Annotated in this window: 91 protein-coding genes and 5 pseudogenes (1 of these 96 cut by a window edge); 42 read left to right on the top strand and 54 right to left on the bottom strand. The window is 44.0% G+C overall.

The genetic code is table 11. The features are described 5' to 3' along the window. The 4 genes from OJ16_RS19465 to OJ16_RS19450 form a co-directional block, all read left to right on the top strand. On the top strand, nt 1-534 hold a 534-nt coding region (locus OJ16_RS19465; protein ID WP_040993156.1), incomplete at its 5' end, for a phage/plasmid replication domain-containing protein. 25 nt (nt 535-559) lie between these two features. After that, complete coding sequence (locus tag OJ16_RS19460) at nt 560-844, top strand: single-stranded DNA-binding protein (RefSeq protein ID WP_005592749.1); 285 nt, start codon at nt 560-562, stop codon at nt 842-844. Between the two features lie 26 nt (nt 845-870). Continuing rightward, nucleotides 871-1,551, top strand: coding sequence for a hypothetical protein (locus OJ16_RS19455; RefSeq protein ID WP_040988760.1), 681 nt, complete (start codon nt 871-873; stop codon nt 1,549-1,551). An 85-nt stretch (nt 1,552-1,636) separates the two neighbouring features. Then, entirely contained in the window at nt 1,637-1,834 is a 198-nt protein-coding gene (locus OJ16_RS19450) for a hypothetical protein (protein WP_005592752.1), read from the top strand. 271 nt (nt 1,835-2,105) lie between these two features. On the opposite strand, the gene yciH is transcribed toward OJ16_RS19450, so the two are convergent. After that, nucleotides 2,106-2,417 (bottom strand): stress response translation initiation inhibitor YciH, encoded by a 312-nt coding sequence (gene yciH, locus OJ16_RS19445; protein ID WP_040993154.1) that lies wholly within the window; start codon nt 2,415-2,417, stop codon nt 2,106-2,108. 2 nt (nt 2,418-2,419) lie between these two features. Next, nucleotides 2,420-2,794: a DUF3319 domain-containing protein gene (locus OJ16_RS19440; protein WP_040993152.1), complete on the bottom strand. Its 375-nt coding sequence runs from the start codon at nt 2,792-2,794 to the stop codon at nt 2,420-2,422. A 100-nt stretch (nt 2,795-2,894) separates the two neighbouring features. On the opposite strand from OJ16_RS19440, the gene OJ16_RS19435 reads away from it, so the two are divergent. Continuing rightward, entirely contained in the window at nt 2,895-3,851 is a 957-nt protein-coding gene (locus OJ16_RS19435; RefSeq protein WP_040993206.1) for a tyrosine-type recombinase/integrase, read from the top strand. 8 nt (nt 3,852-3,859) lie between these two features. On the opposite strand, the gene OJ16_RS19430 is transcribed toward OJ16_RS19435, so the two are convergent. Then, nucleotides 3,860-4,852 (bottom strand): D-alanine--D-alanine ligase, encoded by a 993-nt coding sequence (locus OJ16_RS19430; protein ID WP_040993150.1) that lies wholly within the window; start codon nt 4,850-4,852, stop codon nt 3,860-3,862. 152 nt (nt 4,853-5,004) lie between these two features. Continuing rightward, entirely contained in the window at nt 5,005-5,532 is a 528-nt protein-coding gene (locus OJ16_RS19425) for an SPOR domain-containing protein (protein ID WP_040993148.1), read from the bottom strand. 215 nt (nt 5,533-5,747) lie between these two features. On the opposite strand from OJ16_RS19425, the gene OJ16_RS19420 reads away from it, so the two are divergent. Continuing rightward, a complete protein-coding gene (locus tag OJ16_RS19420) occupies nt 5,748-8,435 on the top strand; it encodes a bifunctional acetate--CoA ligase family protein/GNAT family N-acetyltransferase (RefSeq protein ID WP_040993145.1) in 2,688 nt (895 codons plus the stop codon). A 143-nt stretch (nt 8,436-8,578) separates the two neighbouring features. Here OJ16_RS19420 and OJ16_RS19415 read toward each other — a convergent pair whose 3' ends face one another. The 5 genes from OJ16_RS19415 to OJ16_RS19395 form a co-directional block, all read right to left on the bottom strand. Next, a complete protein-coding gene (locus OJ16_RS19415; RefSeq protein ID WP_040993143.1) occupies nt 8,579-9,466 on the bottom strand; it encodes a LysR family transcriptional regulator in 888 nt (295 codons plus the stop codon). Between the two features lie 525 nt (nt 9,467-9,991). After that, the gene (locus OJ16_RS19410) at nt 9,992-10,243 is read right to left on the bottom strand and encodes a hypothetical protein (protein ID WP_040993140.1); all 252 of its coding nucleotides are present in this window, start codon (nt 10,241-10,243) and stop codon (nt 9,992-9,994) included. Between the two features lies 1 nt (nt 10,244). Continuing rightward, a complete protein-coding gene (locus tag OJ16_RS19405; protein WP_040993138.1) occupies nt 10,245-11,951 on the bottom strand; it encodes an SgrR family transcriptional regulator in 1,707 nt (568 codons plus the stop codon). Between the two features lie 67 nt (nt 11,952-12,018). After that, complete coding sequence (locus tag OJ16_RS19400) at nt 12,019-12,252, bottom strand: DUF3389 family protein (protein ID WP_040993136.1); 234 nt, start codon at nt 12,250-12,252, stop codon at nt 12,019-12,021. Next, nucleotides 12,249-12,695, bottom strand: coding sequence for a hotdog fold thioesterase (locus OJ16_RS19395; protein WP_040993134.1), 447 nt, complete (start codon nt 12,693-12,695; stop codon nt 12,249-12,251). The genes OJ16_RS19400 and OJ16_RS19395 overlap by 4 nt, the downstream gene beginning before the upstream one ends. 83 nt (nt 12,696-12,778) lie before the next feature. Here OJ16_RS19395 and OJ16_RS19390 point away from each other — a divergent pair, with 83 nt between their 5' ends. Further along, entirely contained in the window at nt 12,779-13,564 is a 786-nt protein-coding gene (locus OJ16_RS19390; RefSeq protein WP_040993132.1) for a M48 family metallopeptidase, read from the top strand. 181 nt (nt 13,565-13,745) lie between these two features. Here the strand turns inward: OJ16_RS19390 and OJ16_RS19385 are convergent, their stop codons facing one another. Continuing rightward, a complete protein-coding gene (locus OJ16_RS19385; protein WP_040993130.1) occupies nt 13,746-14,828 on the bottom strand; it encodes a metalloprotease in 1,083 nt (360 codons plus the stop codon). A 264-nt stretch (nt 14,829-15,092) separates the two neighbouring features. On the opposite strand from OJ16_RS19385, the gene OJ16_RS19380 reads away from it, so the two are divergent. After that, a complete protein-coding gene (locus tag OJ16_RS19380; protein WP_040993128.1) occupies nt 15,093-15,650 on the top strand; it encodes a PhnA domain-containing protein in 558 nt (185 codons plus the stop codon). Between the two features lie 160 nt (nt 15,651-15,810). On the opposite strand, the gene OJ16_RS19375 is transcribed toward OJ16_RS19380, so the two are convergent. The 3 genes from OJ16_RS19375 to OJ16_RS19365 all read right to left on the bottom strand — a co-directional run bounded on the left by OJ16_RS19375 (nt 15,811) and on the right by OJ16_RS19365 (nt 19,437). Beyond that, nucleotides 15,811-16,005, bottom strand: coding sequence for a hypothetical protein (locus OJ16_RS19375; protein ID WP_040993126.1), 195 nt, complete (start codon nt 16,003-16,005; stop codon nt 15,811-15,813). Between the two features lie 301 nt (nt 16,006-16,306). Beyond that, on the bottom strand, nt 16,307-17,251 hold the full coding sequence (locus OJ16_RS19370) for a TerC/Alx family metal homeostasis membrane protein (protein ID WP_040993125.1): 945 nt from the start codon (nt 17,249-17,251) through the stop codon (nt 16,307-16,309). Between the two features lie 452 nt (nt 17,252-17,703). Next, a complete protein-coding gene (locus tag OJ16_RS19365; RefSeq protein WP_040993123.1) occupies nt 17,704-19,437 on the bottom strand; it encodes a bifunctional metallophosphatase/5'-nucleotidase in 1,734 nt (577 codons plus the stop codon). Between the two features lie 158 nt (nt 19,438-19,595). Here OJ16_RS19365 and OJ16_RS19360 point away from each other — a divergent pair, with 158 nt between their 5' ends. Next, nucleotides 19,596-21,227 (top strand): ATP-dependent endonuclease, encoded by a 1,632-nt coding sequence (locus tag OJ16_RS19360; protein ID WP_040993121.1) that lies wholly within the window; start codon nt 19,596-19,598, stop codon nt 21,225-21,227. A gap of 235 nt (nt 21,228-21,462) precedes the next feature. Here the strand turns inward: OJ16_RS19360 and OJ16_RS19355 are convergent, their stop codons facing one another. Together OJ16_RS19355 and OJ16_RS19350 are read right to left on the bottom strand one after the other, a co-directional pair. Beyond that, complete coding sequence (locus OJ16_RS19355) at nt 21,463-21,987, bottom strand: DUF1097 domain-containing protein (protein ID WP_040993205.1); 525 nt, start codon at nt 21,985-21,987, stop codon at nt 21,463-21,465. A gap of 251 nt (nt 21,988-22,238) precedes the next feature. Beyond that, nucleotides 22,239-23,144 carry a LysR substrate-binding domain-containing protein gene (locus OJ16_RS19350; RefSeq protein ID WP_040993119.1) on the bottom strand — a complete coding sequence of 302 codons (906 nt, stop codon included), beginning with the start codon at nt 23,142-23,144 and terminating at the stop codon, nt 22,239-22,241. Between the two features lie 254 nt (nt 23,145-23,398). Between OJ16_RS19350 and focA the strand changes: the two genes are divergently transcribed. Next, nucleotides 23,399-24,844 carry a formate transporter FocA gene (gene focA / locus OJ16_RS19345; RefSeq protein WP_040993117.1) on the top strand — a complete coding sequence of 482 codons (1,446 nt, stop codon included), beginning with the start codon at nt 23,399-23,401 and terminating at the stop codon, nt 24,842-24,844. A 163-nt stretch (nt 24,845-25,007) separates the two neighbouring features. On the opposite strand, the gene OJ16_RS19340 is transcribed toward focA, so the two are convergent. The 3 genes from OJ16_RS19340 to OJ16_RS19330 all read right to left on the bottom strand — a co-directional run bounded on the left by OJ16_RS19340 (nt 25,008) and on the right by OJ16_RS19330 (nt 26,577). After that, nucleotides 25,008-25,577 (bottom strand): YceI family protein, encoded by a 570-nt coding sequence (locus OJ16_RS19340; RefSeq protein WP_040993115.1) that lies wholly within the window; start codon nt 25,575-25,577, stop codon nt 25,008-25,010. Next, complete coding sequence (locus OJ16_RS19335; protein WP_040993114.1) at nt 25,574-26,128, bottom strand: cytochrome b; 555 nt, start codon at nt 26,126-26,128, stop codon at nt 25,574-25,576. The genes OJ16_RS19340 and OJ16_RS19335 overlap by 4 nt, the downstream gene beginning before the upstream one ends. Nucleotides 26,129-26,325: 197 nt before the next feature. Then, a complete protein-coding gene (locus tag OJ16_RS19330) occupies nt 26,326-26,577 on the bottom strand; it encodes a DUF2164 domain-containing protein (protein ID WP_040993112.1) in 252 nt (83 codons plus the stop codon). 105 nt (nt 26,578-26,682) lie between these two features. Between OJ16_RS19330 and OJ16_RS19325 the strand changes: the two genes are divergently transcribed. From OJ16_RS19325 to dcuC, 4 genes are all read left to right on the top strand, one after another. After that, nucleotides 26,683-27,318, top strand: a complete 636-nt coding sequence (locus tag OJ16_RS19325) for a hypothetical protein (protein ID WP_040993110.1) — start codon at nt 26,683-26,685, stop codon at nt 27,316-27,318. 92 nt (nt 27,319-27,410) lie between these two features. Further along, complete coding sequence (locus tag OJ16_RS19320; protein WP_040993108.1) at nt 27,411-28,199, top strand: lipase family protein; 789 nt, start codon at nt 27,411-27,413, stop codon at nt 28,197-28,199. A 289-nt stretch (nt 28,200-28,488) separates the two neighbouring features. Continuing rightward, complete coding sequence (locus OJ16_RS19315; protein WP_040993106.1) at nt 28,489-29,280, top strand: EAL domain-containing protein; 792 nt, start codon at nt 28,489-28,491, stop codon at nt 29,278-29,280. A gap of 256 nt (nt 29,281-29,536) precedes the next feature. Continuing rightward, a complete protein-coding gene (dcuC, locus tag OJ16_RS19310) occupies nt 29,537-30,904 on the top strand; it encodes an anaerobic C4-dicarboxylate transporter DcuC (RefSeq protein WP_040993104.1) in 1,368 nt (455 codons plus the stop codon). Nucleotides 30,905-31,094: 190 nt separating this feature from the next. On the opposite strand, the gene OJ16_RS19305 is transcribed toward dcuC, so the two are convergent. Together OJ16_RS19305 and narQ are read right to left on the bottom strand one after the other, a co-directional pair. After that, nucleotides 31,095-31,727: a response regulator gene (locus tag OJ16_RS19305; protein WP_173425016.1), complete on the bottom strand. Its 633-nt coding sequence runs from the start codon at nt 31,725-31,727 to the stop codon at nt 31,095-31,097. After that, nucleotides 31,714-33,438 carry a nitrate/nitrite two-component system sensor histidine kinase NarQ gene (gene narQ / locus OJ16_RS19300; RefSeq protein WP_040993100.1) on the bottom strand — a complete coding sequence of 575 codons (1,725 nt, stop codon included), beginning with the start codon at nt 33,436-33,438 and terminating at the stop codon, nt 31,714-31,716. Before narQ ends, OJ16_RS19305 begins: the two co-directional genes overlap by 14 nt. A 237-nt stretch (nt 33,439-33,675) precedes the next feature. Here narQ and napF point away from each other — a divergent pair, with 237 nt between their 5' ends. The 6 genes from napF (at nt 33,676) to OJ16_RS19890 (ending at nt 38,254) form a co-directional block, all read left to right on the top strand. Further along, the gene (gene napF, locus OJ16_RS19295; protein ID WP_040993098.1) at nt 33,676-34,161 is read left to right on the top strand and encodes a ferredoxin-type protein NapF; all 486 of its coding nucleotides are present in this window, start codon (nt 33,676-33,678) and stop codon (nt 34,159-34,161) included. A gap of 26 nt (nt 34,162-34,187) precedes the next feature. After that, complete coding sequence (locus tag OJ16_RS19290) at nt 34,188-34,493, top strand: chaperone NapD (protein ID WP_040993096.1); 306 nt, start codon at nt 34,188-34,190, stop codon at nt 34,491-34,493. Beyond that, on the top strand, nt 34,490-36,979 hold the full coding sequence (gene napA / locus OJ16_RS19285; RefSeq protein ID WP_040993094.1) for a periplasmic nitrate reductase subunit alpha: 2,490 nt from the start codon (nt 34,490-34,492) through the stop codon (nt 36,977-36,979). Before OJ16_RS19290 ends, napA begins: the two co-directional genes overlap by 4 nt. A gap of 63 nt (nt 36,980-37,042) precedes the next feature. After that, nucleotides 37,043-37,498, top strand: a complete 456-nt coding sequence (locus OJ16_RS19280) for a nitrate reductase cytochrome c-type subunit (RefSeq protein WP_040993092.1) — start codon at nt 37,043-37,045, stop codon at nt 37,496-37,498. A gap of 30 nt (nt 37,499-37,528) precedes the next feature. Then, nucleotides 37,529-38,107: a NapC/NirT family cytochrome c gene (locus OJ16_RS19275; protein ID WP_040993090.1), complete on the top strand. Its 579-nt coding sequence runs from the start codon at nt 37,529-37,531 to the stop codon at nt 38,105-38,107. Nucleotides 38,108-38,116: 9 nt separating this feature from the next. Next, entirely contained in the window at nt 38,117-38,254 is a 138-nt protein-coding gene (locus OJ16_RS19890; RefSeq protein WP_082030296.1) for a TIGR02808 family protein, read from the top strand. Nucleotides 38,255-38,405: 151 nt separating this feature from the next. On the opposite strand, the gene OJ16_RS19270 is transcribed toward OJ16_RS19890, so the two are convergent. Then, a complete protein-coding gene (locus OJ16_RS19270; RefSeq protein WP_408063512.1) occupies nt 38,406-38,750 on the bottom strand; it encodes a YdcH family protein in 345 nt (114 codons plus the stop codon). Nucleotides 38,751-39,118: 368 nt separating this feature from the next. Between OJ16_RS19270 and OJ16_RS19265 the strand changes: the two genes are divergently transcribed. Genes OJ16_RS19265 through OJ16_RS19255 form a run of 3 tightly spaced genes read left to right on the top strand, consistent with a single transcriptional unit; the run spans nt 39,119 to nt 43,911 of the window. After that, entirely contained in the window at nt 39,119-42,337 is a 3,219-nt protein-coding gene (locus OJ16_RS19265; protein ID WP_040993088.1) for a response regulator, read from the top strand. Nucleotides 42,338-42,379: 42 nt separating this feature from the next. Further along, nucleotides 42,380-42,838, top strand: a complete 459-nt coding sequence (locus OJ16_RS19260; protein WP_236688442.1) for a hypothetical protein — start codon at nt 42,380-42,382, stop codon at nt 42,836-42,838. Next, entirely contained in the window at nt 42,838-43,911 is a 1,074-nt protein-coding gene (locus tag OJ16_RS19255; RefSeq protein ID WP_040993084.1) for a hypothetical protein, read from the top strand. The genes OJ16_RS19260 and OJ16_RS19255 overlap by 1 nt, the downstream gene beginning before the upstream one ends. Nucleotides 43,912-44,009: 98 nt before the next feature. Here OJ16_RS19255 and OJ16_RS19250 read toward each other — a convergent pair whose 3' ends face one another. From OJ16_RS19250 to yfcC, 5 genes are all read right to left on the bottom strand, one after another. Further along, nucleotides 44,010-45,545, bottom strand: coding sequence for a sulfatase-like hydrolase/transferase (locus OJ16_RS19250; RefSeq protein WP_152613884.1), 1,536 nt, complete (start codon nt 45,543-45,545; stop codon nt 44,010-44,012). A gap of 97 nt (nt 45,546-45,642) precedes the next feature. Further along, on the bottom strand, nt 45,643-46,557 hold the full coding sequence (locus OJ16_RS19245) for a LysR family transcriptional regulator (protein WP_040993080.1): 915 nt from the start codon (nt 46,555-46,557) through the stop codon (nt 45,643-45,645). 111 nt (nt 46,558-46,668) lie between these two features. Further along, complete coding sequence (locus OJ16_RS19240) at nt 46,669-47,850, bottom strand: anaerobic sulfatase maturase (protein ID WP_040993077.1); 1,182 nt, start codon at nt 47,848-47,850, stop codon at nt 46,669-46,671. A 445-nt stretch (nt 47,851-48,295) separates the two neighbouring features. After that, a complete protein-coding gene (locus OJ16_RS19230) occupies nt 48,296-49,291 on the bottom strand; it encodes a succinylglutamate desuccinylase/aspartoacylase family protein (protein ID WP_040993073.1) in 996 nt (331 codons plus the stop codon). Between the two features lie 183 nt (nt 49,292-49,474). Further along, nucleotides 49,475-51,007 carry a putative basic amino acid antiporter YfcC gene (yfcC, locus tag OJ16_RS19225; RefSeq protein WP_082030295.1) on the bottom strand — a complete coding sequence of 511 codons (1,533 nt, stop codon included), beginning with the start codon at nt 51,005-51,007 and terminating at the stop codon, nt 49,475-49,477. A 410-nt stretch (nt 51,008-51,417) separates the two neighbouring features. On the opposite strand from yfcC, the gene OJ16_RS19220 reads away from it, so the two are divergent. Further along, a complete protein-coding gene (locus OJ16_RS19220; protein ID WP_040993071.1) occupies nt 51,418-52,644 on the top strand; it encodes a DEAD/DEAH box helicase in 1,227 nt (408 codons plus the stop codon). Between the two features lie 76 nt (nt 52,645-52,720). Here the strand turns inward: OJ16_RS19220 and OJ16_RS19215 are convergent, their stop codons facing one another. Then, nucleotides 52,721-53,998 carry a hypothetical protein gene (locus tag OJ16_RS19215; protein WP_040993069.1) on the bottom strand — a complete coding sequence of 426 codons (1,278 nt, stop codon included), beginning with the start codon at nt 53,996-53,998 and terminating at the stop codon, nt 52,721-52,723. Between the two features lie 146 nt (nt 53,999-54,144). Here OJ16_RS19215 and OJ16_RS19210 point away from each other — a divergent pair, with 146 nt between their 5' ends. Continuing rightward, nucleotides 54,145-55,689, top strand: a complete 1,545-nt coding sequence (locus tag OJ16_RS19210; RefSeq protein WP_040993067.1) for a bifunctional metallophosphatase/5'-nucleotidase — start codon at nt 54,145-54,147, stop codon at nt 55,687-55,689. A 154-nt stretch (nt 55,690-55,843) separates the two neighbouring features. Here OJ16_RS19210 and OJ16_RS19205 read toward each other — a convergent pair whose 3' ends face one another. Genes OJ16_RS19205 through OJ16_RS19200 form a run of 3 tightly spaced genes read right to left on the bottom strand, consistent with a single transcriptional unit; the run spans nt 55,844 to nt 60,005 of the window. Continuing rightward, nucleotides 55,844-57,295 (bottom strand): toxin-antitoxin system YwqK family antitoxin, encoded by a 1,452-nt coding sequence (locus OJ16_RS19205; RefSeq protein ID WP_236688439.1) that lies wholly within the window; start codon nt 57,293-57,295, stop codon nt 55,844-55,846. Between the two features lie 30 nt (nt 57,296-57,325). Continuing rightward, nucleotides 57,326-57,727, bottom strand: a complete 402-nt coding sequence (locus OJ16_RS20230; protein WP_236688438.1) for a toxin-antitoxin system YwqK family antitoxin — start codon at nt 57,725-57,727, stop codon at nt 57,326-57,328. A gap of 4 nt (nt 57,728-57,731) precedes the next feature. Then, nucleotides 57,732-60,005, bottom strand: coding sequence for a hypothetical protein (locus OJ16_RS19200; RefSeq protein ID WP_040993065.1), 2,274 nt, complete (start codon nt 60,003-60,005; stop codon nt 57,732-57,734). A 368-nt stretch (nt 60,006-60,373) separates the two neighbouring features. Here OJ16_RS19200 and OJ16_RS19195 point away from each other — a divergent pair, with 368 nt between their 5' ends. Next, a complete protein-coding gene (locus tag OJ16_RS19195) occupies nt 60,374-62,371 on the top strand; it encodes a peptidase U32 family protein (RefSeq protein WP_040993063.1) in 1,998 nt (665 codons plus the stop codon). 306 nt (nt 62,372-62,677) lie between these two features. Then, a complete protein-coding gene (locus tag OJ16_RS19190; protein WP_040993061.1) occupies nt 62,678-64,885 on the top strand; it encodes a hypothetical protein in 2,208 nt (735 codons plus the stop codon). Nucleotides 64,886-65,049: 164 nt separating this feature from the next. On the opposite strand, the gene katG is transcribed toward OJ16_RS19190, so the two are convergent. Continuing rightward, nucleotides 65,050-67,230, bottom strand: a complete 2,181-nt coding sequence (gene katG, locus OJ16_RS19185; protein WP_040993059.1) for a catalase/peroxidase HPI — start codon at nt 67,228-67,230, stop codon at nt 65,050-65,052. 567 nt (nt 67,231-67,797) lie between these two features. On the opposite strand from katG, the gene hipB reads away from it, so the two are divergent. The 4 genes and pseudogenes from hipB to OJ16_RS19885 all read left to right on the top strand — a co-directional run. Continuing rightward, nucleotides 67,798-68,043 (top strand): type II toxin-antitoxin system antitoxin HipB, encoded by a 246-nt coding sequence (hipB, locus tag OJ16_RS19180; protein WP_040993057.1) that lies wholly within the window; start codon nt 67,798-67,800, stop codon nt 68,041-68,043. Continuing rightward, a pseudogene (locus tag OJ16_RS19175) lies at nt 68,043-68,369 on the top strand (HipA N-terminal domain-containing protein); the annotation flags it as partial. The gene hipB and the pseudogene OJ16_RS19175, both read left to right, overlap by 1 nt. A gap of 83 nt (nt 68,370-68,452) precedes the next feature. Beyond that, a pseudogene (locus OJ16_RS19170) lies at nt 68,453-69,104 on the top strand (transposase); the annotation flags it as partial. A gap of 39 nt (nt 69,105-69,143) precedes the next feature. Then, a pseudogene (locus OJ16_RS19885) lies at nt 69,144-69,684 on the top strand (transposase); the annotation flags it as partial. A 36-nt stretch (nt 69,685-69,720) separates the two neighbouring features. Here the strand turns inward: OJ16_RS19885 and OJ16_RS19165 are convergent. Both OJ16_RS19165 and OJ16_RS19160 read right to left on the bottom strand, forming a co-directional pair. Further along, a complete protein-coding gene (locus tag OJ16_RS19165) occupies nt 69,721-75,060 on the bottom strand; it encodes a cadherin repeat domain-containing protein (protein ID WP_040993055.1) in 5,340 nt (1,779 codons plus the stop codon). Further along, complete coding sequence (locus tag OJ16_RS19160; protein WP_040993053.1) at nt 75,060-75,509, bottom strand: hypothetical protein; 450 nt, start codon at nt 75,507-75,509, stop codon at nt 75,060-75,062. Before OJ16_RS19160 ends, OJ16_RS19165 begins: the two co-directional genes overlap by 1 nt. Nucleotides 75,510-75,704: 195 nt before the next feature. Here OJ16_RS19160 and OJ16_RS19155 point away from each other — a divergent pair, with 195 nt between their 5' ends. From OJ16_RS19155 to OJ16_RS19140, 4 genes are all read left to right on the top strand, one after another. Further along, on the top strand, nt 75,705-76,070 hold the full coding sequence (locus OJ16_RS19155; RefSeq protein WP_040993051.1) for a hypothetical protein: 366 nt from the start codon (nt 75,705-75,707) through the stop codon (nt 76,068-76,070). Next, nucleotides 76,067-76,501, top strand: coding sequence for a hypothetical protein (locus OJ16_RS19150; RefSeq protein WP_040993049.1), 435 nt, complete (start codon nt 76,067-76,069; stop codon nt 76,499-76,501). Before OJ16_RS19155 ends, OJ16_RS19150 begins: the two co-directional genes overlap by 4 nt. Nucleotides 76,502-76,535: 34 nt before the next feature. Then, nucleotides 76,536-77,018, top strand: coding sequence for a hypothetical protein (locus OJ16_RS19145; protein ID WP_040993047.1), 483 nt, complete (start codon nt 76,536-76,538; stop codon nt 77,016-77,018). Between the two features lie 62 nt (nt 77,019-77,080). Continuing rightward, the gene (locus OJ16_RS19140) at nt 77,081-77,506 is read left to right on the top strand and encodes a hypothetical protein (protein WP_040993045.1); all 426 of its coding nucleotides are present in this window, start codon (nt 77,081-77,083) and stop codon (nt 77,504-77,506) included. Nucleotides 77,507-77,678: 172 nt separating this feature from the next. On the opposite strand, the pseudogene OJ16_RS19135 reads toward OJ16_RS19140, so the two are convergent. The 3 genes and pseudogenes from OJ16_RS19135 to OJ16_RS19125 all read right to left on the bottom strand — a co-directional run bounded on the left by OJ16_RS19135 (nt 77,679) and on the right by OJ16_RS19125 (nt 82,444). After that, nucleotides 77,679-78,599 (bottom strand): annotated as a pseudogene (locus tag OJ16_RS19135) (IS5 family transposase). A gap of 641 nt (nt 78,600-79,240) precedes the next feature. After that, complete coding sequence (locus OJ16_RS19130; protein WP_040993043.1) at nt 79,241-81,055, bottom strand: recombinase family protein; 1,815 nt, start codon at nt 81,053-81,055, stop codon at nt 79,241-79,243. Between the two features lie 186 nt (nt 81,056-81,241). Next, nucleotides 81,242-82,444, bottom strand: coding sequence for an acetate/propionate family kinase (locus tag OJ16_RS19125; protein WP_040993041.1), 1,203 nt, complete (start codon nt 82,442-82,444; stop codon nt 81,242-81,244). A gap of 539 nt (nt 82,445-82,983) precedes the next feature. On the opposite strand from OJ16_RS19125, the gene cueR reads away from it, so the two are divergent. After that, on the top strand, nt 82,984-83,373 hold the full coding sequence (cueR, locus tag OJ16_RS19120) for a Cu(I)-responsive transcriptional regulator (protein WP_040993039.1): 390 nt from the start codon (nt 82,984-82,986) through the stop codon (nt 83,371-83,373). A gap of 95 nt (nt 83,374-83,468) precedes the next feature. Here the strand turns inward: cueR and vctC are convergent, their stop codons facing one another. The 5 genes from vctC to OJ16_RS19095 all read right to left on the bottom strand — a co-directional run bounded on the left by vctC (nt 83,469) and on the right by OJ16_RS19095 (nt 87,952). Next, entirely contained in the window at nt 83,469-84,224 is a 756-nt protein-coding gene (gene vctC, locus OJ16_RS19115; protein WP_040993037.1) for an iron chelate ABC transporter ATP-binding protein VctC, read from the bottom strand. 7 nt (nt 84,225-84,231) lie between these two features. Continuing rightward, nucleotides 84,232-85,182, bottom strand: a complete 951-nt coding sequence (gene vctG / locus OJ16_RS19110; protein WP_040993034.1) for an iron chelate uptake ABC transporter permease subunit VctG — start codon at nt 85,180-85,182, stop codon at nt 84,232-84,234. Next, nucleotides 85,172-86,107 (bottom strand): iron chelate uptake ABC transporter permease subunit VctD, encoded by a 936-nt coding sequence (vctD, locus tag OJ16_RS19105; RefSeq protein ID WP_040993032.1) that lies wholly within the window; start codon nt 86,105-86,107, stop codon nt 85,172-85,174. The genes vctG and vctD overlap by 11 nt, the downstream gene beginning before the upstream one ends. A gap of 65 nt (nt 86,108-86,172) precedes the next feature. Beyond that, the gene (locus tag OJ16_RS19100; protein WP_040993030.1) at nt 86,173-87,081 is read right to left on the bottom strand and encodes a siderophore ABC transporter substrate-binding protein; all 909 of its coding nucleotides are present in this window, start codon (nt 87,079-87,081) and stop codon (nt 86,173-86,175) included. A gap of 289 nt (nt 87,082-87,370) precedes the next feature. Next, on the bottom strand, nt 87,371-87,952 hold the full coding sequence (locus tag OJ16_RS19095) for an RNA-binding S4 domain-containing protein (protein WP_040993028.1): 582 nt from the start codon (nt 87,950-87,952) through the stop codon (nt 87,371-87,373). A 296-nt stretch (nt 87,953-88,248) separates the two neighbouring features. On the opposite strand from OJ16_RS19095, the gene OJ16_RS19090 reads away from it, so the two are divergent. Then, nucleotides 88,249-90,027, top strand: coding sequence for an EAL domain-containing protein (locus OJ16_RS19090; RefSeq protein ID WP_040993026.1), 1,779 nt, complete (start codon nt 88,249-88,251; stop codon nt 90,025-90,027). 114 nt (nt 90,028-90,141) lie between these two features. Here the strand turns inward: OJ16_RS19090 and OJ16_RS19085 are convergent, their stop codons facing one another. From OJ16_RS19085 to OJ16_RS19065, 5 genes are all read right to left on the bottom strand, one after another. Then, on the bottom strand, nt 90,142-91,770 hold the full coding sequence (locus OJ16_RS19085) for an ABC transporter ATP-binding protein (protein WP_052810359.1): 1,629 nt from the start codon (nt 91,768-91,770) through the stop codon (nt 90,142-90,144). A 2-nt stretch (nt 91,771-91,772) separates the two neighbouring features. Beyond that, on the bottom strand, nt 91,773-92,813 hold the full coding sequence (locus OJ16_RS19080) for an ABC transporter permease (RefSeq protein WP_040993024.1): 1,041 nt from the start codon (nt 92,811-92,813) through the stop codon (nt 91,773-91,775). After that, entirely contained in the window at nt 92,813-93,901 is a 1,089-nt protein-coding gene (locus tag OJ16_RS19075) for a microcin C ABC transporter permease YejB (protein WP_040993023.1), read from the bottom strand. Before OJ16_RS19075 ends, OJ16_RS19080 begins: the two co-directional genes overlap by 1 nt. Nucleotides 93,902-93,911: 10 nt before the next feature. Further along, a complete protein-coding gene (locus OJ16_RS19070) occupies nt 93,912-95,729 on the bottom strand; it encodes an extracellular solute-binding protein (protein WP_040993021.1) in 1,818 nt (605 codons plus the stop codon). A gap of 241 nt (nt 95,730-95,970) precedes the next feature. Next, nucleotides 95,971-96,489, bottom strand: a complete 519-nt coding sequence (locus tag OJ16_RS19065; RefSeq protein ID WP_040993019.1) for an NUDIX hydrolase — start codon at nt 96,487-96,489, stop codon at nt 95,971-95,973. A gap of 257 nt (nt 96,490-96,746) precedes the next feature. Between OJ16_RS19065 and OJ16_RS19060 the strand changes: the two genes are divergently transcribed. Then, on the top strand, nt 96,747-97,757 hold the full coding sequence (locus OJ16_RS19060) for a 2-hydroxyacid dehydrogenase (RefSeq protein WP_040993017.1): 1,011 nt from the start codon (nt 96,747-96,749) through the stop codon (nt 97,755-97,757). 148 nt (nt 97,758-97,905) lie between these two features. Here the strand turns inward: OJ16_RS19060 and OJ16_RS19055 are convergent. The 4 genes and pseudogenes from OJ16_RS19055 to OJ16_RS19040 all read right to left on the bottom strand — a co-directional run bounded on the left by OJ16_RS19055 (nt 97,906) and on the right by OJ16_RS19040 (nt 101,921). Next, a pseudogene (locus OJ16_RS19055) lies at nt 97,906-100,267 on the bottom strand (Lon protease family protein). 310 nt (nt 100,268-100,577) lie between these two features. Next, nucleotides 100,578-100,928 (bottom strand): hypothetical protein, encoded by a 351-nt coding sequence (locus OJ16_RS19050; RefSeq protein ID WP_040993015.1) that lies wholly within the window; start codon nt 100,926-100,928, stop codon nt 100,578-100,580. A gap of 54 nt (nt 100,929-100,982) precedes the next feature. Continuing rightward, on the bottom strand, nt 100,983-101,279 hold the full coding sequence (locus OJ16_RS19045; RefSeq protein WP_082030293.1) for a YkgJ family cysteine cluster protein: 297 nt from the start codon (nt 101,277-101,279) through the stop codon (nt 100,983-100,985). A 177-nt stretch (nt 101,280-101,456) separates the two neighbouring features. Next, nucleotides 101,457-101,921, bottom strand: a complete 465-nt coding sequence (locus OJ16_RS19040) for a YehS family protein (protein WP_040993011.1) — start codon at nt 101,919-101,921, stop codon at nt 101,457-101,459. Nucleotides 101,922-102,171: 250 nt separating this feature from the next. On the opposite strand from OJ16_RS19040, the gene OJ16_RS19035 reads away from it, so the two are divergent. After that, complete coding sequence (locus tag OJ16_RS19035) at nt 102,172-102,504, top strand: PBPRA1643 family SWIM/SEC-C metal-binding motif protein (protein WP_040993009.1); 333 nt, start codon at nt 102,172-102,174, stop codon at nt 102,502-102,504. Nucleotides 102,505-102,583: 79 nt separating this feature from the next. Here the strand turns inward: OJ16_RS19035 and OJ16_RS19030 are convergent, their stop codons facing one another. From OJ16_RS19030 to OJ16_RS19015, 4 genes are all read right to left on the bottom strand, one after another. Next, entirely contained in the window at nt 102,584-103,210 is a 627-nt protein-coding gene (locus OJ16_RS19030) for an HD domain-containing protein (protein ID WP_152613886.1), read from the bottom strand. A gap of 62 nt (nt 103,211-103,272) precedes the next feature. After that, nucleotides 103,273-104,631, bottom strand: coding sequence for an MATE family efflux transporter (locus OJ16_RS19025; RefSeq protein ID WP_082030292.1), 1,359 nt, complete (start codon nt 104,629-104,631; stop codon nt 103,273-103,275). 70 nt (nt 104,632-104,701) lie between these two features. Beyond that, a complete protein-coding gene (locus tag OJ16_RS19020) occupies nt 104,702-105,418 on the bottom strand; it encodes a FadR/GntR family transcriptional regulator (RefSeq protein WP_040993190.1) in 717 nt (238 codons plus the stop codon). Between the two features lie 112 nt (nt 105,419-105,530). Then, complete coding sequence (locus OJ16_RS19015; RefSeq protein WP_040993008.1) at nt 105,531-106,310, bottom strand: SDR family NAD(P)-dependent oxidoreductase; 780 nt, start codon at nt 106,308-106,310, stop codon at nt 105,531-105,533. A gap of 349 nt (nt 106,311-106,659) precedes the next feature. Here OJ16_RS19015 and OJ16_RS19010 point away from each other — a divergent pair, with 349 nt between their 5' ends. From OJ16_RS19010 to OJ16_RS19000, 3 genes are all read left to right on the top strand, one after another. Then, nucleotides 106,660-107,379, top strand: a complete 720-nt coding sequence (locus tag OJ16_RS19010; RefSeq protein WP_040993007.1) for a FadR/GntR family transcriptional regulator — start codon at nt 106,660-106,662, stop codon at nt 107,377-107,379. A gap of 175 nt (nt 107,380-107,554) precedes the next feature. Then, entirely contained in the window at nt 107,555-109,420 is a 1,866-nt protein-coding gene (locus OJ16_RS19005; RefSeq protein ID WP_040993005.1) for a putative nucleotidyltransferase substrate binding domain-containing protein, read from the top strand. Continuing rightward, nucleotides 109,420-109,438, top strand: the beginning of a protein-coding gene (locus OJ16_RS19000) for a 3'-5' exonuclease (RefSeq protein ID WP_040993003.1). It continues 698 nt past the right edge of the window; 19 of the gene's 717 nt are visible here — the first part of the coding sequence; its start codon is at nt 109,420-109,422; its stop codon lies off the right edge, out of view. Before OJ16_RS19005 ends, OJ16_RS19000 begins: the two co-directional genes overlap by 1 nt.

Here is a 109,438-nt window from a genome sequence, read left to right as displayed (position 1 = left end):
AGCAAGACAACACAAGATCATATTAAGTACTTAGAAACTCTTATCGATTACTGCGAAGAGCACGGCGTTGTCCGTGAAGAAAACAGCCTCAGACAAAAACTACTGAAAAGACACGACTTGCAATTTTACGGAATGGTAACGGAACAAGACTTTTACAAGCACCTAACGACGATGGAAGACGCTATGAAGACACTACACGCTACTAAAGACATTCATCAATCAATCGCAGAGCAATTACTAGAAGCAGGGGTTGTGGAAACAGTGCGTGCAGCTAATACCACCATGAATTATTTCACACTTTGGCAGCACGGCACCGATTTACGTCACACGCTAAGTCAATCGCAATTCTACGAGCACAAAGCCCGCTTAAGGAAAATTGGCATCGATATCGGCCAACAATTCGATGTTAGTCGCCTTTGTCCAACACTCAAACGTTCAGAGGTTATCGAGCTTAAGCCGCTACCGATTCCGGACTGGTATCACATGCCTCAAGTCGCCCAATCCAATGTATTGCCATTTAGAGCAGTCGCTTAATTGAAAAAACACTAAGGATATAACCATGTTAAAAATTGAAATATTCCCAGAAGATGAAAAATTTACAACACGCACAATCAAAGGTAAGGACGACAAACCAGATCGCAACATCTACGAACAAGAAGCCTACGCCTATCTAGGCGGCAAGTTCCCAACGCTAATGAAGTTATCACTTGAAGAAGGGCAACCAGCACATGTCGCCGGAATTTATACCGTTCACAGCTCTAGCTTTGTTGTTAATAACTTTGGTGGCCTTGAGCTAAAACGCTTTGGAATGCTTATTGAGCCATTGGAATTAGTTGATTTGTAAACGTTCAATATAGGCTAGGGGGTTATATGGATAATTGCTCACTCGTATCACAAGATGTTAATTCTGATTGTTCTTTCGCTGATTTACTTTTTCGCCGCCTAAGCGTTTCAGATAAAGCGGTAACGACTGCTCTTGTCGAAAAACCAAAGTTAAAAACCACTCGAAAAAGTTGGTCTAAAAAGGAATCAGAACTACTTACGGTTCTTATTCGACAAGGTAAAAGCTCTGCATTTGCGGCCAAAGAACTTGGTCGCACTTTATGTGCTGTTGATGGTCAAATTCGCAAGCTAAACATTCAGCGTTGTAAAAGATTGACCATTAAACAAGAACAGTTTTTAAGAGACAACTATTGGCTTTTAGGGGCTGCTGGTTGTGCTAAAAAATTGAATCGAAACCAAGCTACTATTGCGTATTACGCTAAGTATTTAGAGCTTAAAAAGCCAACTCGTGACGATGTGAATCCACCAATCCCTCGATGCTTATTACCATATGACATGGTCAAACGTGTATCAGTTCTTCAACGTAAATCACCAACATCTAAAAATAAAGTCGATGACGCCGTGGTAATATTTTACGACAAGAACGTGCCATCAACACCAATGATGGCGATGCATCTTGACCAGTTATGCAGTGCGTTGGATCAGCATTTTAATCGTAGACCAGGTGTTACAGCTCAGGCTTTAACTCATGGTTATAAGGCGGTCTAATATGCCCACGCTGCTATGACTTTTGGCAAGTTGGGCTTGATGATTATGGTAACAACCATCAACTACAAGAAGGATCAAGCGCATTATGAATCAAGTAATTTTGTGTGAAGGCACGCTGTATTTTCTTTCAATCAAGAAGGCTTACTTTTGCAAAGACTCGTGGGACGTTGCAGGTGCAATCAGTGACTTCCTAGGAAATGAACCTCATGAGCTAATCAATGATGATTCATTTCAACTTAATGAAGCCGAACATGGTTCATCGGACGAATGGGAATTTTATTAATTGTGATTGGCCAGAATTACAAATTCTAATTCATAAAATGAGTGGTAACATTTAGGAGTAAAAGGCTCAAAATAAACGGACACCTTAGTGCGCATTATGCATATTATGTTAAATACGATTCGGTATTTAATGAGCGCAACGGTTTGTGCGCTCTCTTCTCTAATCTTTTAGCTGGTTAGGCTCGTGTTGGTTTAACATAAGCGCCATTTACCATAAAATACTTAATAATCAGTTATTTAATCATGGATTATCTAACTGATTATTGCGAGCATTAACCGCCAGCTAATTTAACTGTGTGGCCTTTTTTCTCTAGATGAGCTTTGATCTTGTCACGAGCGTCACCTTGAATTTCAATATCGCCATCTTTTACTGCGCCGCCACAGCCACAAACTTTCTTAAGTTCTGCCGCGAGTAGTTTAAGTTGGACATCGTCCATGTCTAAACCGGAAATGATGCTAACACCTTTGCCTTTGCGGCCTTTAGTCTGTTTCAAGATGCGAACAATGCCATCGCCTTTAGGACGAGTCACTTTTTCTTCTTCTGGTTTGATACGGCCGGTTTCTGTTGAATATACTAGAGTCATGACTATTTCTTTTGTTGCTCAGCTTTCTTTTTTGCGATTAAGTAGCCTTCAATGTGTTTTTGAATCGCTAGCTTTCCGCCCTTAATTAGCTTTCCATTAAAAAGGCAATACCAAGAGTTTGGCTCACCAGTGTCGTTCTTAATGATATAACCAAAAAAGGTCTCTTGCACTGCCTTTCCATGACCTTGACGAACTTTCGACAAAGATGAGAACTCTTTAGGATCAATGACCATTGCAGAATCGCAAAACCAATCGATACTTTTTTTCAGTGCCGCGGTGCTGCCTTGCAGAACGCGATTTTTAATTTGAACTTGCCAAACATCAGAATTTGAACCCACGGTTTTTAAGTCAAAACCTCGGTATGTAGACACTGCCATAGTCTTATTCTTATTTCATTGAGCTTCTCTTTAATAATAATTGTAAATCACTGTTAAGCAAGTATATTTAGATTGAATAATGTTGTTATGGTGCGCTTCCTTGCAAAAATTGATTCCCAAAATCACTGACCAAGAAAAATTAAATACTTTTCTCCATCAATTCGCTTCAACCGTGACATTAGACCAGGTGAATGACTTAACCTCTGGTGTCTATGCACACAGTTCGCTTTTGGCGATGACGAAAGATTGGAATCTATTTGTTGAGTTTTGTCAGAGCAAATCGGTTTCTCCTCTGCCGGCATCGGTAACCGCCTTTCGTCAATATATCGAAAAGGAATCCAAGCAGAAGAAATACGCGACATTAAGACGTTACGTGGTCACTGTTTCTTTGGTGCATAAATTACTGGCTCTGCCCGACCCTGCGAAAAATCATCAAATTCAAAAGAGTTTGGCGACAATACGTTTAGATAAACAAGGCGATGCGAAACAAACTCATGCTTTTGGACAAGATCAATTAGAGCAACTTACGCAGAAGAATGCGCGTTCTAGTTCCATTCGCGATTGTCGTAATCTGGCGATTTACCATGTGATGTTTCACTCGCTTATGAAGCGTAAAGATCTGAGGGATTTACGTTTTTCACAAATCGCAATCGGTGATTCTGGCGCAGTGATAACGATAGAAGAATCTATCTATCATTTAGATGAGGTTTCTACGGGAATTTTGGAGCGATGGATTAATTTACGTGGGCTTCAAGGTGAGTTCGTTTTCACCGCCATTGATCGACATGAAAACATCAGCACGATGCCACTTAACGATTCTTCCATCTATCGCATATTGAGAGCTGCCAGTGATGAGCTTAATTTAGATGTCCAATTTTCAGGGCAATCTCTTCGCGTGGGTGCAATCGAGCAGTTAGCGAAACAAGGCATGAAACCCAAGGAAATTCAATACGCTGGCCGCTGGCTAAGCCCTGCTATGCCTTATCAATACTTGGGTAATAAGACACAGTCAGAGCTTGAAAAATTGCAATTTATATCCATTAAGCCATTCGAGTGAATGCGTGCTTAGATGGATGTTTTTACGCAATCAGCCAGGAATTCGTGGAACTTATGTCCATGATTTTCTAGCATTTTCGGGAACATTGAAATCGGAGTCATACCCGGGAACGTATTGACTTCGTTTAGATAAATATCGCCTTCTTCTGTTAGGAAGAAATCAATACGTGATAAATGGCGTAGCTTCATTTGCTTGAAGACTTTTTCTGCGTTCACACGGATTTCGGTTGCTTGTTCTTCCGTTAAGTTATGAGCAACAATGTCGGTCGTGGAGTGACTCGTCGCCGAGTACTTTTCTTCATAACTATAAAACGTGTTGTCCGGTGCTTTTACTTCACCTGGCAACGTCAGTACAAGTTCGCCTTGGAACTCATACGCAGCGACTTCAAGTTCGCGTGGTTTAACCGCTTGTTCAATCAGTACTTGGTCTGAGTAACTAAATGCATCGTTGATTGCTGTTTGTAACTGCGCTGAATCTGTTACCTTGTAACAACCGACAGATGAGCCTTGGCATGCCGCTTTAACGAATACGCTGCCCCATTTTTCAAATGCTTGCTGCGCTTTAGTCAAAGATTCATCGTTGTTCTCTGACAAGAAAAGATACGGTGTGTTTGGTACACCTAACGCGTCGTACCATAGTTTTGATGTGATTTTGTTAAAGCTATTGCTGCTTGCTTCAGCACGACAGCCTAAGTATGGAATACCCGCAAGCTCTAATAGCGATTGAATATCACCGGTTTCACCGGGAAAGCCATGAATACAAGGCACAACGAAATCAACATGTAAACTTTGATCTGCAAAGTTTAACTGGCCGGTGTTGCTGTCTAATAGGGCCAATTCACCTTGGTTTGTAAACCAGCCCTCTTTCTTCATTTCAACGCGAGTTACTTCAAACTCAGGCGTTAATTCAAGCTGTGATTGTACGTAGTTTGCTGAAACTAGAGATACATCGTGCTCCGACGAACCGCCGCCACAAAGAAGAAGAATGGATATTTTTTTCATTAAAATCTTTCCGTGATACTACAAAAACTAGGAGGCGTTATCATAATGAAAAGCCAGCCGAGTTACACTTCTAATACCAATATAAATACTCAGTCAACGAGAGTTCGCTGAAAGAATGGTCAGTAAAAAGGGGCAAAAGCCCCTTCGTTTAATTAGTTCAATTTGTTGAGCGTTGGGTACGGTGAGTTTTTGATGCTATCAATGCTCTTCGCAAATGGTTTCAATGCTCTAAATTCCGCTGGCAATTGAGCAATGGCTTCTTTCGCTTCAGCTTGAGTTGCGTAGTCACCGTAAAGAACGGTATACCATTTGGTGCCATTCACAACTTTGTAGTTTTCCCAAACTGGTTGGTTAGAGCGTGGCAACATACGAGCGAACTGATCAACTTTCGCCTGCGTTCCAACCGCGACAACTTGAATGGTATAGCCAAAGCGTGCTTCTACTGCATTTTGTTGTTTGTCTGACGCTGGGACAATCGCAACTGCGGGCGTGGTTTCAGCAGGGGTTGAAACAACCGTAGTCTCAACGACTGTCTCTGTAACCGTTTCAGTCACGGGTTGCTGTACTTCTGCAACTTGGTAATCTTCGCGGTAACTTTCTGAACTTACCTCTGTTGTGTATTCACTAGAAACACATGCAGACAATAAAACGGACAAACCAACAATGGCAATTTTTTTCATGAATTCTTCAAGCCCTAATATAAATTACTGTAAATCATGCCGTTAGACAGCAGCATAATCAAGCCAACACGCTCATTATATTACGAGACAACGTGACTTGTAACACAAAGTGATTACTGTGAACGGTGATCTGAGCAAAACTCCATCAAATTAGGCCTGCAAGCATGATTTATCTCCGTTACGATAAAGTAAACGTGTCGTTAGGAAGTTGATTTGTGAACAATTTAAGTCGTCTTTTAAAGCCTACATCCATTACCGTTATCGGTGCCTCCACGCAAAAAATGCGCGCGGGCAATATTGTGATGAAAAATCTCCTTCAAGGGGGATTTGAAGGGGCAATAATGCCCGTCACTCCCAAGTACAACGCCGTCTGTGGCGTTTTAGCCTACCCTGATATCGATTCCCTGCCTATCGTGCCTGACGTGGCGATTCTCTGTACTAACGCACAACGAAACATTGAGATCTTTACCCAACTGGCCAATAAAGGGGTTAAGTCTGTTATCGTAATATCGTCGGATATGGTTGATATAAGCAGTACAGGCGAACCGATTCAAGATCTATGCGTGGCGATTGCGCGCCGATCGGGTATGAGAGTGCTTGGCCCGAATAGCTTAGGCATCATTTTACCGTGGCTTAATTTTAATGCCTCCTTTTCGCCTGTTAGCGCCCAAAAAGGCAAAATCGCGTTTATTTCTCAATCCGCGGCTATGTGTACCACCATCTTAGATTGGGCAAATGATAAAAATATTGGCTTTTCTGCGTTTATCTCTTTAGGCAACTCCGTCGACATCGACTTTGCGGATCTTTTAGATCATTTAAGTACCGACACCCACACTGAAGCGATCTTGCTCTATGTTGATTCGATCAAAGATGCACGCCGGTTTATGTCGGCAGCTCGTAGCGCATCGAGAAATAGACGAATACTCGTTTTAAAAAGTGGCCGAACTGCCGAAGGACGCAAAGCGGCGCAAGCTCATACGGGCGGCAGTGATACTCTCGATATCATTTACGATTCAGCGATACGTCGAACGGGTATGTTGCGAGTACAAAATTCACATGAGTTATTTGCCGCAGTTGAAACGCTTACGCACTCTGTGCCACTGCGTGGTGAAAGACTCGCAATCATCACCAATGGCGGTGGGCCAGCAATCATGGCCGTTGATACACTACTAGAACGTGGTGGAAAATTAGCAGAACTGGATGAATACACAGTAGATAAGCTTAATGCGCTTTTACCTTCAAGTTGGAGCCATTCAAACCCAATTGATATGGTCGGAGATGCTGGTGCTCAACGTTATATTGATACGCTAAATACGATCATGGACAGTGATTGCGCTGACGCAATATTGATTATGCATAGTCCGTCGGCCATCGCACACTCCGAACTGACTGCTGCGGCGATTGTAGAAGCGATAAAATCCCATCCCCGAAGTCGGCGATTTAATATTTTGACTAATTGGTCTGGCGAACTCACGGCCCGTCCGGCGCGTGCCATTTTTACTGATTTTGGCATCCCAACCTACCGCACCGCTGAAAGTGCCGTGGTGGCATTCATGCATTTAGTCGAATACCGAAGAAACCAAAAACAGTTAATGGAGACCCCCACGACGGCAGAATTGGTCCATATCAATGAACTCGAAAGTGCCAAAAAATGGATAGGCGACCAACTACTGGATAAAAACACAGTATCGTTAGATACACATCAAATTCGTTCATTCTTAAAGCACTTTAACTTTAATGTTCTACCAACATGGATCGCGAGCGACGCCAGCGAGGCGGTTCATGTGGCTAGTGAGATTGGTTATCCTGTCGCGGTGAAGCTGCGATCACCAGATATTGCCCATAAGTCCGATGTCCAAGGCGTTATGCTCAATCTACGCACCAGCACCGAAGTGGCGAATGCCGCTCAAGCCATTCTCGATCGAAGCCAACTCTCCTACCCGTCTGCCCGTATTCATGGATTACTGGTGCAAGGTATGGCAAAAGTCGCCGGCGGAGAAGAGCTACGGATTAAAGTAAAATACGATGAAACTTTTGGTCCGGTCATTCTGTTAGGACAAGGGGGATCGGAATGGAACGAAGCGCTTGATGCTGCGTCAGCGTTACCGCCACTCAACATGGCGCTGGCTCGTTATTTAATTGTACGCGCCATCAAGAGCGAGAAAATACGTTTACAAAAGCTACCTGAACCGATCAATATCGATGGGCTATCAGAAATATTGGTGCGGATATCTCAAATGGTCGTTGATTGCCCGCAGGTACATGAACTCGACATCCATCCGCTTCTTGCCAATGGTAACGAGTTTACTATCTTAGATGCGGACTTAGTGCTTAAAGCCTACCACGGAGATGCACAGCATCGGCTTGCGATTCGTCCTTATCCCATTGAGCTCGAAGAAACTCTGCGCTTAAAAGACGATAGCGACGTTCTTTTGAGGCCAATCCTGCCTGAAGATGAACCAAAACATGCCGATTTCATTCATGCCGTTTCTAAAGACGATCTGTACAAACGCTTTTTTGCTGAGGTTGGTGAATTTAACCATGAGGCGCTCGCAAAATTAACGCAAATTGATTATGACCGTGAAATGGCGTTTGTCGCCGTGGATACAACCCATGCTGATGGGCAAATCATTGGCGTAAGCCGTGCTCTGATCAATCATGACAATACTGATGCTGAATTTGCAATCTTGATCCGTTCGGATCTTAAGGGGAAAGGACTAGGTAAAATCCTGATGAATAAGATCATTGATTATTGCCAAAACAAAGGAACGAAAAGAATGTCGGGCATGACCATGCCAACCAATCGCGGCATGCTGATGCTGGCACAAAGCGTTGGTTTTAGTATTGATATTCATTTTGAAGATGGGACGGCTGATATGGTACTAGTATTACAACCAAATTAAGCTCGTGATGGTCACTACTGGGCTTTTAATCGAATCAACTAGTCAATAGAATCAATACAAACACTTAAATGACGCGGGTAACATGAAGGATGATTTCGCTATTCATCCTTCATGGTTAAACGTCGGCTTATTCTCAAGATGATTTACTTCATTTGCCAATGCTTTTTGAGAAACTGAATGCACCACGATTTCGCTTCGCCAATCTGACTACGCTTCCAAGCCATAATAATGTCAATCGATTGAGTTTGAGATCCCGCAATTTGAACCAATTCGCCTTGTTCAATAAGGGGGTTAGCGACGCTATAAGGTAATGTACCAATCCCCAACCCCGCTCTAAGCGCATCCACTTTAGCTGAAAAATTACTCACGGTGAGTCTAGGTTGCTTGTGAAGAACGTTAATCGACATGGCCGGTTGCTCCCGAGCGGTATCGGCAATGGCAATGATGCGGTATTTCTCTCGGGCGCTTTCATCAAAAGCCCCTGCTCTTTTATGTACATAATGAGATGCGGCCGCCACCCAAACCATCTCGAGCGAACCGATCGTTTCGTATTTCACATCAATCGGCAGTGATTCAATTTTCGGGCAGACTAACAGGTCAGAACGACCACTGGCGAGAGACTCCCAGCACCCCGCTAAAATTTCTTCTTGCAAACGAACTCGCGTAGAACTGACCATGCTTAATGCTTCAATCATGGCAAAGAAGTTTGATACTGGGATGATCCCATCAAACGCGAGTGTAATGTCTAACTCCCACCCATTCGCCAGCACACTCGCATCGTTAACCAACTTATCGGTCGCCGCGAGAATACTCCGTCCTTGTTCAAGGATTAATCGCCCTGCGGCGGTGAACGTCGCTTTGTGCCCCGAGCGATCGAAGATCGTCATATCTAAGTCTTGTTCAAGCTTTTGGATTTGATAGCTTAATGATGAGGGCGCGCGATCAAGCTCATGAGCGGCAGAGGCGAAACTTCCTCTGCGATCAATCGCATCCAGTATATGAAGTGCTTCTAGCGTAATTGGACTTTGCAAACGGATTCCCTTCTCTCATTACTACTGCGTCAAATCCTATTCAACATACTGTTGATAGTTCGATTAATCAATCGCAGTCGTTGGAAAACCGGACCTCGCATAACAACGGTGTCTAAGATAGGAAGGACAAATGAAATAAACGGGGCGTAACACGCGTTTGGGGAGCGCTAAAAAAACGAAAGCCAGCATAAGACTGGCTTTAGGATCAACATCATTCAAAAAGAGTATTCAAATTGGACTGAATGCGTGATTATTTGGTGGCTGCCATTTCTTTCTTAACCATAACAGCTGCTGCTACGATGAAAGCGATGATTAGACCTAGCTCCATGACTTACCCCTATTGATAGTAGTGGAAATAGTACAATTGCATTTATAACGCGGGCATTGTATCAGTTATTAAAACTCTTGAAAGTCGTTAACCTAATTTACACTTATTTTCTCGACTTAGATCAAAAAAGGCAATTTTCAAAGCGGTTTTGGCCGTGGTCGACAGATTTTTTGTTACTTAAATGTTAATAAGAATGTCTATTTCATCACCACTTTACCACCAATCATCTTGAAAGATGGCGTCCCTCTAACCAAGGTGTCTCGAGCAAACTCAGATCCACATTGTGGGCAATAACAAGGGGTTGTCATATAGTCTTCAGTTATGCGTTCTTTAAAGCATTTAACTAATGCGCCTTTGCCCCCTTTCCGATATTTAAATAGCAAGGTTCGACACTTGGCGCAAAAGATTTCAACGGTTTGAGTCGGCAGCTTTTTATTGGGTTTCGCCATGCTAATTACCTTGTTCGCCAATAGAGCTTGGTTTGACCCAAACTTGACTAAAATCGAACCAACCTAGCGCATTACATTTCGCATTTTGTAGTGCACCGCACTGGTCTTTACTCACCCCAAGCCAACAATGAAACATCGGGATTAATTGCATTTTTTCTGCCAGTGACTTGCCAATCTCTTGCGCAGGAAATGTTGCAAACTTATTCCGACGATATTCAGTCACAACTTCAGACCATTGAGCAAAATCATCCTCTTTACTGAACGCATCGATATCGCTGTAATCCATTAACCAGCCCGCGATGGCATCGTCACGATTGCTGGTGATACCCATTGGTTTTACCCATATATCTACTTCGTCATGATTCGGCATTTCCATATCGTAAGTCACTAATTCAACATCAAGGTTGTCTTGCTTGAGTAAGTTTTCTAAGCACTTCACTAATATCGGAAACATGGGATGCTTCGCATGATAGGCAATCGTGACCGTCCGATAACTGGGTGGTGCGCTGTAATGCGCTTGACGTGTATGGTGATACCAACCCGGCTTCAATCCATAAGCAGGCAACGCCCCAAGCTCGACGATACGGTCTTGAGGTAAAAGCTGAAAAACATTCAAAGAAGATAAACGTAATGAAAAGTAGCGAGCCCAATCGTCTGATTTGGCTAAGCCATTTTTGCGATTCAATAATAGGTAAGTACAGCCAGGATCGAGCTCGACTTCATCACTCAATTCGGCTTTTTGGGGCGCGCTGGGCTTCGATAAACTCGGGAAGACCATCGATGAATGGACAGCGTCAATAACCCACACTTCAACGCAGTCGACCAGCGGTCTAAACCCAAAATATCCGTCAAAGGCGTGAATCGTGAGTCGTTTCTCATCATTCTGGGTCACCTTATATGGGCCCGTTCCTATCGGGAATTGGTCATACTCGCTGCCGCGTTGTGAATGTGGCAACATAACCTTAGCGCATGACTCGGCCATTAATAGGGCAAAATGATGATCATCTTGGTTTAAGTAAATCTCAATCACGTTTTTCTGGGTAGAGAACGTACTGTCGATATGGGCGAACAAATGACGAGATCGCAACGCCATCACGCATTCAATGATAGCTTCGGCACTCAGTAATTCTCCGTTATGGAAACGCACCGCGGGGCGGATATAGAATCGCCAATGACGAGGGGTCACCATTTCCCACGTGTGTGCAAGATCGGGCGCAAGCTGGTCATTTTCGTCTAATCGAGTTAAACCACTGAAGATTTGTCGCACAATATGCAGCTCAGATCGGCGCATATTTTTATGAGGATTAAGGGAAAGTAACGGTCGATAATAAGGTAAACGGACAACTTGTTGCCCTTCTTGCAGCTGAACGCCCAGATAGCCTTCAACGACACGCGTCAGTTTTGCCGCGTCTTGGTCAAGCACCTTCAGCGCCTGGCTGATTTTCCCCTCTTCTAAATAGCGTCGAGCAAGATCTTCACTGACATCCGTACGACTGCGCTTGAAGTTCAGACGAGACAGTTTACCTCGGCCTGGAGAAGGTCGCCATTCAATCCAGCCTTCTTCTTCCATTTTGTTGAGTACAATTCGTGCGTTACGTCTTGTACAACACAGAGTATCGGTGATCTCTTCGAGTTGAACGTCAAGATCGATACCATTGTAATGCTCGAATAGCGTTTCAAACTGAACACGCAGTCGCGGGCTGCTCATAAAGGGGAAATCTCAATTAAACAATGCTAACTTTATTTTCCCCATTTAATAAGTGTGGATCAAGCAGTTACTGAATAGCGATGCCTAATTGTGATGCAAGTTCATTTAGTTGCTTGTCATCGTCTAACTTGATTGACCACTGCGCTTCACTAGAGTGAACTGCAATCACGTTTGCCCCACGCCCAATAAGTCGCACCGCATCGGACTGAGCTTGCAAAGTAATCATATTCGTCCCTTTCACTTTGACCACAATCTCATGAGCGGTGGCAATAATTTTGCCATTGGAAAATTCGATCATCATGATTTGTCTTCACTCTTTGTTTTACGGTGTTGTTGTACTGCAATGGTTAAACGACTCGCACAAACCAGACGACCCCGTTCATCTTCAATATCAATTTGCCAAACCTGAGTCGACACGCCTAGGTGAATGGGTTTCGCGGTCCCCACCACAAATCCACTGCGCATGGCGCGAATGTGGTTGGCATTAATATCGAGTCCGACGCAATAAGAACTTTCGTTAACGCAGAAGTTAGCCGCCAACGACCCCAAGGTTTCAGCCAATACGACCGAGGCTCCGCCGTGTAACATGCCTAGTGGCTGATGAGTAAATGAGCATACGGGCATCGTCGCTTTGATGTAATCATCGCCCAGTTCGGTGTAAACAATATTAAGGTGTTCGATTAAGGTATTTTTTGAGGTTTGATTGAGAAGATCGACGCTGATCTCTCGCTTCCAAATGGTCATAGCCAAATCCATTCATAACGGTTACGTCTATTCTAACCGGATGTTATGATGAGAAGAAGGTTGTATTTCACAGGGAGTGTTCTATGTCGTGGTTTAAAATCACCACCTTAGCCTTAACCGTTGGACTGACAGCGTGTAGCGCGTCGCCAACTGGGCGTCATCAATTATTGTTATTTTCCGATAATGATATGAGTAGCCTTGGGGCTCAATCATTTGAAGAAATGAAACAGCAACAAAAAATCAGCCAAGATGACAAAGTAAACCGCTATGTTCAGTGTGTTGCAGCTGCCGTGACGGCGCAAGTCCCTAAACAAGCGGCGTTCGACACATGGGAAGTGGTGGTATTTGATAGTGACCAGGTGAATGCCTTTGCCCTACCCGGCGGAAAAATCGGTGTTTATACTGGCTTATTAAACGTGGCAAAAAACGAAGATCAGCTGGCAACCGTCATTGGTCATGAAATCGCGCACGTGTTAGCGGACCACAGTAATGAGCGACTATCACAATCGCAACTTGCGAATGCTGGTTTGCAAATTACATCCGTGGCGCTAGGTTCATCGGAATATGCGCAATATCGAAATGCCACGATGGCCGCGCTGGGTGTCGGGGTTCAATATGGTGTATTGCTTCCCTACGGACGAACGCAAGAATCAGAAGCAGACATTGTAGGACTGGAGATAATGGCTAAAGCGGGGTTTAATCCTGCGGAAAGCGTCGATTTGTGGCGCAATATGGCCGCGGCGTCGCAAGGACAACAACCGCCTGAATTGTTATCAACACATCCGTCTCACAATACACGGATTAGTGATCTCCAAAACACCATGGCCAAATTACCTAATTACACCGCGAATAAACCCAACTGTTCATAATCAGATTCAGTCATGGTATGTACATTCAATGAAAGGGAAAGAGCATTGTGTCTTACCCCTATCATTAAGCTTGTTGCCGATGTTTGGCAACAAGCTTACCAATCAGCCCTTCTCGAAATTTGCGATGCGATGACATCATGTTAGACATGCACAAATGACCGAGAATCTTGAATGGACGTTTCTATGTGCCCAGCAATTGAAGCGGTAGTTGCAGTAATGCATCACCCGTTTGAGCGAAGTACCAAATGATGGCGACCAAACCCGCGACAAGTGCCACGTACCACACCGCAGACACAATTTGTGCATAGCGATCGAGCGGTAGTAAATGGCTGTGATGGCGATAGCGCCACTCCATGATGATTTCTAGCGTTCCCATGATAAGCAAGAAACCCAATAAGCTGAGCCCAAGCGTATAGCTGAGGAACACGCCACCAATGGCGGCTGCCGTACACAAAATCATGCCTGTTAAGCTGTTCATCGAAAAGCTGATGCTCTTTAGGATATGCCCGCCATCTAAAGGTAAAATAGGCAGCAGGTTAAAGAGATTTAAAAAGGCATTAAATACGGCTAAACCTGCAAAGAACATCTCACCGGTTATCCAGTAGACAACGACCAGCGCGAACGACAGAACGAAACCAAACATCGGCCCCATGATTGAAATCACGACGTCTTGCCAACGTGTATTAATTTTCTCATCCGTCAGCGCTAAGCCGCCCAAAAATGGGACAAGGTAGATCCCTTTCGTCTTCATCCCAAAATACTTCATTGCTTTTACGTGGCCATATTCATGAACCACCAAACACGCGATCAGAGCCAGCGCAAATTGGAATGAAAAGAGCCACGAATATGCCGCTAAACTGGCACTGGCGAGGACGACCTTGATCAGTTTGGCACTTTTGAGCATTTTCATGCCCAATGAAACAAGGCCAATCAAACTAAAGCGTTTTTCAGGTTTTGGGGCAACAACCGGCGATTGTTGTTCAATATCTTTTGTGTCGCGCTCACCTTGGATAATGACTTCGTCGTTCACTTTTCCGTAATAGCGGAATGTAAAAGGTTGCCAAACCAATGAAACGTCCAATTCACAGTTCAAGACTTCATCACCCTTTTGTAAAACGAAGTGGTGATGATTCTGCGCTTGGCGATCGGAATCGGCGGTAAGTTGTGAAACGATTTGGTTGTCCCAATACAATTCTTGCCAACCCGCCATGCTTCCTTCGAGTCGAAGAGGACGGCCAAGAAATTCAATAGAGAGTAATTCCAATTTTTTACCTACTCATTTGCTATATTAACTGGAGCGATTATGCCGTTTGGCACTAATAAGGTAAAGTAAAGGTGACTTTTTGTTACGTGGTCACTCCGTCTAAGTTATTGACACGATTTTGTTTGTTACTAAAGCGACCGTAATGCGAAATAATCGCCCTCTTTATCTTGGTTAAACCTTTGCGTCACTCGATACCCCTTTCAATTCGTTTGATAAAGTGGATAATAGCCCCCGTTATTAATCCTGACTATATGTGAGTCCATTATGTCTATTGAAGCTACAATGCTACAACGTTGCGAATCTAAGTGTGAACTATGTGCAGCAGAAGCGCCTTTAACTGCGTACGCGGTACCACCGCACGGTCACGTAACAGTGGATCACGGCATCATGGTATGTGACAAATGTCTGGGTGAAATTGAAGAACCTAAAGACATTAATCACTGGCGTTGTCTAAGCGACAGCATGTGGAGCCAAGTTGTTCCAGTTCAAGTAACAGCATGGCGCCAACTAACTCGTCTGAACTCAGAAAGCTGGGCTCAAGATGCGCTAGATATGATGTACATGGAAGAAGAAACCAAAAACTGGGCAATGAAAGGCATGTCTGCTGATGACAAACCTTTCGATGTGAACGGCGCGGAACTGAAAAAAGGTGACGACGTAACAGTTATTAAAGATCTTCCAATCAAAGGCAGTACGCAAGTTATCAAACAAGGTACTGTTATCCGTGGTATTGCACTGACTGACGATCCAAAACTTATCTCTGGTAAAGTGAATGGCGGCCAATCAATGTATGTTATCGCTGAGTACTGCCGTAAGAAATAATCTCTTCGATTATAAAAATAAAGCACCGTAAGGTGCTTTATTTTTATCTGCTACTTTTTCATCCGCCAAAATACTCAGAGACGTATGTCGATTGGTATTACTGCGCTAAACGCAAAAAACGCCAGTGTTTCCACTGACGTCTTGAATTTGTCTATTTATCTTATCGGTATAAACCGATGTCTTTCTGCATGTGGCCAGACAGATCACTCGCGTTGTATGTACGAGGAGAATGACGCTCAGTAAACAGAATGTCGAGCAAATGAACCAACAATCCTTTGATATTAACCGAGTAGGTTTTTCTGTCCTTAGAAGGGGTGGTATCAACCATGGTAATAGCGTCTAAAACTTGTGCCATATGTGCCTCTTCTTGAAATTAGATAACTCAGCTTGGGGATATTTTAGCGTTCATTTCGTCGCGAGTTAAAATGACAAAATTTCGAAATTCAGATTAGATAATCTTATGCTACAGATTGGCAACATGCCGTTCGGGCAATTATTCAATTAACTCAAGTTTAGTTGAATAAAAAATCAACATCGCTCGTTTTATATGCAAATAACAAAAAACGCCCCACTCGAGATTAACAATTAATATACATAATTGCTTTCTCTGAATGAGGCGTAACTCGCATTTCAATTAGTTGAAATAGCGCTAATTATTATGCTTGCTGCGCCAAGCTGCGTTGCTTAAGAATGGAAGCAACGACAGCAACTGTCATGGTAATCAGCAGAACAAGCAACGATACCGGTGTCGGAATAGCCCAAGCGGTACCAACCAGTAACATTTTAATACCGATGAAAACCATGATGAACGACAGCGCTGGTTTTAGGTAAATAAACTTATCCATCATTCCTTGCAACACAAAGTACAATGAACGTAAACCAAGCAAAGCAAACACGTTCGCAGCTAATACTAAGAACGGTTCACGCGTTACCGCGAAGATTGCAGGGATAGAATCTAGGGCAAACATCACATCCATAAATGCAATAACACCGATAACGATCATCATTGGCGTAACGCAACGTTTGCCATTTTCAATCACGGTTAATGCGTTTTCACGGTAACCATCAGTGACAGTCGCAAATTTACGAATGATTTTCTCTGGCAGCGGGTTCACTTCTTCCTCTTCACCTTTATCGCGTGCTAATTGGATACCAGTCCAAATCAGGAATGCCGCAAAGATGTATAGAATCCAGTGGTATTGAGCAAGCAACTGAGCGCCAACCGCGATCATGATCGCACGGAGTACAAGTGCGCCAATCACACCCCAAAGCAACGCACGTGGGCGTAGGTGCTCGGGAACAGAATACTGAGAGAAGATAATCGCGAAGACAAACAAGTTATCGACACTGAGTGATTTTTCAAGCAAGTAACCGGTTAGGAATGAAACCGTTGCTTTTTCTGCTGTATAGTCGCTGCCTGGCGCATAAAAATCCCAAAAGAAATAGATAGAACCAGCGAAAAGAAAAGCGAGTACAAACCAGAAAACACTCCAAATAGCGGCTTTTTTGATAGTGATGTTGCCACCACGGGTTTGCCAAATATCGAGTGCTACGAGAGCGAGCGTTAGTAGACCAAGGCCTAGATAGGTAGATGGGGTCATTTTATCCTCCAAAAAACGGAGGGATCGGTGCGCGTATGCTAACGATCCCTACCGCAAACAAACAGCCTCATACCTAACAAAAGGCATAAGGATTTGAATACGTTGGTCTCGTCGAAGCGCATAACGCTTATACTTACCGGAAAGGCATTGCCTAACGAGATGACGATAAGTAAACCAGAGGCGACTACTCCCCAAACGCCGCGGATTGTATGCCTGAATTCACTTTCCGTCTACTAGAAAATCAAAAAGGAGCAAATAAATGCTCCTTCTTTTTACATGCCCCCGTGGGGAACAAAGTACACCATCGCTGCCCATACCAAAATCCAGCTTATGACGACGGCGACGTCAACCCAGTCGCGGTACCACATAACAACACTACTCCCTTTTCAATGATGCAATCAAATGAACCGGGAATAACAAAGCAAGCTGCATGCCAACTGTTTACATTTTAATCAGATGTGCATTTGGCGACTTTTCACGTTGGAAAGTACCTCGGGTTTATCTTGTAAATAGCAAACAAAACAATCGGACATAGAGAATTGCGTGACTTGCCCTTCTCCTTTCATTTCGAGAATGGCTTCATAGCCCTCTTTGCCCTTCATCGTATACGCCGATGAGGTGCCTTTGTAATACTGATCATCTTGTACAGGCTGCCACCCCTTCAGTGGCGAATAAATAGCGAGATTGCGTATACGCTGGCCCATCTCGGCCTCTGCATCGTAGTCAAAGCTCAAATTTGAGCAATACGGATAAGAGCCCGTCCCTGTCCCTTCAACGCCATTATTAAACGCGTTATTGATGGCGCCTTCTAATGTTTGTGAAATGTATTTACCTTGTATCTCATAGACACCAATAGGAACGGTAAACGGCAAAATTTTTCCGGCAATATCGGCGACCGATACCGGTCCAATCGCCATCGAGTTTCTCACGCCACCAGCATTATGAATCGCAAAATCAGTCGCAATACCGTTTTTCTGCAGCGTATAAATAAATGAGTTGGCAACCAAGGGCGCTAAATCGCTTCCCCCTAGTTCATCCGGAATACGAACATGGCGTAGCTTGCATTCCGCCGTGGCCAGTATGGTTTTCTGCTGTTCACGAACTTGCGCCTGATAACGCATCGCAAGTAATTGCTGCGTTGACGGGTCTTTTTTGCATACGGCCACATGTGGATGGCTATGAACGTATTGGCGAACCACTTGATATTCATCTTCATGCCATGATTGGCTCATCGACGTATCCATGAACAGTCGGCGACCCAGCAGTAATTCATTTTTGCCATTAAACGCACTGACATGGCCATCTGCATCAAAATCAATGTCGCAATGACCTAACGACAAGGCGTGAAACCCAGCTTGCACAACGTAAGTATGATTGACTTTAACGCCGTAATCGTCTTTTTGGCCAAGGCCCAACAGGCTAAAATCGCCCTGCAATACATGACTATGGCCACCAACGATTAAGGATATACCGTCGACGTGGTGAGCGAGATCCAAATCCGCCTCATAACCCATGTGGCTTAATAGAATGATTTTATTGATGCCCGCTTTGCGGATCTCCGACACCGTGTGCCTCGCCGTTTCAATACAACTCACAAAGGGCGTATCGAGATCAGGATTGGAAATTTCGCCCATTTTATCTAACGCGAGGGAGAAAATGGCCACCGATTCTTGATCGACATGCGTGATCAACCACTGAGCGGACTTACTTTGAGGTTTATAAGAATAGACGCCTGGATTATGGCGGAGCGTTTTGGGTTTATCTTGACGCTCGTGTGAAAGATCCCAATTACCGGCCAATAATGGAAAATCAATTCGCTCAGCGAATTCAGCGACCGGTAAGTTGCCCATATCCAGTTCATGATTACCAACAGCCATCGCATCAAGGCCAAGTTGATTTAGCATGACGGCGTTCGCTTCCCCTTTAAATAAAGAGAAATAAAGCGTGCCTTGAAAGCAATCTCCTGCATGCAGGAAGACAAATCCACGCTTATCTTGCAAGGCTTGCTGTTTGAGTTGTTCTGCGCGTGTTTTGATGCGAGCAATTCCACCAGCGCTGACAAACGGCGCGTATTGTTGCTGGCCTATCGTAAGTTCAAGCTGAAGAGAGGTCGGATCAAAATAGGAATGTGTATCGTTGATATGAGCCACTCTTAGTCTGATGGCTTTATTTTTTTTCATCATCATAGTTCTTCTCATTAGTCATCGCCATGCTAACCCATTCTTTATGACAGATTCATTACTTTTCGCGATTAATTAGCTTATGTGAGCTAACCTCATGCTTATATTGATTTTTTCTTTTATGCTTATTAGACGATAGTAAATCATTTCAATGAGGTGAGAATATGCATTTAGAGCGTATTGAAATCGCTGGCTTTCGTGGCATTAAACGGCTTTCTCTTTCCTTCGACCAGTTAACCACCTTGATCGGTGAAAACACTTGGGGTAAATCATCGTTACTTGATGCACTTTCCGTGGCGTTACCCGCAGAAGGTGTCCCTTATCAATTTGAACTGTCTGATTTTCATGTCGATTATTCAGTCTCGCATCCACAAACTCAAGATTTACAGATCATACTGAGTCTCGTCTCTAACGACAAACATGAAGTAAGATCCGGTCGTTATCGAAAAATAAAACCGATATGGGTCAGTGATGATACTGATACCCAACGCATCTATTATCGGTTAAGCGCCAGTCGTACCCAGTACGACATCGAAACGAAATACGATTTCCTCGATAACGAAGGTAATCCTCTCTCTCTACACCATCAGGTCAAGCTCGCTCAAGAACTGATGTCGTTACACCCTGTCATTCGCTTAAAAGATTCGCGTCGATTTGAGCGTCCCATTCAAGCCAATGGTGATATGAATGAACGGGTAGAAAAACGCATCAATAATACGTGTCGCCGATTAATGGCCATTCCTGGACATGTTAATAAAGGCGAAATGCGCAGCAGTCTTAACTCGATGGGCGTGTTGGTTGAACATTACTTTTCATTCAAATCCAATTCGAGAAATAGCCTACGCCGACAACGAGATGGCATTTTCTACTCTGGCCAGTCCAATGGATTAACTTTATCGGAAGTGGTCGATCAAACCAGCGATAAACAAACACGGTTGTTATTTTTAGGCTTACTCAATGCTTATTTACAAGCCAAGGGCCCCACAAAATTACGCCGCTGTGCTAGGCCCTTGTTGATCATCGAAGATCCTGAAGGACGCTTGCACCCTACTCACCTTGCTCGCGCTTGGGGTTTACTGCAACTGCTGCCGATGCAAAAAATTCTGACCACCAACAGCGGAGACTTATTGGCAAGAGTGCCCATACACAGTATTCGTCGCTTAGTGCGCCATTCAGACAAAACGGTCTGTACGAGCCTTGCGCTGCAAGGGTTAAGCCGAGATGAATTGAGGCGTATTGGTTTCCATATTCGTTTTCATCGCTCTGGTGCGCTGTTTGCCCGCTGCTGGCTGCTAGTCGAAGGGGAAACCGAAGTCTGGTTGTTTAACGAGTTGGCAAATCAATGCGGATATAACCTTGCGGCCGAAGGAGTGCAAATTATTGAGTTTGCGCAATCTGGATTGAAGTCATTAATCAAAGTTGCTAAAGCGTTTGGGATTGATTGGCATGTGGTGACAGACGGAGATCCTGCAGGCAAAAAATATGCAGCAACGGTGCGTGCTCGTTTAGAAAAAGATCAAGAACGTCACCGCCTGACGGAATTACCTGACCAAGATATCGAGCTCTACCTATATAAGAATGGATTTGAGCCGTTTTTTCGTGACATGGTCAAAATTCCACTCGATCACCCAATTCCGGCCAAGAAAGTCGTCACCAAGGTGCTAAAGAAATTTGCAAAGCCCGATTTAGCATTAGCGATTGTGTCGCATTGTGAGGACAAAGGCACAGAATGCATTCCGTTGTTGATACGCTGGACAATAAAACGGGTTGTAACGATGGCAAACGGCAATACCTAATAGGTACTCGCCATAGGAAAGCATACTCGACAGGAAAATACCTTGTCAGGCATGCTGCTTCTTTCAATAGCGCACGAATCATTAGCGCTAAACAAAACCGCTTTTGCCCTCTTGCGCATTGACCGAGAGAAATAGATGAAGGAATTCAATATTATTGATGCCCTTCATCACTCTAAATCACGCGCCATGTCTCTACAGCACTTTATATATCGACAATAGTTATAGCGACAGTACGTTATCGTGTCTTGCCAGTATCGAGTTGGCTTTCTTCTAATCGGCTAAGTTCAGGCGCTGTAGGTTCAGATGCTTTCGGCTCACATCGTTCTTTTAACCAGAGTCCGCTCCACTTCATACAAAACCCAAACAAGCCACCAAGCATCAGAGAAGGGATAACCAATTGCCAGTCACCATTGGAGGCAAAAGTCGCGCATGAGCCAATAAATGTGCCTGGAATGTACGCAAGCCATGTTTGTTTAGCCTGTAAGCACATAAAGAGTGTGACGACACCCGTCAAAACATAGCCGATGATTTCAAGCGAAATGTAATCGGATAACGTTAGGATGACCATCGCCCAAAAGACACCACTTAAATTTGTGATAAGGCTTATCAATAATCCTTTAACGCCTTCTTGAGGTGCGGCAAAGAAGCTTGTGCAGCCCAGAAAGCCAGCCCAAGCGAGTAAGCCAAAGCTCACCGCGACCCATCCCCAAATACCCGAAAGAATCGCCGTTGTTATCGATATCGCCACTAAAGCACTCATAGAAAACTCACCACTAAAGAACGTAACGGACATATTAGTGGTATAGAACCGCCATAAACGTGACGTCAATCACTGTAGGGGCAATGTTTTACACGAATATTACATTAATTAGTGACGCAATCGATATTTCAACATATTCCGTTATGATGTGATAGGCATAAAAAACCCAAGCAATTGGCTTGGGCTTATTGATTCTCGAGAATAACGCTTCTCGTTCATTCTCTTGATTTAGGTCGCCGATAAGATGAGGTCTAAAATACGGACGGCTTACCTTTCATCATCCTTGAACCTTCACGCTTCAAACATTCCACTAAAGGATTTTCAACCATATCAGAGCGCCAAACGAACGATAGTGTTCTTTCCATGCTCAGCTCTGGTACGTTTAGAGCGACCAACTGGCCTGACTCAATGTATCGCTCAACATCTAAATAAGGCAGACAAGTCAAATACAACCCATTAGACACCATGCTGCGCAGTACAGGAACGTGCTCATACTCACGCCATACATCAAGATCTTCAATTAAATGGTGAATAGAGCTATCAAAAATCATGCGAGTGCCTGAGCCGGGTTCACGCAGTACCCACTTCGCTTGTTCTAATTGAGCAAGGCTTACCTTATCCGCTTTGGCAAAGGGGTGATGGCTTGCCGCAACAACCGTTAGGTGGTCTCGACACCATACTTCTTGCTGCAGGCGATTATCATCACAGCGACCTTCAATAATACCAATGTCGTATTTGTAATCGAGCAACCCCTCAAGAATGCTGTCCGTACTTCGTACTTTCAACGAAATTCGCATCTCTGGAAAGTCATTATCAATATTGCTGATAAGGTCTGGGACTAGGTGCTCTGCTGGCGTTTGACTGGCACCAACGCGAAGCTCACCACTCAATAAATGTTGTTCAATGAACCCCATTTCAATTTGTTGAGCATCTTGCAATAACCGCTTGGCTTTCGGGCGTAACCAAATGCCCCAATGCGTTAATGCCATTTGCTTGCCTTGCCTTTCAAACAAAGGCCTGCCGAGCATTTTCTCAAGCTGCGCAAGTGACATACTGGTCGCCGATTGTGTCAGCGCTAATTTGTCTGCTGCCATACTCACGCTGCCGGAATCAGCGACGGCATCAAATACTGCGAGTTGCTTTAGTGAATAACGCATAACTCTCCTTTTTGTTAATACGTTAATTATTTGATTTTGCTTCGTTCTTGTGTGCACTCATGAGCACATATCGCCATTCTAACGACTATTAAAAACATATCAAATTATTTGATGAAGTTACTCAACATTATCAATTTTACCTGTACGACTAAACACCCTAATCTGAATTGGCAACGAGGCGAAAGCCCTTTGTCCCCTTTACTTTATATAAGACATAAGGAGGTTATTTATGGAAACCATGTTTAGGAGTGTCTATGTCATCTAGTCAAGCCAACAATCAATACTTCTCTCCCATGGAGATGATGGCTGAGGCTGAAAAGTTTGCGTTAAGCAAAGCAAAGAAAAGTAGCAGTATGACATTAAGCCTTGCCGTTATGGCTGGTGCATTTATCGGATTAGCTTTTCTTTTTTATATCACTGTTACCACTGGTAGTGCTGATGCCGGATGGGGTTTAAGTCGATTTGCTGGCGGCCTTGCCTTCAGTATGGGGTTGATCTTAATTGTCATTTGCGGCGGTGAGTTATTTACCAGTTCAGTGTTAACCAGTATTGCTTGGGCAAATAAACAAATCAGTTTAGGCAAAATGCTGTCTACATGGGCAAAAGTGTATTTTGGCAACTTCATTGGCGCAATGCTTCTACTGGTTATTGTGTCAGCTGCCGGTTTATACCAAATGGATGGTGGTCAATGGGGTCTTAACGCACTGAATATTGCTCAACACAAGTTGCATCACACAATGGTTCAAGCCTTTGCGTTGGGTATTCTTTGTAACCTCCTTGTTTGTCTAGCGATTTGGTTAACGTTCAGCAGTGCGAATGCCATGACCAAAGCAGCAATGACCATCATGCCTGTTGCGATGTTTGTCTCAAGCGGCTTTGAGCACTGTGTTGCCAATATGTTTATGGTGCCACTTGGCATTGTTATTCAAAACTTTGCACCTGAATCGTTTTGGCAAATGACGGGCACAACCGCGGCGCAATACGCTGATTTAAATGTCATGCAATTTGTTACCGCAAACTTAATCCCTGTAACCCTTGGAAATATTGTGGGTGGTGCTGTCCTTGTTGGACTTGCGAACTGGTGCATCTACCGCCGTCCTCAGTTAAAAGCAGCCAGTATCGCAACCATTACCACCACTACAGAAATTACATCAGTTAAGGAAAATACTATGAACAACAACATTATCGTCAAAGACATCATGAACACTCAACCAATCACTCTAAGCGCTGAAATGACTACGCCAAAAGCGATTGACCACCTGCTATCAAACCATGCAGTCAGTGCTCCAGTGACGGATATTGAAGGTCGTTTGGTAGGTTTCTTCTCTGCTCACGATATTATGGTTGAACTTTGGTGCCAAGATTACATCCCAACTCAAGGTCAAAAAGTGGTCGACTTAATGGCTCGTGATGTTATCGCGATTGATGTAAACGACAAACTTGTCGATGTTGCAGAGTTCCTATGCATCGATAAAGAACAGCTGTTCCCAACAACCAGCATGGGTATGGCGACACGCTTTAGCACACTATCACTAGAAGAACGTGCAAAGAGCATCAAAGTGAGCAAGCCACATGTATTGCCAGTACTTGAAAATGGTCAAATGGTGGGTGTGGTTGGTCGTTTAGAAGTACTAGAAGCAATGCGCTCTATCTACGGTAAACCAACAGAAGTGGTTGAAGATCAAAAACAGACGGCTTAATTCCGTTATCACCTTAACTGATACTCTCTAATTCACATTAAAAAGCGCCTTTATTAAGGCGCTTTTCTTTTGAACGATGCATTTATGAACATCAATATTTTATGTCGTGAGGTGGCCAGTAATTAGGCTACCTGTAATGGGAGCTAGGTATATGAAGCGGTGGCTATTGCTTAACACCTTCCACATGCAGTTCCATATCAACATAGCTTGATGCGCCCATGACTGGGATATCAAAGTCAGCCAGTTCTAGACGTGTTTTACCGTAGAAGCCTGCGCGTTCCCCACCCCATGGGTCTTGGCCTTGACCAATCACATTTGCAATAATCGTGATCGGTTTCGTCACACCATGCAGGTTTAAATTCCCCGTTAAGTCAAACGTACCGTCACCGTTATCTGCAACATCAGTACTGGTAAATGTCGCGGTTGCAAATTTGCTCACATCAATAAAATCGGCGCTACGTATGTGCTTATCACGTTCGGCGTGATTGGAGTCCAAACTGCGCGTATCAACATTCACCACAATGCTTGACGCTTCGATGTCTTGTGGGTCATAAGAAAAAGTACCATCGAAAGTATTAAATCGACCTTGAATGTAACTGTATCCTAGATGACTCACTTTGAAATTGATGGAAGCGTGTGCCCCCTTGGTATCAATCACATAGTCCGCTGCGCTCGCGCTAAATGGCATAACCATTGCCACTGCTAGTCCCGTTGCTAATAACGTCTTTTTCATTTTGAAGCTCCTATCATTTTGCGTAGCGTATTGTCTTTATCAATAAGGTGGTGTTTCAGTGCGGCCAGTGCATGAATCCCGGCCAGAACGATAAGCGTCCATGCCGTATAAAAATGCACTTCACCCGCTAAATCCGCTTGTCCATCAAACAGTGCGCCCGCCCCTGGCACAGCGAACCAATCAAAAACGTCAATCGCTCGGCCATCGGCGGTGGAGATCAAATAGCCCGAAATGAACAATATCAGCAGTAGAAGGTACATGACGCCATGCGCCAATGCCGCAGCTTGCTTTTCCAGCGCTTTGCCATCCAAAACTGGTGACACTGTCACTAGCTTCCAAACAATGCGAAATAGCGTAACCAGTCCTAACAATAATCCTACCGACTTATGCCAATGAGGCGCGGTGCGATACCACTCACTGTAGTAAGAGAGATCGACCATCCATAAACCTGCGGCAAACATTCCAATAATGATGATTGCCGATCCCCAATGAAGGCCTCTCGCTATTACATTATAATTTTTGACCTCTCGACCTGTGACCTTTCGACCCATTGTGATTTCCTATCTATCGACATCGATATGTGTTGTTTCATCTCACACGACAAGCAGACTTTGTCTCGTGCAGTGTCGGTTTGTTAAATAAATTATCCATTAAGATTGCATTATTTAACATTAATGCAAATTGTTCATCTTCTTCAATAAATTTGAATGGGTCGTGACACTTATCAGAAATTTTCTTTTCGGCGCGATTACTGCAGTTCATCCGCTTGCTCTATCTCATAGAGCTCATCCGCGATATCGAGTAGTTTTCGTTGCAAGATCGTTTGGGCGTCCAGCACACCTTGGTTATAAAAGGCCGGGCCAAATTTTTGGATGATAAAGTCCGCTAAAAACTCCGCATCAAACTGGCCAATTTCCATATCGACTTCATCGGACAGATAGTCTTGAAGTAATCCGGCCATCTTCTTTTTTTGTTGTGATGTAAATTCAATCTTAGACATAAATCGCCTGTTATCCGTAGCTTAAGTCGTAATTAGTGTAACGAAAAAACCTAGCTGCATGGTAACCTAGCGCTGCAAATTTGAGGTTAATGAAGGAGAACCGCTTTGTTATTGGATGTGCTCATTCAAAGCGTTAATGAGTTTCAAACAGATTGCATGACGTTGTGTGAGCAGCATTACCCTACGATTCACAATCGAGGTATGAGCGAGCATCATCTCGGCTTGGCGTTTTCTCGTCGCCTTGTCCGGACGCTGACAGAGTTTGGCCATCACAGCCAACATTCATCTATCGAATTAACGTCATCACAAGATCACCCGAGTCACTTCCGTGTATCCTCCGATGCGGGGACTGTTTGGATACTGACTTCTCATTTGATCAGTGCAGGCAACTCATGCCGTCGTAAACTCTTTAAGACCATTCAACAATGGCAAAACGAATACGACTATGCGATTCAGCCAAACGATCTTCTATTACTGCTAACGGATCATTGGATCACCCGCAGTCAACAGAGTCGAGAATTGATCCATTGGTGGACTGGGCACATTCCTGATGACATTGAGGACTACCGCTCTCAAGGTGTCAGCCTTTATCCGAGCGAATCACAGCTTGCGCTTACGTTGGATGATTACTTTAATATCCGTCCTTATTACGTCAAATTAACCCACCCATTGAAGCGAACGGCTGACCAGCAATTTGTTCGTAAATACGTGCAGCTCTATTCGGTCGTCCAACTGAGCTAATTGACCTGATTGAATGGCCATTATTGCGTTGTCATGTTTTTTTCATCCTAGCGATTTATAATGTGAGTTACAGCCACCAATAATCACAGCGTTTGAAAAAACTAAAACGATATCAATATGAACGTTATGCGGTACTTTGTAATCTCGCCTACAGCCGCGTATTAAAACAGACGCGATACGGATTTGCGCCTAAAGGTCAACGTGTCATTGCCAACCGTTTCGGTAAACCCATGATGCGAGTGTTGTGGAGTAAACAAAGCGATGAAGTGATTGTCGTTATCAAAGGTTCACACAACATATGGGACTGGTGTTTAAATTTGGCGCTGTGGCAAACTCGTTGCCCACACTTGTTACTGCCGTACCCTATCCATGCGGGTTACTTGTCTCTCATTCATCAACCCAGCGCAGTATTTCATAAACATGACCCTAAAAACCTCACCGTTTACGAGCGGCTCTTCTCCATTATTGAACCTTTGATTAAACAAGGGAAAAGAGTGACATTCACTGGCCACTCATCCGGCGGCGCGATTGGCTGCATTTTAGGGGATTCGCTCGAACGGCAGCACCCGAAAACCGTGAAAAGAATCGTGACGTTTGGGCAACCAGCCCTGGGAGGCGCGCCATTCGTGCGACATTATTTACTGAGCCGGAAAACCTACAGAATTTGTTGTGACTTGGACATTGTGACATTTCTTCCACCCATTCCGTATTTTTATCAACACGTTGGTAAGCAGCTTTGGCTCTACAATGGGCGGATTTACGAAAATACCCCCACCATAATCCGGTTGGGACGGTCGATTACCTCTTGGGCGCTTCGCCCTTTCTCCTATCATTTGATGACGAAATACATTCGCAATAAAGACTTTTTCGACGAACGATAAGTGACAAGAATGAGACATGTTTCTAGAAAACCAACCAATATTAAACAACGTGATGGATTTACAAAAACACACCTATTACATTTAATATCAGTAACTTGAAGGTTGATTCCCGCTGTTTACTAATGAGCATGAAACATACAACGCTTAACGGTGTTGTCTCATTTATTACATTGCGGTTGGTTTAGTGTTCCCTTTGGATTGACAAATGATCTGTCCGCGTCAATATGATGGTCATCACTGAGCTTAATCGCGTACGGAATATCTTTCTCAATTTAAGGTCGACACGTTAATGATTCTGTCTAGTCAAAATCAGTTGCAGGAATGCATCTCTTTAAATAAGGAAGGACAGTTTGTTGCCGTCTATAAAGCGCTAACGCTTCGTAGCGTATATCAACCTATTTTCAATAAGCTCAATCATGTTATCGGTGTCGAGGCACTGGTGCGTATTGATGAAAGTCGACTCCCTGTGCGGCCAGATGTTTTTTTCAACGCCAAATCTGTGCCTTTAAATGACAAGATCAATGTCGAGCGTCTTAGTCGCGCTATTCATATTCGCAATTTCTCAAATTCCAAATACCGCAGCTTAAAGTTATTCCTCAATGTTTTGCCATCTGCAGGTGAGTTTTTCGCTTTAGAAGATATTCGCATTGACCTTCTTTCCCAACGGCTAACCGCATTGAACATTGATAAAGACCAAGTCGTCATGGAAGTCGTCGAATTAGAATCGGGTAATGAATTTCATCTACAGGCGGCAATGGCACGATTGGCCCATAAAGGTTTTCATATCGCCATTGATGATTTTGGTGTGCAAGCCTCAAACCGACATCGGGTCGAATTGATCAAACCAAGCATTATTAAGATAGACCGCTCTTTACTGCTCGCATTTATGCAAGGAGAAACCGAACCTCTACTCAGTGGAATCAAACTCGCCCGACGCGTGCAAGCAAAAGTGGTGATCGAAGGCATTGAAACGCAGAGCCAATATGATGCAATGAGAGAACTCGATATCGATTACTATCAAGGTTATTTTTTAGGCATGCCAGAATCATTAGACTGTATTTCATTGGCAACCAGCGCTTAAATACGCAACAAACCGCACAAATACACTACAAAAAGAGCCTTTATGGCTCTTTTTGCTTTCACATAAAAACAACATAAATAACGTCAGTTTTGCAAGTTAAACAGCATATTAAACCATCAATTTGGTCAAAAATAATTTTTTGTTTTAGATCATATCTTGGTTTAATTATGCTCGTGCTGTAAGAAACTTTTCGGTAGATTGAAGTTCACACTTTGAAATAGATTTTCATATTTTTATTTATCTACTGAGGTTATACATGCTGGAACTACTAATCGGATTAGTTGTTACCGTAGCCGTGGGCTATTTTATCGTAAAAGGATATAAACCTGCTGGCGTTCTTCTTACTGCTGGCCTAGCGCTGTTGTTTATCACGGGCATTCTTGGCCATAGTGTTTTGCCAAGCAAAATCGCATCAACAGGCAATATGTTTACCGACTCTCTTGAGTACGTGAAGTTTATGCTTCAAAACCGCGGTGGTGGTTTGGGCATGCAAATCATGCTCTTGTGTGGTTTCGCCTCTTACATGACGCACATCGGTGCCAACAATGTGGTTGTTAAGCAGTTTTCAAAACCACTTGCTGTTATTAAATCCCCTTATGTACTGCTGGTTGCCGCCTACATCGTAGCGTGTTTAATGTCTCTTGCAGTAAGCTCGGCAACAGGCCTTGGTGTGTTATTGATGGCGACACTGTTCCCAATGATGACCGCAATGGGTATCTCTCGCCCTGCCGCTGTCGCTGTGTGTGCATCGCCAGCCGCTATTATTCTATCGCCAACGTCAGGTGACGTGGTGATCGCCGCTGAAAAATCGGGCATGACACTAGACGTGTTTGCCGTGCAAACGGTACTGCCTGTATCAATGTGTGCTATTGTCGTTATGGCAGCCGCTGCTTTCTTCTGGAATAAATATCTCGACAAAAAAGACAATACGCCAATGGAGCGTGTCGATGTTTCAGAAATCGAAGTTAAAGCACCAGCGTACTACGCAGTTTTGCCTTTCCTTCCAATTATCGGGGTCTTCCTATTCAACGGCCGCACGATTCCAGGTCTGTCGCTCGATATCTACACCATCGTCGTTCTGTCTATTTTTGTTGGTGCGGTGATTGACTACATCACTAAACGTTTCGATGGCAAAGCAACACTCGATGATCTTGAGTCATGTTACGAAGGTATGGCTGACGCATTTAAAGGCGTCGTTATGTTGTTAGTCGCAGCGGGCGTATTTGCTCAAGGCCTGATGTCTATTGGTGCGATCGATAATCTATTGCACATCGCAGAAACCGCAGGCGCTGGTGGTGTGGCACTCATGCTGATCCTAACAGGTCTAACCGTTGCTGCCGCAATCGCTACGGGTTCTGGTAACGCACCTTTCTACGCATTCGTAGAACTCGCCCCTGCACTTGCAGCGAAAATGGGCCTAAACCCTGCGTTCCTTATCATCCCTATGCTACAAGCATCAAACTTAGGTCGTACCATTTCACCGGTTTCTGGTGTTATCGTTGCCACATCAGGTATGGGACACATTAGCCCGTTTGAAGTGGTTAAACGTACTTCTGTTCCAGTACTTTGTGGTCTAATTACCGTTATCATCGGTACGATGATTTTGGTTCCTGTATACGCATAATCGATACACACTGAGATTTGATTAGGTGGCTTAGGTGGCTTATTAGGTTACCTTGGTTAAATCTCGGTATCACAACATGAAAAAGGGGCGCTATTCAGCGCCCCTTTTGTTTCGTTTAACCACATCGATATGCTTCAAAATGAACATTTACCGACTTTGGGCGCACATAAAACGCATCCCAGAATGGCCACTATTTTATTTCACCAAAACGCTCTAAATATAAAATGGTTGCCGCCGTGCGCGAAGGCACGCTCAATTTTTTAAGCAGACTTTTCATATGCACTTTGACTGTGGACTCTGAAATAAACAAGATATCCGCAATCTGTTTATTCCTTAACCCTTTCGCGACTTGTTGCAAAATTTGAGTTTCGCGGCTGGTCAGTCCATCAAATACGTCAGTGTGGCTGTTTCGTTCAGCCAAATATCGTGCGACTTCTCGACTGTATACTTTGTCACCCTGTAACGTAACTTTAAGCAGTGCCACCAGCTCATCAGGCTCAGTATCTTTTAAGAGATATCCGTCTGCACCCGCTTTAACAAGTGCATCAATATCCAGCGCGCTATCAGAAACCGTAAGGATCACGATGTTCGCTTCACAATTATCCGCTCGTAGTGCTTTTAGTGTATCTAGGCCAGACATCCCTTTCATGTTGAGATCAAGCAAGATCAATTCAGGTTCTACTTCGTGATTTTTGGCGACAGCTTCCGTGCCAGAGCTCGCTTCCGCCACAATTTCGAATTCATCTTCAAAACTGAGTAGCTGCCCTAATCCGCGACGCATCAATGGATGATCGTCAACTAGCATTACTTTACATGTTGTCAAAACTTTCATCCTTTATTCTTGGATATTTCAATTCAATTTCACAACCCAATTCATGCCCAGTATTAATCGTCAACTGAGCGTTTAAGCGACTGGCTCGTTCATGCATAATGGCTAATCCGTAATGATTCAGTTTAGCACTATTGTCTTGCATGCCAATGCCATTGTCTTTGATACGAACAACGACCCAACGATTCTCTTCTATACAATCGATCTCAATGAGGCTGGCATTCGCATGCTTAATCGCATTCATGATCGCCTCCCTGATCAATTGAAGTAAGTGTACTTGTTCATGCGCATCAAGCTCTGTCGAGGAGAGTTCATTATTCAAGCGTAACTGAGCGTCCGTTTGGTCTTTTAATTGTTCCACCATCCCCGTCAATGCTGTGCCGAAGTTACCTTCTTGGATAGACAATCGAAACGTGGTGAGTAATTCTCGTAATTGTGTGTAAGCACCGCTTAGCGCCTCATCAAGATCGGCAATTACCCCATTCACTTTGAGGATCGATTTCTCGTCGTTCAATTTATTCATCAATCGCTTTAAGAGTGACACTTGGATCTTTAAATACGAGAGGGATTGCGCTAATGAATCATGCAGTTCGCGAGCAATCGTTGCCCTTTCTTCTAGCAACAATAGTTGCTCTGACTGACGCTGGGCCTGATTATAATAAATGGCACGAGATAATATACGAACAAAATTATCAATAAGAGCCTGATCTGGACACGGCAAACGCCAATTCCAATATAAGGTCCCTAGGTGTTGTCCATCCAATGTCAGGGATTTTGAGGCACTATCGCTCGCGCAATACGTCCCGTTCGTTAATATGAGTGGCTTTTCATCTTCGGTAAAAATCTCAAGCTGAACCGCATCGATACCCTCAATACTTCTGATGTAGTCTAAAATCGCACCAAAATTATCCGGCGTAATACGCGAGGCCGTTAACTCACTTGACGATTTATACAGAACCTCAAGCGATTTGTTGGCATGTTGCAGCTTGTGCGTTTTTTCGTTCACCGCCTTTTCTAATCCATGATAGAGCATGCCAAGCTCCCGAGCGGTCTTGTTAAATGTGTTCGTCAGAATGCCGATTTCATTATTACTCACGACCTTAAGATCAATGTCGAATGAATGAGATTGAATTTGTTCACTCGCGGAAACCAATGCCCGCAGAGGATTCACAATCTCACGCCGAACAAATACCACGACAAAGATACTCAATAATAAAATGCCGCCCATTCCAATGGCACCAACCCACGCCAATTCAATCAATTTGCGTTCTGAAAAACCCTGCAACTTGAAGACAAACGCATCAATTTGACTCACAAAACTCGGCACCAACATCAAGTATTGGGTTCGTTGTTCGCTTTCAAGCACCGCCTTAAGTTCATGCCATCGTTGAATAATCTTGTAGTAGTCTTGAATAATGTCTTCCGGCACCATCCAATTTTGCAGTGCTTTCATCGAGGGTGAATAGATTGAACGCTCAAACTGAACGATGTGAGATGAAAAGTCATGGGAATGCGATTGTATGTCGCTCGCTAAGCGATAACTTTGCATTCTCATCGATCCCGCGACGTTGACCGCCTCGGCATCATTCAAGCTCGACGCTAGCAATGTAAAAGCGTAGCCAATCGTCCCGACCGACAACAACACGATCAATGTCATCGCCTTCGCGATGGTTCCCGTAACGGATTTTTGAACCAATTTAAACAATGTTCTCTCTCAAAACTCGAGCCAAAATTTGGACTACTCTTAATGTGTAAATCGCATTTAGTTCAATATGTGCTCAATGTCGCTTGAATTAATTGATCTAAAACAATATCTCATCTTAATTACCTCCTAAGAGGTATTTATACAAATGTGTCAAAAACTACAATTTATATATCGATAAATGACTAATTATTAATGGCAAGGCGCCATTTGCATTCAACTGTATTGGATTGTAACGCAATGGTAGATTTTTCAAGACGCAAATTTTTCACTCGCAAACCGATAGCCGATGCAGCGGTTAGACTGCCTTGGTTGTTAAATCCTGAGCAATTTACGGATCTTTGTACTCAGTGCGGAGAGTGCGTAAAAGCATGCGAAACACAAATCATTGTGAAAGGAGATGGTGGATTTCCTCGCGTGGATTTTGCGATTGATGAATGCACTTTTTGTTACCAATGCGCTGAAGCATGCCCCGAATCTCTTTTTAAAGAGGAATCCGACACCCCTTGGCAAGCAAAAGCAGACATTAATCAGCAATGTTTAGCGAAGCAAAATGTCGAATGTCGCGCGTGTAATGATATGTGCGAATCCATGGCAATTCAATTCAGTTATGGCGTAGGCCGTGTCGCGCTTCCTACGCTAGACCATGAAAAATGCAATGGTTGCGGGGCTTGTGTCGCAGTCTGCCCTACCTCATCGATCAATGTGAGTAACGTCACCGTGTAACGCGGAAATAGCAATGAGAGCATAACATGCCGAAAAATGAAGTGCATATATCAAGTCTAATAGTCCACGTTTCACCCGACTACTTAGAAACCGTTAAATCGCAAATTAATCTCATCGACAGCGCTGAAGTGTATGGCGACAGTCCTGAAGGGAAAATCGTTGTTGTACTTGAAACGGGTGCGCACGGATTTATTACGAAGACAATCGATGTCATCAATCATTTACCGCATGTACTCAATACGGTGATGGTCTATCACCAAATTGAAACCGACCTAGATGATGTTGATTCAAACACTGGAAAACAACAATCCCAAGTAGAGGGTGAAGTATGAAAATGACAAGACGCGCGTTTGTGAAAGCAAACGCAGCCGCCTCAGCTGCAGCGGTAGCGGGTATTACACTACCCGCCTCTGCCACCAATCTCATTGCCAGCTCAGACCAAACCAAAATTACTTGGGATAAAGCGCCTTGTCGTTTTTGCGGCACCGGTTGTTCTGTACTCGTTGGTACCCAAGCGGGCAAGGTTGTCGCCACACAAGGTGATCCAGAATCCCCTGTAAATAAAGGCCTTAACTGCATTAAAGGCTACTTTTTATCAAAGATCATGTACGGCCATGACCGTTTAACTCAACCTCTGCTGCGCATGACTGATGGTAAATACGACAAGAATGGCGAATTTGCGCCTGTTTCTTGGGATGACGCTTTCGACATCATGGCTGAGAAATGGAAAACAGCACTGAAAGACAAAGGACCGACATCCGTAGGTATGTTTGGTTCAGGTCAATGGACGGTTATGGAAGGCTACGCGGCATCAAAGTTGATGAAAGCAGGCTTCCGCTCGAACAACATTGATCCCAATGCGCGCCACTGTATGGCATCGGCTGTCGTCGGCTTTATGCGCTCATTTGGTATTGATGAACCCATGGGCTGTTATGACGATTTTGAACACGCCGACGCATTCGTGCTTTGGGGTTCAAATATGGCCGAGATGCACCCGGTGTTGTGGACTCGCATTACCGACCGCCGCTTGAGCCATCCTCATGTCAAAGTGAACGTTCTATCAACGTATTATCACCGTTCATTTGAATTGGCCGACCACGGTTATATCTTCGCGCCACAAACTGACTTGGCTGTCGCTAACTTCATTGCGAACTACATCATTGAAAACGATGCGGTTAACTGGGATTTCGTCAACAAACACACCCACTTTAAACAAGCTAAAACCGATATCGGTTACGGCTTACGTGACGACAACCCAATTCAAATGGAAGCGGCTAACCCGAACTCAGGTGAAATGAGCGCGATCAGCCTCGATGAATACAAAAAATCGGTTGCCCCTTACACGCTTGAATACACCTCTGAGTTAACCGGTATCGCACCGGAAAAACTGATTGCGCTTGCGAAACAGTACGCGGATCCAAAGACCAAAGTGATGTCACTTTGGACGATGGGTATGAACCAACATACGCGCGGCGTTTGGATGAACAGCTTGGTGTACAACCTTCATCTACTGACCGGCAAGATCTCGACTCCAGGTAACAGCCCATTCTCGCTGACAGGTCAACCTTCTGCGTGTGGTACCGCGCGTGAAGTAGGAACATTTGCTCACCGTCTACCGGCCGATTTGGTGGTAACAAATCCAGAGCACCGCAAAATTGCCGAAGGTATTTGGAACATTCCCGACGGCGTTATTCCACCAAAACCAGGCTTCCACGCAGTATTGCAAGACCGCATGCTTAAAGACGGCAAACTGAATGCTTACTGGGTGATGTGTAATAACAACTTACAAGCTGGGCCAAATATTAATGAAGAACGCCTGCCCGGTTATCGTGATCCAAACAACTTCATTGTCGTTTCAGACCCGTATCCAACCGCAACGGCGCAAGCTGCTGACCTTATCTTGCCAACCGCCATGTGGATTGAAAAAGAAGGCGCTTACGGAAATGCAGAACGACGCACTCAAGCGTGGTACCAACAAGTCGAAACCATTGGCGAGGCAAAATCGGATTTATGGCAGTTAATGGAATTTTCTAAACGCTTCAAGATTGAAGAAGTGTGGACCGAAGAAGCGTTAGCCAAAGCCCCGCAACACCGTGGCAAAACCATGTATGACGTGCTGTACAAAAATGGCTCCGTCGATAAATTTCCAGTCGCAGAAGCGCGTGAACTTAATGACGACGCTCATCACTTTGGTTACTACGTACAAAAAGGACTGTTTGAAGAATACGCCCAATTCGGTCGCGGTCACGGGCATGACCTAGCCCCTTACGATACCTATCATCAAGTACGCGGGTTACGTTGGCCGGTGGTTGAGGGCAAAGAAACGCTTTGGCGCTTTAAAGAAGGATCCGATCCGTATGCGAAAGCAGGATCGGATTGGGATTTCTATGGCAAACCCGATGGTAAAGCGTGGATTATTTCTGCGCCGTATGAAGCGCCACCAGAAGTACCTAACGACGAGTTTGATATGTGGCTTTGTACTGGGCGAGTGTTAGAGCATTGGCACACCGGTACGATGACACGCCGAGTGCCTGAGCTTTACAAAGCCGTACCCGACGCGGTGTGCTACATGCATCCTGACGATGCAAAAGCACGTAACGTTCGCCGTGGTGAAGAAGTACTCATGTCGAATAAACGTGGTGAGGTGCGTGTTCGAGTCGAAACACGCGGCCGTAACCGACCACCTCAAGGGCTTGTATTTGTGCCTTTCTTTGATGCTCGAATACTGATCAACAAATTGATCTTAGATGCGACAGATCCTTTGTCTAAGCAGACCGACTTTAAGAAGTGTCCGGTTAAGATCACCAAAGTTGTTTAATCCAATGTCGGCCGCACGCCCTGCGGTCGATAACGAATATTGCCCTTAGGCGGAGACGTTACAATGAAAAAAATAGCCATAGCCCTATTCGCTTTAGCCGCGATAATCAGCAGCAGCGTATTTGCAGAGCTTGATAATCCCGGTGGCACGGGCGGCGTCGATTCACTTCGCGGAGACACGCGCTTGGAAGAAACCCGACCTGCCGATGCATTTAAAAAATACCCAAAAGAGCAACAACTCGACAGTAGTTATGTGTATCAACCACCACTGATTCCCCATAGCATTCGCCATTACGAAGTATCGCTAAACGCAAACAAGTGTTTGGCCTGCCACAGCTGGAAAAATGCAAAAGAAATGGGTGCGACAAAAATCAGTGTTACCCACTACGTAAATCGAGAAGATGCCGTACTGGCCGATATGTCGCCACGCCGCTACTTCTGTCTTCAGTGCCATGTGCCGCAAGCAGATGCAACGCCATTAGTTGGAAATGATTTCGAACGCGTTCAGTCATTGAAATAACACTAAGCGTTCTATTAACGAGGTTAATGTATGAAATTATTGAAAGCGTTTTGGAAGCGACTGAAAAGTCCAAGTAAAGCGGCCGTTGGCGTTGTTTTATTTATGGGCTTTTCCGGTGGCCTTCTATTCTGGGGCGCATTTAACACAGGAATGGAGGCAACCAACACAGAGGAATTTTGTTCAGGTTGTCATGCGCCTATCGTGGCGGAAATTAAAGAAACCATCCACTACTCTAACCGCTCTGGTGTACGTGCTATTTGTTCAGATTGCCACGTACCGCATGAGTGGACCGATAAGATTGTTCGTAAAGTTCAGGCATCTAAAGAGTTGTTTGCACACTACGTGACGAAAACCATCGACACGCCGGAAAAATTCGCCGAGCGTCGTGCCCACCTTGCTGAGCGAGAATGGTCACGAATGAAGAAAAATGATTCACTAGAATGCCGAAACTGCCATGAGTTTGAATATATGGATTTTTCCGAACAAGGATCTCGTAGCGCGAAGCAACACTCTACGGCTTTAGCAAACGGTGAGAAAACGTGTGTCGATTGTCACAAAGGCATCGCCCATAATCTGCCAGACATGCATGGCGTAGAAGGCTGGCAATAAGGAGTTGTTATGAGTACGTTTGAATCGGTGGTTTGGCATATTCTTGGCTATAGCGCGATGCCGGTGATCATTCTATCTGGTTTTGCCGCGGTAGCCGCCATTTGCATTTGGTTATTATCAATGAGCAAAGACAAAGAGCTTGAATAGATCGCCGTTAAAAGTAGCCCAGTTCAAGGCTTGGCTCTGTTGCAAAAGGCGCTCTATATTGAGCGCCTTTCTATTGCTGCTTATAAAGTTATCGTTGATAACGCTGCCGTGGCTCAAGCGTCAAGCTTGATCCTAACAATCGAAAATCCGATTATTCGTGGGTCAGCTTTTGATATAAATCGTCTTTGAGCTGTGCACGGTGTTGTTTCAATTGCACCATGGAAGGGTCATCAATGGGCGAATTATTCAACTCGAGCACCCTGATTTGTTTATCCAATGCGTTGTAGTCTTTAACCTCTTTATGAAAAGAGGGATTACTCTCCATCAGTGACACTATCTTCTCTTCCATCTCTGGAAATTCATTCAGTAATGCGTGACTTTCGCCTAACATCTTGCCTCCTTCATCGACTGTGACTTTTATCGCGACTGGCTTGTTAACATGACCGTTTGCTTTTAGCCATGCAGGCCATTTACCGCCCATACAATGCTTGTCCATACTGTCCGCTGCCGTCAGCAGCAACAGTTACAAGTGTAGGTTGTAAATAGTCAATGTGTATCCAAACTCAGCGTTCCTAATAGGCTTTTTGATAAAAAGTTAATCTCCATCACAAGCCATTATTCAATAAGACGTTCACTAGGGAGGCGCTATTTTGTCTACACGCTCACAAGCTTCAAACGCATGTCAAGATTAGCTCTAACCCAATTTGATGAGGGTTAAATTGAATACATGATGCTTTGGTCGTGCAAATCGACAAATATACGCCCATATAGTCACTCTATTTCACAAATTTACCTATAAATACAATCATTACACGTTCCTTAACTACACTTTTCATACTAGTCGGCTAAAAATGGATATGAAAAATGCCAAAATGGGTATCATGGAGCGATATCTCTATAAAATATAAGCTGTTTGGGTTGGTCTTACTGCCCATTACGCTATTGCTCTACCTTGCTTTTCGTCAGGTGAGCTTATTGAATCACCAAACTGATGATTTAAATAAAGCGAAATCTGTTACGACCTTTCTTCAAGCGATGTCGCAAATTGAACACGGAGATAACTCAGCGTCGAGCTCAACGGATGCCCCTGTGACGACGACAGACATTCAACCTTTGATTGCGGATATCTATCCTCAAACTGAAGTGGCGGCAATGTCTGATACCTTGCGATCTTTTCTATCGGCTTCATTACAAATGAAGCTTCAACAAAATTCAGAAGAAGCATTGGATTCAATTGAATGGCAGGCGGAGCTATACCAACAACTGCTCGCTTCATTAGAACGCGTGCAACTCAAAGAAGCCCCTATTACTATCCAAAATGATATTAATGCCCTTACTCAGCTCGAATGGATGATGTTTTGGGCCAGCCAAGAAACCTTATTGAGTCAGCAACTGGTCGAAAACACTCAACTCGATGACGAACAAAAGGACGAACTTCTCAGTCAAATTGCTTCACTGGCGCAAAACCAGCAACTATTCGTAGAGCGCTTCATTAAGCTAAATGCCAATGAGCAACAAATTAACTTTATGCTTGCGGCCTTTAGCCATGAATCCTTCCAACAAAGTATGGTTTTCAGACAAGCATTACTCACTCAAAATGATAGTGCACCGCTGAGCGCCTTAGAAACGGAAGCCGGTTTAGTCGCACTACTTGCTCGCCTTGAACAACTGAATGGCGTCGCACTTAAGATTGAAAGCCAATTGGTTGAGCGCATCGAAAGTGCAACGAAAATTGCCAACAATGAGCGTCTCATTTTCATTAATGCTGTCTCTGTTCTCACTTTTTTGGTGATTTTCATCGCCATCAATTTAGTGAGACGAGTCACCAACAATCTTGAAGTTGTGCTGCGCTATCTCAAAAACGATGATGACCACCAACCTGACACACTCACAAAACAAATATCGGGTAATGATGAGCTCAATCGCTTTGCCCAAGAAGTTGAACGACTCACACTGGAACGAAAGCAAGCCAATGAACGTTTAACGTTAGCCAAAAATGTTGCCGAAGACGCAAAAGATGCGGCAATTCGAGCCAGTAAAGCAAAAAGCAGCTTTTTGGCGAACATGTCCCATGAGATACGCACGCCACTTAACGGCGTCATTGGTATCTCTGAGGTGCTGTCAGATACGTCATTGACCCCAACGCAACGCGACTATGTCGATACAATTGAGACATCATCACAACTGTTGCTCAGCTTAATCAATGATATTTTGGATTTTTCTAAAATTGAATCTGGCATGCTGTTGATTAGTCACCACTCCACCAATGTGCGCGAAAGTATTTACGATATCGCCTCGATAATTGCCCCCAAAGCAAAGGAAAAAGGCTTAGATTTACGCGTTACCATTGATACCAATGTGCCATATAAACTCATGATTGATGACCATCGATTGCGCCAAACATTGATGAATTTCATGTCTAACGCGGTGAAATTTACAGAACAAGGCAGTGTCGAAATCGCGATTGCGACTGAGTTCGATGCGAAAAACTGCCTCACTCCCCCGACAACTTGCCAGCTTGAATTCTCGGTCAGGGATTCAGGAATAGGGATTGACGACAAACAACAAAAGAATATTTTCGAACCTTTTGCCCAAGAAGATGAATCAACCACACGTCAATTTGGCGGCACAGGTCTAGGCCTAGCGATCAGCACCCAACTCGTCGAGTTAATGGGCGGCAAAATTCAGCTTGAATCCGAAAAAGGCATAGGTAGCCGATTCTATTTTTCCTTAGAATTTGACATTGAACATCTACACTACCCAATAAACCGCACAGCGGCGCTGTCTGTGGGTTTGATTAGTGATAACGGTTCTCTAAGCCAAACGCTTGTTCAAGAACTGAATTTTTATGACCACCAAGTGACGCATCGTTTTGAGACTATTGAGGACTACCTTGCCGACAATCTCGACTCGAAGCCTAACGTCATCATCTTCCTTGAGTCGGCACCCGATTCTGCGCAGCAGTACCTCAGCCACTTTAATAAGATCAGAAAATCCGGAACCCAAATTGGGCTTATTCGTTCATTTAAGAGCCGCCCTTTTGATTTTGAACATCATGTCGATGCCCTCATCACTCGTCCTTTCTATGGTCAACGTTTAGCGCGAGGACTCAATCGCTGTGTGGCCCCTGTTTCTGATAATCCAACTAGCCCAGAAAACAACGTTCAGCATGGCAAAAAAATCCTGATTGTCGAAGACAATACCGTCAACCAAAAAATCGCCGGACTTCATTTAACCAAGGCTGGATTTGAATTTGACATTGCCAATAACGGCACCGAAGCGGTGGCAATCTATAGCGAAAATCCTGAACACTATGCCGTCATACTCATGGACTGCATGATGCCAATCATGGATGGTTTTGAAGCCACATCGGAAATTCGACACTTTGAAGAGAACACCGACAAACATGTTCCCATTATCGCGCTTACCGCCAGTGTGATTGATGACGATATTCAGCGTTGTTTTGATGTCGGGATGGATGACTATATTACCAAACCATTCAAAGCCCATATTTTAAGAGAAAAAATCGATAGCTTCTTACCGCTACCGGCTATTTCAACCGTGCCATTGAATACAGTGCCATTGAACACAAAGCAAGCCGGGACAGTACACTCAGATAAGCCACTCAATGTCGACCCGCTAAATTCGTTAACAGGTCATAAAGAAGAGCGAGCGGAATTCAGCCCAAGTGCGCCAAAAAATGCCACACGCTCAGAGCGCGTCTTACTGGTCGAAGACAACCGTGTTAATCAAAAAGTTGCGTCGATTATGCTCGATAAAGCAGGATTTGGTTACGCTATCGCGGAAAATGGCCAAATTGCCATCGACATGTACAGTGCTGACAGCAGCTTTGACGTGATATTAATGGATTGCATGATGCCCGTTAAAGATGGCTTTGCCGCAACCAAAGAGATCCGACAATATGAATTAAGTTCTGGTTTAGTTAAAACCCCTATTATCGCGCTCACCGCGAGTGTCATCGACGATGATATCCAACGATGTTTCGACTCAGGGATGGATGCCTATATCGCAAAACCGGTGCGTAAAGACAACCTGATTGACAAAATCGAAAGCATAATTTAATTGAGAATAACGTGTATGTATCATCGAAAAGACAATCTAGAGATGAAGCGTAAGTGGCTCAATATCCATTATTGGCTCCTTCCGATTTTGTGTCTGTTTATCTCGGTCAGCTCTAAAGCGATAGGCGCCGAAAAATACGCGATATTTACCTTGGACCAAGAATTTGCTCCGCTTTCAGTCAGCAAAGCTCGCAAGCTCTACCGAGGTAAAACAAAGCGTTTGAGTGGCAAAAAAATCGAGCTATCGGATTGGCCTGAAAACAGCAAAGAGCGCACTGAATTTTACCAATCCTTACTAGGGAAAAATACCGCACAAATGAATGCACACTGGGCATCCTTGTCATTTTCAGGCAAAGCACGTCCACCGAAAGAAATGACACAAGCCAACACCGAGACTCTCATGCAATGGATGAAACAAAAATCATATCGAATCGGCTATGCCCCACTCGAACATGTGCCTAATGAGGCGATGGTTTTGTTTATTGTCGAGGAATTAAAATAATGAAAAAAACCACAATTTTAACCGTAATTTTGTTCGTTGTTGCCCCTTCTGCAAGCGCAAGTTTTGAAATTAACGATAACATTCTGATCAGTGGATTTGGCTCTACGTCTTGGGCAAAAAGTGACAATGAGACACCGCTACTGACCCACAATGAAATAACGAATGAAAGTTGTTTTGACTGTGACACCATCTTTGGAATGCAGGCCGACGCTTACTTCGATGCCCTTCACCTTTCTGCTCAAGTCGTTAAGAGGCCACAAGATCACTGGAGTGATCCTGAACTCGAATGGATTTACGCTGGTTATACCTATAAAGACGTGCTCGCGCGCGTTGGCCGCTTACGTATTCCACTGTTTCTGTATTCGGAATATTTCTACGTCGGTCATGCCTACACAATGGCCCGCCCACCCAATGAAGTCTACGGCAGTATTCTTGGTATCACCGCCTATGAAGGGTTCAGCTTAACGTGGAATATGGACTTAGATGATGACAAGTCCTTGTCTATCACGCCGTTTTATGGCCTAAGCGATGAACAAAACATAAAACTGAATGACAGCACTGACCTTGAGCTTGATACTGACCGCATGTACGGTTTGAATGCCATTTTGTCTGGCGACAATTACCGGTGGAATTTTTCGTACCTCAATTCCGCTTACGATCAACGTGTATCTGTCGTCGGTGTTCCTGGCTATGCGTCTCAATCAAAAGACAATACCATCGAGTTATATACCATTGGAGCGGAATATGATTTTGACCATACGATGATCAGTACAGAGCTTCAAAAAAGTGACCGTACCGCCTCTTGGTACGTCTCGGCGCAATATCGTTTAAATACATTAACGCCCTATCTTGTTTACGGACAACAATATAACGAAGTGATCAACGAAAAAGGCCGCGTGAGGGAAGGTGAAAGTGTCACCGCAGGGCTGCGCTATGATGTTCGATATAACATCTCTATCAATGGTGAATGGCAATATTTCCATACCGAAAACAACGGTGAAGGTGCGTTTGTCCAAACGCCCGATAAACCAACCGGACAGCTCTATACCTTGATGGTCAATTTTGTTTTCTAGAGCATTCGTCAGTAGCAAAACATACAAGCAATAAAACACATGGCTGCCAATCATTACCAATGACGAGCAGCCATGTCACTCACGTCTTAATCAACAATTTAATCAACGATCGATTTATCCGCCATCCCAATTCCGCCTGACTTTTGTCTTGGTGGAAAGTCTTTTAGTGATTGCTGATATTTCATCGCTTGCTTTTGCAAGGAAGGCAACACCCAAGATTTTTCTTTCATCCACAAGAACCAACCTCGTGTATCGGGTGAACGCTCATAAGGGTCGGCTTTAATGTTAATCAGCATCCCCAATGGCCATTCTTCCACCGGTGCAATCCACTCGGTTTTGGTTTTCAAATGCACTTTCCAATCATCAACACGGAACGCATTGAGTGAGTTCTCGTTGTAGAAGAAGAATTCACGGCGCGCACTTTTATCGTTGTTCGTCAGCATACCCAATTGGTCATAGCCATCAAGGTGCACTTTATACGACTGGCCATTGATCTTTTTGCCTTTTAGCAGCTCTTGCTTAATGCCAGGCTCACCAACCGCTGACATGATCGTAGGCACCCAATCTTCTGCTGTCATTAAACCTTCGGTATACGTGCCCTGTGGCAACTTGTCAGGCCAACTCACGAGCATTGGTACGCGAAACCCGCCGTCCCAAGTCGTGCCTTTTTGACCGCGGAAAGAAGCGGCGCCGCCATCCGGCCAGTGGTCAAGGTTCACCCCATTGTCGGAGGTAAATAACAACAGGGTATTATCCAATTCACCTAGGGCGTCCAATTTGTCGATCAGCCGACCGATTTGGCCATCCAGTTCCTTGAGCGCATCATAGTAGAGTGTCGTTTGGCTTATGCCTTGATTCTCTGGGCGTACGTGAGTTTTCTGATGCATTCTGGTTGGGTTGTACCACATAAAATAAGGCTGGTCGTCGCGCTTAGCCTCATGTGAATCTAGCCAATCCATTGCAAAGGTCAAAAACTCCTCATCCACGGTTTGCATGCGTTTCGCACCAAGTTCGCCTTTATCGGTCACAATTTGTTTGCCCACCATACCAAAACGAGGTTCAACGGTTGCATCTAACTTCTCGGTTGCGATGGAATGAAGTACGTTACGTGGACGCCCGATAAAATTGGGGTCATTTGGAAATTCCGGCTGCTCAGGCATTTCCATCACGTTTAAATGGTAGAGAAACCCAAAAAATTCGTCGAAGCCATGAACGGTTGGTAAGTGACTATTGTTGTCACCTAAATGGCTCTTGCCAACATGAACGGTCGCGTAGCCTTTATCTTTCAGCATCTCAGCGAGTGTGGGATCTTCGGCTTTTAAGCCCAATGTGGAACCCGGCTGCCCAACAGAGGTTAAACCGGTACGGAATGGGTATTGCCCGGTGATAAACGCTGAACGCCCAGCCGTTGAACTGCCCTGTGCGTAATAATCACTGATCATGACGCCACGTTGTGCGATCTTATCAATATTCGGTGTGCTGATAGCACCAAGTCCACGATGATACGCCGAGATATCGATTGGAGCGACGTCATCAAGCATAATTGCGACGATATTTGGCGGCGTTTCCGCGAATGCACTGCCGCTTGCGAGCAGTGACATTGCGGTCACTTGCAAAGGAAGAATAGACTTCATTAGGTTCCTTACTCTCAGATTCTATAACACAAATAATTCACCGCTATAGAGTAAGGAACTTTATTAAAAAATAGGCCTATTCACGCAATTACATTCCTTAATAAGGTTCATTCAATTGCTGTTGAATAATGCTTTCTATCGTCACCTGTAACCACTGAGTCAAAGGATCGTGTTTGTTTTTCAAATGCGTAAACAATGAAAATGAACGCCGAAAGGTATCTTTGTATAATTCGACTGGCAAAGGCTCACAGCGAAACGCGTCACTCAAGCTGCTGCGACATTTTGTCGAGGCAATACCAATAAAATCACTCTCCTTGACCACATCTAACATTAACCCTAAGTCACTACTGCGTAGGTTAATGTGCTTATTCAGATGGTATTTCTTAATTAGCATCTCTGCTTTAGAAGACTCGATATAGCCCGGAATAAGATTGATGCAAAGCGGGTATTCACGCAGTTGCGTTAAATTACTCTCCGTTAACGGATGGTCATGGCGCATGATCAACTCAAACTTGTCATACCCTAAGAAGGTTTCGATCAGGTTTTTATTGGTCTCCATCGGCAAGTAACCCACTCCCCAACATGCTGTATTCGTTTCCAGTTTCAGGATGGCATCTTCACTCCAACAACGGCAATCGATGGTGAGTTTTGGTGCCAAAGCAGCCAGTTTGCTGATTAACGGTGCCGCTAACCATCGCATCATTGTTGGAGGGAACAACAGTTGTACTTCGCCTTTCAACTCCTCAATAGCCCAAGATTTATCGATGGAATACAATCCTTCCAACTGCTCGAGAATATTAGGAATAAGGTCAATTAACTTTAAGCACTTAGCCGTAGGCTTTAACTGCGTTTTATCTCGCACAAATAATTCATCATCAAACTGCTCTCGCAATTTTTTAAGCATCACACTAATTGTCGGCTGGCTAACACGAAGCGTTCGAGCCGCCGCCACGGTTTGCTGAGTGTCATTTAAGACTAAAATCAATTTCAATAAGTTGTAATCATACTGCATGTTTAATTCCAATGACTCGGTAATATATCGCAAAGCGCATGACGGCTATTATGTTTTGGCTATTATGTTTTGGCTATTATGTTTAGGATACGATATAAATTATTGATTAATTTATCTAAATAGTGAGTAATATTCCGCAGAATAACCATTTTTCATGGCCGTTACCATCGGGATTAGTGTGGGTAACGCATGGTAGAAAAACCGCTGATAGCCCGCACACAATGCATTATGTTGCTCGTCGCCATGATGCGGCACGAGGCGATATTTTGGACAGCCACCCTGGCATAACGGCAGAAAGTCGCACTGCCGACATTGCTGACTTAAGGTTTTTTGTTTATCCGCCCCAAAGCGGCGTTGCGTCTGTGAATTAGCCAAAGATTGCAAACTCGCATCCTCCGAGACATCTTCCCCTAACTTGCCCAACTGATAATCTGGATAGACATAGTGATCACAGCTATAAATCGCCCCATCTTTTTCAATCGCAAGTTGCTGACCACACTCCGCACTGTGGTGGCACATTTGGCTTGGATATCCCATCAAAATCATTAAGCAATTTTCAAAAAACTGCACGTACACTTTACCGACATCATTGGCGCACCACTGATCAAATACCGCACATAAAAATGCGCCCCATTGCTCGCCTGTCAGTGACCAATTCCGTTCATCACGCTGATCTAATTCGTGATCCAAGCAAGGCTGAAACTGCATATAGCCGCTGCCGTTTTGTTTGAGGAATTGATAAATTTCTTGGCCACAGTGGTAGTTTTGGTTATTGATGACCGACAGCGTATTAAATTCGACCCCGTTACGCCTTAAATGATCAATCCCTCGTAGAGTACGCGAAAAGGTGCTATTTCCCTTTTTGTCCACACGGCATAAATCATGGATATGTTCAGGGCCATCAATGCTAATGCCAACCATAAAGTGATGGTCAGCAAAAAACTTGGCCCACTGCTGACTAATCAATGAGCCATTCGTTTGTATTGTATTTTTAACTAAAGGCTTATGAGGGAGGGTTGAAATGAAATGGGATTGGCGCTCGACCACGGATTGATAAAAAGCTAAGCCTGCTAAAAGAGGTTCGCCGCCATGCCATATAAAGTCGATCGGTCGATCACTAACGGGTTGCGCCGCGATATGTTGCTCGATCGCGCGATCCAATAGCTTGTGGTCGATATGGGCTTGATGAGTCGCATCATGCTTATTCCAATAGTAGCAATAGCGACAATCTAAATTACATTGAGAACCGAGGGGTTTGAAAAATAAACTAAAGGGTAACTGAGTTGATGCCATTCTGCCTCCATCGTAGAAACGCGAAGATAACAGGCAAGCCGCTAGGCGGCAATTAGCGTTCAACCTTGTTCATCAAACGGTAATCCCCAACCAAGAATATGAAAATTAAAACCTTAAAAATCAAAACTTTAAATTGAATTCACCGCCATTAATAAACTAAATTGTGACTATTTAATTTGTTAATACCGCAATCAACAGGTCAAATATCGTTTTAACCCAACAGACGGTTTATCCAGGTAATTTCACCGTAAGAGACAAGATCAAAAATCGTCAAAAAGATCGCTGTGATCACCGCTAATTTGATAAGACGAATAACAATAAACATCGCGTTTTCCGTTAGAAGTTGAGTGGAAGTATTATTACGCAAACATGAGATAAGTAAAGCGTCAGATTCAGACCTAAAAGCCAAGTGAACTCAACCTTTAGGTCCAACTGTCGAAGACGATTACTTAATCAGACGGACAAGTAGTGAACCCGGTGCGCGGATAGATTCAATATTGTGGCTCAATACCATACCGGCACTAGGCGCAAAGTAACGTTTAAGCTCATCACCAAAGCTGTCGTATTGAATCGCCACTAAATCACCGCTCTGAATTTGATCCATCATACGCACTTGCGGCAAAACAAACCCACCCACTTCTGCGCGAATGCTCACGATATCAGCACCTTCTACACATGGCACCACGGCTTCAACCTCACCAGCAATAACTTGGTGATGCTTCAAAATATTGAAGATACCTTGCACCGTGCGCTCGATCAGAGATTGATCGGTATAGCGGCCCATACCGACTTCAATCGTGATACTTGGCACGCCACTGCTGTTCCATACGGTTTCGAGCACGCCTGCATCACCTGGATCATTTAAAATGGCGTCAGGATTGACTAAGCGCGCCATTTCAAGCGCGGTTTCAAGGCGGAAATCCGCAAACACATACAGTGGGTAAGTTGTGCCTGAAGTTTGAGTATGCAAATCAATCGCTAAATCGGCGTTATCTTTTAGCAAACCATTCCATAGCGTGAACAAAAATCGGCTTGCTTCGTTGCCATTGGCATCGCCTGGGAAGAAACGGTTTAAATTGGTCGGTGAACAATCAGGGTCAACAGAGAAGAAATCTCGACTGTGGTGCAGCATACCCGTCAAATTAATCATTGGCACGATAGTCACCGTGCCTGCCAACTCTTTCGCCACCAATTCACGCGCCGTTTGTTGCGCGGCTAAAACACCATTGTATTCATCACCATGAACACCGGCTGTAATCATAATTTTTTTGCCCGGCTTGCTGCCTTTAAACACCAACACAGGCAGGTGTTGCCACTGTGAAATAGCATTCGTCGCAATTTGGAACATAAATTTATGCTCACCAGCAGGCAAGTCTGCCACATCGAGTGAGTTGATTACGCGGCGACCTTGAATAACGTCATCGAGATAATGTGTAGCCATAGAATGGTTTCTCCAAAAAGTTGAGAAATCCTAAAAAAACAATTGGAATCGAGCGTTGATCAGACTTGCTGAGCACGGACTGTTCCAGTTGATATAAGGAATAGACGGATAGGAAATAATAACGCGCTAAAAACAAAAATGGCGAGATTTACTCTCGCCATTTTTTTAACTAAGGATTGTTGATTAAGAGAAGCCCAACAGCTGAGCAACCACAACCACAATACTTGAAATAACGAACAGCATCAGCATAAAGCGCCAGCAGAATTTCGCCCAGTCACCCCAATCGATACGACACACACCCAGTGTCGCCATCAAAGGAGCTGACGTTGGAACGATAACGTTCGTGAAGCCATCACCCAACTGGAATGCCAATACCGCAACTTGGCGTGTTACGCCTGCAATATCAGACAATGGCGATAGCAATGGCATCGTTAATGCTGCTTGACCCGAACCAGAAGTAACAAAGAAGTTGAACACAGATTGGAAAACGTACATCAACCAAGCTGATGCGACCGCAGGTAGGCCGCTTAACATGCCACCAGCACCGTTTAGAATGGAGTTTAGTACGCTTGGCTCTTCAGAAGAACCGCCACCAAGTAGTAATAGAACCCCTTTCGCACAGCCCACAAGCAATGCAGGAGCAAGCATGATGCCCGCGCCTTCTTTAAATGCCGCCGCAGCGTCATTCAATGTCATGTCGTTGAGACGGAAAATAGTACCGATGATCGCAACCACAAAGCCCATGGTGAAGAACTGAGACGCGATTTCTGGAATGTACCATGCGTGTGCAACAACACCCCAAACAACCCAAAGCGTTGAAGCGATAACCGTTAAGATAACCAGAGTATCGCCTAGATTCCAACGAGACGCGGTTTCCGACAACTCTTGAGTACGGAAGTGTGCATCAGTGCGACGGCTGTATGACAGTTCAGGATTTGCCTTAATACGTGCAGCATACGCCATAGTAAACGCAATACCCAGCAAAGTGAAACCAGCCCACAAGCACATGCGTACCGTCATGCCTGATAAAACAGGAACGCCCGCAATACCTTGTGCAATCGCAACGGAGAATGGGTTCATCCACGACGTAGCGAAACCAACTTGAGTAGCAATGTAGGTTACCATGACGGTCGTAATACCATCGTAGCCTAAGCGAACCATTAGTGGTGCGATAATAATAGCGAAAGCCACAGCCTCTTCGCCCATACCAAATACTGCACCACCAAGTGAGAACAATAAAAATAGCACTGGGATAAAGAGTGACTCGTTACCTTTCGTCTTATCAATGAGGCGTAGGATGCCGTTATCGATTGTACCGGTGCGCATAACCACACCAAAAGCACCACCGATCACAAGCATAAACATGATTACGCCGACCGCACTGCCCCATTTAGAGCCTGAAACCAAGCCTTCAAATGGGAAGTTCATGAGGCCAATGCCGCCGCCAGAAGCAAACAGGCTTACAGAATTGTAAACAAGTTCACCTTTTTCATCGGTTGCGTAAGCAAATGAATTAGGGTCAATAACTGTACGTGTCTTTTCAGCACCATCGACCATGTATGTCACCTGCTGGCTATCAAAAGAACCTGCAGGGATTAAGTAAGTAAGAATCGCAGCAAAGATACCAACAAAAAAGATCAAAATAAGGGTATCTGGCATTTGCCAAGATTTCTTCGTTACAGCCGAGTCCGCTGGCTGTGCATGAGAGTGAGACATAACCAATTTCACTATAGAATTTGTAGAGCATGAAATATCGTTAAAACAGAATAAAAAGTCAATATTTAAAAATATGATAGATTATTAATTCATCAACACTCGCAAATGCAGTTACATACACATCATTAAAAACATCAAACGATCACGATAAACAAACAAATGCCAAATATAAGCAACAAACCTGCTGGTAAATCAATCGCCAAGGCGAACAATCCCCCACTCTATGACAATCCGCCTATTCATGACCTATAGATAATCACACACAACAGCACGCAATCTGTCTTCGGTAATGAATGGTTTATACAAACGAACGACCAATATGAATATCTTTTCGAATAGTCGCGCTTAATATTGCCATTCATTCTTAGCTTGGTATTCTATGCGCCAACACGATTAAATGACGTCATACTATGCAATTTACCGAGCTTAACCTCAGTGCTGATCTTACCATCGCTATTTCAAGCCAGTTTACCCACGCAACGGCTATCCAAACTTCCGTTATTCCAGTTGCATTAGCCAATAAAGACATACTTGCCCTTGCTCAAACCGGTAGCGGTAAAACATTAGCGTTTGGTTTGCCGATCTTGGAACGCGTGAAAGCTCTGCGCTCGGTCACTCAAGCGATCATCCTCGTTCCAACTCGTGAGCTTGCCATGCAGGTGCATGACGCACTGCGTTGTATCGCAGAAAAGCTTGATATTCGTAGCCAAGTATTATGCGGTGGTGTTGATAAAGACGCGCAAATTGAAGCGTTACAGCAGCGCCCAGAAATTATCGTTGCAACGCCAGGTCGCCTACTCGACTTACTCAATGACAATGCCATTGATGCCAGTACGATTACCACACTGGTTTTAGATGAAGCCGATCGCCTCGTCGAGATGGGATTCTGGAGTGACGTGCAAAAGATCGTTGCCTACACACCCGCCACGCGTCAAACGATGATGTTCTCTGCAACTCTGCTTCCAGAGCTAAAAGCGAGCATGGAAAGCCTACTCACGGCCCCAGAAATGATCGAAGCGCATCAAGCAAACAGCGTGGTGAGCGAGATTGAAGAAATCGCGTATTTGGTCAACAAAGGCAGTAAAGCGAATGTACTTATTGACCAGATCAAACAGCATGGTTGGAAACAAGCGCTTGTCTTTATTGGCGCGAAAGATAATGCCGATGCATTATGTAAAAAGCTCAATAAAGCGGGCCTGACGGTTAGTGCGTTACACGGTAACAAGACACAACAAGAACGTGAGACGATTCTAGCCGAGTTTAAACAACAAAAAACACAAATTCTGGTTGCCACTGATCTACTCGCACGCGGCATTCACATCGACCAGCTTCCTGTCGTGATCAATATTGAGCTGCCTTCAAATCCGACGACCTATGTACACCGTATTGGGCGTACCGGTCGCGCTGGCGAAAAAGGCTTAGCGGTCTCACTGGTTTGTCATGGTGAAAGCGAGTATCTGGCTGCCATTCGCCAGTTGACTAACCGTCCTTTACCGTTACAAGAATTGGCCGATTTCCCGGTGACCGATAAACCCTCAAGCGGTGAAAATAAACGAGCCCCTAGAGATAAGCAAGCCAACCGCCGTACCGCAAAAAAGACCAGCATCAAGCAATTTGGCAATAAACCTAAACGCTGATGAAATAGTCATTCACATTGAGTCAATACGCGAAGGCCTCACTATTTCATGAGGCCTCTATTTTTCGCTGTCGCTTTTAATCCTCGAATCTTAAATCCTGATTAAAATTCTGTGCGATCAACGCCATTAAGTGATTCACCCTAGTCGGTGTGAACTCGCCCAAGTGATGGCAAGCGATTTGATCTTCAATATACCGGATTGCTGCAAAGCAAGTGGACAATGAGATCTGTTCAGCGTCTAAGCGGTTATTTCCGCACAATACACTGTACGCTTTTTGGTTGCCTTGGGTGTCAGTCACTGAATGCCAAAGATTCTGCCACCAGCCCAATTTACGCGTACTATGATGCGTGCATTGAGACTTGGTTTCTCCGACCACATACAAAAGCGCCATATTGTCGCGCTTCACACAGTGCGCATATTGCGTAATGCAGGCACCTCGTAAAAACACCTCGTGCTGTAAACAATGACTGCCCACCTCCCCATCTTGCCCAATCCCATGGCCTAGATAGCGAAGCAAAGCAAAGTGAGCGTGTGCCGTAAGCACCGGCAGCGCATGTGACGTGCCTTTTTTCGCCACTTTAACGAGACCAAAATCACAGCGGTCAAACTGACCTCGCGCCAGAAAGCGAGCCTCTTGATCCTCTGCCATTCTCATGGCGCTGGTCGTGTGGTCCCAATTTGTTGACGGCGCATCCTGACAAGATTGGTAGCGCCCTTCCGCTGATAACTCAAGTTCAACAAGCGTTGTACTGATATGAATCACCTCGCCAGTGTCCATATTCGTACTGATTAAACACCATAGCGCATTATTTTCACCGCGATAAGGCACGATAAAACTCACGCTTGCGATTCGCTGGGCTGGTGGGCATTGCCATAACATTTGTAGGGAAAGGCGCTGAATTTGCGCTGTAGCTCGGTCAAAATGCACGCCTTTCTCTGCGGCATACATCAGTATATTGTCGCCATCATCAGGTTTTGCTTTCTTCATGAGGCGCATGATGTGCTCAACATTATTGCGTTGCGCTTGAGTGACGGGATCACGAACCGAAAACGTACGACCGCAAGCCTTGCACTGCCGGCGGGGTTTTTGAACCGCACTACGCCCAAAGCACTTAAAATGACGGCTGCCACAATCGGGACAACAACGTCCACTGTACAAGGCGACTTTTTGCTGCCAAGAATGCCAAATTTTCAGGTAGCTTTCGTTATCTAGCATTGGCGGTGTTGCTGCACATTTATCACAACGCATCGCAAGAAAGCCCAGCGGGCGAATGTGGTATTCATAATCCGGCGCACCTGGCTCGCCCAAATTGGAGCAGTGCCCGCTTTTACACACATTGAGATCACGCAGCATTAATCCACCAAAAGACCGTATTTATTAGCAACAAAAATTGAAAATCGCGCCATTTTATTCGTTTGCGCCAGAATAAACGTGATCTACGTCTGACTTGTGCGTAATGCGCTTCCGTATAGTCCGTCCCAGTTTAAATGGAGGCTCTAATGAAGAAACATATACTTGCGTCACTTATCGCGCTGGCAACTTTGCCTGTTTGTGCAAAAGATTTAACGATTCTTTACACCAACGATATTCACTCAAAAGTTGATCCTTTTATCGCGCGTTATATTGATGACCAACGTCCTGTGGGCGGTTTTGCGAACGTCGCGAGCTACATCAAGCAGCAAAAATCGCAAGCGCCTGACAACACCATCGTACTTGATGCAGGTGATTACTTCTCTGGCTCAACAGTTGATACCTTAACGGATGGCGAGGCGATCATTGATGTGATGAACAGCATGGGTTACGACGTCGCTTCTATCGGTAACCACGAGTTCGATTACGGCTGGGACAACACATTAGTGCAAATGGCTAAAGCCGAATTTGATGTGCTTTTGGGTAACGTGTTCTTTGAAAATTCTGATAAACCATTTTGGGACAAGCCTTACACCATCATCGAACGTGACGGACTAAAAATTGGTGTCATTGGCCTACACGGTAAATTCGCTTTTTACGACACCGTCGCTGCCAACATGCGTCAAAACATCGAAGCGCGTGACGAAATTGAATTCTTACAAATGTACCTTGATGAACTGCGTCCTCAAGTAGACTTGACCATTGCATTGATGCACCAAGGTACTCCAGCTCGCCAATCAAGCTTGGGGGCAACCGATGTACGTCGCGCTTTGGATAAGGACATTCAAACCGCAAAACAAGTCAAAGGTTTGGACATTTTGGTCACCGGTCACGCGCACGTGGGTACTCCTGAAGTGATCGAAGTGAATGATACATTGATTGTTTCAACTGACGGTTACGGCATTAATGTAGGGAAACTGATGATCGATTTCGATGAAGAAACGCGCACAATCAAAGGATTTGATTTCGACTTGAAAACCATTTGGGCTGACGAGTGGAAATCTGACGAAGAAACCCAAGCTCGCATCGACAAATGGAAAAAAATTGTCGATGGTATCGTCAATGAAAAACTGACAAACACATCGATGACGCTGACTCGCTCTTACGGCGAATCCTCAACGTTGGGCAACCTTGTTGCCGACTCAATGCTGCCAAATTTTGCCGATGGTGAATTAGCGTTCACAAACAGCGGCGGTATCCGTGCGGATATTGAAGCCGGTGATATTACCTACGGTGATGTGATTGACTCACTACCGTTCCCGAACTATCCAGTGGTCATGGATCTCACCGGTGCTCAAATTCGCAGCCTAATGGAACACGCGGCAGGTCTAACAAACGGTGTCATGCAAGTGTCGAGCGGTGTGTACATGGCGTACGATTCATCATTGCCGACTGGCGAACGTGTACAAACGCTGACGCTAAATGGCAAGCCGATGATAGATGAACAAGTTTATCGCGTCGTAACCAATAACTTCTTGGCGGATGGTGGTGACGGCTTCGCTGCCTTTACCGACGGCAAAAATCGTAAAGAACGCGCTGGTGAACCGCTTTCTCTTGGCTTCAAACAGTACTTATCTCGTCCAGACGCGTTAAGTAAAGTCAGTGAAACTCGCATTACAGAAATCAAAAAATAACGCCACTTTCGTTATTTAGATTTCAAGATTCGTCGTGTCTTGACCTGAAAAGCTTCACTTGGAAAAGACAACGAAACCCGCTTAAAAATCAAAGGCCTTTCCGCTTGGAAAGGCCTTTCTTCATCCAGAAATCAACAACGTAAACGACGCTCGACTACCATGATAGGCCCACAGAGTCATCATTAGGATAGATTTTACCATTGGTGCTATAGTATTCCGTATCACCATTTTGCTCATCGTCTACGAAGCGAACAATACGTTTAAGTGCGCCATGCTCTGCGAAATAGTAGAATGCGCCTTGTCGACGGCCTTGCTGATCAAATTGTTCACGGCCAAGTTCATAGCCTGCCTCTGAATGAGCGAACCAAGCGCCTACCTTATTGCCCTTGTCATATGTACCGGACCAAATAACAACATCAGGCTCATAGTCTTCTTGATGTAGCCACGGCCCATCTCGCTTACCGTCAACGTATTTTCCTTTGGCCAACAACGTACCATATTGAGAATAATTTTCGGTGTCACCATGCAGTATGCCATTACGATAATGTTCCCATTTCACGCGTTTTCCTGACTCCTTCTCCACCATGGCGACCTCACCATCGAGCTTACCTTGGCGATTATAGTTTTCACTGTGGATGATACCGTTGTAAAAGTATTGCCATAGCCCGGTTCTTTTACCTTTGAGGTACGTACCACTTTCAATTAACTCACCGGAGGTACTCTCGATAAGGTACGCACCGTTGGGTACCCCTTTCTTATAGTGTGTCGTCACCATGCTATCGTTGTACGAGTCCATAACAATATAAGCATTTTCACGCTTACCATTCACGTACTCTAGACGCTGTATCACTTTACCTTGTGAGTCAAACTCCTCATCCAATTGCCACTTTTTCTTCGTGTCTTCTTGTCTGCGGATCGTTAAAGTGCCATCACGGTATGTTTTAGCGTCGGTAATCTGATGATCTTTTTGAAAGGAAGCAAGGTAATCAAATGTTTTATTGCCATCCTCAGCCAGAAGTATCTCCGATGTTTTTCGACCCTGTGAATTGAAAACTCTTTTCGACTTGACGAGATCGACTTGATCATAAAACTCGATTCGCTCGCCTCGACGATTGCCCTTATTGTAATTCTCAACGCTTTTTTTGTTACCCGAAGGGTAATAATTCGTCGCTACGCCATGCAGTCTTCCGTCGAGGTTATGTTTTTCAAAACGCAATTGTTCCTTGGTATGCCACCCGCGCTCTAACCCATTTTTCTTGCCATTTTCATAGGCAATTTCGAGGTATAAAAGACCGTCTTCATGGTACGAGCGACCAAGCCCTGAAGGCTGGTCATTGACATAGTTGATATGATAAGAAACTTGGCCATTTTCATAGTAGCTCGTGTATTCACCGTGACGCATTCCCATGACATAGTGGGATTTTTGTCGCAGGCTACCATCACGATAGAAGGTTTCTTGGATACCATGAGTTTTTCCACTGGCAAAACGGTGCTTTTGCCACACGCTTCCATCTTCATAAAAATGAACATCGCCTCCCACTCGATGCCCATCCAATATCGTATACTCTTCTTCGATGCCACCACTTGCGTAATAAAGACGTCCCACACCTTGTTCTTTGCCCGCGACGAACGTGCCTTATTGGGTTAACACTCCTTCTTCATTATAGAATTTAGTGAGCCCTTCATATTCGCCTTTTGCATTACGGCGGCCGCTCGACATCAATTGCCCATTGTCATAGTAGATTTCGTATTCACCCACCGATTTTCCGGTCGAAATATCACCACTATTGAGTGAACCTTTGAAGTTAACAATATCCCCACCTTGAAAGTATACCGTTACTGGCCACTTGCCGTTATTCTCAGCCAATGGTTCCGTTAAGTAATAACTCGCCTGATCTTCCGATTTGACGATATTCCAATCATCATCAAGCCAAACAGGGGCGGCGGAGACCATAAATGCGGACAGCAATGGAATAAGCACGAGAGAAGGTTTGACGACAAGACGATATGTCCCCCAACCGGTACGTAGATTTCGCATGGTCTTATCCTTGTGGCAATGGCGGAAATTGAATAACAAACTGCTTCTCAAGCGGCTCTCCTTCCACGGTCAATTGCTCAATACGTGAAATCGAACCCGAGGTTTTTATGAACCAATCATTAAATAAGACGTCTGAAATAGGGTCATCACTCGCTCTTAGTACGTTGCCCCTTTTGTCTATCGCCTGTATTAATTGGTCGTTATCACCGTAGATACGATACCGGCTAAGGAAATCTCTAACCGTTTTTAGCGAGTCAAACCCCTCCATAAACCTCAGATCAAACAACCATGGCTGTAGGTCTGTCGGCAATATAACGCTCTCCCAAGAAATTTGCCCATCGCACGTCAAACGCGTGGTCACATCCAGTCCGTAAAAGTAGCGTCTCTTACCATCAGGCGTCATCAATTGATAAGCCATCGAATTCGGCGGAATCGCGACTGGCCCACCGGCGATATTGTCATCCGTCATCGTTTGCACTTTCCACTCTAAAGCCTTTCCATTAACTTCAGGGGCGTTCTCGATATTGAATTGGCACACAGAGGACCACTCCAGCGGTAAAACCACGACCGCGTTTTGTCCGGATTCAGTGGCGACACTCAACTCACCATGAATATCAAAAGGAGTGTGCGCTTGCTGAACCTCGGTCTCATCAGAGTAATACTCATGTTCTGGTACGATCCCCAGTGGTGGCATATCCGCAAGAGCCAAGAAACCCTCTTTCTCCCAAAACACCACTTCACGAGAAAAACTTGGTTTCTTATCGATGGTATGTAAAAAGAAAACCAATGATTCAGGCTCTTCAAGTAACCTCAAGCCCATCGCTCGGTTTATTAGCGTTGGATCCGTCGAATACGCGAATAATTGATGACTGCCCGGTGATAACCAATCAGGACCCGCCTTCACGGGTGAGAATGACTTTTGCCCTTTAACGCCACCAAGGTTAAACCCAAGCCACTGAGTGTCAGTATTGTGGAAGTTCACTTGATATTCGCTGTCGGTGTCGGCAACTTTATCCACGGTGACTTTTAAGTCCCCTACTTGGTAGGTCTGATGATCGCCACCTTGCCAAGGCAGTGTGTGCAGTTCAAGCGCCGCTTTATAGTATTCAACCATCGCAGCCAAAGTGCCGACCTCTTTTAGTTCCGCGCTTTTACTCCAACCAATAGGTTGTACAATGGAACCAATATTCATTCCTTCATCAAGATATTGATTATTGGCTGGTGAAATGAGGTCGATATCGAGCAACACACCATCGCCTGTGTAGGCTTTGACGTCACTCATTGTGATGTGGCCGATAACCTGATCAGAAGCAATTTTAGTGGGGTAAGTGAGATGAAAACTCTGACCGTACTCGTCAAACATGCCACGCTCGTAGGGTAAAACGTCGCTTTCTGTTAAGGTATGCTCCGTATTGATATTCTCAGGGATGGATTCAATATCATACCAATACACCTCATCATTGTAGAAAGCGTGAGCAAACATGTCTTCGAATCCACCGATAGGTTCATCTTCTGAGCGCATCGCCAACGTCACTTGCGTCAACGTTGTTCGGCCGTAGACATCAATTGGAATATTCATAACAAGGTTTAAACTATTCAACCACCCCGATTCACGATCGATTTCAACCTGTCCATACAATTGACTTTGAATATTGGAAGAAGTATCCGTGTCACTCGCTTTACGTTGGGGTGAAACAAGCGTCGCATACAACGTTGTTTCTGTGGCCTTGCGAATAACCAAGCTCGCAGAATGACCATTGATCTCCTCCAGTATCACCTCGCTGCCCACTTTCGTTGGCAGTGACTGCAAAAGAGCGGGAGCATTCATTGTAGACTTCAAGCTACTTAAGACTTCATCGCCGCCTTCTTCTAGCAACTCATTCCACAATTTTTCATTACGCCCCTTGAACTCAACAAGTTCGCCCGTCTCCATGTTATAGGACACATCAAAGCCAGGACGTAAAAATTCTTCCATCGATTTGTTTTTTCTCGATGCGTCCACGCTAGAAAAGCCTGAATAGCCAGCAGAAAATTGCATATGCTCTGGTGTTACATGAAGTTTAAGCGTTTCCCCAACCTCTGCGACACGGTAATGAACTAAACTTTGGCTAATCATCGCCGTATCATTATTTTGTTCAATGTCTTGCGTGGTATGCGTGTACACCCAATAGCGCTTTTCTTCGCCTTCTTTGGGGTTAAACGTCACGTCCTTTTCACACCCTGCAAGGGTGAATAAAACAAGAAGAAGTGACGTTTTAAATCCGTTTATTCGATACATCTAGTCGTCCTACATCGGCTAAAAATGCCGCTAGTCATCCGTCAATCATTGTGAAGTATTCTTCAGTGAAAAATCGTTATTATGTGGTAAACAACCTACCTACCGGTTCTACCACCATTAATCACGTCGATATTCTCTTCTTTGCCGACAAAATGGGTAAGATCTGCTATGAATAAATACGGGGCACACCACAAAAAACATATGCAATTAAAACAACAACTTGTCGTTAAAATCTAGACATTTCAGCAATAAAAAACGCGCTTCATATCGCTCGCAGCCCTTGTCAACGTTAAGTTTTGCTAGATTCCAGGCTTCAAACCCGTAAGATGCAAAGCCAATTTTGCGTAATTCTAACTAGAGATAAGTTTGTGACTCGAGATCAATTTGAACTTCTGGCACCTGGTGGTGATTTAGATTCGATTAAAGCTGCGATAGCGGCAGGTGCTGACGCCGTATATTGCGGACTTGATCGTTTTAATGCGCGCAACAGAGCGACCAACCTAACTTTAGAGAATTTACGCGGCGTGCTTGAGTTAGCACATAAGCATAATTGCAAGATTTTCCTGACACTGAACGTCATGCTGCTTGAGAGTGAAATTCCAAGCGTCGTGCGTTTGCTGAACCAATTGAATACCACGTTGATTGATGGTGTCATCATTCAGGATCTTGGTTTAGGTGCAATTTTAAAACAGCATTTCCCGGATCTTGATGTTCATGCGTCGACCCAGTTAAATACGCACAATGACGGGCAAATTCTGTTCTTAAACCAACTCGGGGTAAGCCGCGTTAACTTATCGCGTGAACTGAATATCACTGAGATCAAACATCTGGCACAGTTTGGCCGTCAACATAACGTGTTGATGGAAGTCTTCGTCCATGGTTCATACTGCATTGGCTTCTCTGGGCTGTGTTATATGAGTTCGGCTAAAAATGGCGCGTCAGGCAATCGTGGCCGTTGTAGTCAACCATGTCGTGACCAATATCAAACGACACCGACCGGCAGCGACTACCCGCTCAATATGAAAGATAACTCTGCCTTTAATGATCTTGAAGCGCTGGCTGATGCTGGGGTGTACTCATTAAAAGTGGAAGGCCGCATTAAGAAATTCCATTACGTTTACACCGTGGTGGACAATTGGCGTAAGCAGATCGATAAGTATTGCGATGGCAAAGCGTTATCGAGCGATACCCGTGAATTGTATACCGTGTTTAACCGCGACTTTACCAACGGCTTTTTACAAGGTGAGATTGGTAAAGATATGTTTATTAACAATCCTCGAGATCACGCCGTTACGCATTTTTCTAAAGTGTACCAATGCAGTTCTGTTGATGATGTTAAAGTGGTTAAACAACGTTTGTATGATGACAAATCGGTCATTATTCAGCGTGTAGAAGACGCAATTAGCGATTTTGATACCACCACTTGTGAGCAGCCGCCTCTCGTGAAGAAAACGGTTCACGTGCCTGCGCTTGTTGCACCGGTGTCAAACACATCGAACGCTCACCCCCCTAAGTTATCGGTTTTGATTTCCAAGCAAGACGATGCCGTGGCGCTTGCTCGCCCTGAAGTTGACCTCTATTTCGAAATGCCGATGGGTCTCGCGAGCGAATGTGATGCGTTAATCGCTCTATTCCAAGCGAATTCTCATTTGATTCCGTGGTTCCAAGCCGTGCTCATTGGCGATGACTACAAAGCAGCAGAACGCTTCTTAACTGAAGTTCGTCCGTCGCTGCTTGTGACAAATAACTCTGGTGTTGGCTATTTGGCACAATCGATGGGCATTGATTGGATTGCCGGTCCACAAATGAACAGCGCGAACTCGTACACTCTCCAATGTTTGAAAGATCAATATCAGGCAAGCGGTGCGTTTATTTCTGATGAGCTGAGCTTTTTACAAATTCGTAAGCTAGTGCGACCTGAAGGGTTTAGAACTTTCTATAACATCTATCACCCAAACACGCTGCTAACCAGCCGACAATGTCTATTCCAGCAGACCGAAGGCTGTAAGAAAATCAAAATCAACAAAGGGTGTTTGAAGCGCTGTAGCAAGCGTACATCCGTGATTAACATGAACGGCACCTCATACGTCGTGCAAAAGCTAAAGGGCAGCCATAACAGCGTCTATGCTGAGCACAATGTCCTAAACTTAGACATTGTGAAGAAACTGCCTGAATTCTTGACCGATGTGCTGGTGGATCTGCGTGATATTCAAACCGAAACTCGCCACAGCGTGACTAATACACAGCTGATCGACTTGTTTTTAACGGCACTCAGCAGTCCTGAAAGTGAACAACCGAATGCTTTTGAGCAAATCAAACAAGCAACGGGAATCACCACCAACAAGCAGTATGCAAAGGGGCTTTAATCCTTTACGCCTAACTCAAAAAAGCTCGTGTTTATCACGAGCTTTTTTCTATCTGTAAAAAGCCTTCCCCCAGAAATCACCGATAAAAACACCCTCTTGATATGACCGTTATTGCGTTGAGCCTCGCATCCCAACGGAGAGTTTACGTTACCTCATCAGCGCAATGCGCCACGAGCCGCAATTTATTGATCCCTTAAAACGTCTACATGCAATAAGTGCGATTCTATACGTCATCTCACTTCAACATGCCAAACTGAGGGGCTATTTTCGCCCCCTTCGGATATCACCGTAGGACAACAAGACTTCATGGATTCGTTTTTTACTCTCGCTCAAATCGTTATTTTCATTTGGATCATTGGCAGTTTTTTTGCGGCACGCAGCGAAAAAGAACAAATAAAAGAACGACAAGCCTCATTACTCGATACCAAGCGTGATCATCCACTTAGCACGAGTGAAATTAGCGCGATCAAGCAAATCTACGACCAAGAAGTTGAACCTCAGGATGTGTTTTACGTCACCGGTAAGTTCGAGCTCAATGTCGTGAAAGGTGAAACCGAAGAGGATGAAACGATGTTTCTCTCTTTTGGGGATTTTTTGGTGGTTATGCCGGAGATTGCGTACAGTTATCTCCACTTAGACAACAATTTTGCTGAGGTGATCGTCGCCGACGACTTCTTAATTATACTCAGTCTTAATGATTACACTTTGCTTGATGAAGTCAACGGACTGTTAACCATAGACAGTTGGCAAGACTATAAAAAAGAAGAACATAATCACCCACTCTGTAACGAGGACGTGGCTGAATTGGGCAAAGCCGCACTCCGCGATACACATGAGAACACGGCGAGCCTCACTGATTCGCAAGACAGCGCACCAATCACCACCGTCACGTATAAATCACAGCGCCAAGCCAATGAACTCGAAATTCGTTACTTAGCTCCTCCCTTTTATAATTGGATCGTTCCGCTTCTCTTAGTATTGGTGGGCATACTCTTTTTTCACTTCACCACTCTCGACGTTACCCTCACCGCATCATGGATTGCCCCCGCCCTACTGTTCGTGATTTGCTGTGCCATTTTATTGCTTTTAAAGCGACACGGGCCATCCTCTCATGCCGATTCTCTTCTCGTGAAACAGTATTTCGGCACGATTGAACGGATTGATCACGAGGATAATCGCGATTGGGTGGTCTTTACATCCCCAACAGGACTGACGCAGAAAGCCTGGCTGCCTAGAGAGTGGCAAGCGAAGGTTCCTTTGAATCGCTCCGTCAGATTCGAGATTGAAGAGAGTCACTCTGCATTGACGAGTATTGGTTCACAGCAAATAACCGATAGCGACGTCACCAAGAAAAAACCACAATACCTGACGTCCCTTATCGGTCTACTGACCGTCGTTTTCATTGTAATGATCAACACCGAGCTTGAGTGGCGAGAAGCAAGTATCGCGATGCTACAAGGCGAGCGATCCCACCAAATTCACGCGGTACAAGATTGGCCGCTCATTAATAATGTCAAACCAGGGGATCATATTTCGATCCAGCAACCTCGCCTGTGTTTGCAAACATTAAATACACGTACCAACACCACGGTTTATTGTCAGCAATTTCAATATTCAACCATTAATCAAGCCTTCATCAATAATCAGGCGCTCAAGATCATAAAACGGTATCGAGACTTCGTGGTTCTTGCGCCAGACTATACGCCAGAGCTACCTGAAGGTTTATATGATTACATGGTAAGCGTTGCGAAAATACAGAAGATGGCCTCTGCTGATGGATTCAGGCAACGCATTCGTCAACGCAGTGAGATGGTTCTATTTACGGTCTCCGACTTGAATGGTATCGCCACACATATCGAGCCTTTCTGCTCTTCTACCTCACAAGCCATGGCTGAAAATGACTCAGCTCAACTCGCCTGTACCTCGTTCAAAGCGGCACTCTCTGCACTTTGGCAATCTGCCACTGAAGAAACCTGCGAGCCCGATTGTTGGCAAGAAATATTACGTGGTGATCCGAATGAGGACAATTCGACCATCGAAGTCGCCGATGATCTAGGCGGTTATCTTGCCGCATTGAGTGATCTTGAAACCGCCGCATGGAAACACACAAAAGCGGTGCTATTTGCTTCAGAATTGGATTCGCCTTACGTCCATATTCACTGGACTGGGCCGCAAGAGGATAGATTAAAAGCCATCACCTCGTTACGTGCGGCATTAGAGTCAGGAAGCAGAGAAGAGCAAATCGATAAACTCAAACAACTCTGGCAAGCACAAGTGGAAGCGGCCTATAAGCGCGTCTCCGCCACAGTGCTCAATATAGACAAGAGCGAGAAAAACATCATCATCACTTTAGCACCGCCATTGAGCCAAAAACAGGCCATGGAAACTGTGCTGAATCTTGCACTGTTAGCGGCATTATCTCTGCTGATTATCATCGTGTTGATTGCTTACCTGCGTAGCGGTCGCCATCGTAAGGCTAAGCCTCTACAATCGGAAGATGCCTGGATCAGTTAATACGCACATGAGTCGATAAAAGAAGCCCTTCCTACTCACAGAAAGGGCTTCATCATTTATCGAGGTCGCGCAGACATAAGCCAGTGATTAAATGCGATCATGCGGCACTTAAACTTTTATCGTTCCACGCACTCTACACTCGGCTCATGGCTCATGGTTCATCGTTACAGATCAAAACGATCCGCGTTCATCACTTTGACCCAGGCATCCACAAAGTCGGCAACAAACTTATTTTGATTGTCATCTTGCGCATACAATTCAGCGTACGCACGTAATATTGAATTGGAACCAAAGACTAAATCGACTCGCGAAGCGCGCCATTTTTGAGCTCCCGTATCACGTTGACGAATCTCATAAAGGCCATCATCCGAGGGATGCCACGTGAAATTCATATCCGTGAGATTGACAAAAAAATCGTTCGTCAATACGCCTACACGGTCAGTGAATACTCCAATGGAGCTGTCACCATAATTCGTACCAAGTACCCGCATCCCGCCGACTAATAATGTCATCTCAGCAGCCGTGAGTTGCATTAGCTGGCTTCGTTCTAGCAATAACTCTTCTGCACTCACCACATAGTCATCTTTCAACCAATTACGGAAGCCATCATGAATCGGTTCTAGAACATCAAAAGAATCGACATCGGTCATTTCTTGAATCGCATCACCACGACCTTGAGCAAAAGGCACCTCGACTGAAACCCCAGCATTGGCCGCGGCCTTTTCAATTCCGACGCCACCTGCAAGAACGATAAGATCAGCCATACTGATCGATGAATTCAGATTGCGACGAATCGCGTCTAATTCACCAAGCACTTTCGCCAGTCTTTCCGGCTCATTGCCTTGCCAATCTTTCTGCGGTGCTAAACGAATACGGGCGCCATTGGCTCCGCCTCGTCTATCTGAACCTCTAAACGTTCGAGCACTATCCCACGCTGTATTCACGAGCTCGCCCACAGAGAGTTGACTGTCTAAAATAGCGTGTTTTAAACGAGCGATATCCTCGTCGCTTAAGTGATATTGAACGGTAGGAACAGGATCTTGCCAAATCAATTCTTCTGAGGGAACGTCAGGACCAAGGTAGCGAGATCTTGGGCCCAGATCGCGATGCGTAAGCTTAAACCATGCTTTAGCAAACGCCGCCGAGAACTCATCTGGATTATCACGGAAATGCTCCGCAATCCTGCGGTATTCAGGATCGAATTTAAGAGCCATATCCGCATCCGTCATCATCGGCTTGCACTTAATGGTCGGGTCTTCAACATCCGCGGGCATATCTTCTTCTCGGATATTGATAGGCTCCCATTGGGCTGCGCCTGCAGGGCTTTTCGTGACCCACCAATCGTAATTGAATAGCAACTCAAAGTAACCATTGTCCCATTGCGTGGGGTTCGTCGTCCATGCACCTTCAACACCGCTCGTGACTGTATCTCGCCCTATCCCGCGCGATGTTTTATTTAGCCACCCTAGCCCTTGATCTTCAATGTCACCACCTTCTGGTTCAGCACTGAGTAACGATGCATCGCCATTACCGTGAGCTTTCCCCACCGTGTGGCCACCGGCGGTAAGGGCGACCGTTTCCTCATCGTTCATTGCCATTCGCGCAAACGTTACGCGCATGTCATGGGCGGTTTTTATTGGGTCGGGTTTGCCATCGACACCTTCAGGATTGACATAAATTAACCCCATCATCACCGCCGCAAGCGGGTTGGCCAAATCTCGCTCTCCAGAATAGCGGCTATCTTTGCCGCCACTCGGCTCAAGCCATTCTTTTTCAGCGCCCCAATAAATGTCTTTTTCAGGGTGCCAAATATCTTCTCGCCCACCCGCGAATCCGTAGGTTTTCAACCCCATGGATTCATAAGCCACGGTGCCCGCAAGAACGATGAGATCGGCCCAAGAGATTTTGTTCCCATATTTCTTTTTAAGCGGCCACAATAAACGGCGTGCTTTATCCAGGTTGCCGTTATCAGGCCAGCTATTAAGAGGAGCAAACCGCTGATTAGCACGACTTGCGCCGCCTCGACCATCTGCAATTCGATACGTACCCGCAGAGTGCCACGCCATTCGAATCATTAAGCCACCGTAGTGGCCCCAGTCAGCAGGCCACCATTCTTGACTGTCTCGCATAAAATGGGTTAAGTCCGCCTTTAACGCTTCAAGGTCGAGTGAATTAAACGCATCAGCATAACTAAAGCCGTTCTCCATTGGATTGGTTTTGCTGTCGTGCTGATGAAGAATGTCTAGATTAAGTGCTTTGGGCCACCAGTTAAATTCTGCTTGTTGGTGATTTGTTGCGCCACCATGCATCACTGGACATTTGCCACTGGTCGATTTATCGCTCACATGTCGCTCCTTTACTATGGCTGTTTTACCCAAGTTTAGTCGCGGATTGACGTTTCGCTGTGATTTGAACGGCTCAAATATTGAAAGTTAGATCTCAGAATCATTTGAGGAAGGCATGACGCTAAGTTCGCTCAGATAACTGAGTTTGTTAGGCTTTGAACACTTAGGATTGTTCAGACAAAAGAAAAGCCCCTTCCTAACGGAAGGGGCTTCGACATATTTCCCAATATGAGTAGATTTTTATAGCAGCTCTACTGACTGCTGAGCAATAACGAACTCTTCGTTAGTCGGAGGATAAATAGTATCGCAGCAAACTAACGCGTTGATTATGCACACGAGAACTACTGTTTTCAATTTAATTATTTAATATCAAGCGAGTCACTGACTTGGATCATCTGTAGATTTCTCTCTAACCTCTTGAGACCATCCAATGCCGCCTTTAGCGTAGCGGTTCTTAGCCTTTGCTCTCTTAGCAAAGTGTTATCGAGGTTGGTATCCCCTGCAAGGGATAGCCAATAACTTATCCCTTTCAAGGGATAGATGTAAAAGCGTTTTTTGGAGCTATCTATGATCTACAATCCAACACAACTCGCAAATCAGTTAAAGCTCATTAGAACAAGAGACAGCATCACCCAAGCTGAACTTGCTAAACGTGTGGGTATAAAGCAATCAACACTATCGAATTTTGAAAATCATCCAGACACCACACAACTTAAAACTGTGTTTAAAATTCTCCAAGCATTAGGGGTTGGGATCACGATCCAAGAACCAAACTCTGGCATAAACTCGCACAACATTGACGAGGTGTGGTAATGGCTTCACTTGCCGCTTACATGAATGGAGAAAAAGTGGGCACGTTAGTCAAACTTTCGAACGGTGCTCATCAGTTCCAATATGCTCGCACCTGGGTAGAAAGCCCACTCGGTAGGCCATTATCACTCTCTTTACCGTTGCAATATCAGACGATAAAAAGTAATTGTGTAATTAACTATTTTGATAACCTGCTACCCGATCTGCCCGAAGTACGAGATCGAATCGTGGCAAGGTATCATGCTAAGTCTCGTCAAGCCTTCGATTTACTTGCTGAAGTCGGCAAAGATAGCGTAGGTGCTATATCACTTCATGCAGAAGATGAAGATTTCCCCCTGTGTCAGGCTAGTTGTCACTGTTAAAATTTATCATTTAGAGGGGCGGTAACAGTCAACGTAGCCGTAAAAAATCATCGAAACCAACCAGCTACACAGCGACAGGTCCAAATCAGGTATTTACCTGGGATATAACGTATCTGCCTTCGGGTGTTCGTGGACAACATTATTACCTTTACCTCATTGAAGATCTACAGTCGAAAAATCGTCGGGTATGATGTCTACGAGCGAGAGTGTGGAGAGATGGCATCTCAACTACTCCAGCGTACGCTGATGCGGGAGCAATGCTTCAATCAAGCGTTGGTGCTGCACTCAGATAATGGTGCGCCAATGAAATCTTTGACGTTCAAGGCAAAAATTGAGGAGCTTGGCATTACATCATCTTACAGTCGTCCTCGTGTGAGCGATGATAATCCGTATGTAGAGTCACTGTTCCGAACGCTGAAATATGTCCCAAGCTGGCCATCAAAGGGGTTCGAAAGCCTTGAACGAGGCCGTTCTTGGGTAGAAAGCTTTGTAATCTGGTATAACACCGAGCATAAACATAGTCGCCTGAATTACGTGACACCTTCAGAGCGGCATAGCGGAAAGGATGCAGAGATTTTAAGGAAAAGAGCAAAGGTGTTGATGGCACACCGCGAAGCAAAACCAGAGCGTTGGTCAGGTAAAATACGTAACTGCGAACCAATCGGAGAAGTTCACCTGAACCCAGAAAAAGAAGCTGCTTGATAATTAGTCAAGTAGTGACAACTAGCTTGAAAAACGCCGAAACTGTGGCCTGATTTACCCATATCGATAAATGCTCGGCTCGTAACTCGTAAAATCAAAGGGAAAGACTATCAAGTTTTGACGTCGATGACGGACTCGTTACGCTATCCCTCTAAATATATTGCAAGTCTGTATGAGCATCGTTGGGAGATTGAGTTAGGTTATCGAGAGCAAAAACTGTACATGCTTGGAAATCGCCTCACATTGCGAAGCCGTTTACCTGAGTTAGTAAAACAAGAACTTTGGGGGATCTTGCTTACTTATAATCTAATCCGATATCAGATGGTTGAACTTTGCTTCAATTTAAAAGGAAATTATCTTCCCTACCAACTGAGTTTTAACGGCACATTAGCGCATGTTTCAGCATTATTGGTCGGTTTACCTTACTCGACGCCGGGAGCTATACCATGGTCAGTTAAAAGGCTTTCATGACATGGCTGAAAGCTTGATTCTTGAAGGGCGAAGGGAAAGAACATTCCCTAGAACTGTTAAACCTAGACCACAGCGGTATGCTAAGAACAAAAATGCCGTTCACTCTTAAGTGAACGGCATTAACCAATTAGGTAGCCTTTTATTTTTACAACTTGATAGTTTCTGTTGTGATATTCAAACCATCACTCAACGTAACAACAATCTGTTCGATATTTTCAACGTCTAATTCAATCTCGCCGCTTAAAGCATTATGAGATAGCAACTTGTTTTCACCATCAAACGTAGTACCGTAAACAGTCAGCCACGGATAAGCTGAAGCATTCCATGTAATTACTGCGTCATGGCCGTATACATCAACTGAAGACGTGAAACCATTTTTCGATGACTTACCACGCGACAGTTCTTTCTTAACTAGTTCATTTGATTTGTACGAGATGTTCAAATCTTGGATACCGTTAACTTTAGGAATAGCAACGCTAAAGTGCAAAGTAGTTTCATCGTTACCAGTAGTAACAACAGTTAACGGGTAAACCTGATCACCACTTGAAGTGGCAATTCGTAATTCGAAATCGCTGTTCATAGCAGGTTCATCGATCATGGCAACATACGTCGATACAGGTTTGAAAGTAACTAGACCTTTAGAGTCGATGCTTCCTGAAATTACGGTTGCTTCCTCACGAACAACTAGCGATTTACCCTCCTGAAGTGGGTTCAAGTAAGTATTTCGAACATTAATGTAGTTAGCCATTTTCTTATGACTGTATTCTGAGAAGTATTGACCTTGTTGATACCCCATTACGTCGGTATTAACTGTGCCGTCTTCATCACGTGAAGCAATTGTAGCAACACCCGTAGTATCAGTTTTGATAATCGGGGCAAAACTCATCCAACCGTTTTTAGCACCTTCCCATGGTTGCGGTTCTTGTTTCCAGAACGCATCCCAACCAACAGCATTGTAACCCGCAGGTGCATGATTCAGACTGAAGTTATGACCTAACTCATGAGGTGTTGCACGATGAACGGAATAACCTTCACCTAGACAGTCAATGTCTCGGATACCAGAAGCATGAAGACCACCAACGTAAGCAACACCCATAACGCTACACTGATCAGGTGTGTTCACGTAAGCGATATAGTGCTCACCCTCGATACGACTTTCAGCTTTACGCAAGCTGTCAGCAATACCCAAGAACGTACCTATTTTGCTTTCATCACCGTTGTAGATATAAGGTTCACGAACACGAAGATCTACATTAGCAAATGGCATGGTTTGCAATAGACGTTGTTTAACTAGCTCTACGTTAGGCAACTTCGCAGGATCGCCATTCGCAGTTACAGGGACAATCGTAACAGGCAAGCTATAACGTGTGTTGACTTTAGGGTTAATCGTAAATTCAGCACCCGTATTCGCATCACGGTAGAAGAATCGTGATTCCTGAGTTACTAAATTAACTTTTTCGCCTTCAACTTTCGCATAGCATGAATTGTCGAGACCGTAGTCATTACCCTCAATTTGAGTTAACGGTAATTCGCTCGGACACGTTACAGGGTAAACCGCTTGTTCGTTTCCTAATTCAACGACGAATTCAAGACTAGGCATAGTAACGTTTTCAGCACTTTTAGCTACTGGATACGCACGAACTAAGAAACCTAGATTCGGTGTTAAAACTTGGTGTGAGTTCGTAGATGGTAACATTAGCTGTTGACCGTAATCGAATTTGTTCATTGTATAATGACCAAGATTTTCTACGATAACTTGATAAGTATCCGAACCACCCTTTCCGTAATATTCCGGATTTGGTGTAACCGTGATTGTTACTTCACCACCATTAACACCAGTCAAGAAACCTTGTTCGTTTACAGTCGCAATAGATTCGTTTGAGCTTTCGTATAAGTAAGCGTTCGAATTAATCACAACATCATCGCTTACACGCTTCAGAACTAGCGGAGAACCTACACCATTCGCAGAACCAGCCTGAATCGTAATTGATTTAGTTTGTGTTTCTACGTAAGCAGGTGTTGTACAGCTAATCGCTAGAGATACTTCTGGTGCACCGTGTGCATATTTTACCGATGCATCAATTGGGCAAATCTGACCATTACTAGGCTGTGTAATCAGATGCCAACGATAAAGGTTGTTTCCTGTATTACCATCAAAGTAATTAGATAGTCGTGCTCGTTTACGTCCGTTTGCATTCGTGTGGTTAGCATTATCCCACGCACCATGAACAACGTAATTTGGGTTGAAGCTGTTCGGAACTGATGTATCAAGACCACTTGTTTCAAGATACAAAACGATAGAACCAGTCTTGATTGTTAGTGAGTTACTAGGTATACCATCACACACATCATCAACACAAGAACGAACTGTGTAAGTGAATTCGCGGTTAACATGGCTAGTGCTATCTGAATAAGTCAGCCCCGATACTTCAGTTAGATCCGTACCGTTACGAGTAATCATGTAGCTTGTTGCGCTCGGGTCATTATCCCAAGACAATTCAATTACACGAACATCAGTTTCTGAAGTAACACCAGATAGAGCTAGACCGATTTTATTAACGGTGATTTCTACAGTAGATTTAACGGTGATCTGACCGTCTGAAACCTTAACAGTAACAAGACTAGTTGAATCGTTTAATCCGTCAGAATCGATTGTAATCAAACCGTTCTTATCGATGCTAACCCAATCAAGGTTAGTATCAATTGAATAAGTTAATTTATCACGGTCAATGTCGGTTGCATCAATTTGAAGAGTGTTGATTTCTTCTGAGTTAACAGTAATAGATTGATCTGCTGTTACTGGTGCATGGTTTGATTGACCGTCGTCGATATCTAAACTTGGTTTGTTAGCAACGTTGATTACAACATCAACATAGCTAATGTTTCCGTTTTGGTCGACAACTGCAACTGTAATCGTCGTTAAACCTGACTTAACTTTACTAGCGTCTACAATCAAAGAGCCATCTTCAGAAATGGTAATCCAATCAGGTGCATCATGTAGAGTGTATTCACCTAATCCAAGATCGATTTCTGTTTCAGAACCAACAACAACTTCAAACGAATCTAGTTCTGATAGATTCTTTTCGTGTTCTACTAGTTCTTTGTTCATATCAAAGTAAGTAGTTTGAAGAACAACACGTTCACCAACTGTAGGGTTCATGTAAAACGGTTTCAGAACCTTATTAGAATGGAACGTATAACGAACTGTGTAGTAGTTGTTCGTGATATCACCCTTGATAATGTTCCACCAAGAATCACGCATCTTGATCTTATACACACCACTACGGTGTTCGTAGTAATCTTGCGTTGATGCCATTGGTTTACCCAATGATGTCAAGTCGCCGTCTTTCTCGTGTTTGAAAAGTTGAAGATCAACGGTTGTAAACTGACCTGCAAGAACTTCAGATGCATAACCATTTAGTTTAACTGTAACTGATTGGTTTGTGTCTTGCGTTTGAACAGGGAAGTAACCATGAGACGGATACATTAAAACACCTTCAGGTGAGTTCAATTCAGGATACGAATCGTAGTAAGTACGTTCCGAAACAGAATCGACGCCAAAATCCTGATCAGGGTTTACGTCATTCATTAACCAAACGAAAGATGAGTTGTACGAAGACAATCCCACATCTTTAGAAGTTGGTAAAAAGAATTTAGGTGCATTCGCAAACATAGAAAGTACAGTTTCTTTGTTTGAGTTTAAATGACCGTTACCTGATTGATTTCCACTTGGTGACGTAGTTGTTTTCAGTACGCCATTAGTTCGAGCTGTGTTAGCCGAATTAACTATTCCCTCATGCGTAATACCTAGCGTGGTGTTTAGGTAATCCGTACCAGTAGAAGCACCAACCCATGCGCCAGTTTGTGCCGATGCTTGCTTGTAAGAACTAATGTAAGCATTAGCAGCACCGTAAGTTGCACGTAGGAAGTTGTAATAGTCTAAACGGTTCTCTAAGAATGACTTCTTGTAAGCACCAACGTAGTGACTATCGGTGTTATGGGTTCCCGTGGTTGGGAATGTTGGGGCATCAGCAAAAACCGTAGCGTCTTTAAATTCAGCAAAGCTATTACTAGTGTCACGGTGACGAATGTTATAGAACGTTTCTACTAGGAAATCTTTCTTTGTAGAACCTGCGTCATTGCCTTTAGAAGATGCATTATTAAATGAATCCAAAGGTGCAGTGATTTTATCTAATTCGTATTGATCATTCAGATTAGGATAATCTGGAACGTTCTTTGCAAGAAGTTCAGGACGGATATCAAAATCACTTACAGTTTCACCGTTGTTATTATCTTGAACGTACTTGTTGACGGTAATTCTGAACGACATGCTTGTTCTGTTACCGTCGGAATCTTCAGCCAATATCTTAACTACGTGCTGACCGACATCTTTGTTTTGTGGCTTGATATCCATTCGCCACCATTGGTTTTGACTTTTAACAATTTTTATCCAGTCGTCATCACTTACTAAAGAAACCTTTAGGTCAAAAAGTGAATCTTCTGCATCACTGATCGTCATGTTGTAACCACTATTACCAGTAATAGTGAAATCGTCTACTTGCTGAATAACAGGCGCAGCACCAAAGCTACCTTTATTAACGGTAATCTGGAACGCTGCGCTAGAAATCAATTTACCGTCAGTTACGTTTACAGTTAGATTATATTCACCTGATTGGTAGTTCATAGGCGAAAGCGTAATCAATCCCGTTTCAGGATCAATTGAAGCAAACGAAACACGGTTAGCTAACGAGTAAGTTAGTTTATCGTTGTTAGCGTCAGTCGCATTTACTTGAACAGTAGTTTCATTTCGTTCTGTTGTTTCAACATGTGAAATTGGATTAACTACAGGTGCAACGTTTGGGTCTGGCTCAACTACATCATCACCCCAGACAACCTCACCAGAAGCTAGGATCTCGTTAAATAACGCTAGTGATTCATCAGGTTCAGAATGACCAATCGCATAAGTGTGGTTAACTACAGAAACGATTTCATTAGTACCATCAGAAAGTGTTAATTCAAGTTCTGAATAGAATGCAGGGGATATCATAGTTCCCCATGTTTCGATTGAAGCTTTATCGAATTGGGAAATACTTTCTACAGAAACAACACCATTAGAAATAGAAGCAGTAATACTTTTGTTATTCTGGATTATGGTTGATTTTCTGTCTACATCTACGAACTTCGCAGAACCTTCGACAACAGAAACCGAAACCGCATCTTTGTAGCTGAATTCTTGTCTCGAAGTGAATTCACCGTTTTCTAGATTCGCTGAATAAGTTGGGGTAGTTAATGTTCCAGTATCAGAAACTAGTTTACATTTGTATTCTTCAAACGTACACGCATTGTAAACTGTGTCATAGTCAACACCGTACTTTTCAGATAGTCGTTCGTAAACGTTCGGTGTGTTTACTACTGGATCGCTGTCACCACCGCCACAACCTAACAGAACAGAACTGATAGCAGTAGCTAAGATTAACTTTTTCATTATTCGCCACACACCACAGTCAAAATACCTTGCGCTTGAACTTCACCCGAAATGTACGAGTTGTTTACGTCTTTCGCACGTGCATAGATAGGTAGGCTGTAATTACCGCTACCGTCGTTTTCCATATCCAATTGCTCAACGTCACCAGTAGTAACGATCTTGATGTCTGCGTTATCTACAACAGAACCGTCTAGATTACGTAAGGTGTTATCTGTGATAGATGCACTAACTTTAATCGGTTTGTTTGCATTCGAAGCAACCCGAAGAGTTTGTAAGTTGCTAGGTGTTTCATCTTTAAGCACTAGTTCTAGGTCTTGCTCCCCAGTTGAAACGATTTGACAGATAATATCGACATGACCCGTTGCAGTAAATGGAACCGAAATTACACTTGAATCAACAGACGCATAAGACATCGAAGAAACAAGACTTGCTAACAATAGTTTTTTCATATAATCACTTTGTTTTTGATACAAAAAATAGAGGAAAGTCCTCTATTTTAAATAGAACATTATACTTGCCATGCTACAAGTTTTCAAAGGGGCATTATAACCATTAAATGTATTTATAATGACGATTAAAAAAATTTAATGTTGTTGCATTGAAAATAACCATAAAATGGCGGGTTAATTTTTTTTGGTGGCGATATGAAAAAGACGGCACTTTTGCTTTTATTCTTTAGTAGTAGCGCACTTTGTCATGGTCACGCACCACAGATCGTAGACAAGTACGTTACTGATTCAATTTTTGAATTCGAATTTAAAGTATCGAATGGGTTTTCTAAAAAGACTTGTTTCGATATTACAGTCAACGAAGAAATCAAACCACAATTGAGAACTTGCATTCCATCTAAAGGAACTCGCAAAATGTCAGTTTGGTTAGAATCAAAACCTGATGTGCAAACACGTAATTTAGTTTGTTCAATCGCAGATACGGGCGGTTCGATGAAAACTAGAATGTGTTCTGACCTATTAACTTTATTTCCTGCTACGTATTTCGGTTTAGAACAATGAAAAAATTATTATTAGCGTTGTTAGTATCGACAAACGCTTTTGCTATCTCAATGCCTAGTGCTCCTAGTAGCCCAAACGGTTACGATGAAATTCGCACACAAGACGGAACCACATGTAGAAGCAGCGTAGGTGGCAATTTGCAAATTTATTCTGGTATTGTTCAATCGGACGGTGACAGAGAATATCACAACGGTAATGATTACAACCGACAAGATGATGCGGAATCCGCAATCTATCTCGGTGTAGCTTATTCTTTCGGTGCAGGTGAACGTTTAGATTGTAGTTCTATTGCAAAAATAGAAACAGAACGTGCGAAAATCGAATTAGAAAGAATAAAAGCAGAAGTTAAAGCGTATGAAAGAATTCGTACACTACAACAAATGGAAGCACACGGTAATCTACCTAAACTGTCACGTGATGGTTTAGAATAATCGGAACTTCTCTATTATTAACATGGAAATAAAAATGAAAAAATCTTTTATTGCACTATCTTTACTAGCTGCATCAAGTTCAGTATTCGCAGCAAGTGTTACCACTTCAGCTTCTGAATTCAAAGCAACTGCTACAGTTGATCAAACTTGCGTTATCTCTGATGTACCAACATCAGCTACGGTTTTCTTTGAGGGCGAAACAGCAACTGATTCAATAATCAACATCACTTCTAACTCGGTTGCAGTTCCAATGATTTCGATTTCTGAAGTTACTACGCAAAACCTAGTTCGTCTTGACGGGGCGGATTCTGTAGTATCAGTTAATTCAAATATCGCAGATAAAGCGATCCTAGACACAACCCCTACCGCAGTTGCTGGAACTACTTCATCAACTGGCACATATGCAGTAAACCTAAACATGACAGCGAACGGTGCTGAAACTGAGTTCCGTGGCGGTAATGTTCAAGCTACTACAATGGTTACTATCGATTGTGGTTCTGTTCCAACAGTTAACTAATTAACTTGAATTTATTCAATTAAAGACTAATTATAAGACCTCTTAATGAGGTCTTTTTTATTATGAAAAAATTACTAGCTTTACTATTATTACCATTATCTGCATTCGTTTACGCTGAAGAACGTTGCGATATAATAACAAATGATTCTGAAACAGGGTTCGAGTCAACCGACAATAGAATGATAGAGGGTAGCAAGGGTTCTATTAGCGTGGTTGCTCGTGACGCACATTCTATGATTAGCATTACGCTAAGTAACTTAGAAAGCAATGATCTTGTTTACGGCACTGATTACTATTGGACTATTGATGGTCAAGAAGTTGAACGAATGGACGAACCAGTTTTACAAGGTTTTATCAATGGAATCGAAGAACGGACATTCGAGATCTATCCGGTTCTACTGAAAGATAACTTGAAAGCAGGAACCATAGAATCTAACGTTAATGTGAAAATTGAATGCAAAAACGTTATGCGCAATCGTGAAAATTAAAGCTTGCGTCAATTGTGGCGCGTGTTGTGTTGTGGCTCCATATGGGTTTGGTGAGAAAGCAGAAGATAGCAACTCATGCAAATACGGCGTTTTTCAAGGTTGTTGTCATCATTCGCTTGGCTTTGTTGCTTAATTCGGTTGGAAGACATGGCAGCCCAAGGTTGTTCAGTTATTAAGCAACATACTGCGTTTCAGGCATACCAAGTCCTGTAAGCTTGTTCAGTGCTTTGATCATAGCGTAAGTCTCGCCAACCTGAGCATTGTAATTTCTTAGACTTAATTTCCCACCTAGCAGCTGTTTTACTCGGTACATTGCTGTCTCTGATAGTGAGCGCTTGTGATAGCCATACCGCTTTTTCCACTTCTTGTTGGAGCCGTAGAGCTTTTGGCAACCTACTGCTAAATTGCGAGGGTGTCCTTGTTCCCAGAATGCAGCCCCTTCTCGTGGTGGGATAAGCGCAACCGCTCGCTTAATCCGTATCGCATCATGACAATTCCTTGTGTCATAAGCACCATCACCTGATATTTCAATTATTTTACGACGCGTCTGCTTGAGTAAGTTGGGGAGCACTTACGCATCGGTTACGTTAGATAAACTCAACTCTGCTGCGACTATTTCGAGAGTGCTTGTATCTACGGCAATATGCAGTTTACGCCAGACTCTGCGCTTCCCATCAGTACCATGCTTCTTGACCTTCCATTCACCCTCGCCATAAACCTTAAGGCCAGTGGCATCAATTGCCAGGTGTTGTATTGCTCCTCTGGTTTTGGTTTTAAATGAAACTTCTACTCCCTTAGCTCGGCGGCTTATACAGGTGTAGTGCGGGCAAACAAGCGGGATGTTAGCCAGCTTAAATACAGAGTCTAGAAAACCTTGTAGCGCTCTCAATGGCATAGAGAAAATACGTTTCACCATCAGTGCGGTAGTAATGGCTAAGTCGCTGAATCGGCGAGGTCTACCACGCTTGCCTTGTTTGTTTTGTTTCCACTCAGCTACCGTTTCCTCATCAATCCAAAAGGTCAGAGAACCACGGTTGATTAAAGCTTTGTTGTACTGCTTCCAGTTAGTTGTTTTGTAACGAGGTTTAGGCATGAGGCTACGACGATTAATGGGTATAGTTGATCAGATCGTCGCTTATTGATTTAGTTCCATCGATTTAAGCAACAAAGCCTAGCAGGATTTAAGGCAAGTGACTTTCTAGCGCTAACATCGAAGATGGTTAGTGCAACCAACCTATTAGGGCGGAGGTTGGTCGGAGTTTTATTTGGGACAAATAACCACGCAGACACAGCTTGCATCAGATTAATTATAAAAAAGAGGGTTAAATTAATTAATCTTTCTATATTTATTATCTATCATTTTGCGCGATTTAAGTGTTAATTTTTTACCATTACAATTAAATAAATTAAAAGTCAACTTCTCGCTTGCTTTAAGGTTTTTGATATTTAAGGTTTTTTTACAGGGAGGCAGTGCGGATATTCTTGGACTTTGCTCTCATGTAGTGCGAGTAATTACCACAATTACTATACAGTAGAGTAGAAAAAGGAGGACTCTACTCTATCTTAGAGTAAAAAGATAATTATTTTAATAAATACTTAATCTTTGATTTAATAATCATAACTAGCAAATCACTTAACGTCATTACCAGTTTAATTACAAAAAACAAATTGATTTAATATAAAAACTACCGCTGTAATTATTCAAATTAACAGCGGTAGTTTTTCATTTTATTTTTAATATTTTAGCTGAGCTTTCTTAGCTATCTCGGCCCATTTTTTTGGATCTCGCCTAACTGCAACACGTACCGCATGCATATATTTCAAACGATCTCTAGTATCAGATAAATCACTAGGCTGCTTAACATCTGTAATCTCCTTTAAGAGTGGCAGATACACCGTCGAACTTTTATCCATATTAATGGTTCGCACAGTATCAGCATTAGTGATAGGACGGTTAGCCGTGAATACTTCGCTTATGGCTTTGTCGTTTCGATCATCAGAATCATAGTTAAATGGCAACTCACCTATCGCATCAGCTTTAAACACTACACGAATCGACCCACCTTGTTTCTTATCAGTACAGATTATGTATTTAACAAACTGTTTAACAAAGTGATTATAACGCTCCCTATCTTTATTCTCGGCGAGTTCTAGGTTATCGATGACCGAAATATCGTAATTACTATGTAAAGTAGACAACTCATCGAATTTAGCTTTATTGGAATCGATATCACTATATAGCTGACTAAGCTTATCCGTCAGCGTCTCGAAGATACGTGGATCCGTGTTTTTCATAAGCTGCGTGGAAACAACATTAACATTTTCCTTTAGCTCTGCCATAGTGGCTTCTAACAGGCTAAGCTCTGCACTTACATCAACAAAACTACTATCATTGAGCTTTGCGTAATCTAAGCCTGCTAGAGCACGGATTAGACGTTCCTCTATTTCCTCATAGTTTAACGCCCTCTGATCGCAACCTTGTTTATCTAGCTGCTTTCTGCATCGAACTTTAAGAGTTCCTCTGTTTGGTTTGTAATAGCTCATTGAAGAGCCACACTTCGGGCAACAAAGAAGACCACTAAACAAGTTACTAAAAGCTCCCGTTTGTCGTCCACCCGATTTCTTAAACGAGTTCTTTAATCTTAAGAACGTTTGTTCATCGATTAACGCAGGGTAGTAGTCTTTCTCTATATCACCCCTAGGCTGTTTCTGAGTACCGTTTTCTGTTCTTATATGACGAACTCGCTGAAAAGCACCGTAGAGTTGTATCATCTTGCAATACTTAAGCACGATACGCGTTGACCACGTTTTACCATTGAAATAGGGCTCCCCCTCTTCATTAAGGATACTAGCAATGCGTTGGCAACCTATACCGTTCAATTTCATGTCAATAATACGGCGCATTACACGAGCACGATCTGGTATTAATTCAAAACTCTTTTTATCTTCAGATATTTTCATCCAAAGCGGGCAAATTGTTGTACGCTTAGGTCCACCTAACTTTTCTTGCCTGCGCTTTTCTTCGAAGCGATCATTGATCCTATTAGACTTCTGCTGGCTTTCCATATGTGCGAGGTGGATAGCAGCGGTGATCAATAAATCATTCTCAAGAGTTGTACTTTCACTATGTTTTATGATTACACCAAACTTCACGATGGCAACATCAATACCGTACTCTTTAAACAAGCTGAATGTCTTGCGTGACTCATCCGCTGGCATTCGACTAATACGATCAACGGCTTCTACCACTAACAGAGAGCCTCGCTTTACCTCGCCTCTTTTAGCCGCTTCCAAAAAAGCCCCTAACCCGCCATTAGCCGCGGTGTTATAGCCTTTGTATGCTGATAACCCCCTGTCCGTAATTAATTCGTCTGCCACAGCGTAAGTTGGCAAGCCTTTCTCTATCAATTCTCTGTTTTTTGAATCAATAAATCGAAAAGCGTTATCGATCTGGCGACGAAGGCCGTCTCCATTAACTTGTGCTTCTTTGCTTACACGAGAGTAAATGTAGGCAGTGTAAGTATTTAAGAGAGTTGTAGCTTTATTCATTTTATATCCTTAGAAACATTAAATGTACTATTGCACTCTCATGTGGTGTTGGAGTGATTATTGCAATTTTTAAAAAATGATCAATAACCAAAGTTGATCTTTAGCAATCAAGATCACAAATCCATGAATTAACGATAAAAAAAGGGCTAACACAAGTGTTAGCCCTTTACTGTATCCCATTGGATACTACTGGTTTGAAAGTAGCGCCACTGACTGCTGTACTATTACAAACTCTTCATTAGTTGGAATAACCATCGCCACTGCACCCAAAAGTTCAGATTTAGCGATGATACCCGCGTTACCGAAGCGAGCGTCTTCATTGCCCTTTTCATCTTCTACAAAACCTAATAGTTTTAGGTTTTTCAGAATTTCGCGACGAATTGGTAGTGAGTTTTCACCAATACCACCCGTAAAGATAACTGCGTCTAGGTGACTAAGTGGAATCATGTACGAACCGATGTATTTCGCTACACGGTAGGTAAACACTTCAAACGCTAGTTTCGCGCCTTCGTGGCCATTTTCCATCGCGTCAAGGATCCCACGAGCGTCTGAAGTCAGGCCAGACACACCCAAGAAACCTGATTTTTTATTTAGTGCATCAAACACTTTCTCTTGGCTCCAACCTTTCTTAAGAAGGAACTCAATGATACCTGGGTCAAGGTCACCACAACGTGTACCCATCATAAGGCCTGAAAGTGGCGTGAAGCCCATTGAAGTATCAAGTGATTGACCGTTTTCAATCGCACACACAGAAGCGCCATTGCCTAGGTGAACCGAGATGAAGCTCGATTCTTCGATAGACTTGTTCAGCATTTTTGCCGCTTCGTTGCTTACAAAGTAGTGGCTCGTACCGTGGAAACCGTAACGACGGATACCGTAGTCTGTGTAAAGATCGCTAGAGATTGCACCCGTGTATGCACGTTTTGGCATTGTTTGGTGGAATGCAGTATCGAATACAGCAAACTGTGGCAAGCTAGGGAAAGCCGTCATTGCCGCTTTAATGCCTTTAGCGCCTGCTGGGTTATGCAGAGGAGCAAGGTCAGCAATGCTTTCGATTTCAGCCAATACGTTGTCGTCGATACGTACAGTCGACGTAAATTTCTCACCGCCGTGAACGATACGGTGACCAATCGCAACGATTTCTGAAGTGAAACCTAGCGTATCGATTAGTTTAACAATGCGGTTAATCGCATGTTGATGATGCTCATCAGGTGCTGAGATAGCTTCTTCGGTTTTTTCACCGTTGTATTTCCAGCCAATCACAGCTTCTGGCATACCAAAGCATTCACCTAAACCGCTGACAATCGCTTCGCCTGTTTTCGAATCGATTACTGCGAATTTTAGTGAAGAGCTACCAGAGTTGATCACCAACACAAACGAGTTAGACATGAGGTACGTATCCTGTTTAAGACTGAATGTCGAAGCCAACGGCTCCGTTGTGTATTGAGTTTAATTATTCAAATTTTTTTGGATTTTATCAACTTTCTTTTAAAGAAATCGTTCAAAGAAACGTTTTTTTGTTGATCTAAAGCAATAATGAATTTTATTCACGCTGAGAATTTAATCAAAATGAGGCATTTAACCGATAAAAAATGTGCGCAATGCAAACCATTGCGTAACGTTCGCATCACCACTCTAACCCTCGCCACGCCTACTATCTATCCTACTTTGGGGTGAATTTTACTTGCGCAACAAACACAAGTGTCTAAACAAACATTCAACTTTTTTTAAAACGGCGTAAATAAACGGGCTTTTTAAATAATGTTGAGTCATGCTTTCGGTCATCATGCCAACAGAATGGCCCTGATTACGCCTAAGAGCCTTCAAATTTAAGCATGTCGTAACACCCCTTCCTTCTAGTTAATTATCGATCTAAGCGTTACACTACTCGGAATAATGGATAGTTTGTTGATAGATAGGTTGTACTCATGAATATTGGTGAAATAGCGCAACGCACCGGATTGTCGAGCAAATCGATACGACTTTATGAAGAGAAAGGCATTATCTCAACACCTCATCGTAGTGCCGCTGGGTACCGTCAGTATTCAGTCCAGCACCTTCAAGAGTTGAATTTGGTATCGCGAGCGAAAAATGCGGGGTTTTCTCTCGATGAATGTAAAGAATTTGTCCAATTGGCACATAACCCTGAGCGCAAAAGCAGTGAAGTAAAAGCTCGAGCTCAAGAAAAGCTCAATGAAGTGCAGTTAAAGATTCGACAACTTCAAGATATTGAACGACAACTGAAACAGTGGGTCTCATCATGCCCTGGGAACGCTCAGAGCCAATGCCCAATAATCGATGATTTAACGAAGCAATAAGATAAACGGGTTATCCCGCTAATAAATCGACCATTTTTAAACAACAAAGCCTTTCTAAATGAAAGGCTTTGTTGTTTCTGTGCTTAACGATGCGGCTAGTAATAAGTACACATACGCTTGCCATCCATTTCAATAATGTTGAATGGCGTTTCGTAGATACTCTCTAACACGTCCGCTTGAATAACCTCTTCAACCGAACCTTGCGCAACCACTTCGCCTTTTTTCAGCGCGATGATCTTATCGGAATAGCAAGACGCGAAGTTGATGTCGTGGATCACAACCACCACCGCTTTGTTCATCTCTTTCGCTAAACGTCCGATATTTCGCATGATCTGTAACGAGTGTTTGATATCGAGGTTGTTAAGTGGCTCATCAAGAAACACGTAATCGGTGTCTTGGGCAATGACCATCGCGATAAACGCTAATTGGCGCTGACCACCACTGAGCTCATCCAGATATTTGTGTTGGATCTTGGTTAAGTCTAGGTAGTCAATTGCCTGATCGATGATCGTATGATCGTCTGCCGTCAATTTGCCTTGGCTATAAGGAAAGCGGCCAAACGCGATCATTTCACGCACGGTGAAACGCATCGTGATTGAGTTCGCCTGACGCAAAACGGCAAGACGCTTAGCCAGTTCTTTGGTATCCCAATCCGCAATTTCTTTGCAATCGATATACACTTCACCTTCATCTTTGCTCACCAAACGGCTCGCCATTGAAAGTAAGGTACTTTTCCCCGCTCCGTTTGGTCCTATGATTGAGGTTACTTTTCCTTTTTCAAACTCAGCGCTGGCTTGTTTTACCACCGGCGTTTGTCCAAATAGTTTGGTAAGACTTTGTAATTTAATCATGGTGACCTTAAACGATTTTGTTTCGAAGCAGCATCGATAAGAAATAGATACCGCCAATAAAGTTAATCACAACACTCAACGTTGTTGAGAAGCCAAATAGGTTTTCGACAATCCATTGCCCTGCCAGCAAAGAGGCGACAGAGAGCAGCGACACGCCAAGTAATAACACTCGATGCTGATAAGAGCGCAGCATTTCTCTCGCTAAGTTAGTCACCAGCAGTCCAAAGAACATAATTGGGCCAATCAACGCCGTCGAAATAGCGATTAAGCACGCAGACAGCATCAATACTTGCATCGTGACGCGTTTAACATCAATGCCTAAGCTTGTCGCATTATCTTTATCGAGCCAAAACACATCCAGCACGCGATTTAAACGGAACAATAAAGCACTGACCACCATTAATAACGGCGTACACAGGTAAACCAGTTCCACTTTGATGTTGTTAAAGCTCGCAAACATGCTGTCTTGCAATGTGGCGAAGTCGTTAGGATCAAGCAACATAGTGAGAAACGACGAAATACTGCCAAATAGTTGACCTAAAATCACACCAAGCAGCAACAGCATCATTAAGTTTTGCTTATTACCTCTGAAGTAAAAGCCAAACAATACCATCGAGAAACCTAACATGACGGTCACTGACAGCGTAAAGTTAAGGTAATCGTTCAATACATAAGCGCTTAAGCCACCAAACATCACCACGACGATGGTTTGAGTAAACATGTAGAGCGCATCGAAGCCCATAATGCTTGGCGTTAAAATACGGTTATTCGTAATGGTTTGGAATGCCAACGCGGATTGGCCAATCGCAACACCGGCCAAAATCATCGCGAGCACTTTAGGGACACGGCGCGAAAGAAAATATTCATAGTTATCCGCATTTAAGCCAATACCAATAAACAGACATGCAAACACTATCGCAATGATCGCTAGACCCAGTAGCTTCGTTCTATCCTGCATTTCTTTGACCTCGCAGAATAAAGAACACAAAAACACCACCGCCTAGAATGCTGATAATCATCGAAATCGGAATCTCATAAGGGAAGATAATAACTCGCCCAGCTAAATCACAACACAGCACAATGAGCGCGCCTAAAATAGCCGTAATGGGGATGTTTCGACGTAAGTTATCACCAAAGAACTGGCTCACTAGATTGGGCACAATGAGCCCCAAGAATGGTAACTGACCGACGATCATCACCACACTGGCCGACATCACAGAGACCAATATCACGCCAATCACCAAAACTTGTTGGTAATTCAGACCTAAGTTGGTCGCAAAGTCTTTACCCATACCAACGGCTGAAATGCGCGTTGCGTAAAGATAGCTAAATATCGCAATAGGAAGTGCAATATAGAGAAGTTCGTAGTCACCTTGAAGAAGGTTGGCGAAGTTCGCCACTGTCCAACCAGACAAGTTTTGCAATGCATCGTATTTATAGGCGATAAACGTGGCTAACGAGTCCACGACATTGCCAAAAATGATACCAATCAAAGGAACAAAGATGGCATTTTTAAATTGTACGCGGTTGATAAACTGCACGAACAATAAGGTGCCCAAAATAGACACTAAGAAAATCAACCAAATTTGCTGAGTGCCAAAGAACACAAGGCTCAAGATATAGCCCAGCATGGCACATTCAATAGTGCCTGAAGTAGACGGCGCGGCGAATCGGTTTTGACTGATTTGTTGCATGATCAAACCCGCAACACTCAACCCAGCTCCCGCAAGTAAAATGGCGACTAATCGTGGAATGCGACTCGTAAACATCAAATGCCAACTATCGCTATCACCCGCAAGCAAAGATGCCGGAGTTAAACTGCTCACACCAACAAAGAGTGAACCGATACTGAGTAAAATCAGTATTGGAAGTAACTTCTTCAAAACACGCCTCTAACGTCAAAAAGCCCAAGTAACCAATGCTACTTGGGCAAACTTATTTCTAATTCTTATTTGCCGATCGATGTTTTCACATCGTCGATCATTTTTTCAGTCGCTTGAATGCCTGAAATCGCTAAGTACCAAGCACTAATATCTAAATACGCCATACGATTGTTTTTGTATGCGTCAGTCGATTTAATCAGGTCATTCTCGAATTCGCGCTCAACATTGCTGCTACCTTTGTTGGTCAACTTATCTTTGTCGATAATCAACAAGGTCTCAGGATTTGCTTCACGGATAAACTCATAAGAGACTAAATCACCATGGCGAGAAGAGGCATTGATATTCTCAATCGTTTGAGTGAAACCGAAATCGCGATAGATCGACGAAAAACGAGATTCCACACCAAAAGCGGTAATATTGCCACCTGAGCTCATTACGGTAAGTGCATTTACACTATTTTGCTGGTTGTAATCACGAATCGCTTTGAATTCTTGATCGATCTCAGCAATCTTTTTCTCGATAAAATCTTCTTTCTCGAAAACTTTACCCAGGTTACGCCACTGCTCTTGTGTGCTCGTCCAGTAGCCTTTGTTATCTTCTGCTGCGAAGACAATCGTTGGAGCGATCTTTGCCAATTCATCGTATTGCTTAGCCGCACGTGAACCCACAATGATCAAATCTGGTTTTTGAGTATAAATAGTTTCAAAGTTTGGCTCTGATAAGCTGCCAGCTGAAACAAACTCGTAATTACGGTATTGAGACAAATAATCCGGGAATAGACTGACCGTTGAAATCGCGACCGGTTCAACACCTAGTGTCACCGCAGCATCAAGCGCACCGACACCAATGACAACAACACGCTCAGGGTTACTTTCTAATTTCGTTGTCCCTTTTGCATGCTTAATTTCAACCATTTCTGCGTTAACGCCAAAGGCGATTAAACCTGATAACAAAGCGACTGCTGAAACTTTCATAACCAACTCCATAATTACTAATGCAATGCATTATCATTTAGATTTGTATCGATGTCATCTCGCCTTTACGTTTTTTACATTCGTAAAGAAACCGGTTTTTACATTAACAAAACTGATCATGCTACCCCATAAAAAACCCGTAAAAAGCGGTCATCAAATCAAAGTGAAACCACTGACAATAAAGGTGGTCAAAAAGTTAGATTAAGCTGGTGCATGACTCAAAAAAGCCCTGACAAGTTTGCACTTATCAGGGCTTCAAATTGGAATCTTAAGGGGAATGATTTATCGATTAAAAGAAATCGATTTGACCACGGCCATTCGCACTTCTTGTCTTTGCTGGCGCAGACTCACTCTGTGACGATACCGACTTATCTTCGGCTTTCTTGTCAGCTTTTGCTTTCGATTGTGATTTCGCTTTCTTACTTGGGTCCGCAGACTGGCTTAATCCCGCCGTATTTAACGGTGCGCTCGTTTTTGATGCATGACTCTTTGATGAAGACTTCTCAGTAGAGGCTGCTTTTTTTGATTTCTTACGAGCAGGCTTTTCTTTCGCTTTGGTCTCTTTAACGGCGGCTTTGTCTTCCGGTTCTGTCACTGGCGCGTCGCACACAACCACATAATACTCTTGGTTGAATTCGAAAAAGTCACCGTCATACATCTTGCGGCGTTTGCGGGTTTCTAAGTCACCATTTACCGCAACATAGCCTTCAGCGATAAGATGCTTCGCTTCACCACCACCGCCAACAAGATTCGCGATTTTAAACACTTTATAAAGCTCAATCGGATGAGAAGATACCTCAATACCAATCGCTTCTATTTCAATTTCATCGCCCTGTTCTTGCCAATCGGCATCTTGGTTCAGTTCTGACATCGTGTACCCCAAATATGAAAACGTCGAGTCTGCCCTTTCTTTACCGCGCACTCAAGTGTTTTGTTCTTAATCTCACTCGTTACCGCGTCACGCAATCAGCTAAAAATAAAATTATCAAAAACAAGTTCCACACCACAAAATTAGAATTAATACTCTAATTTACGTCTATTATGCTTCTTGCAGGCATGGCACAACGCACCACATTGCTGTAAAACCCTATCTAAAATCATAGCCCAATAACATAGGATTATATTGGGTTATTTACATCGAAATCAGACAGATATGATCAATATATAATGGAAATGCATTTACGTAATTTACTCGCAACTCCAAGCGACATTCAGTCCGATGTTAATGTTTATTCATTGATTTCGAAACAATATCTGGAAGCTTCAATCCCATTATCAGGGAGTGAGCTTGATGTCATTATGAATGATCACTTTAAGTACATCTTCGATGTGTTTAACGGTGGCCTCTTTTATATGACGGGCCCCGAGCAGACTTTCTTATATAACCCAGCCTTCTATCAGCAATTTGGCCTTGAAACGGGTTTACTGCCGATCTCTCGATGGATAGATTGCATTCACCCTCTCGATCGGCAAAATTTCAAAAACCAAATTCAGCGTCACTTCAATGGCGATGACTGTAAAAAATCTATTCAGTACCGCGTCCGAAAAACCGATGGTCAATACATTTGGGTTGAAGGTGAAGGGATCGCAAAAAACATTAACGGTCAACGTTTCGCCATTGGTTGCCACACGGATATTTCTGATACCAAATTAATGGAAATATACCTGCAACAAGCCGCTTTTCGCGACCGAGATTCAGGCCTTTCAAATGCACACAAACTTTCCGTTGATCTCGACTCACTCAATCTCAATGGCGATAAGCACTACTCGTTAGTTTGTATTCATCTTGAAGATAGTCATGCTTACCTATCGAGCCATGGTCCGGAGTTACTTGGCGATTTAATGGGGCATCTCCTCGCCTCCCTTGATGGCCTGTCAGATACCTTTGTCGACTATTATCGTATTCGTACTGACGACTTTGCGATCCTCGTTGAAGGGCATTACGATAATCATGGCATCGAACAGTTAGGAGAGCGGATACTTAAAACCTATTCATCTTCTATTGAGGCGAGTGGTTATTTATGGGGAAATGACATCAGTATTGGCATATTGCCCAATTTTGATGTCCACCTTCCTAGCGAAGAAATCATCAAAATTGCGTCTCAAACCAGCGAGTTTTCGCGAGCCAAACGCCAAGGAAACGTAGCGATTTATCATCACGCGACCAAGGTAAACGTCGATCGTCATTTTTATATTGAACGACAACTCTCTTATGCGATTACAAACAACACACTCAGCGTCTGCTTTCAGCCTATCATCAACGCGAAGCAAGGTGTCATTGCGAGTTTTGAAGCATTGGTGCGATGGAACGACAGTGAAATTGGCGTTATTTATCCCGATGAATTCATTTCAGTCGCCGAAAAGAAAGGACTTATAGTTCAACTCGGCTACCTAGTCTTTAAAAAAGCCTGCCAATTTATTAAGCGTTACCAAGCAACTCACCAAAGCATGGTTAAAGTGAACATCAACGTGTCCGTCCTGCAGCTTCTTAATAACCAGTTCCCTGATCAGGTCAAGCAAATTGCGGATAGCTACGGGATCCAAACTCAACAAATCGTTTTAGAGCTCACTGAGACGTTCATCCTAGACGGCGAAAAGAATGCCGCCTCTCAATTGCACCGACTCAACGAATTGGGATTCAAACTCTCATTGGATGATTTTGGTGCCGGATACAGTTCTCTCAATAGCTTTTTTGACCTCCCGCTCAAGCAAATTAAAATCGATAAATCGATGGCTTGGCGAGCGCTCGACAACACCTCGATATTTGAATACCTTCGCTTTATCACTCAACTTTGCCACACCAATGGCGTCGACGTGGTTATTGAAGGGATTGAAAATGCGAATATGCAGCGGACGTTCACTGACATGGGAGCAGACTACTTGCAAGGCTTCTGGTTTGCCAAACCACTCTGCTTAGCCAGCGCAAGCGAACTCACGATGATCTAACGTCTTTCAAAATGCGTTCGCTAGAGACGTATACAAAACTAAAATCCCCATTAAACCTATATGCATTTAATGGGGATTTTGATTGTCGACGCTTTAGGCTTTGGTGTGCAAGCGCTAGGATAAGTCCACCAGCTCCCGCGTGTATTCATGGGTGGGTTGACCAAACAACCGCTGAGTTTCCCCTTGCTCAACAATCTCACCATTTCGCATCACAATTGTATAGTGGCACAACGAACGGACGACATTCAGATCATGGCTAATGAATAGGTAAGTGAGTTTGTATTTCTCTTGTAATGATTTAAGCAACGTTAGAATCTGAGCTTGTACCGTGCGATCTAATGACGACGTCGGTTCATCCAATAAAATAAACTCCGGCTTGAGCACCAAAACACGCGCAATCGCAATACGCTGGCGCTGGCCACCTGAAAATTCATTAGGGTAACGATGACGCGTCTCTGGATCTAAGTCGACCTCTTGCATCGCTTTGACAATTTCCGCATCGATTTGCGCTTCGCTCATCTCAGTATGCACTCGTAACCCTTCACCAATCACTTGCGCGACCGACATTCTGGGATTGAGCGCTGAAAATGGGTCTTGAAAGACAACCTGCATTTTACTGCGATAAGGCAACATCGCCTTGCGGTCTAAGCCTTGTAATTCTTGATCTTGATAGCTGATTGACCCTTCTGAATTGACTAAACGCAGAATCGCCATGCCTGTGGTTGATTTGCCTGAGCCACTCTCGCCGACTAAACCGATAGAATGCCCCTGTTTTAGCTCAAACCCCATATTGGTCACGGCTTTCACATGAGACACGACGCGTTTAAATACCCCGCCGGTGATAGGAAACCACACCCGGAGTCGATCCACGGTCAGTATGTTCTGTGCATTTTCGTCTGCGTTAACCGGTAACCCTTTAGGATCAGAATTAATCAATAACTTGGTGTAATCATGAACAGGCTGATGAAAAACTTGCTGGCATTCACCAACTTCAACCAGTTTACCGCTTTGCATTACCGCTACTCGGTCCGCAATGCGACGAACAATGCTGAGATCGTGGGTAATAAACAGCATCGCCATGCCGAGCTCTTGCTGGAGCTGTTTCAATAGATCAAGGATTTGCGCTTGAACCGACACATCCAACGCGGTGGTCGGCTCATCGGCAATCAGCAATTCCGGTTCATTAATCAGAGCCATGGCAATCATCACGCGCTGGCGCTCGCCACCCGATAATTCATGAGGATAGGCATTAATCTTTGTTTCAGGTGCGCGAATACCGACTTTTTTAAGCCACTCAATCGCCAGTGCTTCGGCCTTACTTTGTCTAAGACCTCGATGTATCGCCACGGTTTCGACCAACTGGCGACCCACTTTGTGCAAAGGATTGAGCGACACCATTGGCTCTTGAAAGATCATACCAATACGCGCGCCACGAATACCGCGCAACTGTCGCTCCGAACACGATAAAATGTCCACGTTGTCAAATTGGATTCGACCACTGAGATAATGGGACGAGCCTTTTGGCAACAGCTTAAGTATCGCGTTGGCCGTCACCGATTTACCCGACCCACTCTCGCCCACTAACGCTAACGTTTCGCCTTTTTTAATCGTCAATGAGACATTATGCGTCACCGGCTCTATCGATTTTTTTCGACCAAAGCCAATCGACAGCGAATCAATAGTAAGAACCGTTTTTGATTCGTTTATCTGCTCCGATTGAGGAGTCAATTGAGATTCAGGCATCGTTACAGTCCTTGTTGGTGAGGGTCAAACGCATCACGTACCGCTTCACCGATAAACACTAATAGCGTCAGCATAACCGACAAGACAGCAAAGGCGGACAGCCCCAACCAAGGTGCTTGCAAATTGGCTTTACCTTGCGCTAACAATTCCCCTAGAGAAGGCGAACCGGCCGGTAGGCCAAAGCCCAGAAAGTCGAGAGAGGTTAACGTCGTCACCGAACCAGACAGAATAAACGGCATCATGGTTAACGAAGCAACCATAGCATTAGGCAACATATGACGAAGCATGATGCGGCTATCATTTACGCCCATCGCTTGCGCTGCTCGCACGTAATCGAAATTACGACAACGTAGAAACTCAGCGCGAACAATACCCACCAAACTCATCCAACTGAACAACACCATGATGCCGAGCAGCCACCAGAAATTAGGTTCGACGAAACTTGAAAGAATAATCAATAAAAACAAGGTAGGCATACCAGACCACACTTCAATAAAGCGTTGTCCAAATAAGTCAAACCAACCACCGTAATACCCTTGGCTTGCGCCCACCACGACACCAATCACACTCGAAACAATGGTTAAGACAAAACCAAACAGAACCGAAATGCGAAAGCCATAAATGATCCGAGCCAATACATCGCGCCCTTTATCATCAGTGCCCAACCAATTCACTGAGTCAGGCGCCGAAGGCACCGCCCCTGTAATGTTATAGTTAATCGTATCGTAGCTGAAACGAATAACAGGCCAGATTATCGAGCCTTTTTCTTCTATCAACTCAATGACATAGGGATCGGTGTAATCCGCTTCGGTTTCAAACTCACCGCCAAACTGCGTTTCAGTATATTGGTGGAAAATCGGCGTATACCACTGCTGTTCATAGTGAATCAATAGCGGCTTATCATTGGCAATAAATTCGGCGAACAGACTCAGAACGAATAAAATCGAGAAAAGCCACAAGGAAAAGAAACCGCGTTTGTGTGATTTAAACCTTGCCCAGCGCGCCTGGTTGAGCGGGTTCACCGCTTTGTTTTTTCTCAACATTAGCGCGCCTCAAAATCGATACGAGGATCGACCCATGTGTAAGTCAAATCCGAGATAATACTCAGTATCAAACCAAGCAACGTCATAATGTAGAGAGAACTAAAAACCACGGGATAATCACGCTGGATAGTCGATTCAAAACCAAGTAAACCAATCCCCTCAAGTGAGAACATCACTTCAATCAGCATTGAACCGGTAAAGAAAATACTAATGAAGGCACTTGGGAAGCCCGCAATAATAATCAGCATCGCATTACGAAAAACGTGGCGATAAAGAATATTGCGTTCATCAAGCCCTTTTGCCCTCGCGGTTACGACATATTGCTTATTGATTTCATCTAAAAACGAGTTCTTCGTCAGCATACTCAACGTCGCAAAACCACCAATCACCATGGCCAATATTGGTAACGTTAAATGCCAGAAGTAATCGCCAATTTGCTGATACCAGGTTAACTGGTCAAAATTACTCGACACCAAGCCTCTCAGCGGGAACCAACTGAAATAGTTACCGCTCGCGAAAAGAATGATCAGAATAATCGCGAATAAGAAACCAGGAATGGCATAACCCACAATCACGAGCGCACTCGACCAAATATCAAATCGAGAGCCATGATGAATGGCTTTCATGATGCCGAGCGGAATCGAGATCAAGTAAATGATGAGCGTACTCCACAGCCCCAAAGATATCGATACTGGCAAGCGTTCGATGATCAAATCAATCACGTTTCCGCCTTTAAATAAGCTCTCACCAAAGTTAAAGGTGGCGTAATCTTTTAACATGTCGAAATAACGGACATGCAGCGGTTTATCAAAACCAAATTGCTTTTTTATCTCTTCAACGACTTCCGGATCAAGCCCGCGCGAACCTTTGTATCCTGTGGGGCCGACCTCTTTGGAAATATCAAGGTCAACCTCGCTTCCTCCCCCTGCAAATCGCTCCATGATGCCCGAGCTTTGCCCTTCGATTTGAGCGATCGCTTGTTCAACGGGGCCACCCGGCGCAATTTGAATGATAAAGAAGTTGATGGTGATGATCGCCCACAAGGTGGGGATCACCAGCAATAAACGTCGAAATATATAAGCAGCCATTTATCCCTCTTTAACGGCGTTTTTCTGGTAACTGCTGACTTTTTTCTTGGTCAATCCACCAAGTATCAATGCCTAACTCGTATTTGGGCATCACTTCAGGACGGTCAAACTTGTCCCACATTGCCACGCGATATTTGCCAATATGCCATTGTGGGATGATGTAGTAATTCCACTGTAAGACACGGTCTAAGGCTCGCCCAAGCGACAGCAATTTATCTGGATTTTGCTGATTTTTGGCGATCTCTTGAGTCAGTTGGTCCACAACCGGATCAGAGACACCGGCGGTATTGTAAGTAGAATCAATATAGTTAGAGTTCCACATGATCAATAAGTTTGGACTCGGGTAAGAATTCGCGCTGTAAGAGGAAGACAACATATCAAAATCGCGGTCACGTAAACGTTTTATATACTGAGTACTGTCGACCGAACGGATCTTCATATCGATTCCCATGCGTTTCAGGTTCTTTTGCACGGGGATCGCAATACGCTCTGTGGTTGGGCTACGCACCAAAAACTCAAACGCCAGTGGCTGACCTGTTTTCTTGTTGGTCATCACTTTATTCTCTAACTCCCACCCTGCTTCTTTGAGTAACGCAAATGCGGTGCGCATTTGGCTACGAATACGGCCGGATCCATCGGTAACCGGAGGTTGAAATTCAGCAGTAAAGACACGTTCAGGGATCTGCTCTTTTAGTGGGGTAAGAATCGCCAGTTCATCATCGTTAGGTAAACCCGTCGCTTCATAATCCGTATTTTGGAAGTAACTTCTTGTGCGTGTATATTGACTGTAGAACATGTTTTTGTTCATCCACTCAAAGTCCATCGCATAGTTCAACGCTTCTCTGACTTTCGGATCACTAAATACTTCTCGTTGTGTATTAAATACAAATGCTTGGGTAGATTCCGGCTTATGATGTGGTATTTCTTGTTTAACGATAAAGCCTTTATCAAAGTTTTGACCGGTATAAGAACTCGCCCAAAATTTCGCTGAATTTTCTAAGCGAAAATCAAATTCACCCGCTTTAAACGCTTCAAGCATGACCGTGTCATCACGGTAATAGTCGTATTGGATTTGTTGGAAGTTATCTCTGCCAACATTGACCGGTAAATTTTTCGCCCAGTAATCCTCAACCAGTGTATAGGTTACAGTTTGGCCGGCTTTATAGTCGCTAATCTTATAAGCGGAACTGCCGATAGGAGGCTCTGAAAGGGGCTCTGAAAAGTTTTTATCTTGCCAGAAATGTTTGGGCAGCACGCGGGTGGATTGAGCAAAGCTGAACATTTTCTCACGATTCGGATTGGCCATATCAATGCGCACAACAAGATCACTTTTTGCGGTCACCGATTTGATGTCTTGATAATAAACGCGGTACTGCGGCACACCTTCTGTCATAAACTTATCAAAGGTGAACGCCACATCATGGGCAGTAATCGGCTTGCCATCATGAAAACGGGCATTAGGATTGATTTCAATTTCAAGCCACGTGTAATCGTCAGAATAACGAACTTTTTGGGTGATCAGTGGGTAGTAAGCGTCTATTTCGTCACTTGGGCTGTGCATCAAGGTGTCGTAGAGCTCACCGGTTGCCTGTGCCGCCACTCCACGAGATGCAAAACGATTGAAGTTATCGTAAGTACCTACAACGCCATAGGTGATCTTGCCAAATTTTGGCGCATCAGGATTAACGTAATCAAAATGAGTAAAATTGTCGGGGTATTTGGCTTCACCAAATCCGACTAATGTGGTGCTCTCAATAACGGCTGAAAAAGCCGTGCCGCTAATAACAGATAAAAAACTGCCAACGACCAAACGTTGTATCTTCCCCATGACTACTCCCTTAGCATGCAATTCTATTTTTATAATTCAATTACTTGAGTAAGTATATACTGAATCAGTTCAATCGGGCAGAAATCCCCTCTAGGTTAGTGACATGGGCTTGATTACGCCCCACGGAAGAACGTAAAGATAACGATAAATCAAACACTTGCCCTTCTCTATTCCGTGAATAAGAAACAATAAAACCCGCAAGATTACGGGTTTAACGAGTCTTTGATTGCAAGGCTTTTTATTACAGCATTTCTTTCGCGATCAAGTGCAATAAAAAGGTTTCACGCTCAATGCTCATGCCCTTTTTTGAACTCTCAGCCATCGTTTTTTCATTGTGTGCGATCGCCGCATGAATATTCATCCAGACCGGTTTCATGCCGTTTTTAATTTCATAATCTTCATAAGCCGTCTCACCGAGCTGACGATCGATTTTGCACGTATAGCAGTAAGAGGTCATATGCATGACGTCGGCATTGTCTTTGTACCAAGGACGAAATTCTTCATAGATACCGTAAGGCTTGATATTGTGAATATTGGTGGCCCCCGTTTCCTCTTCGAGTTCACGTACCATTCCGGCGATCACATCTTCACCGTCATCAAGGCCACCACCTGGAATGGTGTAATCATGATAACGCTCGGTATACAGTAATAAGATATCTTCGCCGTCAACGACAATTGCGCGGGCAGCATTACGCTGAAAAATGACTTTGTCGTCAAGATGTTCAATCTCGGGATGAAGGGTGGTTTTTAAGTGTCTCATTGCTACAACTGATTAGCCAAACAGAGTGAGTATGCTACCACACCTCATCAGGTGGCCAAACCGCTTAACCAATAAAACAGGCACATCTATCGCGGGCAAAAGATGGGTGTATTTCACACAAGAATTACGTTATTAATAGAAGATAATTGCGCTATCCATTTGATGCCTTTAGATAATCATCGCGTAATAAGTCTAAGCAAGTACAACATCTGGGCTATCCTAAATGAAATTTGAATTGAACTAAATCAAGGTGTTCTATGATAAATGTTGCGATATTCAGTAGTAAATCTTATGACGAAGCCGCCTTCTCCAGTGTCAATCAGGCATACGGTTTCAGACTCCATCACCACGATTTTGCGCTCGTTGAAAAGACCGCAAGAATGGCGCAAGGCTGCAGTGTGGTGTGTGCATTCGTGAATGACGATCTCTCCGCGCCGGTATTACAAGAACTGGCGAAACATGGCGTGAAATTGATTGCCATGCGCTGTGCTGGCTTTGACCGTGTGGATCTCGTCGCGGCGAAATCGCTTGGCTTACAAGTGGTTCGCGTACCCGCTTATTCGCCTGAAGCCGTCGCTGAGCACGCGGTAGGGATGATGATGTGCTTAAATCGACGATTCCATAAAGCCTATCAACGCACAAGAGACGCCAACTTCTCGCTGGAAGGATTAGTGGGCTTCAACTTTCATGGCAAAACAGTGGGAGTGATCGGTAGCGGAAAAATTGGTTTAGCGACCATGCGCATTCTTAAAGGGCTAGGAATGAACATCCTTTGCTATGACCCTTATGAAAATCCACTGGCCATCGAACTGGGCGTAACCTACTGCGATAAAGATACGCTGTTTAAAAATAGTGACGTTGTCACCCTGCACTGCCCTATGTCTGAAGACAACTTTCACCTGCTCGATGAGAAGGCGTTCAATCAGATGAAAGATGGTGTGATGATCATCAATACCAGTCGAGGTGAATTGCTTGATTCCGCCGCGGCAATCGAAGCTCTAAAACGTGGCCGAATTGGTGCATTGGGATTGGATGTATACGACAACGAAAAAGATCTCTTTTTCCAAGATAAATCAAACGACATTGTCGTCGATGATGTCTTCCGCCGATTGTCGGCTTGCCACAATGTGCTCTTTACTGGCCATCAGGCATTCTTAACCACAGAAGCATTAAACAACATTGCCCAAACGACGTTAGAGAACATTAAAGCGTTTGATAACGACCAACTCAGCGGTAATGAACTGATCGACGTAGACGACCATCGCTAGTTTTAGCAATCCACCAGCGTCAACGAGTCTCTAACACTCGCATTAGAAGCCAGTATTAGACATCAGTATCAGGAACCGGCACCAGAAACGAATAAAAAAAGGTCGGCTCAGAGATTCTAAGAGCCGACCTAACTTAAACTAACTTCGCTTATTTACGCAACGCGTTCAGTTTGACTTGAGCGATGCCATAAATGGTATCAATTGGGTAACTGCCTTCGTCAGTCGCAATCCCCGCTTGTTTACCGGTAAAGATTTCAATCGCTTCCGTTACGTGGTCAATCGCCCAAATATTAAACTCATTCTTCTCCACCGCTTTGACGATATCAGGGCGAAGCATGAGATTGTGCATATTCGAGCGGGGAATAATTACCCCTTGATTCGCCGTGCGCCCTTTGATGGCACAAACATCAAAGAAACCCTCAATTTTTTCATTCACGCCTCCAATAGGCTGCGATTCTCCAAATTGGTTCATCGATCCCGTGATGGCAATATCTTGTCGATTGGGTTGCTTAGAAAATGCAGAGACTACGGCACAAAACTCGGCCATGCTGGCACTATCCCCATCGACACCGCCATATGACTGCTCGAAGGTTATCGTTGTCGTCAGGGGCACTTTCGCGGTTTTACCAAACACAGACGCAAGGTAAGCGGTGAGAATCATCACCCCTTTCGAGTGAATACTGCCGCCGAGATCCACACTGCGTTCTATATCAATGACATCCCCTTCACCGTAACACGTGGTCGCGGTAATACGGTTAGGCGCACCAAACATATATTCACTGGTACTGAGCACAGACAACGCATTCACTTGCCCCCACCGCTTCACCATCGGTATGGATGAGCGTCGTGCCGTTGACAAACCCTTCCATGACCGCGTCTTTCAAACGGCTGACCCGCAACTCTTGGTTTGCTAAGGCTTCTTCCACATGGCTTGCGCGGATAAGGTTTGCATTCGCTTGGCGAGCCACATAGTTAGATTCACGCAATAAGTTGGCGATATGTGCCGAATGGAGAGAGATTTTTTGTTGGTCTCCGGCCAATCGTGAACTGTGCTCGATGATGCGAGCAATGGCTTTGCGATCACAATGCAGCATATTGCTGTCATGCACGACGCTAGAAATAAAGCGCGCATAATGCAGCTCTGAATCGGGCGTTCGCTTCATTTCATCTTCAAAGTCCGCCGTCACGCGAAATAGCTCGCTGAACTCTGCATCATAATGTTGCAGCAGTTGGTAGGTGCGATAATCACCAAACAGAATGATTTTGACATTCAATGGGATCGGCTCAGGATCCAGCGACACGGCCCCCGTCAGCGTTAACTCTTTTTCCAATGATGTAAAACTTAACTGACGTGAACGTAGTGCGCGCTTAAGGCCATCCCAAACATAAGGTTGTTCGAGCACTTTTTGCGCGTCCATCAACAGCACACCGCCGTTTGCACGGTGAAGACTCCCCGCTCGGATCAGAGAAAAGTCCGTAAACACCGTGCCTTTGAACGTTGCGGTTTCAATATAACCAAACAAGCTGTGGTAATTCGGATTTTCCTCGACGACCACTGGGAATTCACAAGCGCTACGATTGACCAACAGATTCACTTTGTAACGACGTGGCAACTTTTTATCGAGTGAGGCGGCGGCAATTTCCGCTTGGTCGTTGCCCTGCTCTAAAAAGATGTCGGCGTTATCGACAATGTCTTTTTGTAACTCGGTCAGATAGATTTTGAGTTCTGGGTAGGTTGAATAATCCGCTTTAAGTTGCTTGATAAAATGACCGACAACATCCAACGTGACATCATCGTTGATCTTTTTGATCTTATCGCTGTAGACTTCTTCAAGTTCCGTCAGTAATCGAGCCATGTGACGTAACTTCACTTCAAGCTCGTCAATAGTCGAAGCAAATCGCTCTTGCTCTTTATCGCTTAGCTCATCAAAACTTTCTTCCGTGTGCAGCTCTTCCCCATTGATGGCGACAAACTGATAGTCACCTTGATTAGTGACCGTTAAGCTAATGCTTTTCTCATTCGCCTCTTTACTGATGGATTCCAGTTCCGCCGCTTGTTTTTGCTCCAACTGCATCTTAATTTTATCAGTACGGCTAATATACAATTCGTTATCAAACGCTAGCGGCAAAGCGACCACAAGCTTTGAGATCATTTTCTCGACATCATGCTTGAGCTTACTGCCGACACCACAAGGTAACTTTAAGACCTTCGGCGTGCGATTGTTTTCGAAATTAGAGACGTAACACCAGTCATACAGGTTCTCAACGTCGTTTTTGTGACGGTTAAGGTAGCGCAGTACCATTGTGCGTTTGCCTAGGCCATTTTGACCAATCGCGTAGATATTGTACCCTTTCTCTTGAATCGACATCGCAAACTCAACGGCTTTTTGAGCGCGTTTTTGGCCCACAATTTCATCAATCGGCGCCAACTCTTTTGTCGATTTGCTTGGCAATTGTTCCAACTCTGTCGCTCGGTAAAGCTGAGTCGCGTCTAGCCTTTGAATCGTCATAGTCATGTCCTTATTGAATTATGCCTTTGGTTAGAGTGTAGATTAATTCCATTTACAATTTAGTGACTTAGGCCGAATTCAGGTTCAACCGCTCAAAGTTTAACCACGATAATACGTTGCTCTTTCGGCGCTTTCGCTCGTTGGCCACAATGAATTGTACGAATAATGTTCACTAAAACGCCAACCGCCCCTCTTGGGCTTAACGGCGGACATAAAAAAACGCAGCGTCACATCGACGCTGCGTTTTCAATAATCAATCTTCGTGCAATCGCGCAATGATAAGCTCGCCCTGCACTTTTAACGAATATCGTTATAAACCGAAACCAACTTTTGGTTGTTTACGTACAGAACGTACACCCCAAGGGCTCAAATCAGGTTTTGGCTGGCCAACAAAGTCACCCAAACACATATAACCTTTCGCCAAATAGCGATACAAGAAATCACCACCGTTGAGTGAGGCACTCTTATCGTCACCTAAAGGCAAGCGAATACGATCAACACGTAGATCAGATGCCACTTTAAATGCTGGATAAACCGTTGAATTTACTGAGTGTGATGCCAAATCTTGAATGACAGCCTTATCCGACTTCTTTGCCGATGTTTGGCTAAAAATCATAACCAGACGCATTTGCTGCTCAGATGAAACAATAAGCATTTCCATAGTGTGCTTCCTTAAAACCAATTTCTGTTGTGTGCGATAGCAATGCTACGCAAATTAATCAATGTTGTTCGCAACGCGTTCATCACGGCACTCATACGAGCCCATTTCAAAATAGCGGCATATCCATGGTCGATTTTCATAAATCGTACACATGTACGTTTCACGATCAAGCGCTGAACACCAACCATCCTCTAAACGTAGCATCGTTTCCCCACCCCACTCATCATAAGCGATGTGTTCTTCTGGAACACCAGTATCGCTAATGATCATCACTTCAAGCTTGCAGCATGATGCCTTACAGGTTGAACATGAAATTTCAGTGGCAGGGACATTTCTAATCGGAATAGTCATGGATATCTACAATAAGCTCAATTACCGCTTCAATTGGCGAATAGTACTCTACTTTCCCCATTGATACTTATAATTTCTCCCGTCAGAGCTAACGAGGTGAATATCGCGATATGAGTAAAGTGGCATTTTGACGTCGAAACCGAAGCACCTAGCGACGATCTCAACCGAAATAACGACTTAACTATTTGGACGCAGTTGTATTTGAACACCGGTCAAAAAATTACGTAGCATTTGATCTTTACACTCACGGTAGTGCTTGTTCTCTGGCTTACGGAAAAACGCGCTCAGCTCATGTTTGCTTAAGTTGAAGTCGGCAACTTTCATTACCTCTAAAATATCTTCTGCTTTAAGATTCAGTGCAATGCGGAGTTTTTGAAAAACCATATTATTATTTAGTTTTTGCTCAGGTTGTGGTTGCTCACCTTCACGCTTGCCACGTTTTAAACTAATAAAACCATTCAAAAACACGGCTAATTCGACATCTTTAAGCGCAATTAGCGCTTCATCTTCGTCTTTTTTCAACCAAGCGGACACTTGTTCTTTACTCACAGTCAAATCTGCAAGAGCAAAAACGTCAATCATTGCCTTATCATTGAAATCAAAGATGTAACGGATACGGCGCAAAATATCGTTATTGGTCAAAATAATTCCTAGTCTTAGGTATACCCAGCGTATCAATACGATCGCTAGTGAACGGCGATGTTATCAGAGTAATGCACTATCCCCTATTATTGTTCCGGCGCAGATTTTGACAGGTACGAGGCGATGTGGGCGCAATCGGCAAAATAGCCACAAACAATTCTTCTCGAATCCTGTTTTAGTCCTTTATCAATTGCGCTAGGTGCGTATAATCGCGGCTTTATTGCGATATACACACTGTTAAGAGTTCATCATGTCTAAATTATTTTTCAAAGGTCGTATTGAGACCAGACAAAACCACGTTCTTGCTGGCTACAACGTAAACCGTGACGTAAAAGCTGGTACTGCGGGTGCCCCTATTTCAGTGATCGTTAATACCGAAGAGCGTAAAGCTGAAATCGAAGCTTTGCTTGCTGAACATACTTTCATCGGCAATGTTGTTGTGGATGCGACCCAAGAAGAAAACACATCTGAATTGGACGGTCTGCTTAACAAGCCACAAACAATCCGTTTTGAAAAAACACCAAACCGCAATGAACCATGCCTTTGCGGCAGCGGCAAAAAATACAAAAAGTGTTGTGCATAGTAAAACGCTCGTGCTCGATACCTAATAAAAAACCGCCAAAAGGCGGTTTTTTATTAGGTCAATTTTGTCGATTACTTTTCTACACTTCATCTTCTAGCTGCGCTAAAAAATCCTTCATAAAACGGGTGCGCGTTAACGCTTCCGATTTCGCCGCCGGCGTCTGCATGGTTTCGGCAAGTGTCAACAATTTAAGATAAAAATGATCCACCGAGTACAAGCGATCATTCGCCGCTCTTTGCTGGCAAAACGGATCGTCATCGCTATACAATTCAACACCCAATTCACTCCCAACTTGGAAACAGCGGGCAATGCCAATTGCGCCCAACGCATCCAGGCGGTCAGCATCTTGCACAATTTTAGCCTCTAATGTGTTCGGCTTAATATTCGCGCTAAAACTGTGCGCGACAATCGCATGTTGAATCTCGTCAAGGTACTGAAGTGGATACTCAATCTCCCGCAAAAATAACGCCGCTTTCTCCGCCGAAAGCTGTGAGCTCTGTGAACGGTTCGGATGATTCTTGGGCAACGAAACACAATCATGCAAATAAGCGGCAGGCAGAATGATCGCCATATCGCCCTTTTCAATTGCACACAGAGCTTTCGCCGTTTTGACGACACGTAATATGTGCTTAATATCGTGCGCCTGATCTTGGTGCATCTGCAACTTTGCAAACGCTAATATTTGGCTTTCAAAGTGTGCCATCACGCTCGTCGACATAAGTGTCATTGATTCTTCTCTGTATTGATGATGCCCTAAAACAACGATGCCTAATCATACATTAAGCGCTTGGCCTTCTCTTCATCAAACTCTTTCAATGATTTTCTCGCCAGGTGCCTAAAAGGTAACGCTTTTACAATTTCTTCAAACGGTTGAATTGCAAACGCCCAAAAAATAGATCCACCCAAGCCATAAATGATCAATGCACAGAGTGGAATGGAAACAATCCACTGCCCTGTAAAGTTAATCTTAAACACTTCCGTGGTTTTTCCAAGGGCACGTAATACGTTGCCATGTACCGTGTTATAGCCTCGTACAATCGGCAAAAAGATATATAGAGGTGCAATCACGGCAAGTGATTGATAGGTGGCCGCATCAAGATTTGGGTACATATCTTCGATAACAAAGCTCAAACCGAAGAAAAAGAACGCAGACAATATCGAAATCCACACCGCAATATCAATGCTGGTATCCACATTCTTATGTAAATCCCCCATTTTCCGCGAACCTATCGCTTGGCTTATCGTGATGGCCGACGAATGTGCCCACGCGGTAATAAATTGATTACCCGCACGGATCCACGGCATCACCAAAGTGACGGCAACATACGCATGAATATTTAATTGAGAATACAACAGTTGATAAATCGTCGCGCCCGCCTGCAGCATCGCCACATTGGCAGCGACCGGAAAAATTTCTTTGAAATGATTCACCATGTTTTGTCTAAGCGACGCATCTAAGGTACTTAATGGCAAATGAATACTCGAATCAAGCTTAACGCACAGCAGTAAAAATCCGAGTCGTACAATGATACCCAATACGCTCCCCAATGCCGCACCTTGAACACCTAAACCCGCCACCTCAGCAAAACCGTGGATTAAAAAATAAGAACTCACCGCATTAATAGGCAGCTCGATCAGGTAGCCTTTAAAAGGCACTTTAGTTCGACCCAACGCATTAAATAGTGAAATAATCACCTGTGTGGCGGCATTGATAAAGATCAGATACTTAGAGATGGAAAGATACTGGCCAATCTCACGATGAACCGCGGTATTGTCGGTCAACAGGACAATTAACGATTGATCAAACAGCGTTAGGATCACCCAAAACAACAACGCAATGGATAGATTGATGAACATGCCTGACCAAAAACCTTTCGCCAAAGCACTGTGCACACCCGAGCCCACCGTGCGGCTTAAGACAAGTTGCGAGCCATTAGCCAGTGCCATTTGAAGACCAAGGATAAACGAGATAATGGTGGTCGCAATCCCCATTGCTGCCAGAGAGACTTCCCCTAAAGGTGACACTAAAAAGGTATCGATCATTAACATTGATTGCATGAGTAGAGCATTCAATGCCAAGGGCCAAGCGAGTGAAATATTCGTTTTTATATAGGATTTGGCAGACATGTGTTTACTTTGTGGTCGTCATATTAACGATTTGACTTTCTGTTTCAGCAAAGCCAAATCTCTTTAAAAACTATCCATTTACAACCAAAGACAATTTTTGGTTTTCATCGTTTAATAGAACTCGAGAAGCCGTTCTCGCACCAGCGACATCACCGGCTAAAATCGCATCATAGATTGCACGGTGCTCTTCTAAGCAAAAGCGTCCGCCCTCCGCGGAATGATCGATAAACTGCTTAAATATCGTGGTGAGGATATTGCCAAAAGGTATGTAAAACTGGTTATCAGTGGCGAGAAAAATGGTTTTATGAAACAAATGGTCATGGATTGTCCAATCATTGAAATCAAAACGATTAGCAGCCATGACCATCTCTTGAAAAATCGTTGTTAAGACCGATTTCTGCTCTTCCGTTGCATGGGCAGCAGCCAAAGCGCACGCCTCTGGTTCAATCGCTTTTCTTAATCCAAGAAACTGTTGGAGAAAAACTTGATTATCATCCAAAGATTCCATCCAATCGATCAATTGTGGATCAAGAAAATGCCAATAGTTACGCGGTAACACTTTCGTTCCTACTTTGGTTTTTGACTCTATTAGCCCCTTACCTGAAAGCAGTTTTGTCGCTTCGCGTAACGCCGTACGGCTCACACCAAGCGCGTCACAAAGAACCATTTCACAAGGCAATTTATCGTTGGGCTGTAGCTCACCCGACAATATTTTACGCGCAATCTGACGGGCGACATGAACGTGAATCTTGCGACGAGAATCGTCCACAAGGGAAAAATGCGTCATTTGACGCTCCTCATTATTTGCCCCAGGCACCATACTAGGTTCTGTCTGGGTAATATCAGAAAAAGCCAGACGAGGCTGGCTTTCGAGTAACAACTATTTTCGAATCACACCGTTATGGTGCAATTTGTCCACCGTTCACATCCAAAATTTGACCGGTGATATAACCTGCGCACGCATGAGATGCGAAGAACGCAAAGGCAGGCGCAACTTCTTCTACTCGACCAAAACGCCCCATAGGAATGCTATTGGCAATCGCGCCTCTTAGCTCGTCAGATTTACCATCGTGGAACGCGGTATCGATAGTGCCTGGAGAAACAATATTGAAACGAATATTGTCTTTCGTGAATTCTTTTACCCAGTTACGGTGAATATCATGTAACCATGCTTTAGACGCCGCATAAACACCCGCACCCACACCGCCGCCTTCGCGTGCCGCAATCGAGCCCGTGCTAATCACGCACGCCGTTTCGCCTGATTCTGCCGCAGACAGTCGTAAATGTGGAATCGAAAATTTCGTCATCATTAATGCAGAACGAGCGTTAAGATTCATTACGCGTTCGTAAAATGCGTCATCAATGTTTTCTAAGTTTTCACGGCCACCTAAGCCACCAGCATTATTGATGAGAATATCCATGCCACCAAAATGAGCAACAAAATCCTGTACCAATTTTTCGCAGTCTGACGTTTCCATCAAGTCAGCTTGGAAAAATGCAACGTCACCACCAAGTGCCGTTAGCTCAGTCAGGATCGCATCAACATCTGCCGATTGTGCCGTATGACTATTGATACCGACTTTCGCACCATGTTGAGCAAAAATACGAGCTGCCGCTAGACCCATACCCGCGGTAGAACCCGTGATCAAAACACGTTTTTCTTTCAAATCATTGAACATAACAAAATACCCACAACGTTATTCTTTATATAATCATACAATATTAGTTTTAAGCCGCATTTGATATTAGTACAATTTGCTATTGGATTAACGGGATTTTGCGGGTTTTCATGACCCTCATCACAGTAGAGCGCTATTCAAACAAAATAAATTTACATTGTCGGCCATCTTCTCTCCACGAAGACATAGGTATAAAACCTATATAAAACAAGATTAAAACTTTCGCTAAACCTGTAACAGACCATTATCATCATGCGTGATGTCCTATTCTACCAACGTTTATTTGGTGAGCATCCATATCAATGATATAGTGTTCTTAAATAATACATATTTAACATTAAGTGAAATTATGGCTGGTGAATTCAATTCGATTTCTGGTTCAAAGCGTAGCCTTCACGTGCAGGTTGCCCGTGAGATCGCGCGCGGCATTTTATCTGGAAAACTTGCCCAAGGCTCTATTCTTCCGGGAGAGATCGCGCTTTGTGAACAGTTTGGCATTAGCCGTACCGCTCTACGTGAAGCAGTAAAACTCCTTACCTCTAAAGGCCTATTAGAATCACGCCCGAAGGTTGGTACGCGTGTCATTAATCGCGCATTCTGGAACTTCCTTGACCCTCAGCTCATTGAGTGGATGGATGGCTTGGCCGATACCGATCAATTTTGTCAGCAGTTCCTTGGCTTAAGACGTGCGATTGAACCAGAAGCATGTGCGCTTGCGGCTAAATTTGCGACAGCCGATCAACGCATTGAGCTCTCTGAGACATTCCAGCAAATGGTAGAGGTATCAGAAGCAGAAATTTTCGACCACGCAAAATGGTTGGAAATCGACATTCGCTTCCATAGCCTTATTTTTAATGCCACTGGTAATGATTTTTATCTGCCGTTTGGTAACATCTTAACGACGATGTTTATTAACTTTATTTCGCATTCATCAGAAGAAGGCAGCACGTGTATCAAAGAACACCGCCTGATTTACGATGCAATTATGGCGGGTAACAGTGATAAAGCACGCCAAGCATCCGCAGACCATTTGCTCGAATCTAAGCACCGTTTGCCAGCATTAAGCTAAGCCCAGATCGCGAGGGAGCATGCGAAACAACGCGTGCTCTCGTCCTGCGGTTTTTCCTCGTTCCGCTCATTTTCATACTCCCTTACCCCCATTCTATTGTCGTCATCGATAAACTGTTTGTGACTTCCACTCAACAAGTTATATAATACTACAAATTAACTTTATTGTGTGTTTTATGACCGAGTCATTGCTTCCCAACATTCTCCAATTTATTAGCCAAATTGACCCCTTTGATAAAATTCCAAAAAAGGGTCTGCGGGATGTGGCTGCTCACGTTCAAATCACCTATCTGGCCAAAGGCGAGGTTATCGATTTATGTCATGGCAGCAATAAAGAAAAAGCACTTTATATTATTCGAACGGGCTCGATGGAGCAGCGAAAGAGTGATGGCGTATTGCGTGCAAAACTTGAACCGGAAGATCTATTTGGGTTTACGTTCTTAGATAAAGAAGTGGATAACGCGAATGGCTATCAAGCCATTGCGATTGAAAACACACTGCTTTATATCATCCCCCATTCCGCCCTACTCACGCTATTTAGCCATTACCCTGAATGGACGACGCATTTCGCCTCTCAAGCGCAAGTGCGCTTGCAATCCGCGCTTGATGTCGTGTGGTCAAATAAAGAGAAAGGCTTGTTTATTCGTCGGGTTGAAGAAGTCGCCAGCGGCCATGTTGCTGTCGTTACCGCCGATCAAAGCATTCAATCTGTCGCTAACGAAATGTTATCCCAACGCTCCCCGTGTGCCGTTATCTATGAAAACGATCGAATCGTTGGTCTGATCACGGATCGAGATATGACGAAGCGTGTCATTGCGCATGGCGTCAATACCAGCAATCCAATTTCCGACGTGATGACACACTCACCATTGACGGTAAAACCCGACGATTTAGTGTTGCATGCGGCATCAATGATGATGCAATTTAATATCCGTAATTTACCGCTTGTCAGAGACAACAAGGTTGTGGGGCTATTGACGACGACGCACCTTGTCCAAAATCACCGTGTACAGGCCATTTTTTTGATTGAGAAAATCAAATACGCGGGCAGTGTTAAGACGATGGCCAGTTTTACGCCCGAACGACAAGCGATCTTTGAAGCACTGATCGATGGGCGCGTTTCCCCTGAAATTGTCGGCAAAGTCATGACCATGATCATGGATGCATACACACGCCGATTAATTCAAATCGCGATTGATAAGCTCGGCCCTCCTCCCTGTGATTTTTCTTGGATTGTCGCCGGATCTCACGCGAGAAATGAAGTGCATATGCTATCAGACCAAGACAGCGCGATTGTCCTTGCCGATTCCGCGACCGACAGCGACAAAATCTATTTTAAACACTTAGCGATGATCGTTACCAATGGCCTCGCCAGTTGTCATTATCCCCTTTGTCCGGGTAAGTTCATGGCCGCGACGCCTAAGTGGTGCCAACCTCTGGGCGTGTGGAAGAAATACTATAAAAAATGGGTAGAAAACCCTGAGTATGAGCGCCTTCTCAACATCAGTGTGTTTCTTGAGATACGCACGATTTACGGTAACAGTGAATACGAAAGCATTTTGCGTGATGATTTACACAACAACATCGCCAACAATCGCGAGTTTCTTAGTATGCTGGTAAGAGATGCCGTCAACACGAAACCACCTCTAGGTATATTCAATAGCCTCGTATTAGAGACCTCTGGCGAAAACAAGAAAACATTAGATGTTAAAAAATACGCCATTAACTTAATCATTGATTTAGCACGTATTTATGGATTAGCTGCGGAATGTAACTTAACCGGGACTGAGGAGCGGTTTAAAGTCGCGTCTGAGAAAGGCGTGTTAAGCGAAGACAGTTACAAAAACATTACCGGTGCGTATCAATTTATTCTTTCCTTCCGCTTTAACCACCAACTGGAAGCGCTAAAGCATGGAGAAACACCGAATAATAATATTAATCCAAACAGCTTTGGCAGTTTTGAACGTAAGCACCTTAAAGATGCGTTTCGTATTATCGCCGACCTACAAGATGCGGCGAAAATTCGTTTTGGGAATCGTTAATGAAGCGCCTATTACGTT

This window comes from Vibrio renipiscarius, from assembly GCF_000827885.1.
In the GTDB taxonomy this organism is placed as follows: domain Bacteria; phylum Pseudomonadota; class Gammaproteobacteria; order Enterobacterales; family Vibrionaceae; genus Vibrio; species Vibrio renipiscarius.
The sequence above is the reverse complement of the archived record's forward strand: the minus strand, read 5'-3'. Positions and strand labels throughout refer to the sequence as shown.

Bases quoted from the DNA above. Each gene is read 5' to 3' on its own strand.
- OJ16_RS19425 (WP_040993148.1), bottom strand. From the start codon at position 5,532: ATGAAAAAAATTGCCATTGTTGGTTTGTCCGTTTTATTGTCTGCATGT.
- OJ16_RS19215 (WP_040993069.1), bottom strand. From the start codon at position 53,998: ATGCTGCGTGATCTCAATGTGTGTAAAAGCGGGCACTGCTCCAATTTG.
- OJ16_RS19375 (WP_040993126.1), bottom strand. From the start codon at position 16,005: ATGGCACAAGTTTTAGACGCTATTACCATGGTTGATACCACCCCTTCT.
- OJ16_RS19190 (WP_040993061.1), top strand. From the start codon at position 62,678: ATGGATTCGTTTTTTACTCTCGCTCAAATCGTTATTTTCATTTGGATC.
- OJ16_RS19265 (WP_040993088.1), top strand. From the start codon at position 39,119: ATGCCAAAATGGGTATCATGGAGCGATATCTCTATAAAATATAAGCTG.
- OJ16_RS19010 (WP_040993007.1), top strand. From the start codon at position 106,660: ATGGCTGGTGAATTCAATTCGATTTCTGGTTCAAAGCGTAGCCTTCAC.
- OJ16_RS19400 (WP_040993136.1), bottom strand. From the start codon at position 12,252: ATGATGATCGAATTTTCCAATGGCAAAATTATTGCCACCGCTCATGAG.
- OJ16_RS19005 (WP_040993005.1), top strand. From the start codon at position 107,555: ATGACCGAGTCATTGCTTCCCAACATTCTCCAATTTATTAGCCAAATT.
- OJ16_RS19075 (WP_040993023.1), bottom strand. From the start codon at position 93,901: ATGGCTGCTTATATATTTCGACGTTTATTGCTGGTGATCCCCACCTTG.
- OJ16_RS19165 (WP_040993055.1), bottom strand. From the start codon at position 75,060: ATGAAAAAGTTAATCTTAGCTACTGCTATCAGTTCTGTTCTGTTAGGT.
- OJ16_RS19450 (WP_005592752.1), top strand. From the start codon at position 1,637: ATGAATCAAGTAATTTTGTGTGAAGGCACGCTGTATTTTCTTTCAATC.
- OJ16_RS19060 (WP_040993017.1), top strand. From the start codon at position 96,747: ATGATAAATGTTGCGATATTCAGTAGTAAATCTTATGACGAAGCCGCC.
- OJ16_RS19070 (WP_040993021.1), bottom strand. From the start codon at position 95,729: ATGGGGAAGATACAACGTTTGGTCGTTGGCAGTTTTTTATCTGTTATT.
- OJ16_RS19045 (WP_082030293.1), bottom strand. From the start codon at position 101,279: ATGACTATTCCGATTAGAAATGTCCCTGCCACTGAAATTTCATGTTCA.
- dcuC (WP_040993104.1), top strand. From the start codon at position 29,537: ATGCTGGAACTACTAATCGGATTAGTTGTTACCGTAGCCGTGGGCTAT.
- OJ16_RS19160 (WP_040993053.1), bottom strand. From the start codon at position 75,509: ATGAAAAAACTATTGTTAGCAAGTCTTGTTTCTTCGATGTCTTATGCG.
- OJ16_RS19315 (WP_040993106.1), top strand. From the start codon at position 28,489: ATGATTCTGTCTAGTCAAAATCAGTTGCAGGAATGCATCTCTTTAAAT.
- OJ16_RS19220 (WP_040993071.1), top strand. From the start codon at position 51,418: ATGCAATTTACCGAGCTTAACCTCAGTGCTGATCTTACCATCGCTATT.
- yciH (WP_040993154.1), bottom strand. From the start codon at position 2,417: ATGACTCTAGTATATTCAACAGAAACCGGCCGTATCAAACCAGAAGAA.
- OJ16_RS19395 (WP_040993134.1), bottom strand. From the start codon at position 12,695: ATGACCATTTGGAAGCGAGAGATCAGCGTCGATCTTCTCAATCAAACC.
- OJ16_RS19035 (WP_040993009.1), top strand. From the start codon at position 102,172: ATGTCTAAATTATTTTTCAAAGGTCGTATTGAGACCAGACAAAACCAC.
- OJ16_RS19210 (WP_040993067.1), top strand. From the start codon at position 54,145: ATGAAGAAACATATACTTGCGTCACTTATCGCGCTGGCAACTTTGCCT.
- napF (WP_040993098.1), top strand. From the start codon at position 33,676: ATGGTAGATTTTTCAAGACGCAAATTTTTCACTCGCAAACCGATAGCC.
- OJ16_RS19125 (WP_040993041.1), bottom strand. From the start codon at position 82,444: ATGTCTAACTCGTTTGTGTTGGTGATCAACTCTGGTAGCTCTTCACTA.
- OJ16_RS19260 (WP_236688442.1), top strand. From the start codon at position 42,380: ATGAAGCGTAAGTGGCTCAATATCCATTATTGGCTCCTTCCGATTTTG.
- OJ16_RS19130 (WP_040993043.1), bottom strand. From the start codon at position 81,055: ATGAATAAAGCTACAACTCTCTTAAATACTTACACTGCCTACATTTAC.
- OJ16_RS19380 (WP_040993128.1), top strand. From the start codon at position 15,093: ATGTCTATTGAAGCTACAATGCTACAACGTTGCGAATCTAAGTGTGAA.
- OJ16_RS19270 (WP_408063512.1), bottom strand. From the start codon at position 38,750: ATGGACAAGCATTGTATGGGCGGTAAATGGCCTGCATGGCTAAAAGCA.
- focA (WP_040993117.1), top strand. From the start codon at position 23,399: ATGTCATCTAGTCAAGCCAACAATCAATACTTCTCTCCCATGGAGATG.
- OJ16_RS19100 (WP_040993030.1), bottom strand. From the start codon at position 87,081: ATGAAAGTTTCAGCAGTCGCTTTGTTATCAGGTTTAATCGCCTTTGGC.
- OJ16_RS19280 (WP_040993092.1), top strand. From the start codon at position 37,043: ATGAAAAAAATAGCCATAGCCCTATTCGCTTTAGCCGCGATAATCAGC.
- OJ16_RS19290 (WP_040993096.1), top strand. From the start codon at position 34,188: ATGCCGAAAAATGAAGTGCATATATCAAGTCTAATAGTCCACGTTTCA.
- OJ16_RS19050 (WP_040993015.1), bottom strand. From the start codon at position 100,928: ATGGAAATGCTTATTGTTTCATCTGAGCAGCAAATGCGTCTGGTTATG.
- OJ16_RS19360 (WP_040993121.1), top strand. From the start codon at position 19,596: ATGCATTTAGAGCGTATTGAAATCGCTGGCTTTCGTGGCATTAAACGG.
- OJ16_RS19015 (WP_040993008.1), bottom strand. From the start codon at position 106,310: ATGTTCAATGATTTGAAAGAAAAACGTGTTTTGATCACGGGTTCTACC.
- napA (WP_040993094.1), top strand. From the start codon at position 34,490: ATGAAAATGACAAGACGCGCGTTTGTGAAAGCAAACGCAGCCGCCTCA.
- OJ16_RS19390 (WP_040993132.1), top strand. From the start codon at position 12,779: ATGTCGTGGTTTAAAATCACCACCTTAGCCTTAACCGTTGGACTGACA.
- OJ16_RS19085 (WP_052810359.1), bottom strand. From the start codon at position 91,770: ATGCCTGAATCTCAATTGACTCCTCAATCGGAGCAGATAAACGAATCA.
- OJ16_RS19340 (WP_040993115.1), bottom strand. From the start codon at position 25,577: ATGAAAAAGACGTTATTAGCAACGGGACTAGCAGTGGCAATGGTTATG.
- OJ16_RS19255 (WP_040993084.1), top strand. From the start codon at position 42,838: ATGAAAAAAACCACAATTTTAACCGTAATTTTGTTCGTTGTTGCCCCT.
- OJ16_RS19245 (WP_040993080.1), bottom strand. From the start codon at position 46,557: ATGCAGTATGATTACAACTTATTGAAATTGATTTTAGTCTTAAATGAC.
- OJ16_RS19145 (WP_040993047.1), top strand. From the start codon at position 76,536: ATGAAAAAATCTTTTATTGCACTATCTTTACTAGCTGCATCAAGTTCA.
- vctC (WP_040993037.1), bottom strand. From the start codon at position 84,224: ATGATTAAATTACAAAGTCTTACCAAACTATTTGGACAAACGCCGGTG.
- OJ16_RS19335 (WP_040993114.1), bottom strand. From the start codon at position 26,128: ATGGGTCGAAAGGTCACAGGTCGAGAGGTCAAAAATTATAATGTAATA.
- OJ16_RS19890 (WP_082030296.1), top strand. From the start codon at position 38,117: ATGAGTACGTTTGAATCGGTGGTTTGGCATATTCTTGGCTATAGCGCG.
- OJ16_RS19365 (WP_040993123.1), bottom strand. From the start codon at position 19,437: ATGATGATGAAAAAAAATAAAGCCATCAGACTAAGAGTGGCTCATATC.
- hipB (WP_040993057.1), top strand. From the start codon at position 67,798: ATGATCTACAATCCAACACAACTCGCAAATCAGTTAAAGCTCATTAGA.
- OJ16_RS19020 (WP_040993190.1), bottom strand. From the start codon at position 105,418: ATGACGCATTTTTCCCTTGTGGACGATTCTCGTCGCAAGATTCACGTT.
- OJ16_RS19200 (WP_040993065.1), bottom strand. From the start codon at position 60,005: ATGTATCGAATAAACGGATTTAAAACGTCACTTCTTCTTGTTTTATTC.
- OJ16_RS19330 (WP_040993112.1), bottom strand. From the start codon at position 26,577: ATGTCTAAGATTGAATTTACATCACAACAAAAAAAGAAGATGGCCGGA.
- OJ16_RS19065 (WP_040993019.1), bottom strand. From the start codon at position 96,489: ATGAGACACTTAAAAACCACCCTTCATCCCGAGATTGAACATCTTGAC.
- OJ16_RS20230 (WP_236688438.1), bottom strand. From the start codon at position 57,727: ATGCGAAATCTACGTACCGGTTGGGGGACATATCGTCTTGTCGTCAAA.
- OJ16_RS19250 (WP_152613884.1), bottom strand. From the start codon at position 45,545: ATGAAGTCTATTCTTCCTTTGCAAGTGACCGCAATGTCACTGCTCGCA.
- OJ16_RS19350 (WP_040993119.1), bottom strand. From the start codon at position 23,144: ATGCGTTATTCACTAAAGCAACTCGCAGTATTTGATGCCGTCGCTGAT.
- OJ16_RS19025 (WP_082030292.1), bottom strand. From the start codon at position 104,631: ATGTCTGCCAAATCCTATATAAAAACGAATATTTCACTCGCTTGGCCC.
- OJ16_RS19275 (WP_040993090.1), top strand. From the start codon at position 37,529: ATGAAATTATTGAAAGCGTTTTGGAAGCGACTGAAAAGTCCAAGTAAA.
- OJ16_RS19460 (WP_005592749.1), top strand. From the start codon at position 560: ATGTTAAAAATTGAAATATTCCCAGAAGATGAAAAATTTACAACACGC.
- OJ16_RS19095 (WP_040993028.1), bottom strand. From the start codon at position 87,952: ATGTCAGAACTGAACCAAGATGCCGATTGGCAAGAACAGGGCGATGAA.
- OJ16_RS19440 (WP_040993152.1), bottom strand. From the start codon at position 2,794: ATGGCAGTGTCTACATACCGAGGTTTTGACTTAAAAACCGTGGGTTCA.
- OJ16_RS19230 (WP_040993073.1), bottom strand. From the start codon at position 49,291: ATGGCTACACATTATCTCGATGACGTTATTCAAGGTCGCCGCGTAATC.
- OJ16_RS19455 (WP_040988760.1), top strand. From the start codon at position 871: ATGGATAATTGCTCACTCGTATCACAAGATGTTAATTCTGATTGTTCT.
- cueR (WP_040993039.1), top strand. From the start codon at position 82,984: ATGAATATTGGTGAAATAGCGCAACGCACCGGATTGTCGAGCAAATCG.
- OJ16_RS19405 (WP_040993138.1), bottom strand. From the start codon at position 11,951: ATGAGCAGCCCGCGACTGCGTGTTCAGTTTGAAACGCTATTCGAGCAT.
- OJ16_RS19240 (WP_040993077.1), bottom strand. From the start codon at position 47,850: ATGGCATCAACTCAGTTACCCTTTAGTTTATTTTTCAAACCCCTCGGT.
- OJ16_RS19410 (WP_040993140.1), bottom strand. From the start codon at position 10,243: ATGGCGAAACCCAATAAAAAGCTGCCGACTCAAACCGTTGAAATCTTT.
- vctG (WP_040993034.1), bottom strand. From the start codon at position 85,182: ATGCAGGATAGAACGAAGCTACTGGGTCTAGCGATCATTGCGATAGTG.
- OJ16_RS19140 (WP_040993045.1), top strand. From the start codon at position 77,081: ATGAAAAAATTACTAGCTTTACTATTATTACCATTATCTGCATTCGTT.
- OJ16_RS19090 (WP_040993026.1), top strand. From the start codon at position 88,249: ATGGAAATGCATTTACGTAATTTACTCGCAACTCCAAGCGACATTCAG.
- OJ16_RS19150 (WP_040993049.1), top strand. From the start codon at position 76,067: ATGAAAAAATTATTATTAGCGTTGTTAGTATCGACAAACGCTTTTGCT.
- OJ16_RS19430 (WP_040993150.1), bottom strand. From the start codon at position 4,852: ATGAAAAAAATATCCATTCTTCTTCTTTGTGGCGGCGGTTCGTCGGAG.
- OJ16_RS19370 (WP_040993125.1), bottom strand. From the start codon at position 17,251: ATGACCCCATCTACCTATCTAGGCCTTGGTCTACTAACGCTCGCTCTC.
- OJ16_RS19355 (WP_040993205.1), bottom strand. From the start codon at position 21,987: ATGAGTGCTTTAGTGGCGATATCGATAACAACGGCGATTCTTTCGGGT.
- OJ16_RS19080 (WP_040993024.1), bottom strand. From the start codon at position 92,813: ATGTTGAGAAAAAACAAAGCGGTGAACCCGCTCAACCAGGCGCGCTGG.
- OJ16_RS19155 (WP_040993051.1), top strand. From the start codon at position 75,705: ATGAAAAAGACGGCACTTTTGCTTTTATTCTTTAGTAGTAGCGCACTT.
- yfcC (WP_082030295.1), bottom strand. From the start codon at position 51,007: ATGTCTCACTCTCATGCACAGCCAGCGGACTCGGCTGTAACGAAGAAA.